This is a genomic window from Alteromonas gracilis (assembly GCF_043642145.1).
GTDB classification, from domain to species: domain Bacteria; phylum Pseudomonadota; class Gammaproteobacteria; order Enterobacterales; family Alteromonadaceae; genus Alteromonas; species Alteromonas gracilis_B.
This window is the reverse complement of sequence record NZ_JBHZRZ010000012.1, coordinates 1-111,634: the sequence shown is the minus strand read 5'-3', so window position 1 is coordinate 111,634 and position 111,634 is coordinate 1. Positions and strand designations below refer to the sequence as shown.

The window sequence follows — 111,634 nt, the reverse complement described above, 5'->3', positions numbered from 1 at the left end:
GTTTTCTCCCTTGGTTTGGTCGCCTATTAGGATAAACTCAGTTTATGCTGATAGGGAGGAGGCTCAATGATTATCAAGCCACTAAAGGCTCTCATTTCACTCGCTGAAACGCATACACACAGGTCGGCTTCGCGATTATGCTCCACGTGTCTGCGCTCGTTATTGTAAAGTTAGGTTTATATGAAATATCTGCGAAGTTTTTTCAATCTAGCATTCGTAACAATAGGTACGATTTCGTTACTAGTGATAATTCCCGCTATTTATGAAATATTGACTGGCAGCATAATTTTTGAACCAAGTTTTTATTGGGCTGGCTTTATATTATTTGTGGTATTGATACTTGGTTATTTTGTAAATCGCCCGACAAATGAAAGAGTTTTGCGTTCATTTTATCTTAGAAAATGGCTCTTGGTTCTGGCATTAGTTTTGGTGGCCCTGTTTCACCTTTGGATTGCATTCCAGACGTCTGTTTTAGAGTTTGGTAGATTACCTTTTGAACTCAGAAAACTGCCAACTTCAGTCGGAGAATGTGTAGTGTGGATTTCTGTAATTACAATGTCTTTCGTCGTTTACAGATATATCTGGAGATGTCCGGCATGTAAGCAAACACTTGCTACTTTCAACACAAACGCTGGTATCGGAATAGCTAAATGTCCCCGTTGTTCAAAAAACTTGGTACAAACCTAACAAGCGCACAAACTCGCCCACTCCACACACTGGGAAAAAATACGTGGGCTCCCACCGCTTCGCGCGGTACTATGGTTTACATGTCTGTGCCCGTTATTGAGAACTTATAAGCCAAAAGGAATTTGAATTTGCTCTTCGATTGGTTCCACTCTGAAAAGCCAAATGTTTACTTGGGCTCATTGGCAGTAGTTAGTGACAGCTACCTTTCTAAAATAGAGACGCTCTTTTCTGTAACTAGAAATTCACTACAAGATCATATGCGCAAAAAACTCGAAGAGATTTTTTGCCTTCATAGTATTTCAACCATTACTGAACCTAAGAAATCTGATGTTGCCTTGGATGTCGTTATAGTTACGCTGCACGGTGGCGATGCTTTCACCGTAAATTTGGGGACGTCTGGCATACCAATATTTTGGCGCCCAAAAATCAAATTGGTTTCGCGTCTATATAACATCAAAAATGGTAAAACCGTTAAAACCTTCAGTGTTTCTAAATCTGTAACATGGCGTGAATTCATTGCTAAGCAGTTTAGTCTTAGGGGATTATTTCGCTGGGGACCTCTTTACCATAATGAAGACATGGAAATCTTGCTTTATCAGGCATGCCTTGAATTAATAGACAAAATGCGCAAGGCTATTTAAACGGCGTCTAATAACAAGCAATTAAACTCATTTGCCAGCGCTCGCTAGGAGTCAAACACTGCGCGCATTCGGCTATTATGCGCCCCGTAGCTCAAAATAATGTACTTTAAGGATATCCATGACAAGAATTGTTATTTTTGGAAACTCAGGCTCTGGTAAGTCTACATTGGCAGCCAAATTGTCTAGGGAAAACGCCTTAGCACACCTAGACCTTGACACTCTAGCTTGGGAACCAGTGTCTCCGCCTGTTCGTCGCTCTGTTGCAAAATCACGCGAATCTATTAATCATTTTATGAATGGCAATGAAAACTGGGTAATAGAGGGCTGTTACTCTGACTTACTGGAATTTTCTTTGGAAAAAGCAACCAAGGTCATTTACCTTTGTCTTCCAATAGAGCAATGTGTTGACAACGCTAAGTTCAGGCCTTGGGAGCCTCATAAATACGAGTCCAAGGAAGCTCAAGATGCTAATTTAGATATGCTTATCTCTTGGATAAGAGAGTACGAACGCCGAAACGATACCTTTAGCAAGGCAGCGCATGAACAGCTATTCAATAATTTCAGTGGCCAAAAGGTCAGATTTTCTTCGAATCAATAGAGTATGTAATATGACGCTTAACTCGAGCACTAGGTTTAAATGGACACGAACACTGCGCTATGCCCCGTGTGACGTAACATGTAGCGTACTATTGGTGCCCTATCAACTTAGCGTCGTTTAATTTAACGTTAGTACCACAAAGTAAATGTTCACCAGCACCTTTACGCTTGAAAACTGTTCAATCAGTCTATAGATTCGTGAGAGGCAGGAAAGCTCGCGCTATAAAAAAACGCAATGCGACTATCTCTGGAATCTGCGATGTCAAAGCTCATCGTCGCTTTGCTTTTTTACGCTGTCGACCGACGACACGTATTTAAAAAGCAATATGAACTTACTAAGGAAGGTTTAATGAACTACAAGAATTTACTTTTCATCACTTATTTTTTGTCTACTGGTACCTTCGCCGCAAGCAATTATGCCACTGTAGAACTAACGCATTTGGAACCAATAAAAAACGAAAGCACGTGGCTAAGAGATAAGCAATTCATGCCTCGCTATCCGGTTGAATTGGCAATGAAAGGTATATCTGGCTGCGGAATATTTAAAGTTGTAGTCGATGAAAACGGTTCAACTGAAAGTGTCACTCTAAAACGTTCTATCCCTAAAAAGGTTATAGCTAAACCAGCCACTAAAGTCATCAAAGATTGGGATTGGACACTGGCAAACGGTAAATCCCCTATCCGTGAAGAAAAGCTATTGAGGCTAGATTTTTGTATGGGTGGTAAAACAGAAGAAGAATCTATTTCAAGGTGTAAGCAACAGGCAGCTATGGCATGCAAATAGTGTTCACTACGAGTACGCCTATTTCTTTTTCTTGGCAACATTATGAAGACACACGACAGCTCAACAAACCGACTAGCGATGTTCGCTTAGGCACAATATTAGGACGCTATTTGCTCACTAGTTAATGACATATAAATGGATTTATTTAATATGAAGCTCTTATTACTCTTATCTTTCTGTATTCTTTTATTGAGCGGTTGTATCGTTGTTCCAGAAACCGATACGGCAAAGGTAAACAAGTGTGAAATATCGTCAGATCGCAAAACACTGAAAGTGGTTAATGGATTTGAGGAAACCAATACCTTTTATTCAATTAGTGGCATTGCACTACTCCCAATTACGGGCATTGTGTCTGGTACATATGTGGCCATCAATAATATTTACCACCTGGGCGAAGAAACGCTAGTGTGTGGTTCTGGCAGTACATGAACATAGTAAAACACTTGAGTTCACTCCCTTCGTTCGTGCGTTTTTACGCAGGGTGATTAGCCATTGTGCTGTGCGCGCCTGCGCCTATTATTGATGCGTTAAATCACAGAAGGAAATCAATTTGAAAAAGGAAGAATTAGAAGCGCAATCTCTTTATGAAAACATACAGAAAAGAGAGGCACTACTTACTGAATTTCACAATTTAAAGCCAAATGGGAAGTCTAGCGCGCTTCGCGTTGTTGGAATGGTAAGTGCCATAGCATACTTAATTTGTGCGTTTCCAGAAGTCATTGAACAGCCTGTTCTCTATGTTTTTCTGATTATTATCTTTGGTGTAGGTGCAGAAGCTCAGCGCGAGAATAGACGACTCAATAAGCGAATAGACGTACTACACCAGTTGTTTCAAAGTAATGTGTAACATGCCGTGTAAACTACTCCTTAAGCTTGTTGGTATAGAGATACATGACGCCTGTGCCGCTTTTGTGGTTTAGTTCTGGGGTTTTAGCGCTGGGGTTTTAGCGCTGGGGTTTTAGCGCTGGGGTTTTAGCGCTGGGGTTTTAATTCTAGGGGTTTTAGCCCACAGGCGTTCCCTAGTATAAATAATATCTGTCAGCCTTTAATTATGAATACAAAAACTTATATTAATCGTTTCCCTGAAATCGCAACTCTTAGTGAAGTTAAACAGGAAGCTATTTTGGAACAAGCAAGGTACGTAGCTTTTACGCAGTTGGGCCTTTCTGGCCAAGGTGCTTTGTTTTTCTTATCATCACTCATCACTGGGCTTTTGTTTCCTTTAGTTACATTTACTGTCTTCCATTTATCATTAATTGCTAATACTTTAGCCATTGGAGCTGGGTGTATTGTTACCGTAATTATGTATCAGAAACTCTATGCTTCATTGCTTAGACAAGGGCTTAACAAAGTTTTAAGCGCAGATAACACCTCCCAACAGGAGAAGCCTTAAGTAAGGTTTGGCAAGGTTGAGTACAAAAGTGAGGCGATAAGTGACCAACAAGAAACAAAGCCCCAATCAAGTTTATGCGATGTACGTAGCTTTGGGCGCGGCCTTTGGCGCCACAATTGGCGTGGTAGTTGGTGTCCTTTTTAATATTTTAGCTTTTAGCATTAGCATTGGAACAGCCGTAGGCTGCTCAATCGGTATTGCTATGGCGGCCGCTATTCAAAAGGGGTCGGCAAGATAAGAAAAGTGCATGTGCGCTGCTTCACCGGGAAGTTTAGCCTAAACGCTGCCCCTTTTTTCTTAAAGTTTTAAACCTATGGAAGACATTGAACATAGGCTAATTGAGGAAGTTAGTATGACAACCCCTATTGCAACATTCTTCGAAGCATGGAAGATTCAAGGCGCCGAGGCACGGTTTAACAAGATCTCCGCTGCTGTAACAAAGAATGTGAAATACAATGACCCTAGAACCCAACAAACACTAAATGGCATTTTGGAATTATCAGACTACGTTGGCATGTTCAGCTCCAATGCCCCTGGCTGGGTAGCCGAGGTCAAAAAGCACGATGAAATGGGTGATATGACTCGCGTTACCGTTTCTTTTAGTGGTCCAGGCCCTGACGGTGCAAACCAAGAGCAATTTGGACAGTATTTTATAGAGCGCGAAGGCGATTTACTGTCTCGCTTATATGGTTTTGTTGGTACAGGTGAACTTTAGCTTTAGTGATAAAAAAAGCAGTTTTAAAAGCGAGCTCACCGTGCCCGATAAAACGCCAAAGGTGTATGGCTATACAATGGGCATTAAACGTTTATCGGCTTTTTGCTATTTGATTGGCTTCGCTGTTGATGTGATGTTCATTGCATACGCCGTTGAAGGAAAAGATTAAGTTCAATGGGTGTTTAACAGTTTCACAAATAAAAGGATGTAACCAGATGTACCACGGCTCTTGTTTATGTGGCGCAATTAGCGTCGAGATTTTCGGTTCAATAGACGATATTATTCATTGTCATTGTTCGCTTTGCCGTAAAAACAGTGGCACCGCTTACGCCACCAATGGATTTATTAACGCCGACGAATTTAACGTTATTGACCCTCAAAACAAGCTAGCCACATTCGAATTTAAACCGGGGAAAAAGCGGCATTTTTGCTCTGTTTGCGCATCACCTGTATATAGCTCAAACAACACCAACCCTCAAAAGCTAAGGATCCGACTAGGGATCTTAGACTCAGACATAACCGAAAGGCCCATTTCCCACAACTTTGTTGCTTCTAAGGCAACATGGGATGACTTGGATGCAAAGCTTCCAAGATACGAGACATTTGAGCCATCAAGACAATGACATCAGCATCGAATAAGCCTGCGTTAAAACAACGTTCGCGAAACTGTACCAATGCGTAAAAAGTTCGCTACAACGTTATTCCTTTTAAATGTCATTTAACTTATTTTAATGGTTAAGAAACGTGCTATGTTTACCTGACTGTGGGTAGTGCAAAGCCTTATTTGTTAAGTCATTTGGTAGCAGACAAGCAAGAGCAAATACTGTGGGCCTAACAATAGAATAAAAACCATGGCCATCAAAGGATTGAATATGCAAAAGCCAGAGAAGTTAAAGCACTACCTTAAATGCTATGAAAATAAAGATTTGGAATCGATTTCTTCATTGTTTTCTGAAGACATAACCCTACGTGACTGGAAAATTTCGGTTTCCGGATATGAAAACGCGTTAGCTGAAACCAGAAAAAACTTTAAGAACGCAGAAAGCTTAAGTATCTCAATTTTAAATATTATGGAAAGCGAAGATTCTGTTTCTGCAGAGCTTAAGATTGTTGTTAACAATGAAGAGGTTTTGTCTGTTGTTGATGTGCTTACTTTTAATGATAAAGGCTTAATTTCTTCAATTCGTGCTTATCTCGGCAGAGAAGACTTAACATATAAAACTGACTTAATGCATCAAGCCGTTTTCAACAAACTTTATCGTTATAGAGTTATTTACAATGCAAAAACTACAAGATAACCACTCGATCATTCTTGGAATAGTATTGTTGTGTGCCTTGGGTTGCTATTTTATAGGTTTCAGCAAAGGCACAATTGTTTTCATTGTTTTAGGCGCAATTTTAGAAATTGCTTTTTGGTGTGGTTTTCTCACCACTTACAATAATTCCGACGACTCTACTCGCGAGTAGCTGCTATGAACCTTGATGAATTCAACGCTTTTTGTAAGGACCTGCCCTGCTCCACTCATGTTGTTCAATGGGGAAACTCTGATGTTTGGAAAGTTGGTGATAAAGTGTTTGCTATTGGGAATATCGGTAAAGAAGGGCACCCGGCATTTACCTTCAAAACGTCTGAGCAAAACTACTATTTTTTAGAGGAAAGACCGGGGTACAGACCCGCCCCCTACCTCGCCAGTCGTGGCATGAAATGGATTCAGCAATACAATTGCGCTAGCGATGAAGATGAAGCGTTAACATATTATCTAACCGCTTCACATAAATTGGTTTCACTTGGCCTGACAAAGAAAAAGCAAAAAGAACTAGGATTAAACCAACCTTAGTAAAAGGAACTTTAGTAATGTTTAACACTTTTAATTTTACCCGCAACATTCGCCCTTACGTTGAAGCGGAACTAGCCCAAGCTCGAGAAAAGCAAAACAACGCTAGCCAATCTGATGAATTTACTCACTTGGAAAATGCACATGTACTCGGTCAAGCTTCCACTCGCCTTCACGTGAAAGTGCATTTTATGATGCTTTTATGGGCCTTACGCCACGGAAAAGTTGGTGAGTTTTTCGGGCAAATTTTAAGAATAGTTGGCGCTGCCACAAAAACGGGCTTCGGCCTTGTGCCAACAGGAAATACGGGGGGTAGCAATGTCAGCCCGTTTAAAGTTATGCCAATTAACCCTAAACTTCAGGGCATGATAGATAAAGCGCGACTAGATAAAGATTGATTTGGCGCTTGTCGCTTTGTTAAACCATAAGCAAAGTTAAGGAATATGGCTGTAGTTTTGTCTTCAAATAAGCATTGCGATAATTAAAAACAAAGTGCGGCAGCTTAGAGTAAGCGTGTTTGAAACCGCGCTTTCGGTTAATTAAAAAACGGAAGCCATACCGCTTCCGCTTTTTAATGTATGCAGCTTTATAGTAAGCCTTGTGGGCGAGCTGCTCTTTTTCTAACCGCCATAGGCTTGTAGTCGCCTGTAACAAACACTAACGCTTAGCGGCCTACAGCAATGCCTTCTCTGCGAGGGTCTGCACCACCAATAAGCTTTCCTGATTTAAATTGAATGCCGTGAAGGCCACTGTTTAAATCTACCACTTTCACATTGTGACCTAGCGCTTTTAACGGTGCTTCAAGCTTTTCCATAGGCGTTCCCTTTTCAAGCGCTGTGTAGTCGTTTCTGTTTGTGATTTTTGGAAGGTTAATTGCTTGCTGGATATCTAATCCAAAATCCAAAACACCGATAAGTGTTTGCGCAACATAACTGACAATTCTAGAACCACCTGGTGAACCAACAACAATCTCTAAACTGCCGTCCTTATCGAAAACCATGGTGGGGCTCATTGCACTTCGAGGTCGCTTTCCAGGCTCTACGCGATTAGGCACTGGAAAACGATTTTGAGTAGGAGAAAACGAGAAATCTGTAAGCTGGTTATTAAGCAAGAAACCTTCAACCATGATCCCAGACCCAAACATAAACTCAATGCTTGTGGTCATAGAAACCGCGTTACCCTCTTTATCTACAATAGAAACATGCGAAGTATTGGGCAGTTCCATTGACGTACCTAACGCCACATTAGCATCGGCATAAGGGTTACCCGCGCGTTTACGTCGCCACGTTTTATCTACTTCAATGCTTTCAGCGCGGCGCTGCAGATATGCTGTGTTGATCATGGCAGCAAACGGTAGGTTTGTGTAATCACTATCAGCTATAAATTTGTCGCGATCTGCGTAAGACATGGCGCTGGCCTGCGAATATAAATTCGCAAACTCAACTGAGTCTGGCGCATATTGGCTAAGATTGAAACCCTCTAGCATTTTCAAAATTTGAAAAACATTCACCCCGCCAGAGCTTGGAGGCGCCATGCCACAAATACGCTTTTCATGGTAAAGGCCGCAAACAGGCTCACGCTTTAACGGTTCGTAGCTTGCTAAATCTTCAAGCGTCATTTTTCCAGGATTAATCTCGGCACTATTTACCGCCTCAACAATCTTTTCCGCTACTTCGCCTTTTAATAAGTAGTCACTTCCTTTTTCAGCAATACCTTTTAGCGTTTTAGCTAGCTTTCTATTTTTCTTAACCGTGCCTTCTTTAAGGGGCAATCCAGCAGGAAAGAAATAAGTCGAACTTGCAGGAAAGGTTTTAAGCCCAGGGTGATAATCTAGCGCAACAAGCTTCGCTAAACGCGGAGACACTTTAAACCCTTCTTCCGCGGTTTTAATGGTGTCGTCGAAAAGTGAATGCCATGGCAGTTTGCCAAACTCTGCCTGTGCCATTTCAAGTGCTTTTACTGCACCTGGCACCCCTACTGACTTGCCACCCACAACGGCATCAATCCAGCGCATTGGTTTATTGCCTTCAATAAACCAATGCGAGTTTACTGATTTAGGTGCGGTTTCACGCCCGTCGAATGTATGCAGTACTTTATTCTTATTATCCCAATATAAGATGAAAGCACCGCCGCCAATACCAGATGATTGTGGCTCTACTAAAGAAAGCATAGACTGAACGGCTACTGCAGCGTCGATAGCGCTACCACCCTTTTCTAATATGTTCTTCCCTGTCCAAGACGCATAAGGGTTTGCGGCTACAACCATGTAATCTTTTGCTTCAAACGCCTTTTTCTCGATATATCCTGTTGCAGCTTCTGGCTCTCCAACTTCTCGCGCTTGTTTGGCCTGTACACCGAAGATGAAACAACTAGATAATGCAAGGGTAACTACCGAAGCTCTGAATAAAGCACTGCGTCTCAAAATACTTCTTCCTCTTATTTAAATTTTTCGGGGTTAATGGGGCGTTTTTTAAGAAACGCGTCAAACGCTTCTTGGGCTGCGGTTGTGCCCAACGCCTCCAAAAATATATCAAACTCTTCGTTCATTTGCTGGGTTATTCGCTCACCCTCACCTTTCAAAAGCGCTTTCGTTTGTTTCAACGAAAATGAAGGCTTGGCAACGAGTTTCTCAACCGTAGACTGAACGGTATTTTCTATTTCTTCAGCGTCGGTAATTTTTGTTAAAATACCAAATTGATATGCATCGGCAGAGGTAAAAGGTTCGCCCAGCATAAGCCATTCTGCCGCTTTTATGTGACCCGCAACTTTCGGCAAAAGATAGCTTGATGCATATTCTGGAACAAGCCCTAAATTGATGAATGGTAGAACAAATCGGGTGTCTGGTGTGGCGTAAACAAAATCACAATGAAGAAGAAGGGTTGTGCCAATACCTACTGCTAATCCATGAACTTGCGCTATAACTGGCAGGTTACATGCAGCCAATGCGCGCATAAATGCTGCCGTTTCTGGCACGTGCGCACTGTCGCGTTGCTCTGCAAAGTCATTAATATCATTACCTGCCGTAAAACAGTCGCCTGCCCCTTTTATCACAACAACCTTTGTTGAACCGTCGTTTTTCACCGCTAAAATAGCGTTTGCCATTTCTTGATACATGTCGCGTGTTAACGCGTTTTTCTTATCTGTACGATTTAGTGTAATGGTTAAGCACTGTTGATTTGTTTCAGTAATAATGTAAGACATAATCACTCCTTTACTGTCGTCTTTTTTATAATAGGTGTACTTCAGTTTTCACCACAAAGGCAATTTCTGTATCATAGCCAGCAAATTCTAAATTAAAAAATAACTAACACTGATGATTTCACTGCCGTTTTCGCTTAAGTATAGCGCTGGTCCTTTATTCGTAGCGCTATGTTCCCTTATCGCGTTTTTCTTTGAACCTCTGTCAGGCAATTATTTAGCGTACGACCGCTATGCTATTCAAGGCCTTGAAACCTGGCGAATAGTAAGTGGTAACATTGTTCACACTAATGGCTACCACTTATTATTAAACATTGCGGGTCTTGTGCTGTTATGGGCGCTACACGGTGAACACTATCGCATTGGTCTGTATTTAAAGGTATTTGTATGGTGCTGCTTAGGCACAAGCATTGGGCTTTATTTTTTCTCACCAAACCTTATTTGGTATGCGGGGCTGTCTGGCGCACTACACGGTATTTTTGCATGGGGCGCATGTGTAGATATTAAAGAAAAAATGGCTTCGGGTTGGCTGTTACTTGCTGGCCTTGCGGTGAAGGTTGGCTACGAGCAGTTCGATGGTAGCAGTGAACAAGTTGCCAATCTTATTGACGCGAAAGTTGCCGTAGACGCCCACTTATTCGGCGCACTTACTGGCGTTGTCATTTTTCTGCTTATGTTTGCTTCCACAAGACAAAAGAAACAAGCGTAAAATATTGAAAAACATAAAAAAGCCCGACATGCTAAGCATTCGGGCCTTTTTACTTGTTAACTTAGAATTATAAATTTTCTTCGAACAGCTTATAAATACGACGGTATTCATCTAGCCACGAACTAGGCTGCACAAAGCCGTGTGGCTCAACAGGGTAAATAGCCGTTTCAAAGTCTTCCTTTTCAAGTTCAATTAAGCGCTGTACCAGTCTCACCGTATCGTGGAAAAACACGTTGTCATCAACCATAGGCGCATTGATCAGTAGCGGCTTTTCTAGCCCATCCGCGAAATAAATAGGAGAACTACGCTCATAGGCGATTGGGTCGATATCTGGTGTGTTTAGAATATTTGCTGTGTAAGGCGTGTTGTAATGTGCCCAATCTGTTACTGGTCGAAGCGCAGCACCTGCTGCGAATAAATCAGGTGCAGTGAACATAGACATAAAGGTTAAGAAGCCCCCGTATGAGCCGCCATAGGTACCTATGCGTTCACGATCTACATTTGCATTTTTCACCAACCAGTCAACGCCGTCTCTTAGGTCTTGCACTTCCGGCGTGCCCATTTGACGATAAATAGCTGTACGCCAATCTCGCCCGTAGCCAGCACTTGCGCGATAATCCATATCAAGCACTACATAGCCTTGTTGCACTAACATGCTATGGAACATGTACTCTCTGAAATAGCCCGACCACCCCATGTGCGCATTTTGCAAATAACCGGCTCCGTGGTTAAACACCACTGCTTTGTTCGGCGAAGACGTATCGTAATTTTCTGGTAAATATACGCGGGCATAAATAGGAGCATCAGTATGCGAGGACTCAATAGCCACAATGTTGGGCACTGCCCAAGGTAAGGCATTGAAGTCGGCACTTGTGCTTTGTGTTACTTGCTGCGCTACAGCTGTTTCAGTGGCAGGCTTAATGTAAAGCTCTTGAGGTTTGTTTACTTTGCTGTGGCTTAACAACAAAGTAGAACCGTCAGGACTTAACGCGTAGTCCGTCATCCCGTTTAAATCGGTCGTGGTTTCAATAGACTTATCGCTTAAATCAGCACGATAAACTTCATAAAGACCTGGGTGCTCTATATTTGCTTTAAAGTAAATATAGTTATCGTCATTTGAAAGGGTTAAGTCATCAACAATGAAACGGCCTTGAGTTAAGGCAACAGGCTCTTCACCAGGCGTTTGGATATATAAGTGCGAGTAGCCTGTGTGTTCAGACTGGTAATATAGGGTCTCGCTGTCGTTCAACCAATCGAACGCATTGAAGCGATAGTTAACCCACGCATCATCATGAAGCCTGTGTTGGTTTTCCAGTGTTTTATTCTCAAGGTCAACAGTGGCAATCCAGCGATCTTTGTTATCCCATGCTTCAAGCATAACGGCCACTGCATTACCGTTTTTGTGCCAACGAATTGAAGGCTTGGTCCAGTACCAACTTTGTAAAAGTGTGATGTCGCGAGGCAAGCGGTTAACCTCGTACGTTTCGCCCTTCGCTTTGGCATTTTCTGCTTTTACATCAGCCAGCACATCATCGTTGTAGCCAGGTAAATTAAAATAGTTAAGCGCGCTTTTCTCGCCTGTTTTTAAATTAAGAAGCCATAACTCATGATTTACCGGCTCGGCATCGGCCACCCGCTGGCGCACGGGCTTTGCTGCTATGCGGCTGTCTTCTTGAATGTAATGAGGCATGATATCGCTATCATCACGCGAGGGTTTACTTTCGGTAGTTGCAACCACCGCAAAGTTCCCGGCTGGAGATACACTAATACCTGCAAGTCGATACGACTTATCAAAGTAGAAAGGCGTTGGCGCTACGCTCATGTTTTCTTTAGCTAATGCGCGCTGTGCCGCTTCTTTATCTTGTCTATTTTTGCGCTGAAGCTTAATGTATTCTACGAGCGATTGTTGCTGCTCAGCAATGTAATCCTCAGGTGGTTCAACGGCTTTTGGCTCGTCTTGAAATTCCCAACTAAGAAGCTCTTCACGTGTACCGTTAGACAAGTCGATGGCTACAAACGTGTTACCGCTTAGCGCCATTAAACGGCCGTCGGTCATAAAAGATAGCGTAGATAACGCGCTGCCACCGCGAGCAATGCGTACCGTTTCTCCGTTGGTAAACTGCACGTACACACTGTCTTCAAATGAGTAGGCAATAACACCGTCATCTCTTTGAACTCGTTCATCAAAGCGATATTTATGTAAATCTGATAGTGGCGCTTTAACCGCATTCGCAGGGTTAGAAAGCTCGGCTATAAATACATCTGTTAATGCGCTATCTTGTTTTTCTCTTTCAAAAACAATTTTATCGCCATCTACCGACCAACCCATTGCCTCAGGCAACGCCCCAATCCATTGCGGGTCTGCCATGATTTGCTTCAGTGTAATATCACCATTTTGCACATTGTGTTGAGGTGCTGCGTCTGGTTTTACAGTTTGTTGAACGGCTGCAGGCAGTGGAGAAGTAGCGTTGGCCGACGACGTATCGTTTGTTGTATTTGCACATCCGCCCAGCGCCAAAGTCACGCTGGCCGCGATGAGTAAAGAATAATATTTTTTCATTATTTTAAGTCGTTGTTATGTAAAAAACGTTAACATTATACGCAGAGCACTCGCTAAATCGCTAACGTTCATCGAGCGAGATAGTGAACCAAACGTATAGCATTCGCGTTTATGGATTGGGATCTGATCTGTAAAACAGAACAAAATAACAAAAAATCACTCATGAGGTAAAACACTATGAAAGCGAAAGGTTATGCAAGTGCCTTGCTCGCGCTAAGCTTATTCACTTCTGTAAGCTTTGCGGATGAATGCCCTAGCGTGCTTAAATTTATGAAGCGTAAACTCAACTCTCAAGAAACCGTTAACCTGTGTAACGAGTATGCTGGCAAAACAATACTGGTAGTAAACACTGCAAGTTACTGCGGTTACACGCCCCAGTTTGAAGGACTTGAAGCACTTTACAGTAACTATAAAAATAAGGATTTTGTCGTTCTGGGTTTTCCGTCTCACGACTTTAATCAAGAAGACAGCGACGAGGGTAAAACCGCTGAATTGTGCGAACTGACCTACGGCGTCAAGTTCCCAATGTTTGAACCGATTTCTGTTAAAGGCGACGACGCCGACCCCATGTATCGCATGCTAAAAACGGCAACGGGCAAAGCTCCATCATGGAACTTCAACAAATACTTAATAGATAGTTCAGGAAAGCAAATCACTCACTACCCCAGCTCTACCAAGCCCACCGACCCTGCATTCATCGCAGATGTAGAAGCTCTTCTTGGGACCGATTAAAAGACTAATAGGCCTGTGCTATTACAACGCTTTTGCATAAAAAAGCCCCACGGTATACGCGGGGCAATCAAGCACACTCAACTTGGAACACACTTTTAGCTTAAACATACTTCCTACGTTTTAGCTAACTGCATTAATTTAGTGTTCTTAGTTTTTAGTTAGTTCAATAATTTTTTCGCTGGCAGCAGCAAATGCTTTGTTTGCAATGTCCTCGCCCATGTTAAGTCCTTCTGCGTAAACGAATTTTACGTCGCTTATACCTATGAAATTAAAAAAGTGCGTAAGATAAGGAGTTTGTGTATCAAACTCTGACCCTGCATATACACCACCGCGCGCTGCGAATACTGTTGCAGATTTATTTTCTAGTAGCCCTACTGGCCCATTTTCAGTGTATTTAAACGTTACTCCGGCCCGTGCAATGCGGTCAAAGTACGCTTTTAAACTAGATGGGATGCCAAAATTATACATAGGCACGGCTAGTACAATTTCATCTGCCGCCTTTACTTCTTCAACAATATCGTCAGAAATTTTTGCTAGAGCGTGTTTGGTATCGTTTCGTTGCGACGCGTCTGTCATCCACGCTTGCATTTCTTCATTTGTTAAGTGATCAAGCGCAAGTGAAGCAACGTCTACACGCTTAATACGCACTGCTTCGTTGTTCTCAATTGTTGATAAATACTCGTTAGCAATCTTTGAGGAATTGCCTTGGTCGCCATTGAGGCTTGAAAATATAGCTAATACTGTTTTCATGTCGAACTCCAATTCGTTTTTTCGATGTTGTATAGCTATAATAGAGCAATTCGTTAGAATAAAAACATCATATAAACGGTGAATTCATTCTACAAAATAGAACGCTGAGCAATTGTAAAAATTTTGAAATAATTACATTACTTTAATGTTTCACGCGTGTTGATCTTCTCTTATTTGCTTAGCGTAACTTGATTGCCACAACACAATTAAGAGGATACAAAAAATGAAAAGGACCAAAGCACTCCTTGCATGTTCCATCCTACCGTTATTTCTCGTTGGCTGCTCGGACGACGATGACGATGTCGTACAAGACCCCGCCCCGCCACCTGAATTCGCAAATGTAAGAGTTGTACACGCAGCGTCAGACGCCCCAATGGTAAACATTACGGCGAACGATGCGCTATTTAACAATTTAGAAGGTGTTGATTATCAAGTTGCCTCGTCTCGTGTTGAAATTGTAACGGGTACTTACGATATCGGTGTAACAGCGGTGCTACCTGGAGAAAACGCAGAAGTCCTACAGGCAGATGTTACGCTAGAAGCTGACGTCAACTATGACATTTTCGCTGTTGGAAATGTTGAAGATGAATCCTTGGCTCTTCTTACTGTAACCAGCACCGAAACGATGGTTGATGCAGGAAACGCACAGGTCCAAATTGTACATGCAGCATCAATGGCACCTACTGTTGATATCTACGTTACAGCGCCTGGCACAGATATTACAACTGAGCAGCCACTTGTTACCGCTGAGTTCACAGACGCAACAGATTTAATTCAGGTTCCAGCAGGCGATTATCAAGTTCGAATCACTCCAGCGGGTGAAACAACCGTGGTTTACGACTCGGGGACGGTCAACTTAGCAGATGGAGCAGATTTACTGATCGCTGCAACTAACAATGTTGGTACCGGTGATTCACCAGTAACATTATTAGCAGCCGACGGCCAAGATAGCTTCAAAATTTGGGATGCCGAGGCAGGTGCAGCTATCCGTGTGGTTCACGGTATCAGCGACGCTCCCGCAGTTGACGTGATCGCAAACAATGAAATTGTGTTGGTTGACGGTATTCAATTTCCTCGCACAACCGATTACCTTTCTGTTGCGGCGGGCGACTATCTAATTGATGTAGTTGCTGATAGTGATAATAGTGTTGTGGCAATTGATGATGCCGAATTATCACTTGAAGTCGGTATGTCCTATACCGCAATTGCAAATAATGTGTTGGCCGCGCCAGAACTCGATGTGTTAGTCGACATGCCTCGCTCTGTAGCAACTGAAGCGAAAGTGCGTATTGTCCATGCATCACCTTCAGCGGGTAACGTAGATATATACGTCACTGCTGACGGTGAAATTGATGCGGTAGACCCTGCTTTTGCCGACGTAGCGTACGAAACAGGCGAACTAGCTGAAACTGGCTATGTGAGTCTAGCTGAGGGTGACTATGTGGTTACGGTTACCCCAACCGGCACAAAAACAGCCGCTATTGAAACTGGTTTGCTAACGCTAGAAAACGGTGAAATTTACACTGCAGTGGCAATTGACGGCGCTATGGAAGGAGATTTGCCCCAGCTAGCTTTATTAGATGGTTTGGCTCCTCCACCGCCTCCATTCAACGCCGATATGACATATAACATTAGCCTTAGTGGTGCACAGGAAGTACCTGCGGTGAGCACTATGTCTATGGCAAGCGCGGTAGTTGAGATTGACGAAGACTTACCCGCATTTAGTGTAAGTGTTGATGTTTCAGGATTAACCGACGTTACAGGCGTTCACGTGCACGATGGCGGTATAGGCATGAATGGTCCAGTCGCGTTCCCACTAACTGACGCTGGCGATGGCACCTATGTCCTTGCTGAAACAAACATTTCACCAAGTAATCTTGACGCATTAACAAATGGTGAATGGTATTTAAACGTACATACTAGCGCAAACCCTAGTGGCGAAGTTCGTGGCCAAATTGTGCCCGACACCACTGCAGTTGTAACGTTTCCTTTAAGTGGTAACCAATCGGTTCCAGCTGTCGATACGATGGCGTCAGGTTCAGGATATGCACTTTTTGACACCACAAACAACAATGTGTCGCTGGTAGCTGTTACTACCATCGAAAATGCCACTATGGCACATATTCACAGTGGCTTTGCAGGCGCAACAGGAGGTGTTGTGGTAACGCTTATGGAAAGTGAAGCTAACGCTGGTGTGTGGATGACGGACGGATATGTAGAACTTGATGAAGCAACTGCAACACAATTACTTGCAGGGGGACATTATGTAAATGTTCATACCGAAGCCAATCCTAGCGGCGAGATTCGCGGTCAGATTACTCCTGCGAATATCGAGGTCTATGGAATTATTGCAAATGGCTTACAAGAAGTACCAGCGGTAACAACAACTGCGTCTGGCGCAGGCGCATTTACGCTAAATACAACCACAGGTGACTTGTCGGGTAGTGTAACCATTACTGAAATGACAGCAACAATGGCCCACATTCATGAAGGTGAAGCGGGTGTGAACGGAGGTGTTATAATTAACCTCACAAGCGATGCGGAAGGCGTGTGGTCAGTACCAGCAGATACACAATTAACCGCAGAGCAAATGGAAACAATGGCGGCAGCTGGTTACTACACCAACTTCCACTCAGACGCGTTTCCAAGTGGTGAAATTCGAGGTCAAATTACATTAGGTTTCGACTAAGCCGCTTCTCGTGGTCTGTCGTATTTGCTGAACCACAGACACTCGAAACAAGCTAAGCTAGAAAGGGGCATTCGCCCCTTTCTTCATATCGCGTAGTAAAATTTATTTTCACTTAAAGTGTTGCTAGCGCTGCTTCAAAATCTGCAATGAGATCTTGGGTGTCTTCAATACCGACAGAAATACGCAACATGTTTTCGGAAATACCCATCAATTTGCGCTCTTGTTCGGTATTTTCAAAATAAATTGTAGGCGCTACGGGGAGTGCTAACGTGCGGTTATCACCCAAGTGCGTAGCACAAATGACCAGTTTCATCTCATTAAGAAACGCAACAGGGTCTGCACCTTCAATTAAATCGAAGCTTAAAATGGCGCCATAACCGCCGTTTAAGTACTCGCGTGCAGTGAAATGCTGAGGGTGGTCGGCCAAGCCTGGGTAAAATACATTGGATACTTTTGGGTGATTATCTAAAAACGTAGCAAGCTGCATCGCGTTGTGCTGACTACGTGACAAGCGTAAATCAAGGGTCTCCATACCTAATGCAATAGCCGTAGCTGATTGCGGGGCAAGGGTTGCCCCTAAATCTCTCAACCCTTTCTTTTTAATTTGAGTAATGCCCCATTGCGCGGTGTCTGCTACTTTATACGCTGGCTTCAAATTATCGAATTTTTCCCAGTCAAAGTTTCCTGTATCGACTACCGCGCCCCCCAAAACGTTACCGTGACCAGCAATGTATTTAGTAAGGGAACAGAAAATCAATGACGCTTTAACATTTTTGGCAAGGAAAACAGGTGGTGGTGTCATGGTGTTATCGACCATAAACAACATGTTCTTTTCTTCACAGAATTGGCCAATAGCATGAAGGTCGGCTACCTGCGTGACTGGGTTTGCTACCGTTTCAGTGTAAACACCTTTCGTATTGGGCTGGTACGCCTCTTTAACTTGCTGAATGTCGGTCACGTCAGTAAAAGTAACTTGCACCCCAAAATCTTTAACGGTCTCAAAAAAACTGCGTGTATTGCCGAAGAGATATTGGCTTACAATTAAGTGGTCGCCCGACTTTAATAAGGCAAATAGGGAACTGCTGATTGCCGCCATGCCTGTTGAGTAACAAAGCGCACCTACTCCTCCTTCCAAGTCATTCAGCATGTTTTGCAGTGCAGCAACAGAGGGCGATGAAGAGCGAGAATAAACGTGGGCGGCACGTTTTCCTTGAAACGCGTCTATGATGCCTTGGGCATCTTTAAATTCGAAAAGCACTGAGTTAGACGTGCTGCTATGCACACCACCATGTTCTGGGGCGTTAAGCATACGATCAGCATGAACCTGACGGGTTGTAAATCCCAATTTTGTCACGAGTGTAACTCCGAAAATAGATGTTTGCGACCTAGCCTAGAGCCTTGCTATGGCAAATCATTTGAAACGTTTCATTTTCAATGATTATGGCTTTGTAATGCAGTTTTTAGGATATTTTGCGCAAACATTATCATAAAAAGCATAAATAGTTTGCATTTGTTCATCTATATTAGTCACTTTATGAATAATTGGTCCTAACACTATAGCCTTTTTCTCATAGTCTAATCCTATAATTTGTATGGGAATTTCAGCTTCACGGGCAATATGCATAAACCCTGTTTTCCATGGGTAAATGGGGCTTCGCGTGCCTTCTGGCGCAAGGGCTAGTATTAGCTGTTCGGACGCTTTAATCTTGTTAGCAATTGCGGTTACAACTCCATGCGCTTTACTTCTTTCAATAGGAATACCACCCAAGCGTTTCACAAGAGCGCCTAATGGTGGAACAAATATCGTGTGCTTTCCGAAAAAATTGATGTTCAGTCTAAATGAAAAAACAACGAATAAGCCTAGGAAAAAATCCCAGTTAGAGGTATGAGGTGCCACTGCGAGGATCGCTTTTTTTTGATTAATTAGTTCGCCTTCTACTTTCCATCCGTTTTGTGTTAGCACCCACGCAGAAAATCGAGATAACCAGTTTGGCCATTTTCTTGGTACTTCAGGCCCTATATTAGCCTCATTGACTTGACGTGTTTCAGCGTTACTGTGCAAGGACTTTGTCATTATTATTATGCTCTCAATACTTCAACTTCGAGGCTCTTCAATGCTTAACTTTAGCCACAGTTGAAAACTATGTGTTCAACGTAAAGAGCATCATTTTTTGCGAAGAGTAATCAAAATAACTTTGTAACGCAATTGTTAACAGGCTAAATTAAAAGCCTCAATTGAAGGCGACGAATAAGGAGTGGAATCAACAAACTATGTGTATTTTATTTATCGCCAACAACATGCGAGACGACTACCCGCTTATTATTGCCGCTAATCGAGATGAATTTTACGCAAGGCCCACAGCACCCTCTACATTTTGGGAAAACCACCCGCATTTACTCGCGGGAAAGGATTTAGAAGCAAACGGCACATGGATGGGCGTTACGCGTAATGGAAATATTGCCGCACTTACCAATGTTAGAGACCCTCACAATATCAATAAAAACGCGGTAACACGCGGTGAGTTAGTTGCTAACTGGTTAAAGCAAGACCCACTTAATGAAAAGCGTTTAGCGCGTACACAATATTTAGACACCCTCAAAAATTCTAGACACCAGTACAACGGTTACAACTTACTATTTGGCCATGTAAGCACGCTTAATGTTTACAACAATGTAAACAATTCAACCCATTTAATTGAAAATGGGGTGTACGGTTTGTCTAACGCTGATATAGCCACTCCGTGGCCTAAAGTGACCCAAGGGGTAACGGAGTTAAATAACTACGTAACGCAAAGAGCCAGCATTAGAGAGAACGACTTGTTTGATATTTTGCGTCACGACAATAAAGCTGAAGATGCGCAGCTTCCCGATACCGGTGTGGGCTATGAATGGGAAAAGGCGTTGTCTTCGATTTTCATTCAAACCGAGAAATACGGTACACGCACCTCTACTCTACTTTTGGTAGACAAAAACAATACAATTACATGGAAAGAGCGTTGCTTTTCTGAAAAAGGAGAAGCTCTGGAAACCCGCGCATTTTCCTTTTCAATTTGACGTCTTTTTGAAATGAAACTTTCGTTTACGTTTTACTAAGCACATTAATTGAAATATTTTCAACCATTAGGGGTCGTTTTTTCTACCATCGATGGCATAATGCCAGCCTGCTATCTTTTGCATACCAACGTAACGTGAGGACATATCGTGTTTGAAGTATTACCCTATCTTGCCCCAGATCCAATTCTTGGCCTGTCAGCTGCTTTTCGTGAAGACACCAACCCAAACAAAATTGATTTAGGTGTAGGCGTTTACAAAGATGAGCAAGGTAATACCCCTATTCTTTCAAGTGTTGCAAAAGCACAAAAAGTGCTATTAGACACTGAAAAAAGCAAAACCTATATCACGCCTCAAGGCAATCAAGGTTTCATCGACGGTATGTTGTCTTTGCTTTTAGGTAAGAATAGCCCTGTACTTCTTGCAGACCGCGTTGCTGCGGTTCAAGCACCAGGTGGCTGCGGTGCACTGCGTATTCTTTCAGAACTTTTGGCACGTTGTAACGACAACGCTAAAGTATGGGTAAGCGACCCAACGTGGGCTAACCATATTCCGCTTATTGGTTCTGCAGGGCTTACAATCGAAACCTACCCCTACTTTGATAAAGACTCTGCAAGCATTCGTTTCGATGCCATGATGGAAACGCTGCGTAAAACAGAAAAAGGCGACATCGTTCTTCTTCACGGTTGCTGTCACAATCCTACGGGTGCTGACCTTACCAACGCACAGTGGGATGAAGTATTAGAAGTCGCTAAAGAGCGTGAGTTCCTACCATTTATCGATGTTGCATACTTAGGCTTTGGTGAAGGCTTAGATGAAGATGCGTACGGCATGCGTTTATTGGTTGAAAACCTTCCAGAAGTAATTGTGGCGGCCTCTTGTTCTAAAAACTTCGGTTTATACCGTGAGCGCGTTGGTTTAGCCGCCATTATCACTGAAGATTCTGCAACGCGTAAAATCGCGCAGGGCCAAATTCAATCTATCGCACGCGGCATTTACTCTATGCCACCAAGCTACGGCGGTGCATTAGTTGATATCATCCTTGCTGACGAAGCGTTGAACAACGAGTGGATATCTGAAGTAAATGATATGCGCAATCGCATGAAGTCACTGCGAGCTATGCTTGTTCAGAACCTTCACGATAATGGTTCACCTAAAGATTTTAGCTTTGTGAACAACCAAAAAGGTATGTTCTCATTTTTGTGTATCACACCTGAGCAAGTGCGCGAAGTGCGTGAAAAACACAGCGTATACTTTGTTGACTCTAGCCGCGTAAACATTGCGGGCATCAATCAAGAAAACGTAGAAACGTTAGCGAAGGCACTAGTATCTGTACTTTGATCGATAATTAGTGGTTTTAGTAATTCAAAAGGCAGAGCGAAAACTCTGCCTTTTTTGTTTAGTGCCATTTGGCATTTACGCCTGCGGTAAGTAACCTAACAGTGCTTTTAATGGCCGTTAGTTACACTTACTAACAAATTCCCTTAGCTCTACTGACCCTTTCTTTTAGTACTCACTCTCGTTAATTGTTACAGTATAACAATGTTGACCTTTGCGTTAACGTAGTATTTATTAATAACGATAATTAGCATCACCCTAACGACAATAACAAGGATTCCCCATGTCAAAAGTAAGTGTGTTTTGTATTTCAGCCGCTTTACTCGGCTCTGCAATGCAGGTAAATGCAAAAGAAGGTATGTTTACGCCGGAGCAACTTCCTTCAATTGCTGGCGATTTAAAAAAGACCGGGTTAGCTATTCCCGCAAGCAGCATAAACGACTTAACGGCATTCCCCATGGGAGCAATTGTGTCTTTAGGTGGCTGCTCAGCATCTTTTGTTTCTGACAAAGGCTTGGCTGTGACTAATCACCACTGTGCTCGCGGCTCAGTGCAATACAATAGCACGCCTGAAAACAACTACTTACAAGATGGTTTTTTAGCAAAAAATATTGGGGACGAGTTGCCTGCTGCACCGGGAACGCGAATGTTTGTGACCGTTGACTTTTCTGACGTTACCGACGATGTAATCGGCGGTATTAGCGATGAAATTCAAGGTCGCGAGCGCTACGATTTAATAGAAGCAAACCGTAAAGCATTAATTGCAGAATGTGAGTCTGAAGCAGGTTTCCGCTGCTCTGTGCCTTCCTTTTTCCAAGGCTTAGAATACAAACTCATTAAACAAATGGAAATTCGCGATGTGCGTATAGCATACGCACCGGCTGACTCTATTGGTAAATACGGCGGTGACGTAGATAACTGGATGTGGCCGCGTCATACTGGCGATTTTTCTTTTTACCGCGCGTACGTAGGGAAAGATGGCAAGCCCGCTGATTACAGCGAAGATAACGTGCCATTTAAGCCAGACCACTTTTTAAAGGTATCAGCGGCAGGTCTTGAAGACGGCGACTTTGTGATGGCCGCGGGCTACCCTGGCTCGACCAACCGTTATGCGCGTTTATCGCAAGTTTCTTACACATTCGACTGGTTATACCCTACCTATTTGGAACTTGTTGATGCGTGGATAAAAACCATAGAAAACGCGTCTGAAGAAGGTAGCGATGCACGCATTAAATATGAAGCGCTTCTCGCAGGTTTAAATAACTTCCATAAAAACACGTTAGGCCAGCTATCAGGTGCAAAACGTGTGGGGTTGGTGCCTCGTCGCGCTGAGCGTGAAGAGCAATTAGCTGCTTGGCTTGATAAGAACGATAAGAGTGAATTGAAGCAAGCGCTAGCCGACTTAGATGCCGTAAGCGCTGAGCAAATGCAGATGAACAAGCAGAACTTCTGGTACAACAATCTAAGTCGTGCCCAGCTTTTGTCATCTGCGCAAACGCTTTATCGCAACGCGATAGAAAGAGAAAAGCCTGATGCCGAGCGTGAATCAGGCTTTCAAGAACGTGATCAAATTCAATTAAAAGAAGGCGTTGAACGCATTGAACGCCGTTTCGACCCCATTGTTGATCAGGCTGTATGGCAAAAAATGATCAGCATGTATTTAGAACAGCCTGAAGAAAACCGAGTTGCTGCATTTGATAAAGCAGTGGGAATTGATGGTAATACCGACAGCAAAACGCTGAAAGAAAAACTCAAAGCGTTTTACGCCAATACGTCGATGACAGAAACTGAACACCGCTTGAAATGGCTAACAGCAAGCCGTGAAGATTTTGAAAAAAGTAACGACCCGTTTATCAAGCTTGCGGTTGCACTGTTTGATACCGAAATGGCTATTGAAGATAAGAGCAAAACACTTAGCGGTAAAGCGGCAGCGCTTCGTCCTAAGTACATGAGCGCAATTATTGAATGGCAAAACTCTATGGGTAACCTTGCATACCCAGATGCGAACAGCACGCTTCGCGTTACCTACGGAAATGTAATGGGTGGTTCGCCAAAAGATGGGTTGATTTACGAGCCGTTCACCCGTCTTGAAGGTATTACTGAAAAAGACACAGGTGAAACACCGTTCGACTCACCTAAAAAGCAGCTTACGCTTATTGAAGATAAGCAATACGGCCCCTACAAGCTAGAAGCTATTAATAGCGTTCCAGTAAACTTTTTAACCGATTTAGACTCTACTGGCGGAAACTCAGGCTCAGCGACACTTAACGCAAAAGCAGAGCTTATTGGTTTGCTATTCGACGGTACGTTTGAAAGCGTTAATTCCGATTGGGATTTTGACCCAAAAACAACCCGTACCATCCATGTAGACAGCCGCTACATGTTATGGGTAATGGAATACGTTGACGGTGCAACCAACCTTATTGAAGAAATGACCATAGTAAAGTAATGGGGTCAGAGTACTTTTCTGCCCATCTCTTCTTCTGCGCTAAATTAACTCTGACCCCATTATTTTAGGTTGCGGAGCCCTTGGGTGAGTAATCGGTCTAGCGCGTTTGCGAAGTTTTGCTTGTCGCGTTGCGAGAACGCTTTTGGTCCGCCTGTATGCTCGCCGCTTGAGCGCATGGTTTCCATGAAGTCTCGCATGCCAAGTTTCTGCTTAATTGACGACTTGTCGTATTCCTCACCGCGGTTGTTCAACGCAAGCGCATTTTTCGCTAGGACATCAGCGGCTAATGGAATGTCGTTGGTGATGACCAGGTCACCTGCTTCACATTTCTCAACTATGTAATCGTCAGCAGCATCAAATCCAGAAGGGACTTGCGTGAAGGTTATGTGTTTATCTGGCGGAACAGACATGGAATGGTTAGCCACCAAAGACAAAGGCAGCTTGGTACGTCTAGCTGCCTTGAAAAGAATGTCTTTGATTACTGCAGGGCACGCGTCTGCGTCAACCCAAATATGCATGATAATATCTCGTAAGCGTTTAATTACGCTAGCATACCACCATCTACAACTACTGTCGTGCCGGTAGTATAGGTTGATGCGTCTGATACCAAGTACAATACCGTACCAGCCATCTCATCTGGGTCAGCAACGCGGCCTAATGGAATAACTTTTAGGGCGTGCTTCAGAATTTGCTCGTTCGTTGTTAACGCAGACGCAAATTTAGTATCGGTTAAGCCAGGAAGCAGTGCGTTTACGCGAATGTTCAAACTCCCGCATTCTTTAGCGAACGATTTAGTCATGCTGATAACCGCAGCCTTTGTAATTGAGTATATACCTTGCATATCGCCCGGTGTTACGCCGTTTACCGAAGCCGTATTCAAAATGACACCACCGCCCTGCTCTTTCATCATTTTGCCTGCTTCAATAGACATGAAGAAATAGCCGCGAATGTTTACGTCTACCGTTTTGTTGTAAGCACCTAAGTCGGTATCTAAAATATGACCGAAATAAGGGTTTGCCGCCGCATTGTTTACAAGAATATCTAACTGACCAAAATCGCGCTTTATTGTATTGAATGCTTCGGTAATCTGCTCCATTTCGCCCACGTGGCATGCTAGCGCCGTGGCTTTACCACCCGCATCGCGAATTGATGAAGCAACGGCTTCACAGCCATCAATCTTGCGGCTTGATACGATAACGTGCGCGCCGTATTGCGCAAGTAAACGCGCAATTGACTCGCCAATACCGCGGCTTGCGCCAGTTACCAGTGCCACTTTTCCTGTTAAATCGAACAAATTCTTCATAGTTATATCCTTAATTCTTGCTGATAAAGTGCGTTTTCTCACTTTTAAAAATAGATGTTTGCCGTTTTTATTTACGCCAGCATGCCACCGTCAAGCACGACAGACTGCCCTGTCATAAATGACGACTCATCGCTACACAGCCACGCAATAGCGTTAGCAATTTCTTCTGGCTTACCTAAGCGCTTCATTGGGTTTGCGCCAATAAGCCCTTTCTGACCCCGTTCATCAAGTTTAGATAAAACGCCCTGCACCATTGGCGTGTCTACAAAGCTTGGGCACACGGCATTTATGCGAATATTTGCCCGCGCATATTCCACCGCAGCAGATTTAGTAAGGCCTATTACGCCATGTTTGGAAGCGCTGTATGCGCTTATCATTGGCGCAGAACGGAGCCCAGCGACAGAAGCGATATTAATTATGTGACCGCCACCCGTTGCAGTCATATGCTTGAGCGCATTTTTCATGCAGAACCATACACCAGCTAGGTTTACCTGAATGTTTTTCATAAACATGGCGTCATCCACTTCGGTAAGTGGTGCTGGAAAATGATCGATTCCCGCATTATTGATAATGACGTCTATCTTGTCGTGGTGAGATAATGCCGAGTCAAACATAGCGTTAACTTGCTCAGGCTCAGTAACGTCTACCGATACCGCATAGGCTTTACCACCAGCAGCCTTTATTTCCTCAACCAACGTGTTCGCGTTTTCTACGTTTAGGTCTGCAATTCCAACTAATGCACCTCTCGCACTTAAAATACGTGCAGAAGCAGCACCAATGCCTGAACCACCGCCAGTAATAAGAATATGTTTACCTTCAACATTTGCAGCTACGTTCATCGGCCGTACTCCCGTTAAGTTAGTAAGCGCAGCCACGTTTTACAAAAGTACCAACTGCGCTTCTTTTTGTTTGTTTTGAAATTAGAAGTAGCTTGCTTTTACGTTGTTACAAGACGCTTCACGTGATGTTAAAACTTCAATATCGCGACTAACCAACGGCAGTTCCCAATTTAGGAAATATTCAGCTGCGGCCAGTTTGCCTTTATAAAAATCCATATCTTGCTGGTTAGCACCACTGACAAGCGCCTGTTCAGCAATGTTGGCTTGACGTAGCCAAATCCAGCTCACCACACAGCTTGAAAATATATTCAAAAAGCAGCTTGCATTGGTGAGTAGTACCGACTGCTTGTCTGAGCGCAAGTCTGCCGCAGCTTGTTGAATAAGCGCACCTAATTTATCTAAATAGGGTTTAAGCTTTGCTGCCAGCGCTTGAGCTCTCGGCGTTTCTGCGCGCTTCATGTCAGCGGTGACGCGAGCAAGTAAGACCTGCAGGCCTTTGCCATCGTGCTGCCATAATTTTCTGCCTAATAGGTCGAGCGCCTGAATGCCGTTTGTGCCTTCGTGGATTGGATTTAAGCGGTTGTCTCGCCAGCATTGCTCGACCGGATATTCACGGGTGTAACCCGCACCGCCTAAAATCTGGATAGCCAAATCGTTCGCTTTAGGCCCAAACTCTGAAGGCCAGGCTTTGAATACCGGCGTTAACAGATCTAAAAGCTGAGAAAGCTCGGTACGCTTTTCACTGTCGTCTTCCGTTTCCATTTCATCTATTAACATGCTGCCATATAAACACAGTGACATGCCGCCTTCACAATACGCTTTCTGTGCTAACAACATGCGGCGTACATCACCGTGATTAATAATAGGCGTTGGATCGTCTTCTGGTGCTAGAAGTGGCGCAGCACGTCCCTGTGTACGGTCTTTTGCGTATTCTAATGAGTAGCGATAGCCGCGATAGCCAATCATTGCAGCGCCGTAGCCCACCCCAATACGGGCTTCGTTCATCATCATGAACATGTAGCGTAAGCCTTGGTGCGCTTCACCAATTAGGAAGCCATGACAGTCGCCGTTTTCACCAAAGGTAAGTGCAGTAGAAGTCGTTCCTCGATAGCCCATTTTGTGAATAAGGCCTGCAAGTGTGACATCGTTGCGTACATCCGGATTGCCGTCGGCATCTAGGCGATATTTAGGTACAGCAAATAAGGAAATGCCTTTTACACCAGCCGGGCCACCCGGTATTTTAGCTAGCACCAAATGCACAATATTGTCAGAAAGCTCATGCTCTCCGCCTGAAATATAAATTTTGCTGCCCTTAATGCGAAACGTACCATCATCTTGCGGCTTTGCTGAAGTTCGAATATCAGCAAGCGACGAACCCGCATGGGGTTCAGTGAGCGCCATGGTGCCAGTAAAATCGCCGGTCAACATTTTTGCAAGAAACGCATTTTTTATTTCATCTGAAGCGAAATGTTTTATAACGTTGGCTGCCGCCGCCGTTAAAAACGGATAGGCAGTGGATGACGGGTTCGCTGCTAGAAAATAACCTGCGCAGGCGTTCATTACCGTAACAGGTAACTGCATGCCACCGTCTTCAAAATCAAAATGCCCCGCTATGAACCCAGATTCCCTGTAAGTATCAAATGCCACTTTCACGTCTTCTATCATTGATACTTTGCTACCATCAAACGTAGGTTCGTTTTTATCGGCAACCGCGTTGTGAGGTAGAAAAAGTTCTTCCGCCATCTTTTCTGCCATATCAATAACAGCATTGAATGTTTCTACGTTGTGCTCTTCAAAACGCGACTTATCGCATAAGGCAGCGGTATTTAATACTTCGTACAATTGAAATTGCATTTCACGGCGTGGAATAAGTTGATCGGCCATGGTGTTCTGTCCTCTACGAATACTTGTTAACACATTGTGTCATAATCGTTATCGTGCCATTATTGTCATTAATGACACAATAATGGCCAATCACGCCAACAATCACCGTTTGTTATTTTATTAAATAAACTGAATTACTTTTATGAATACCACCGAATTCACCGTCACTGTGCTAGGATTCAATCAAGCACTGGCATCGGCCATCACGGGCGCGCTCGATGTGTTTGCGTTTGCTGGCATCAGCTGGCAGCGAATACACAACCTTCCCACAACACCTCGATTCAAAGTGCAGCTAGCCAGCCATCTTGGTCAACAGTTCTTATGCTCTAATCAAATAACCCTTCAACCGAATATCGCCATAGAAGATGTCTCTCACACCGACATTCTGCTTATTCCTACTATTGGTGGTGACATTGACGACGTACTTGAAGAGACACTGCCGCTACGTGTTCACATTCAGCGACTTCAAAAGATGGGAGCTGATATTGCTGCGAACTGCACGGGCACATTTTTGTTGGCTCAAACAGGTTTATTAGCTGATAAAGCGGCTACAACGCACTGGGGCTATGCAGATAAATTTAAAGCAATGTTTCCCAACGTAAACCTGCAGTCGGAAAAAATGGTAACGGAAGATAATGCGGTTTACTGCGCTGGCGGTGGTATGGCTTGGATTGATTTATCTATTTTATTGATAGAGCGTTATTGTGGCCATCAGATTGCCAGCGACACGGCAAAGTCGCATGTGTTAGACGTGTCTAGAACAAGCCAGACTATTTACGCAAGCAGTCGGCAGCGGCGTTTTCACTCAGACAAAGACATTATGGCCGTTCAGTCATTTTTGGAAAAAAACCTTGAAAAAAAATGCACGCTGAGCGACTTAGCAAAACAGCATAACATGACCGAGCGCACCTTAATTCGACGATTCAAAAATGCCTGTGATATTACCCCCGGTCAATATCTGCAGTCTTTACGAATTGAACACGCCAGAAAACTTCTTGAGACATCGAGTATGCCATTGGAGAATCTGGTCAGTACCGTGGGCTATGAAGACCTAAGCTCATTCACTCGGCTATTTAAAAAAGCCACGGGTCTATCTCCCTCGCAATATCGAATAAAATTCAAACGAAATTAGACCAAGTGGTTCAGAAATTTATCAAAAATATTATCCCATTGCTTACCTTCAATCAGCACCTTTGATTGCTTTAGGTTAGCGCTATTGAGGCTGATACTAATATTCTAACGTGATACATATGCGACGAAAAAAAGCCGAATTTGCACAATTTTGAAGTTTTTATCGAAAACTTTGTGTAAAATGCAACGCCAAGCATAGATTGTTAATTTTTGTGCTAAAAACACTACAAAAGTATAAATTTAAAATCATCTTGGTGAAAACATGAGAACACACAAAATCGCCACGCTAGCGTTAGCCGTTAGTGCTGCGTTCAGCTCTTCAGTTCTTGCACAAGAGGCCGCTACGACAGAAAAAAAAGAAGCCTCACTTGAACAAATTACTGTTACTGCGCAAAAGCGTACGCAGTCAATTCAAGAAGTTCCAATCTCAATCTCTACGCTTAGCGGCGAGCAGTTTGAAAGCCTTTTCTCAGGCGGTGGTGACATTCTTGAGCTTGCTACACGTGTACCTGGTTTGTATGCGGAATCGTCTAATGGTCGTGTGGCACCGCGTTTCTACATTCGCGGTCTTGGAAACACCGACTTCGACTTAGCAGCATCTCAGCCTGTTGCAATCATGATGGATGGCGTTGTTAAAGAAAACGTAATCCTAAAAAGCTTCCCTCTTTTCGACGTATCACAAGTTGAAGTACTTCGCGGCCCACAAGGCACGCTTTTCGGTCGTAATACCACAGCGGGTATTGTGAAGTTCGATTCGAACAAGCCAACTCAAGACTTCGAAGCTTTCACTGAAGTAAGCGTAGGTAACTTAGGTACGTTTAACGCTGAAGCAGCAATTAGCGGCGGGCTTACTGATGAATTATCAGGTCGTTTCTCTGTACTTTCTCAAAACAGAGATAACTGGATTGATAATGGTTTCACTGGCGAATCTGACGCACTAGGTGAATATGAAGAATTGGCTTGGAGAGGACAGCTATTGTGGGAGCCAACTAGCTTCGACATGACTGCGCTACTGTCTGTTCACGGTCGAGATCTTGACGGCACGTCTACTATTTTTAGAGGCAACGCTTTAACTAAAGGCTCTAACGAATTCAATGCAACTTACGATCGCGATAAAGTATATTACGATGGTGGTGCGGGAAATCGTCAAAAATATACGAATGAAGGCCTTTCATTAACGCTAGATTTCTTCTTAAGCGGCGGAATGACGCTAACGTCAATTACGTCTTACGAGCAAGCTGACGGAAGCAGTCGTGGTGACATTGATGGTGGTGCTATTGTTCCTCAAGGAACTGAAGTTCCAGATGGCCTTCCTTCTGTTGATTATGTCGACTTTTTCAGCGGCAACGCAGTAACATCGTTCCCTGGTTTTATTCCATTCGGCTCTGATACCACTGACTTCCTTGATGACCTTCAGCAGGTTACGCAAGAGATTCGTCTAGCAAGCAGCGATAAAGGTGACCTTACTTGGCAGACAGGTATCTTCTTATTCGAGTCTGAATTTGACGTTACAACTGACCCTGGTTTTACCATTGCAACAGTTACTCACGAAAGTTCACTGTGGGCGGTATTTGGTCAAGCTGAATACAAATTTAATGACGCGACTACGCTTGTTGCCGGTATGCGTTATACCGACGACGAGAAGAAGATCTTCGATACTAATGGCACGGCTTCTGTACCGTTTGATCCAATCACGGTTGACGACCAACGCATTAGCGGTGATTTAAGCCTTAACCACAAACTGAACAGTGAAGTGAGCGTTTATGCTCGTTACGCGCATGGTTTCCGTGGTCCTTCTATTCAAGGCCGAGACGCTGCATTTGGTTTCGCTCCATCTGTTGCTGAGTCTGAGGTGATGGATTCTTTTGAAATTGGTTTTAAAGCCGATTTGCTTGACGATACGCTTCGCTTGAACGGTGCAGTTTACTATTACAGCATTGATGACATGCAGTTCACTGCTATCGGCGGTGCAGATGGTAACAGAACTCAGCTTATCAACGCCGATAAGGGCATTGGTAAAGGTATAGAGTTTGACGTGAAGTGGCTTGCTACGGACAATATCTTGCTGACCGCTGGCTATAGCTTTAACGACACTGAAATTGACGATCCTAATTTGTTTGTTGCGCCATGCGGTTTTGACCAATGTACCGTGACAGACCCATTAGTAAATGGATTAGCATCAGTTGACGGAAACCCGTTCCCTCAAGCGCCTGAATCGACGTTTGTGTTTACCGCTCGTTACTCTGTTCCATTTGGTGACTCTGGGGAATTCTTTGCTTTCACCGATTGGGCATGGCAAGGTGAGACGAATATCTTCCTTTACGAGTCAGTTGAATTCCAAACAGACAGCCAGTTTGAAGGCGGCCTTCGTCTAGGTTATGAAAACTTTGACCACGAATACACTGTGGCTTTGTTTGGCCGAAACATTACTGATGAGGAAAACCTTCGAGGAGCAATCGACTTTAACAACTTGACTGCTATCGATAACCAACCTCGCGTATTCGGTATCGAATTTAGAAAGAGCTTTTACTAAGTTTTTAATGCGTTCTAAGTTGAACGCATAACAAACGACAAAGCGGTAGCTGCATTCCAGCTGCCGCTTTTTTTATGCCGCCATATGCATATCGGATTGAGGCATCTGCACTAACTGCTGTAGCTTTCTGCACACCTGAACCCACCGTGCAACCTTCTGATAATAAACCTGCTCTATCAACTGCCCTTTTTCGTTAAACAAAAAGCTGGCTAGCTTTCCCTTATTTCCAGGCATGTAAAAGTGATGCACAGTGAATTGATGTGATATCGGCGCGTTTACCACTTTTTGATACATACAGAACGGCAATGCGTTTGCGCGCTCATCGCCGCCGGTAAGGCGACTGCGACGCTGAAACGTATCTGAACCTGAGTCGGTTAAAATACCGTGTTTTGAAATAAGTTGATCAACCGCTTTAATGCCAGTTTGCATACACATCTCCTAAAGGTTGCCAAATCAGCGAACCAAAATAAGACTCAAAATAAACCATACTGATATTTATACAGTATATGTACATTTGATTAAAATGCAAACAAAAAAGCCGCTATTGAAAGCGGCTTTAAATCAATTGGTAAAAATTATGACTATTCTAAAGCAGATTCTAAAAACGCCCACTGGTCTGCATAGCCTTCAATTCGCATCCAAGTTGGCGTGCCCGCGCCATGGCCCGCGCGAGTTTCAACGCGCAGCAGAACCGGGTTGTCACAGCTTTGATCAGCCTGTAGCTGCGCTGCAAACTTATAACTGTGCCACGGTACAACGCGATCGTCGTGATCGCCCGTTGTAACTAGTGTAGCTGGATAACAAATGCCAGGCTTAGTATTGTGGAGCGGTGAATATGCATGAAGTGCCTCGAACTCTTCTTTATTTTCACTTAAGCCGTAATCAGAGGACCACGCTCGGGCATTTGCGCTTGGCGTGTGATAGCGAAGCATATCTAACACCCCTACAGCAGGCAGGGCAGCAGAAAACAAATCTGGTCGTTGAGTTAACGTAGCGGCAACAAGTAAACCACCGTTAGAGCCACCTTGAATACTCATTTTGTCAGGGCTAGTGTAGCCGCTTTCAACAAGATACTCGCCAGCTGCGATAAAGTCGTCGAACACATTTTGCTTGTTTAATTTGGTTCCCGCTTTGTGCCATTTTTGACCATACTCACCGCCACCACGCAAATTGGCGATGGCCAACACATTGCCCTGCTCTACCCATACCATTCTCGATACTGAGTACCGTGGTAACAACGAGATATTAAAACCACCATAACCGTACAGTAAGGTTTTGTTATTGCCGTCTAGCTTTAACCCCTTCTTATGCACAATGAACATAGGTACTTTCGTACCATCTTTACTGGTATAAAAGACCTGCTTTGTTTCGTAATCGTCGTAGTTAATCCCGGTATTGATTGTCTTGAACAACGTTGACTCACCACTTTCTACATCGTACGCGTAAACCTGACCAGGATTGGTGAAACCAGTAAGCTTGTAAAATGTCTTTTCAGCGCTTTTGCTGCCGTTGAACCCACTTACGCTGCCAATATCAGAAAATGCAATCTCATCAACTTTTGCACCTGTTAAATCGAAAACACTCACCTGCCCTTTTACATCCTTAAGGTATCGCGCAAATAGCTTTCCGCCTAAAAGTGAAACACCTGATAAGGTGTCAGGCGTACTTTCAATAATAGTTTCAACAGCGTTAACACCGCGTGCGTATTTTACTTTAATAACTTTGCCCGTTGGCGCATCAGCAGTTGAAGTAAAGAAAAGCATGTCTTCATGCTCGCCAATTAAGTCGTAGCGACCACCCCATTTATCAAAAACAGAGACCAGTTCACTGCTCTTGTCATTAAGAGGCATTGCATAGACACCATTGGTTTCATACCCTTCAAACACTGTTATTAGCAGCGTATCGCCGTTTTGAATAACTGATGGGTAAGGGTTCCACGTTGGCTTACCGTCGAAAGCAAAAACCTGCTTATCTTCGCTTTGATCAGAACCTATTGCATGAAAATAAATAGACACCGTTTGGCTATCGTCAAAGCCACCTGCTGCATTTTTAGGGTAGCGCGAGTAGAAAAAGCCACTCTCATCGGGCAGCCACGCTACATTGGTAAATTTAACGCCTTTTATCGTGTCGGTTAAATCTGACTTACTACTGGTATTACGAACATGAATCGTTTTCCAGTCTGTTCCTCCATCAGATAGCATATACGCAAGGTACGATGCCTTAGGGCTTAGCTCTGTTGACGCCATTGAAACTGTGCCGTCTTCGCTCAACGCGTTTGGGTTAATGAGTACTTCAGGTTCGCCATTTATACCGTCTGCCATGTAAAGTACATACTGGTTTTGCAACCCATCATTGTAAGAATAAAAGAGTTTTCCGTTCACCATATACGGCGTTGAGTACTTCTCGTAGTCCCACAGCGCGGTCAATCTTTCTTTGTACAGCTCTCTAGAGGGCAATTGGGCTAAGTAAGGGCGAGCAAGTGTGTTTTGCGATTCGACCCACGCTTTTACTTCTTCGCTTTTTTCTTCTTCAAGCCAACGGTATGGATCGTTAACTGTGGTGCCGTGATAGTTATCTTTCTGTGCAACTGTTTTAGTTTCAGGGTAGCTAGACACCGCTGGCATTGTAGCACTTTGATGATCACGGTTCTCAAAACCCGCTGTTTCGGTATCGGAAGTTGAACACGCAATTAATAAGCTCGCACAGGCGGCAACTACGCCAGCGTAAATGAGATTTTTCCTTGTTTAGAAAAATGCCGGTATTAACCGGCATTCTCTATTTCGTTTTCTGTTGTAACCTGTGAATGTCTTCTTCCTTTAAACACACGCTTAATGTCGTTAAGAATAAGATAAAGTGCAGGCACTAATAGCAACGTAATAACCGTAGCAAACAAAATACCAAAGGCCAGTGAAATCGCCATAGGGATAACCACCTGAGCCTGCAAACTGCGTTCGAAGACAATAGGCATTAGCCCCATAAATGTCGTTAACGACGTTAAGATAATAGCCCTAAAACGCTGTGTACCTGCGCTTATTGCCGCATCCATCAATGACATGCCTTCTTTACGTGCACGATTTACAAAATCGACCATAATCAAGCTGTCATTCACGACAACCCCAGACAGCGCGATAATGCCGCAAATTGAAAGCACACTGACCGCCATTCCCAGTACCAAGTGCCCCACAATGGCACCCACAATACCAAACGGAATAACCGACATAATGATTAACGGTTGGCTGTACGATTTAAGCGGGATGGCTAACAATGTGTAAATTGCAAAAAGTGCAAAAAGTAGCCCTTGCATTAAGCTAAACATAGCATCAGCTTGCTCTTTAGAGTTCCCCTGCAACTGAAAATCAACACTGGGATAACGGGCCAACAAATCTGGCATTAACCCGTCAATAACATCATTGGTCACTTCAGATGGGTCTAATAATGCTTTGTCTACCACACCAGTCACGGTTACCGAACGTTTGCCATCTACACGAATGATAGAATCGAAGCCTTGGCCAACGGTAAACGTCGCTACCTGCTCAAACGGCACTTCCTGTCCATTTGGCGCGCGGATCCTCATGTTTTCAAGGTGTTCAACTGAGCTACGTTCAGCTTTGGGGTAGCGCACCATCACTTTAATTTCTTCGTCATCGCGCTGTATTCGCTGCACTTCTGCACCATAAAACCCGAAACGTACCTGTTGACCTAAATCGCGCAGCGAAATCCCTAACGCATCGGCTTGAGGTTTAAGCGCTAGCTGAATTTCCTCGCTGCCACCTGAAAAGGTGTCGTTTATATCTGTTACGCCTTCATATTTATCTAATGCTTCTTTAAGCTCGTCACTTATCGCTCGTAATGCTTTTATATCGCCTGAGCTAAATTCAAAACTAAGGTCGGAGCCACCACCTGGGCCTCCTGGCGAGCTAATATTGAATGACTTCACCCCAGGAATTTCGGGTAACTCTTCACGCCACATGTCTTGAATTTCAAAGTCGGTAAGGGTTCGCGTTTCCCCCTTAGTAAGCTCCGCAAAAATTTCGCCCCCCAAGTTACCGTTATCAAACGCGATAGCGTGCTTAATAACATTCTCGCCAGACTCTTCTGCAATCTTGTCATCCATGCGATGCATCGCTTCTCTTAACGTTGTGAGAACCTTGTCTCGCTGCCCTAGCGATGAACCAGGCTCTAGCTCGAAGCTTGCAATCATGAAATCGCTGGGAATATTTGGGAAAAACACAAAACGTACAATGCCGCCGCGAAACAGGCCCACGGTCAAGATTAACATTGCCATAAAGACAGCAACCGTCGTGTAGCGATTGCGGATTGCTTTGGCTAGGAAAGGCGCATACTTTTTATGGATAAACGTCTTGATGCCTTCGCTGAAAAAATCTCTAAATTTTTGAAACGCATTAGCCTTTTCTGGGTCGTATGGCTTTAGCTTCATATGCACCAAATGAGCAGGTAATATTAATTTTGATTCAACAAGCGAGAAAACAAGACACACAATCACCACTATGCCGATGGTTTTCCAAATTATGCCAAACGGCCCCGACACCATCAGCATTGGCGAAAATGCAGCAATAGTGGTTAGCACCCCAAACGTTGCCGGCATGGCCACTTTTTTAACACCGGCAATGACGTTTTCAGCGCTATGGCCTTTTTTATCTATTTCAGAGTACGCTGACTCGCCCATGATAATGGCGTCATCCACCACAATACCAAGCACTAGTATGAACGCGAACAAGCTCAGCATGTTGATAGACACGCCTACCATGTCTAACGGCATGACCAGCAACGTGCCAAGAAAACACACGGGTAGCCCAACAATTACCCAAAACGCGAGCTTTATTTTGAGGAACAAAGAAAGTACTAGGAATACAAGTAGAGCACCGAAGAACATGTTTTCAAGCATCATATTTAGCCGGTCGGCTAGATAAAATGAACTATCTCCCCAAGTATCGGCTGTGATATGCGCGGGAAACTCTGACTTTTTGTTATCAATATAGTTATTGACCTGCTCGGAAATCTCTAATGCGTTTTGATCGCCAACAGCTCTAACGCGCAAGCTTACCGCAGGCTTATCATCGAAAAGTGCGTACTGGTTATTTTCAATAAACCCATCATTAATATACGCCACGTCTCCTAGCGTAACACGAGTGCCATTAGCGTTAGTGAGCAAAATGATTTGCGAAAAGTCCCAGCCAGTATAGGCCTGCCCTTTCGTTCTTAGCAAAATATCGCCGTTTTCTGTTCGAATAGAGCCGCCCGGCAAATCTACGCTGGTTTGGCTTAATCGCGCCACCACGTCGGCGAATGTAAGATTGTATTTTTGTAAATCAACCTCAGAAAGCTCGACAGATATTTCATAGTCTCTGGCGCCCACCACTTGAACGCTTGAAATACCGGGTAAGTTCGCAATGTCATCGCGCAAGTCTTTAGCAAACTCTTTTAATTCCCGCTCTGAAGCATCACCATAAACCGAAAGCCAAATCACGTCCTGCTGAATTTTTTGACGGTAAATTACAGGTTTCTCTGTGTCTGCAGGAAAGCTCGGAATGGCATCCACTTGTACTTTCACTTCATCTAGCAGCGACTGCACATCGTAATCTTCTTCAACCTGAATACTTACCGTACCCATGCCTTCTACCGCGGTAGAGTTCAGCTGTTTTATGCCTTCTAGGTCCTTTATAGACTCTTCTATTTTTAAAAGAACCCCTTCTTCCACTTCCTGTGGCGCGGCGCCTAAATAGGGAACCCGCACATTTACAACGTCAATCTCGAAATTAGGGAATACTTGTTTTTGAATGGTGAACGCACCAAAAAGGCCGCCAACGATAAGCAGCCACATCAACAGGTTCGCGGCAACGCTATTGCGCGCAAACCAAGCAATCAACCCTTTGTTTGTATCTAAACGGTTCATTAGTTGCCTCCTTCGGAGGTGTTACCTTCAACTTTCTCGTTATCATCCAGCGTATCCGACTCTGCCGCGTCTGATAGCACAGGCTCGTCGCCTGGCAGTCGCACTTTCATGCCATTATAGGGATTAGGCACTGCGCTTCTAACCACCAGCGTACCTTGTTGAATACCCGAACGAATGAACACTTCTTTTGCAGTAGTACGCGCTACTTCAACGGGCTTAATTTCAATCTCTCGATTATCGTTTACCGTCAGAATGGTGTCGTCTAAGCGAAGAATACTGCGCGGTAGCACCATAAGCTCTTCGTTTTTACGAGACGTTATCTCTGCTTCAACGAACTGACCAAAACGCAGTGGCGCGTTGTGCGAAGATTCCATATTGTATGGGTCTTTGACCTCTACAATGGCATAGACCACGCGGCTTCCAGTATCTAAAATACCTTCCGAGCGCACTAAGTTTCCTTGCCAAGTACGCTTAACACCTCCTACCGATGCGGTAAGCAAAACAGGTGCATCTTCATTCGATTGACCCGCAATATTGATAAACATTAAGTCACTGTCTGTTATAGGCAGCCTAACTTCTGCGGTGTCGGTGGAATAGATAGTGCCAAGTACTGAGCCCATTGTTACAAATTGACCTAAATCGATATTTCGCTCAACCACAATTCCGTTATAAGGTGCTGTAATTTGGGTTCTTGCCAAATTGCGTTTTGCGCGCTCCAATTTTGCCTCTGCAGCCTTAACGTTCGCCTGCTCTTTGGCAAGCTGTGGCTTTCTTAAACCAAGTTCAGGCGGTGCAACGCTGCTTACCGAGCGCCATTCTTGCTCAGCTACTTTTCCACGTGCAATCTCTTCTTGCAAAGCGGCTTGTGCTTGAGCCAATTCAGCCTCGGCTAATTTTAGGTCGGTGCGATAATCATCCTGCTCAAGTGTCGCCAACACATCCCCTTTTTTAAAGGTACCGCCTGCGACAAACACATCAGACAAATTCACTACCTGCCCACTCACTTGGGCGCTTAACGCGGTTTTGTTTCTAGGTACGACATTGCCTTGAGATTTTACAATAAAGCTAACTTGCTCTGTTGTGACTTCTTTAGCGTCAACTAAAAACGCGGGGATTTCTACGGGGACTTGCTCGGGGGGCTTACGTGACTTGATCATTATAGCGGCCGCAACAAAGGCTATTAGCACGATAAACAATGGAATGCCACTTTTAATCAAGATGGAGTTTTTCATTTACTATCCCTAGGAACGAAGGTAGTCAGCTAGTATATGTCCAACGCGCTTTTTAAATGCGAGGACCAAATCGAAAGCTGATGTACAACGAATTTCTATTATTATTGTTTCAACACTAGTGTACTGATTTTATGACTCGTGCGCCTACTTACATTGTTAAAAATTGTGTTAATTTTTGTTTTTTATGCGCGCACAGAAATCAGACAGCCTTAATATAAAAAATTATAAAAAGAATACAAAGTAAGATTGATAAATAGGATTTTTTCGTTGATTATTTGAACACTCATTGGTTATGAGTTAACCGAAGGTTGTTATTTGAGCTTGGGCTTTTATACAAAATCACCTCGGGAATGATTTCGCTACGTTGAAGGGAAAACACATTATGAGTCTTAAAAAACAATATCTTAAATCGAAACCTTTGTGCAAAGTGACATTTCGACTGAATGCGGAAGCAGCGCAAGACGCAAAAGAGGCAGCGCTTTGCGGCGACTTTACCGATTGGAAGTCACAGCCGCTTGCTATGAAGAAGCTAAAAAGTGGTGACTTTACGCTTACTGTCAATCTGGAAAAAGATCATGAGTATCAGTTTCGCTATCTCATTGATGGCGAAAAATGGGAAAATGATTGGGAAGCCGATGCTTACACCCCATCTCCAGTGAGCGTTGAAGACAACTCTGTCGTTCGCGTTTAAACTAGCACTACTTGACCATAATTATAACGTTCAAATACTTTGTATTTTAAAATGATCCCTACAAAAAAAGGCTGCATAAATGCAGCCTTTTGTCGTTTGAACCCTTTGTATTACAACGAACCCTCTAGTTCTGGCAACACGTCAAACAAATCGCCTACTAACCCGTAGTCAGCAACTTGGAAAATCGGCGCTTCTTCGTCTTTGTTGATAGCAACGATAACTTTCGAGTCTTTCATACCAGCAAGATGCTGAATAGCACCCGAGATACCCACTGCGATGTAAAGCTGTGGAGCAACGATTTTACCTGTTTGACCAACTTGCATATCGTTTGGAACAAAGCCCGCATCTACCGCAGCACGTGACGCACCAATTGCGGCGCCTAACTTGTCAGCAATACCTTCAAGAAGTTTGAAGTTATCGCCATTTTGCATGCCACGACCACCAGAGATTACAACTTCAGCAGCGGTAAGCTCAGGGCGTTCAGACTCAGTCAGCTCTGCCGATACGAAGTCTGACTTTTCGCTGCCTTTAACTACATCAATAGCGGTAACTTCAGCACTACCGCCTGTTGTAGCAGCATCAAATGATGCCGCACGAACCGTAATCACTTTTTTCGCGTCAGATGATTGAACGGTAGCGATAGCGTTGCCTGCATAAATTGGACGAACAAACGTGTCTTCGCTCTCAACACCGATAATGTCAGAGATTTGCGCTACGTCCAATAATGCCGCAACACGAGGCATAAAGTTCTTACCTGTAGTGGTAGCAGCAGCAACAACATGGCTGTAATCGCTTGAAAGTTCAACCACTAAGTCAGCTGTACTTTCAGCTAGTTGGTGTTTGTATGCCGCATTATCTGCAACAAGTACTTTAGCAACGCCGTCAATTTGTGCGGCGGCTTCAGCAACTGCTTGGCAACCTTCACCCGCAACTAATACGTGAATATCGCCACCCATTTTCTGTGCGGCATTCACAAGCTTGTGCGTTTCTGTCTTTAAGCTTGCGTTGTCGTGTTCTGCATATACGAGTACGCTCATGAGATCACCTTTGCTTCATTCTTTAACTTGTCTACCAATTCAGCAACGTCTGCTACTTTAATGCCACCCTCACGCTGAGGCGGAGGCGTAACTTTCAGTACTTTCACGTTTGATTCAAGCGATACACCAAAATCAGATGCCGCTTTAACATCTAGCGGTTTGCGTTTCGCTTTCATGATATTAGGCAATGACGCGTAACGCGGTTCGTTCAAACGAAGGTCTGTAGTCACAACCGCAGGAAGCGAGAGCGCAACCGTTTGAAGACCACCGTCGATTTCACGGGTTACATTTACCTTCTCGCCGTCAACAACCACTTCAGACGCAAAGGTGCCTTGTGGCATACCCGTCAATGCAGCAAGCATTTGACCTGTTTGGTTGTTGTCAGAGTCAATGCTCTGCTTGCCAAGAATAACCAGTTGAGGATGTTCTTCTTCAACCACTTTAGATAAAAGCTTAGCCACTTGAAGTGAATCAAGATTTTGGTCGGTATCAATTTGAATACCGCGATCAGCACCTAGGGCTAGTGCTGTACGAATTTGTTCTTGGCAGCTTTTATCACCAATTGAAACAACAACGATTTCAGTGGCAACGCCTTTTTCTTTAAGACGCACGGCTTCTTCAACCGCAATTTCACAAAATGGGTTTATGGCCATTTTTGCGTTAGTAAGGTCTACGCCAGATTCATCGGCCTTCACTCTTACCTTAACGTTGTAGTCGATCGCGCGTTTGACCGGTACGAGTATTTTCATAATTACCTCAATTGTTGAGTTCGTCGGTGTCTATTACGTTTCATTAATAATTAACTATTAAAAATTAAAAACGTATTACTTCACCACGCTTTTTGAAACTTTAACAATGTGCTCTACGTTAAATAAGAAACCGTGGAACGTACGTTTTTTAAAGGCTAGCCTCAAAACGTCGTTAACACCACGTTTACGAGCAGTTATAATACACCGCCAGTTAACGTTAACGTAAACTGCTTTGCAATGTACTTACTGTTGACGTAAACGTCAACCTGCATTACCTTGCAAAACGACAATTAATTTACATGTTTTTGACACAAAGCATTATTTGTTTCATCAATAGTGCACTATAAAAATACGAACATAAGGAGCCTCCCGTGGAACGAGAATCGATGGAGTTTGACGTAGTCATCGTCGGTGCCGGCCCAGCTGGATTATCAACGGCTTGTAAGCTGATGCAGCTTGCAAATGAAAAAGACCAAGAGCTAATGGTTTGTGTGGTCGAAAAAGGCTCCGAAGTAGGTGCACATATTCTTTCTGGTGCGGTATTCGAGCCGCGTTCGCTCAATGAGCTTTTCCCAGACTGGAAAGAAAAAGGCGCACCGCTTAATACGCCAGTTACAGAAGATCTCATCTACCTTCTTAACGATGAAGCATCGGCCAAGAAGTTACCTAATGGTATTACACCAAAAACCATGCATAACGATGGCAACTATATCGTGTCTATGGGTAACGTGTGTCGCTGGCTGGCAGAGCAAGCAGAACAACTAGGTGTGGAAGTTTTCCCAGGTTTCGCTGCGTCTGAAGTTATTTACAACGAAGACGGAAGCGTCGGCGGCGTGCTTACTGGCGACATGGGCGTTGGCGAAAACGGTGAACCAAAAGATGGATACATGCCAGGCATGGAACTGCGTGCGAAGTACACAGTATTTGCTGAAGGCTGTCGTGGACACCTTGGAAAAGAGCTTATTTCTCACTTCAAACTTGATGAAGACAGCTCTCCACAGCACTACGCCATTGGCTTTAAAGAAATTTGGGATATTGACCCATCGAAGCATCAACCAGGCTTAGTCGTACACAGTGCGGGATGGCCGCTTGATGACGCGACAGGTGGCAATTATTTATACCACGCTGAAGATAACCAAGTTTTCGTGGGCTTAATTGTAGATCTCAACTACGATAACCCGTATTTGAGTCCTTTTGACGAGTTCCAACGCTTAAAGCATCACCCTGTATTTAAACAATATCTTGAAGGCGGTAAGCGCGTTTCTTATGGTGCTCGGGCTATTGCAAAAGGTGGCTTTAACTCACTGCCTAAAATGACTTTCCCTGGTGGCTTACTGGTTGGCTGTGAAGCAGGTACGCTAAACTTCGCCAAAATTAAAGGTAACCATACTGCGATGAAATCGGGCATGTTAGCGGCTGAAAGTATTTTCGAAGCCATTTCACAAAATGCAGAAGCGCCAGCAAAAGAACTAACCAGCTTTACTGAAAAGTTCAAATCATCGTGGTTATATGACGAATTGTTCCGTTCTCGTAATTTTGGCCCAGCAATTCACAAACTAGGTAATTTCTGGGGCGGTGCTTTTAATACATTAGAGCAAAACTTTTTCAATGGTAATTTGTTTTTCACTATGAAAGACGACCACAAAGATTATGCACAGATGAAAGAAGCGAAAGATGCGAAAGAAATTTCGTACCCGAAGCCAGATGGTGTGCTAAGTTTTGACAAATTATCATCGGTATTTTTATCTAATACCAATCATGAAGAAGACCAGCCTTGCCACTTAAAATTAAAAGATCCTTCAATACCTTTACAGGTTAATTTGCCTAAGTTCGCAGAACCCGCGCAGCGCTACTGCCCCGCTGGCGTATACGAAGTTATTGAGGAAGAAGGTGAAAAGCGTTTTCAAATTAACGCGCAAAACTGCGTTCACTGTAAAACGTGTGACATTAAAGATCCTAGCCAAAATATAAAATGGGTAGTACCAGAAGGTGCTGGCGGCCCGAATTATCCAAATATGTAGTAAAAATAATTTTTTGCTATTTAGCTGATATTTTGAAAAAGCGGGCGTTGCTCGCTTTTTTTTTGTTCTACTTTTAATTATCATTTGGGTTGAAATAAGTACAACGTATTAAGGTTAATTGATGAGCGATTTTTTAGATATTTTAACCCATGGAAGACGTTTACAAGGTGCAGTTAAGGAATTAAGCATAGAAGAACTTGAACAAGTTCAGGAAAAACTTAGCGGTATAATTGAAAAAAGAAAAGAAAAGCAACAAGAACAAGAAAAACTGGAAAAAGAAAAATTAGAAAAGCTCGCAGCAATTAAAAAACAAATGGAAGACGCGGGCTTGAATATGGAAGATTTACAGGCATTAAATATTGATGCAAACAAAAAGACTGGGAAAAAGCGCCCAATTAAGTACAAATTAGTAGATAGTCAAGGTAAAGAGCATTTATGGACAGGCATTGGACGTATGCCTCGCGTGTATAAAGATGCGCTTGACGGTGGAAAAACATTAGAAGATTACGCAATTAATTAAATTACTTGCGAAACCAAATCGGGGCCTGTTTTCACAGGCCTTATTTTGTTTCAACACGAAGCTCAACACCGGATAATTAAATTGTGAAGTTGAATTACAAACTTTCAAAACGCGACTCCTCTGCCCCATGGCTCGTTTTAATCCATGGATTGTTTGGTAACGCAGATAATCTTGCCGTAATTAAGCGTCATTTTGAGTCAAGCTTTAATGTTGTCAGTATCGACTTGCCTGATCACGGTGAATCACCGTGGACAAATACATTTTCAGTGCATGATGCTGCAGAATCAGTATTTAATTTGCTTCAGTCGCTTGAAATTAAAACAAGCGCGATTTTAGGGCACTCTCTAGGCGGCAAGGTGGCCATGAGATTGGCATTAAACCACGGTGACATTGTTTCTCATTTAATTGTTGCTGATATTGCTCCAGTTGCCTACGCGCATAGTCACCAAACTATTTTTGTTGGCCTTAAGTCTGTTCCTCTAGACGCAATTAAGAGCAGAAAAGACGCTGAAAAAGAGATGGCCGCTCATGTAAAAGAGCCTGGCGTTCGTCAATTTTTATTGAAGAGCTTATATCAAGACGAAAACGGCGCTTGGAAATGGCGATTTAATGTTGACGGACTCATCGCCAGTTATTCACATATCATTGATTGGGAACAAACAAACCAATCGTTTGATGGCGTAACCTTGTTCATCAAGGGCAGCGAATCTGACTACATCACGTCAGCCCACCGCGATGAAATAACGCGTTATTTCCCCAAGGCAAAGGCGCATATTATTGAAGGCACAGGACACTGGCTACATGCCGAAAAGCCTGCCGCTTTTAATGCAATTGTAGAAAGAACGCTCAAAAAAACGTTATAAAAAGGTAGTTTTATCCTTTAGAAGGATGAGAATGACTATTATTACTCACTTTTAAACGTTTTAGGCTCTTACAGGCGTATATACTGTGATATAGTTGCGCCAGTTTTTTTTAAATAACAACACTATGCTTGCAGAAAATTACGAACTCTTTGAGTCCATTATGTTATATGGCGGCTTGTTTATACTGTTTGTATTGATGGGTTTTGCGGTTCACGATGTTTTACAAAAGAATGATGTTCCGCTTATCGGAAAAGTGGTCACCTACGGCGTGCTAGGTTTAGGCGCACTAGGGTTTCTTGCGAAAGGCATCATTGAATGGTTCTGGCTAAGCACAGGCGTTTAAATAGTAACGATTAATAGAGGTTAGATATGGCAAGCGTTGGCCTGTTTTTCGGAAGTGACACGGGTAATACCGAACATGTTGCGAAAATGATCCAGAAGGAATTGGGTAAACAGCTAATTGATGTTAAAGACATTGCCAAGAGCAGTAAAGAAGACATCGCTGAATTTGATTTGCTTATCTTTGGTATCCCTACGTGGTACTACGGTGAAGCGCAATGTGATTGGGATGACTTTTTCCCTGAGCTTGAGCAAATTGACTTCAACGACAAGCTGGTAGCTATTTTTGGTTGTGGTGATCAGGAAGACTATGCGGAATACTTCTTAGACGCGATGGGCATGGTACGTGACATCGTAGAAGCCAAAGGCGCTATTTTAGTGGGTCAGTGGTCAACTGAAGGCTACGATTTTGAAGCGTCTAAAGGTATGGCAGATGACAATCACTTTGTAGGCCTTGGCATCGATGAAGACCGCCAACCAGAATTAACAGACTCACGCGTTAAAGCGTGGTGTAAACAAATTCACGACGAGCTTTGCTTGGCAGAACTTGCTTAAGCTAACGTCGATGCATTTGGCTTGATAAAACTTAGAAAACCGCTCAACGAGCGGTTTTTTATTGGTAATTTTTAAAGTACTGATGCTAGATGCTTACAGTGTGGTTTTTACCGACTAAAGGTGGAAACGCTCTACCGCTTTTCTCAAACTTTCCGTTTGCGCATCAAGCATCATAGTGGATTCATTCGACTGTCTGGTGCTTTGTGCACTAGAATCAGCAAGCGATACAATTTTATTCAAGCTTTTCGCTACGTCAGCAAGCAGCACATCTTGCTGCTCTGTATCAGCAACTATATGTTCATTGATGTTACTTAAGCGCTCAATAATTTCGCGAATACTTTCAACTTGTTGAGACACTTGTTGCGTAATTTGCACGCCCTCTTGCGCTTGTTCACGTCCTGCATTGATAGCTTTAACCGCTTGTGCCGCGTCCTTTTGCAAATTACCAATCATTTGCTCTATTTCTTCTGTTGAATCGTGTGTGCGATTTGCCAGGGTTCTAACTTCATCAGCTACAACGGCAAAGCCCCTGCCTTGCTCGCCGGCCCTTGCAGCTTCAATTGCTGCATTAAGCGCTAGCAAGTTGGTTTGCTCGGCAATGGTTTTAATTACATCCAAAATACTGCCAATATTACGTGAATTGTCATCCAGCCGGCCGATAATTTGTGCTGAAGATTCAGCCTGCTTAGCTTGGTCGCTCACTTGCTGGCTGCTTGTTTGAACCAGTTGACCAATATCGTTACTTTGCTGTGTAATATCGCGTAGCGCTTCCATCGCATCATTAATCTGAACAAGGTTGCTTCGACTTTTGTCCTGCACGTTTTTGGTGTTAGTTGAAGTGACCGTAACCTGTTCTCGTTGTTTATCTACTTCAGAAAGGCTTTTATTTCCAAGCTCGATGCTTTCTTTCGTGATGTCGATAAGTCGCTTCTCTTGCTCTAAAATATTACCAACCAGCTCTCTCAAGCTATCCGTTAAGCTGTTCACCTTTGCTGAGAGCGCAGAAAACTCATCATTGCCCTCTTGCGGCAACTTGGTGCTTAAATCACCTTTACTAAGCAAACTTAACCCTTTGTTTATTCTGCCAAGTGGTCTAGAAATACTACGTGTAACGATGAAAGCTAAAAGGACAGCGGCGGTTAAACCGATTACCGCAACTACGATATTGCGAACTAAATTAGCTTGTACAGACTCAAGAATAGCGTTTTGCCCTTCTAGAGATTGTGCTTGCACCGAATCAAATAAAGAATTGATGTCGGTAAGCGCAGTTTCTAAGGCTTCTATTGCGCGCTTTTGGGCTTGAGCCGCCTTCTCAACTTCGATAAGTTTTTCACGCTGCAAAGCAATTAATCCACTCGAACCCTTTACCGCATCAATAAGCAACGCGTATTGTTCATTAAAAGCTTCAATGGTACCGCCATCGTCTATGCCAATAGCCAGGCGGTTTACATAGTCTTTGTCTACCTGCAGATTACTAAGTTGATACTCTAAGTCTTCGATAATATTGGCACTTTGCGCAGCGTTGCTTGTTTCTGCCAATTCAACGAAAGAATCGTTCATTGTTAGTAATTTATTATCAACCGCAGTACCTGCACCAATAAGTGTTTCAATACTCGGGTTATCACCTTCTAAATAAGAAAGGTCGAGCATAAGAGCACTTGCTTCATCAGCTGTCATCAACACTTTTTCAAGCTGTGCGGCAAGGGCCTTCTCAATATTCATCCTTGTGTTAATCGCAGCATACATTTCATTGCTGCTATTCACATAAGCTAAACTCACTGCAATAGCATTTTTTGCTATGGCGTTGTTGGGCATTAAAGCATTTAATTTTGCAAGGTCGTTAGAGAAGTCAGCAGACAAAGTATCGAACGTATCTTTGTTAGCTCGAAGCTCTTCTCTTCCCTCTACATGGTAACCGTTGGCAGTAATTACGGACAACGACAGTATTTCCGTTTTGACTTTTACCATACTGGTTTGAACTGGCATTTTTTGTTCTACAACATCTTGCGCAGAATCTTTGATGCTACTAAGCCCGAAATAGGAGAGAACGCTGGTGAGTAATAGTAAGCAGCCGAATAGACCAAAGCCTAAGGTAATTTTATTTATAATCGTTAACTGCATGGGCACTTCCATCATAAAAACATGCCAAAAACCAGAGGCTGTTTTCCGCCCCTTTAAGTTTAGTTTAACAGGATGTTAATTCAATGCATCAAAAGTTTTACTTATTTCGCATATTTATCAGCGTTATCTTGCACTTACATGCTGGTCAGGCCACATGCCACGCGACCTGCAAGGCAATAGCAAAATTTGGGAAATTTGCACAATGGGTAAATTTTCGGCGACAAAACAAAGTTTCCACGGTTTTTCTTTTAAATTGTTTCAACTTACCTATAATAACCACCAAATACTTATTCACTCGTTCTTAGTAGGTTGTAATGGATCAAAATAAAGAATTGAAAAAAGCAGGGCTAAAAGTCACTCTGCCTCGCCTAAAAATTTTACAAATTCTGCAAGAGCCAGAAAACCAACATATTAGCGCTGAAGATGTTTACAAAATTCTAATTGAACAGGGTGAAGAGATTGGTCTTGCTACCGTATATCGCGTACTTAACCAGTTCGACGATGCAGGTATTCTAAACCGCCATCACTTTGAAGGTGGAAAATCAGTTTTCGAAATTAGCCATAAAGATCATCACGACCACTTGGTATGTTTGAAATGCGGCAAAGTCATTGAGTTCGAAGATGACATTATCGAAGAACGCCAAGAAATGATTGCTAAACAGCACAAGATGAAGCTAACTCATCACAGCCTTTATCTATATGGTGAGTGTACAGACGGTAACTGCGATAACGCTCCCGAATAAGTAGAAACAGCTTCAAAACTTAAAGCCCGCTTAACAGCGGGCTTTTTCGTTTATGCTTCAAATTTGTAGGCCTGGTATGCGTTAATTGCTTTCTCCCAAACCGGCCCCACTTGACCTGATCCTATTGTTTTCCCATCAACTTCGATAACAGGCGCCACTTCTTTACTTGACGATGTAAGCCAGACTTCATCAGCATCAAGTAACGCTTCTTTGCTAAACCAAGTTTCAGTTACAACCAAGCCTGCTTGTTTGAAAGCTTCTATTGCAATTGCTCGCGTTATGCCAGGAAGAAGTTCATGATTTAATGGTGGTGTTGAGATACAGCCATCCTTCACGATGAATACGTTGCATGAACTCGCCTCTGTTACCATACCTTCGCTGTTATACAGGATAGTCTCGCTTACTCCTGCATCTACGCCAGCTTGGTAGTGCATGACGTTACCTAGCAACGACGTAGATTTAATATGGCAACGTTGCCAGCGTTTGTCTTGCTGAAGCGCTACCTTAAATGGTTTTGCGTCTGATGCAATGGTGGGCTGAGGCGGCGCTATTTCAAAAGCAAAGCCAAACACCGTAGGTTCTATGTTTTTAGGGTACGCATGAAAGCGCTTGGTATCTGTTCCGCGACTCACGTGAAAATAAACACCTATATTTCCGCTTTCAATAAAAGCCGTGTTCTTTTCTACCAGCGTCGATAAGATGTCTTGCCACTGGTCCACGGTGTATGGATTTTTGATCTCAATGGCTTTTAAGCCTTGAGCCATTCTAGTGGTATGCCCTTTAAAGCCTACCGCCCTTCCTTTGTAGGTAGGGATAACTTCGTAAATGCCGTCACCGAACAAAAAACCTCTATCCATCGGAGAAATTCGTGCTTCAGATAGAGGCATATAATCACCGTTTAAAAACGCAATTGTCATAATATTTCTCCTTGTAAGCGGCGGCGTCTGCTTGTCATTAATAGCCAGTCTGCTCTCGCCTCTTCATCATGTTGAAAAGTAAAATTAACTTTCTCGCCTGGCACAGCTTGAGCCAAACGACTTATATCACAGGGACTAACACATCCTAACTTGGGGTAGCCGCCCAAGGTTTGCCTGTCGCGCATCATTACAATAGGTTGCCCATCGCCTGGTACTTGTATCGCTCCTAAATGGATAGCTTCAGAACGCAAATCAACCATATCGGATGCAACGGCTTCCCCCGTAAACCTAAAACCCATTCGGTCAATAGATGAAGAAACGGTGTAAGTACTGGTTTCAAATGTTCTTACCGCTACGCGGCTAAAGCTTGAAAACTGATAGCCAGGGATAACGCGTATTGACTCTACAAAGCCATAATCATCACGATACTGGTTAGGAAGTGTGCGGCACGTAGCGCTATCTTTCACCCTTGAGTTGGCGTGGATATCAAAACAATCGCCAACACTCAACGCGCTTCCCTTGCCGTCTAGACCACCTAGTTTTTCTCGAACGACGGTACATGCACTTCCCACTACCTTAGGCACTTGCCAGTTTCCACAAATTGCCAGATATACTTTACTGCCAAGTAACGTACTTCCAAAAGAAATTGTTGCACCAGCTAATACGTTTTGGCTTTGGTAAGTGCTCTCTGGTTTATCATTTATTTTAAGATGCGCTTCTCTCCCAGTAACCGCAATGACGCAGTCTTGATCTACGCGTAATTTCACCTCTCCTATCGCTTCAATACAGGGGGTGCCATCAAGATTAAATGCAAGAAAATTAGCCCAATCGAATGCGTTGCTGTCCATGGGGCCAGACTCACAAAACCCGTCTCTTTGACGGCCCACTCTGCCATTGTCCACAATAAGGCTAAACAGTCCTTTGTTGAGTACTTCAATTCTCATATAACGACCTGTATTCCTGCTCTATATTCTTTTTCTGTTACCGAAACAAATTTTACAATGTCACCCGCTTTTAACCTTGACTCACTGTGCTCTTCGCTATGCAGCAACATGTCAAAGGCAGTTAATCCCAGTAAATTCCATCCGCCAGGCGACTCGCTAGGATAAACCGCGGTTTGCCTATCTGCGATTGCCACTGCCCCCTTTGGCACACGCTTACGTGGCGTGCCCAACCTCGCACATTTAAGCGGCTCTGGAATATCGCCCATATAGGCAAAGCCGGGCGAAAACCCTACGGCATAAACTTTATAAGTTACACTAGTGTGAAGCGTAATAATCTCATCTATCGACAGTGATGTTTTTTTGCTCACCACACTCAAGTCACTGGCATTAGGGGCACCGTACCAAACGGGAATTTCTATCACTGCGCCACCTAAATTTTCTTTATCTTTGTCGACTTGACCAGCCTTGCCGCGGTTCATTACTTCAACATTCAAGCTTCGTAACGCGCGATACACACCATGGCTATCAATTAACGCCATATCAAAAATAATTAACAGGCTGTCGTATGAAGGCACACACTCTCGAAGCCACTTCCATGAACTACTTACACGCGCTTTCACATCAACCTTACTCTCATCAGCGTTTTCAGGCGAAGTTGTCGTCACTACTTTTTGTTTATCAATAGCTGAAAGCATTTGGTGACAGGCGTTATTTGCTTCATCCAAGTTCGCCCCGTCAAAATACAACATAATAGCGTCGGCACCTGCTGTAACTACTCGCGAAACGCTTCCAAAAGCTTGCATCTTTAATCCTTTATACAGTGACTCATATTGTTCTTATTAAATGTGTTTTTTATGAGGCAGATTTATAGAAATGTTCTGATTTTTCGCGCAATGTTTACTGCATTTTTAGTGTCGCCATGCACACAAAGTGAATCAGCTTCAATTTGCAGCGTTTTTCCCGATGCAGTGGTGACCGTTCCTGCTGAGCAAAGCTGCTTTGCCTGTAGAAGCGCTTCATTTTCATTTAACACTGAACCTTTAATTGTTCGGGACTGCAACAATCCCTCATCGGTGTAGCGTCTGTCAGAGAAAGCTTCAAAAAACAAAGGTAGCCCCCACTCTTCTGCTTCTTTTAGCAGTGCTTCATTTTGAGACGTTGCTTGAACCATTAACGTTAAAGGCACACGTGATGTCCGCGCGTTTAATTCAGCAATGCTTCGCATGACTGTGCGCCTTACTTCTGTGTTTTTCATCATGTCGTTGTATAGCGCACCGTGAGGCTTTACATAACTAACCATCGCCGAGCAAACTCCAGCCATGCCGCTCAACGCAACAACTTGATACTGAATCATTGCAACAAGTTCTTCACAAGCGATAGCCATACTGCGTCTGCCAAAGCCTTGTAAATCTGGATAGGCTGGATGTGCTCCAATGGCAACATTGTGTTGTTTTGCCAGAAGAATGGCTTGCTTCATCACCAAAGGGTCGCCTGCATGAAAACCACACGCAATGTTCGCCTGATCAATCTGTGCCATGATGTCTGATTCCATCGGCATCGACCAAGCACCGTAACTTTCTCCTAAATCGCAATTTAACTTCATAATGGTTTAGCTCTTACGTTCATTCCAGTATCATGTTACCTGTTCTTTTTAAAAAGTCAGTGCTGATGATAAATATTGGAAAAATTAATACATTACGCGTAGTAGCCCAATACCCTTTTGGCTACGCTTTAGCGCCACTTGTCGAAAAACATGACGAGCAAGACAGCGTAATAGAAATAGATGATGCTGATGATCAGCAAACCGTTACTCTTGCGATTGATGAAGTAGAAACTTCGCTAGTTGAAGGCCAACAGATCGACGTTTTTGTTGGTACAGACCAGCGAGGCGATTTATATGCCACCATGAAGAAGCCGCTCACTCAAGTAGGTGAAACAAAAGTTCTTAAAGCAGTTTCAGCCACCAATTTTGGTGCATTCTTCGACTGGGGGTTAGACAATGATTTATTAATTCCCAACGACTACCAAACGCAGCCTGTTAACCCAGGTATGTACTATGTTGTTCATACCTTTTTTGATGATAAAACCCAACGAATTTTAGGTGCGACTAAGCTTCACTACTTTTTGAAAGAAAGTAGTGCCTACTTAAACGAGGGTGATACGGTACAGTGCTTAGTATATGCAAAGACAGATTTAGGCTTTAAAGTGGTGATCAACGAAAAAAGCCTTGGGCTTATTTTCCACAGCGACGCCTTTAAACCACTTAAGGTGGGGCAAGCCACTGACGGAGTGATTAAAACCATTCGCGAAGATGGTAAAGTGGACGTGGCGCTTCAACGTGTTGATAAAGGTGGTCGAGATGCCCTTCAACAGGCAATTTTGGATGACCTGGAAGCGCATGGGGGCATATCTACGCTAACCGATAAAAGTGCCCCGGAAGCGATTTATTCTCATTTTAATGTGAGCAAAGCCGCTTATAAGAAAGCACTAGGTGCTTTATATAAGCAAAAGAAAATTACACTTAGCCCTGACGCTGTTCGCCTTAATAAATAAGCAAAACATGCTTTTGCTGCACCGACGCTCACAATATACAGCAGTCTTGCAGCCTCTTTTACTTTTATGACAACAGGAAAAACAATGAAAGCACGTGTTTCTTGGGATCAAGACCTAACATTTACTGGCACAACTGATAGCGGTTACAAAACCGTTATGGATGGAAGCGGAAACGCTGTTTCACCCATGGAATCAGTACTTTTGGCGGTGGGAGCATGCTCAAGTATTGATGTCGTTGATATTCTTAAAAAAGGCCGTTTTAACATTACTGACTGCAACTGTGAACTGGATGCTGAGCGTGCAGAAGAGCCGCCTCGGGTATTTACTAAAATTCACGCCCACTACACCGTATCGGGTGAAGGCATTAGTGAAAAAGCACTGGCTCGCGCTGTTCAACTCTCAGCAGAAAAGTATTGTTCCGTAATACTCATGCTCACAGGTAAAGTTGAAGTAACCACTAGCTACTCTCTGGTTTAAACCAGCGTGATTTAATCACACTTCGTTTAGCCGTAATTAATTTTATACTTTAGTGGAATAAACCTCTTATTAGCGGTTATCGCTAAGCATTAGTACAAAAAGCCAATCGTTGAGGTTGGCTTTTTCCTAGAAACCCTTTGTTACACATATAACCAATTGATATTGTTAGCATTTAACATTATTTAACATCTTTGGCATATTAGCTGCTGTATATGGTCATTATTATATAACGACATTAACGTTAGGGTTATTGACCATGGAAACTACAACGCGCAACACTTCACCCGTTTTATCGCTAAATTCACTTTTGCCTTTCACACCTACGGCACTCAAGCTTTTGCTAGGTAGTGGTATCGTCGCCCTTTCTTTATCAATGAGTGCATGCTCTGACGCTGATGCATTAGATGCTAAGGCCGATACAGAGTCTGTTGAAGAAACTGTATTTGCTATTCCTGTAGAAACCCAAGTTATCGTCACAGGCGATATTACATCTACCTACGATACGACGGCCATATTAGAGGCACGTGAAGAAGCGTTTGTCGTAGCGAGAGCGTCGGGCATTATTGAAGAAATCTTTGTTGAGGAAGGTGACTATGTCGAAAAAGGGCAAGTGCTTGCACAACTCGACAAGCGTCGCTATGAATTAAATTTGTCTAAAGCACTTGCTGACTTGGCAGGGATCGAGAGTGAACTTGAAAAGGTCAATAAAGTATATTCTCAAAAGCTGATTAGCGACGACACCTACGACAAACTTACCTCGCAATTTGAATCTGCTAAAGCTTCAGTGCGCTTAGCTGAACTTGACCTAAAAGAAGCCACCATTACCGCCCCAATAGACGGATACATTGCAGAGAGAAATGCCAAGGTCGGTAACCTGACTGAATCGTTTCAGCGCGAAAGAATGTTTCACATTGTTCAACAGCGCAACCTTCAAGGCATAGTGTATTTACCTGAGAATGAGCTTCCGAACGTGGTTATTGGTCAGGGCGCTAAGCTGACGATTGCGGCATTGGGCGACACCACAATCACCGCCAACGTAGAGCGTATTAGCCCAGTCATTGACGCCAATACGGGCACATTCAAAGTAACGTTAAAAGTTCCAAACAACGATAACAAGCTGAAAGCTGGCATGTTTACCGATGTTTCTCTTGAGTATGCAACGCACGCAAACGCCAAACTTTTACCACGTAGAGCACTTGTCACGATAGACAATAATCACAGTGTATTTGTTGTAGACAACGGCAAAGTCAAAAAAGTAGACATTTCGACGGGTTTTGAAAACAACGAAGTTGTTGAAGTTATTAATGGCTTAAACGGCAATGAAGAAGTAGTGACTGCTGGTCACCAAAACTTGAAAGACAGTGCTCCAGTTGAAGTTGTAAACAGCTAGTTCGGCTAAACAAGGAATTCCAATCATGCGTATCGTAGATATAGCTGTAAAGCGCCCTGTTGCCGTAAGTATGTTCACTTTTGCGGTGCTGTTATTCGGAATGGTGTCGTTAGGCAGACTTTCAGTCAATTTATTGCCCGACCTTTCTTATCCTACTCTTACCATTCGCACCGACTATGACGGCGCAGCTCCCGGGGAAGTAGAGCAACTTGTGTCGAAGCCAATTGAGGAAGCCATTGGCGTCGTTAAGGGTGTACGTAAAGTGACCTCAACTTCCCGTGCGGGCCAGTCTGATGTTGTGCTGTCATTCGCTTGGGGGACCGACATGGATTTCGCAAGCTTAGAAGTGCGTGAAAAACTTGATGTACTGCAACTTCCCCTCGACATCGAAAAGCCTAGATTACTGCGGTTTAACCCAAGTTTAGACCCTGTCATTAAACTGGGCCTTACCGCGCAAAGCGATACTTCAAGCTTGAGCATACCGCAAATGAAGCGCTTGAGGCTGTACGCTGAACAACAAGTTAAACGAGCTTTAGAATCGGCAGAAGGTGTGGCAGCGGTGCGCGTGGGAGGTGGATTAGAAAACGAAATCCACATTCTTATAGACCAACAAAAAGCCAGCCAACTGTCTATTCCTATTACTCGAATTATTGACCGTGTTAGCGCTGAAAACATAAACGCTGCTGGCGGTAGAATTGACAATGCGGCTCAGGCGTTTTTAGTAAGAACCCTTAACCAGTTTGAAACACTTGATGATATTGAAAACCTGTTTATTGGCCGCTTTGAGGGCAGAAATATTCAGCTTAAAGACTTGGCAAAAGTAGAAAGTGCATATAAAGACCGTGACGTCGTTACACGGTTTAACGGCAGCGAAGGCATTGAAATTGCCATTTATAAAGAAGGTGATGCCAATGCTGTGAACGTCGCGCAAAAAGTGGCTAACCGCTTAAATGAAGTAAACGACAGCCTTCCTGCAAACTATACGCTTAGCGAAATTTACGACCAGAGCGTGTTTATTAAACAGGCCATAGATAACGTGAAATCTGCCGCAGTGATGGGCGGTATTTTGGCTATGTTAGTGCTTTACCTTTTCCTGAAAGACTTTTGGGCAACGGTAATTATCTCGGTGTCGATTCCAGTTTCAGTCATTGCCACTTTCAATCTGATGTATGCCAACGACATAAGCCTAAATATGATGAGTTTAGGGGGTATTGCCCTAGCAGTTGGGCTACTTGTCGATAATAGCATTGTTGTGCTTGAAAATATCGATCGCCACAGAAAATTAAAAGGGCCTGACAGCGATAAATCAGTTGCAGAGGATTTCAGTGCTAAGGGCTCGGCTGCCAGCGAAGGCACCAAAGAAGTATCTGGTGCTATCGTGGCTTCGACACTCACCACCATGGCAGTATTTGTACCGCTAATATTCGTAGAAGGTATTGCTGGACAACTGTTTAAAGACCAGGCGTTAACCGTGTCATTTGCGTTAGCGGCGTCGCTTGTTGTCGCATTAACACTAATTCCTGCGATGGCACACAAAAGGAAAAAGCAGCAGCTAGACCACGAAGATGTGTTTACTACCCCACCACCTTCGCGCCCTACAACAAAAATTGGAAAAGTAATGTACTACATTACCCTGCCAATTCGATGGGTGTTCAGACTTATCTTTGTATTTTTACCCGCTGCATTGTTCACGTTGGTGATAGGCGCATGGCATATTCTAAGCAAGGTACTGGGTGTAGCATTCAGACCGCTAATCTGGGTGTTTAATAAAGGCTTTGATTTACTTGCTTCAGCTTATGAAAAGCTGCTACGTGTGAGCCTTCGCGCAAGAGTTTTAGTGATGTCTATCGCCTTTGCTGTGGCCGCTGGCGCAGTAATGCTAGTACCAAAACTGGGCATGGAATTAATTCCAACGTTGTCTCAAGGTGAATTTTCGGTAGAGGTCACGCTACCTGCTGGCTCACCGCTTACGCGTACCGATGCCGTTATTGGCGAACTAGCAGCAGTGGCCACAGCTAACGATGCAAAAGTGCTTCGCACTTATGCTATGTCAGGAACAGGCAGCTTAATAAGCGCTGCGCCTAATCAAGGTGGCGACCATTGGGGACGCTTAAATATTGTAATGCAGCCAATGGCCACAGATACAGACATGGCAGATGTTAAGCGTGCACTTCGCGACCACTTGGCATTTAAGCCACAGGTTCAGGCGACGTTTTCTGAGCCAGAATTATTTAGTTTTGCGTCACCGATTCAAATAGAGATTGCTGGTTACGACTTAAACCAACTGCAACAATATGGCGACGCAATTGCTACAAAACTAGCCAGTTTCAGTAATTTTGCCGACGTTACCACCAGCATTCGTGATGGAAACCCAGAGCTTAAAATTGCGTTTCATCACGCTAAACTTGCTCGCCTTGATTTAGACGCATCTACCGTTTCTCAGCTCATCGCAGCGAAAATAGGTGGCCGCGTAGCCACTCAATACAGCGTTGAAGACAGAAAAGTTGATGTACTGGTAAGAACACAAGAAAACCAGAGAGATAACATGGCAAGCGTGCGAGCAATTGTAATCAACCCTGGTGCAGCACAGCCTATTCCGCTAAGTGCCGTAGCCGACGTGTACATGAGCGTAGGACCAAGCGAAATTACCCGTGTAGGCCAGCAGCGAGTGGCACTTGTATCTGCAAATTTAGCAAAAGGTAACCTTGATGAAGCGGTTGTGATTGCTAACCAAATCATTGATGAAACTCAGCTTCCACTGTCGTTAAGCGCGGCGGTAACGGGGCAAAGTGAAGACATGCAAAGTAGCTTCCGCTCGCTTCAGTTCGCATTAGCGCTTGCGGTGTTTATGGTTTACTTGGTTATGGCATCACAGTTTGAATCGTTACTACATCCGCTACTTATTCTATTTGCAGTGCCACTTGCTGGTGCAGGTTCTATATACGGTTTGTGGCTTACCAACTCGCCGCTAAATGTGGTGGTATTTATCGGTTTAATTATGCTGTGTGGCATTGTGGTGAACAATGCCATTGTTTTGGTTGACCGTATCAATCAGCTTCGCCGTCAAGGTTTAGACAAAGACGCCGCTATTCTCGATGCTGCGAAAACCCGCTTACGTCCTATTGTTATGACAACGCTAACAACAATATTAGGTTTGTTACCCATGGCGTTTGGCTTTGGTGAAGGTGCAGAAATTCGCACCCCAATGGCCATCACTGTTATTTACGGGCTTTTGTTTGCAAGCATGTTAACTCTCATTTTACTGCCTGTGCTTTATAGCTTGTTCGACGTTAAAAAGAGCTTTGAACAAAAAGGTACGGCAAAAACCAATGCAAATACTAAGGCAGACTCTGACATAAACTTTGGTGAGCAAGACACTTTGTCGAAAGGAGGTGCATTATGAGTGCACCTTCTAACAACTCAGCCAATGGCGCATCAAATAGCCAAGAAGCAAGACATACATCACAGCCTCAGCTTTCTAAAATTGCAGGAATAGGCGCATCTCTTGCACGTTTTGCGCTAAATAAACCAGTGACCATAGGTATGCTGTTTTTATCTATGCTGCTTTTTGGGATTGTCTCTGGACGATTATTGCCTTTAGAGAAGTTTCCAGGTATCGATATTCCTGAAATGGTAGTACAGATCCCCTACCCTGATGCAACGCCCGTTGAGATCGAGACCATGATCACGCGCCCCGTGGAAGAGGCCATTGCCACCATGTCGGGAATCAAACGCTTAAGAGCCCGCTCTTACGACAACATGGCCGAGGTTATTGTAGAGTTCGACTGGGACGAGAACCTTAAGGCAAAAAGTATTGAAGCTCGCGAAAAAATTGATGCGATACGTCACGAGCTTCCCGACGATGTAGAACGGATCATGGTGTATAAATTTAACACTAACGATATGCCTATCTTTCAACTTCGAGTATCGAGCGATCGAGACCTATCTCACGCATATGACTTGCTTGAACGAAACCTAAAGCGTCCATTAGAACGCGTTCCTGGAGTATCAAAAGTTGAGCTTTACGGCACAATGAAACGCCAAATCACCATTCGCTTAGACCCCAAGAAAATGGCGGCATATCAGATTGACGGTACGCGTTTAGAACAACAGCTTCAAAACGCGAATTTCTCGCTTACCGCGGGCTACATGTACAACAATGGTGAAAAAATACTGGTTAACCCTACCGGCGAATTTACCGACGTTAACGACTTCAAAAACATGTGGGTTAACCGCAGTGTTCGCTTGTCAGATATTGCCAGTGTCACCTACGAACTACCACAACGCTATGAAGGTCGTCATTTAGACCGCACTTTTGCAGTGGGATTTAACGTCTTTCGCGAATCTGGCAGTAACCTCGTTGAAGTGTCTGACGCAGTAATGAAAGTTATTGAAAAAGCAAAAGAAGACCCCGAGTTTGCTGGAATCAGCTTATTTGTCATGGATGATACCGCAAAAAGCGTTACATCATCGTTAAGCGACTTGCTCAATGCTGGCCTATTAGGGGCATTGCTATCGGTGATTGTGCTGTATCTGTTTTTGCGTCAGCTTACCACTACGTTAATTGTGGTGCTTTCAGTGCCCTTTTCTATTTGTATTGCGCTAGGTGTGATGTATTTACTCGGCTATACGCTAAATATCTTATCGCTGATGGGGCTAATGCTTGCAGTGGGAATGTTGGTAGATAACGCCGTCGTGATTACTGAGAGCGTCTTCCAAGAGCGGCAACAAGTAAGGGATGTAGAACGCGCAACACAACTTGGCGTAAATAAAGTGAGTCTTGCTGTTATTGCTGGTACTGCAACCACGGCTATTGTGTTTTTACCTAATATTATTGGGGTAAAAATAGACGTGACTATTTTCTTAGAGCATGTGGCCGTGGCCATTTGTATATCCCTTTTTGCGTCGCTCTTTATTGCCAAAACGCTTATACCGTTGCTAACCACTAAAGTTAAAATTCCTGTGGTAAAAAGCCCACAAACCCCGTTTTATATCGAACGATACGGGCGTGCACTTAAATGGATGCTGAAACATCAAGGTGCAACGTGCATTATTGCCTTAGTTATTCTTGCGTCTACCTTTGTACCCATGCAAGTGGTTACTTCAGATGATGAAGGCAACGATAACCAAGAGCGTATTTGGCTTAATTACCATGTAACGCAAAACTTCACGCTAGAAGAAGTCGAGAAGACTGTAGATAGAATGGAGGCCTACCTCTATGAAAATCAAGCGCGTTTTCATATTAAGCAGGTATATACCTACTTTACTGCAGGCCACGCGGTAAGCGGTATTACCTTAAATGATGAACTGCCTGTAAGTGTAGGCAAAATTAAAGACGATATTCGCGAAAACATGCCCGCCTTTGTACGTGCGCGCCCGTCTTTTCAGTGGGATAAAGGCAATGGCGGTGGTATAAGAGTAACCCTGCTTGGTGACTCTTCAGAAACGTTGCTTAACATTTCAAACCAAATTGTTCCTATCCTTTCTGCAATTGACGGCCTTGAAGACGTTAAAGCCGATACAGGTTCTACGCGTGACGAAGTACAAATTCGCATCGACCGCGAGAAAGCAAACCGTTTCGGCATTCAAGTTAATGACGTCGCCAACCTTGTTTCTACGGCACTTCGCGGCAGTAATTTACGCACTTTTCGTTATGGTGACGCTGGCGAAGTAGCAGTTCAGCTTAAGTTTGGCAGCGATATTGAAGCGTCGTTAAGCGAGCTTAAAAACATCAATATTGGATTTACGCAGGGTCAGTCAGTAACACTAAATATGATTGCCGATTTTTCTGTGGTACCACAGTTATCTCAAATTGACCGAAGCTATCGCCAGACGGCGCTGGCTATTGGGGCAAATTTGGAAGGTGAAACCACTACTGAGCAAGCTCGCGAGAGAATTGAACAAGCATTGTCTAACCTTTCTCTTCCAACTGGCTATAAATGGACCCTTGACGGAAGCTTTTCTCGCCAAGATGAAGCCAACGCTGTAATGCAAATGAATATGTTGCTCGCACTTTGTATGATTTATGTTGTGATGGCAGCTTTGTTTGAGTCGTTAGTCCTTCCAACATCCGTCATAACCTCGCTGCTGTTTTCATTCACCGGGGTTTTCTGGGCGTTTATGGTAACAGGCACGTCTATGTCTATCATGGGGATGATTGGCATGCTTATACTCATGGGTATTGTGGTTAACAATGGCATAGTATTGGTCGACAGGATTAACCAACTGATTAATGAAGGCCTGTCGCTATATGAAGCGGTAATTGAGGGCTGTATGACGCGTATAAGGCCTATTTTGATGACGGTAGCAACAACGGTATTGGGCCTTGTTCCGCTTGCTATGGGAAGTACACGTATCGGTGGAGATGGACCTCCTTATTCGCCAATGGCAATTGCGATTATTGGCGGGCTAGTATTCTCAACACTAACTAGCTTGTTCTTGGTGCCGCTCGCTTACGTGCTTCTGTTAAAGCTTAGGTTTAAGACACAACGTCTGTTTAGAACCAGCAAAGCACGTGTGGCTACATGGGTTAAAATAGCCAACTAAAGATAAAAAGCGGGTCTAGTTTTCGCTGTCAGCATTATTAATGCAAATATATGAAACCTAACCCGCTTTCTCTGGATTTAACTTTACCGCGTCCAATGCTTTAGCTTCGCGATATTAAGTATTCATATACCGCGTTTGCGTTACGCTCTACAGAAAACTCAATAAGGCTGCTTCCATTACAGGTTAATCCCTCCTCAGATGTCACCATACGCAATACTTCTCGTTGGCTAGCGCCAATTCGGCCAACATTGCGTGAAAGGCTTGAGCGAAGAACTCGAATATCATCGTTGATCACGGCTTTACAAAACCCTGCGAACTGGGTTTCACCCACAAAACGCAATTCTTTTTGCGGTGCAGCCGCATTCGCACTAATACTAAACGCAACGGTCGCGGTTAAAGCGAGTGCTTTTACGGTATTAAATAATTTCATTTTTTGATCCTCAATATATAAATAAAAGGTGGTCATCGAGCTTTAAGCACGCTCTTTGTGTTAGCTGAGCAAGCACTTAATTTGCTCAACGCTCTTTATTTATGTACCAAGAGTGAGGAATTATCTGTTGAAAGATTGTGTAACGAGAGTAAATAGATGGTAAATCAAGTTGTTAGCAAAGTATTAAAACCCTAACACCATGAAATATATATATCTTTTTCAATTTTATATTACTAATGCATATAGCAAAGCATGCACTTGAAAAAAAGAAATATAACGCACAAAAGTAAAAAGGCCCCTTTCGGGGCCTAAAAACTGTAATTTTAACAATTTATTCTGCGTTTTAAGCGAGTAAGCTGCCTAAAAGCCATGCCATTCAAGTAATAAAATTACAAAAATCAGCTTATCTACTCGTATTTGCGCTCGCGTTTTATTTCTATAGCATCAATATAAGCATGCCATGACGCATAACCAATAATTGGCATTAAAACGATGAAGCCAACAAAGCCAGTCACAAACCCAATGGCAACTGCACTAAAAATGATGGCCCCCCATATAAACATAGGCAATTTGTTCAGCCACACCGCATTCACACTAGTGAGTACAGCCGTAGCCAAGTCAACTTTACGTTCCATCAAAATTGGCTGCGTGAACGCCGTTATGAATAACATAGCAAGCGTGAAGACAGCACCAACAATCGTACCTAATGCTAAAAACGGCAGTAAGCTTTCTAAATCGTCCCCCATGTACGATGGGTACAATGCATGAATAAGTGACGCAACACGTAACCAGAATATCATCATTACCATAAGCAATAGGGCAAAACCCCATTCGTTGATGGCATTTCGGCGCATGGCGCGAAGAGAATGACGAAGCGTAGGCTTATGACCCTTTTCCATTTCCCAACTTATGTCATATAGGCCAGCTGCCAAAAATGGGCCGACCAACATAAAACAAACAATGGCGGGAAGAATAACCAAGTGCCAACCTGTCATTTGAACTAAATACATAATAAACCACGGAATTACAGCAAACAGCACGCCATAAAAGACCGTAAGACCTGGGGCACGCATCGCGTCTCTGAGTGCGAGTGACAACCACTTTATCGGATCGCCAACGTCTAATTCTTTGCAAGGAATAACGCGCGCTATACCACTTTGCGTGATCGCATTCTCTGGTGTTTCTTTGAAATGGTGCGACATATTCTAATCACCTCTGCTTGTTAGCCTGTTTGTTACTAACGCGTTTTTTACACGCCTTATTACTACGATAGGCCCAGAATGAAAAGTTCACAAGCTATTAACATAAATTTTATACCCGAATGATAAGCGGACACTTATCTCGCCAAATGTCTATTTATTAAACAAACAGTGAAAAAAGTGCCCTAATATGCCGAAAAACCGCAAAAAGGCCATCGCATAAGCGTTTGGATTGCGATAACCTCAGGGTATGTAAATCAACCAGATAGACCATGAAAACTGTATCTCGCTCACATAAATTAGATAACGTTTGTTACGACATCAGAGGCCCCATCGCTGCACAAGCACGAAAAATGGAAGACGAAGGTCACCGTATATTAAAACTAAATATCGGAAACCCTGCTCCATTTGGTTTTGAAGCCCCTGACGATATTGTAAAAGACGTTATTCATAACCTGCCTACGTCTCAAGGATACTCAGACTCAACAGGAATTTATGCCGCCCGCGTAGCCGTGATGCAGTACTACCAGCAGCGTAATATTAAAGATATACGTGTAGACGATGTTTATATTGGCAACGGTGTATCTGAGCTGATTATGATGGCGATGCAAGCTTTGCTTAACCATGGTGATGAAGTGCTTATTCCAAGCCCTGACTATCCGCTTTGGACTGCGGCAGTAAGCTTGTCGTCGGGCTCCCCTGTTCACTACCGCTGTGATGAACAAGCGGGTTGGTTCCCTGACATTGATGACATAAAAAGCAAGATCACTAGCAAAACACGCGCTATCGTGCTTATCAACCCCAATAACCCTACTGGTGCAGTTTACGACAAAGCCCTTTTGCAAGAGGTTGTTGAAGTAGCCCGCGAGCATGGCTTAGTCGTATTTAGCGACGAAATTTACGATAAAATTTTATACGACGAGGCAAAACACACCAGTATTGCGTCGCTGGCAGACGATGTTTTCTTTGTAACCTTTGGCGGCCTAAGCAAAAACTACCGCGTAGCTGGTTTTCGTTCAGGGTGGCTTGTGGTGAGCGGAAATAAACGATTAGCGTCTGATTATATTGAAGGGCTTAATATTCTGTCTTCCATGCGAATGTGCGCTAACGTACCTTGCCAAAGCGCCATTCAGACTGCGCTAGGCGGCTATCAGAGTATTGACGACTTGGTAAAAGAAAACGGGCGCTTACGCATACAACGCGACGTAACCACTGACATGCTAAATGGCATAGACGGCATTTCTTGCGTTAAGCCTAAAGGTGCCATGTATTGTTTTGCTAAAGTGGATGAGAAAAAATTCAACATTCAAAACGATGAACAAATGGTGCTGGACTTACTAAGTTCTGAAAAAATTCTGCTGGTACATGGGCGCGCGTTCAACCTTACTGAAGGCACGTACTTCCGATTAGTATTTTTGCCGCACAGCGATGTATTGGTGCCTGCGCTGCATCGTATTGGCAACTTCTTTAGAACCTACAAGCAAGGGGCCTAGCGTGTCTGATAAAAGTCATTTTTTTGCTCATTTAGCGCGCTTAAAGCTTATAAACCGCTGGCCGCTTATGCACAATGTGCGCACGGAAAACGTGCAAGAGCACAGCTTACAAGTGGCTATGGTGGCCCATGCACTTGCGCTTATTAAAAATAAATTTTTTGGCGGCACACTGAACCCCGACCGTATCGCTACCATGGCAATTTTTCACGATGTTTCGGAGGTGCTAACTGGCGACCTCCCTACTCCTGTGAAATACTTCAACCCGGCGATTAAAGAAGAATATAAAAAGATTGAAAAGATTGCAGAGAACAAACTGATCGAAATGGCGCCTGAGGCGTTTCGTGAAGACTATGCTGCACTTATTGACCACCACTATCACAGTGAAGAAGAAGCCTTTATCGTAAAAGCGGCCGACGTGCTGTGCGCTTATCTAAAAACGCTTGAAGAACTCGCTGCTGGTAACCAAGAATTTAAGCTTGCGAAGAAGCGGTTAGACAAAACCTTAAAAGAGTACCACTCTGAAGAAGTGGACTACTTTTTAACCCGATACGTGCCTAGCTTTTCATTGAGCCTTGATGAAATAACGTTGGATGATATGTAACGCAAGTGAATTTGGAATACTTATGGTTGCGATGTCATAAGAACACGGTAACAAAAACAGTATTTACCTGTTACAACTTGATGTTTAGAAATAAGTGTTTAGCAAAACAGATTAAACAAAGCTCTGTGAAACGGAGTGCTGTTTGATAGAGAACTAGGTATTAAACTTACAGCAAACAACGAGGTTTTCTTGGCAATTAGCGAATGGGAATTAGCATTACACGAGCGTCGTCTCCCCCGTAGCGAAACCCGTGATGGCGATCATCGAAACCCATATCAGCGCGATAAAGCCCGCGTACTACACAGTGCCGCGTTTCGCCGATTACAGGCGAAAACTCAAGTACTTGGCGTGGGGCTGAGTGATTTCTACCGCACAAGACTTACTCATTCGCTGGAAGCTGCACAAATTGGAACAGGCATTACTGCGCAGCTGTGCGGAAAGTTTCCTGATATCGCCAACACCCTAGCGTTAGACCCCACCTTAATTGAAACCTTATGTTTAGCCCACGACATTGGTCATCCGCCTTTTGGTCACGGCGGTGAGATAGCGCTTAATTATATGATGCACCAACACGGCGGTTTTGAGGGTAACGGCCAAACTTTCAGGATCATCACTCAGCTGGAGCCTTACACTGCAGAGCATGGCATGAACCTATGCAGAAGAAGCGTACTGGGCTTGATTAAGTATCCCAATTTTATTGATGCCCTTCACAGCAAAACACCAACACCAGAACGTCCGCTTTCGCTTCGACAAGTTAAAGCTCATGACTGGCATCCGCCCAAAGGATTGTTCCGCTGCGACGAGTCATTATTCGACTGGTTACTTGCGCCATTTAGCCATGAAGATAAAGACGCGTTTATGCAGTTCTCATCAAAGCCTGATGGTCATAGCAAAACACGGTTTAAGTCTTTTGACTGCTCTATTATGGAGCTGTCTGACGATATTGCTTATGGTATTCACGACTTGGAAGACGCTATTGTAATGGACATGGTCGACAAACATCACTTCATAGACGATGTCACTACCCCATTAAAAGCATTTGATGTGCCCTGGCTGTCCGACAACATAGAAACACTGACTCATAAACTGTTTAGTGCCGCTCACCATGAAAGAAAAAATGCAATTGGCGCGTTGGTTAACAGTTTTATCACTGCCATTGAGATTAAAGGCGTAGATGGATTTACCCACCCGTTACTTGCATTTAACGCAACAATGCCTGAACAGTTTGCCGAAGCGCTAGAGCTTTTTAAACGCTTTGTGTTTAACAAAGTTATTCGCCGCCCTGACGTTCAGCTTCTTGAATATAAAGGGCAGCTGGTGGTAATGGAACTGTTTGAAGCCTTTGCCTCTGATCCCGACCGCCTTCTTCCTGAAAATACACAGCTGCGATGGCGCAAAGCATGCGAAAACAACAATGGCATGCGAGTTCTTGCTGATTATATCTCTGGCATGACCGACGAGTTTGCCTCGCGCCTTTACAGCAATATATTTTCTCCAAAACAAGGTGGCATTCAAGATAGCCTTCATATGTAAACCGTATTGCTTCTACTAATTATTTTGAAATAAAAAGACCGCATGTGCGGTCTTTTTTATTACGTTGAACTTACCTGTTTCCCTCACGTAGCTAACAGTATTAGGCGAAGTAAAAGCCATTTTTCATGAATAAGGTGATGTAATGCCAAAGCCATTTAAGCCCTCAGTTAAACTGAACGACAACCATGTTACTGATGAACAGATTTATATGAACCGTAGAAGCGTCTTGAAGTCGCTTGGTTTTGTAGGGGCATCGACACTGCTAGCGAAGTCAGCCGGTGCGTCGGGGTGGTTTTGGGGAGACGATGACGAAAAAGAAGTTATTGAGAGAAAGGCCCTTGAATTTACTCAGCCCCCGAAATTCCAAATACCCGAAACCAGAACACCTGAAGATAAAGTGACCAGCTACAATAACTTCTACGAGTTTGGCACGTCTAAAGATGCACCAGCTAAAAATGCCGCCGACTTTCAAACTAACCCTTGGACATTGAAAGTAGACGGCCTTGTGAAAAATCCGCTCGAACTTGATCACGATGCACTTACTAAACGCTTCCCTCTTGAAGAGCGCATTTATCGCCTGCGCTGTGTTGAAGCATGGTCTATGGTGGTGCCTTGGATTGGTTTCGAACTTGGCGCATTGTTAAAACAAGCTGACCCTTTAATGTCTGCAAAATATGTGGCCTTTGAAACACTTTACGCCCCCAAACAAATGCCCGGGCAAAGAAATCGCCTCACAGGTGGTGGTATTGATTACCCATACGTAGAAGGGCTGCGAATTGACGAAGCAATGCACCCGTTAACGCTTATGGCGGTTGGTTTATATGGTAAAACACTTCCTCCACAAAATGGCGCCCCCATAAGGCTTGTTGTTCCGTGGAAATATGGCTTCAAGAGCATTAAGTCGGTTGTGCGTATTCGTCTTACAGATAAAAAGCCTCCCACTACATGGAACAGACTTGCTGCTAATGAATACGGTTTCTACGCCAATGTGAACCCAAATGTATCGCACCCTCGTTGGAGCCAGGCTAGCGAGCGCAGGATAACTACAGGCGGACTGCTTGCAAGGAACCGCATTGATACACAAATGTTCAACGGCTACAGCGAAGTGGCGCCTTTATACAAAGACATGAACTTAGCTCGTAACTACTGATGCCGTCTATGCTCATTATTCGCAAGCGGATATGGGCGTAACACGCAAGCTCTGTTTTTTTGCATTTAATTAGCACTGAAGAGTTCAAGCCAAGTTTTCCAACTCACCCTATTAGGTTGTTTTACTAATGCCCTTAAGAAAGAAACCACTTCGATTAGCCGTTTGGCAACGCCAAAGCCTTAAAGGAATTATTCACGTATTAGCACTGGGTTACCTTGTATGGCTGTTCTTTGCAGGTATTACCGACCAGCTAGGCCCAGACCCTGTAAACACGCTAATAAACGAAACTGGCACGTGGGCCATTCACTTTCTTTTGCTCACACTTACGCTAAGCCCGCTTGCCAAATGGCTGCCTAGCCCTGAGCCTATGCAGTTTAGACGTATGATTGGCGTTTATACCTTTGTTTACGCCTTCGCGCATTTGTTCACTTACGTATTCTTTGAGCTTCAGCTTGATATGACGTTGGTGGCGAGTGAAATAGTAAGCAGACCCTATATTATTGTTGGGATGCTGGCGCTAATACTTCTTGTAGCACTTACAGCGACATCGTTTAAGCGTATTCAGCGTAACATGGGAAGAAAGTGGCAAAAGCTTCATAACAGTATTTACATTATATTACCGTTAGCACTACTTCACTTTAGCTGGTCACAAAAGACCTTTTGGCAAGAGCCAGTATGGTACTGGATGCTTGGAATCTTACTTATGAGCCCCAGAATTAAGCGCTGGTATATTAATTCTCAGAGAGCCCGCCAAAAAAGTGCGAGCTCTAAAAAAGCTTCCGCAACAAACGTGAAAGCTTAGAAGAAACTTTCCTTAAAAACCGTTTAAAAGCAGCAAGGCTATAAAAATCGTGTTTTTCTAAGAGAGTACATAAAGCAGCGCCGTGTATCGCGCTGTTTTGCTAATGGTCACTACAAGTATAAAAAACCAAAGAGGGCTTCTAAGCACTCCAGCAACTAGCGTAATTGGGTCACCAATAACAGGAACCCAACAAAAAAATAGGCTCCACTTTCCCCACCGAGTGAACATATCGCTGGCCCGTGTAAACGCAACATCGCTCACTTTCAGTTTTTGAGTAGCAATGTCTTTTCCAAATTTATAGCCTAATACATAGTTAACTATCGAGCCCAACACGTTGCCTAACGAAGCAATAAATAGCAATAAAAAGCCATTTAAACCACTACCGAACAAAGCACTTAACACTACCTCGGAGCTAAAAGGCAAAATGGTGGCGGCCAAAAATGCCGATAGAAACATGCCTAAATAACCTAAATGTACTAGTGCGCTCAACACGCCCTCCAGTTGTATACAGCACTTTTTATACAGTACTTTGCGTTCAAAAATTTCGGCTACTTTATCTTATTTAGCCTGAAAATACTTTCCACAGAGCCCTCGAGATTAAAAATTCTTTTAATTTTTAGTGAGTTAAAAGCCAAAAACCAGTGTGTTTGAAAAAAGTACAATTAAACACTTGCTAAAGTTCAAATTTATTAATACTGTATACACATACACACTGTACAAACAAACAGTATAAGCAAATAGGTTTACATGATGAGCCTACGCGTTAAAAACATTAAGGGTAATTATATGAACACATCTTCAGTTTCACGATTCAATGCATTGCGCGCTTCGGTTTCAAATGTAGTTCAACTTCCTCTTCCCATTGAGGGGTTCCCTAGTGAAAAGCAAAGCAACGGAAAGTCAGGTAACGATAAAGGTTGGAATTACCTTCTCTCAAATACCGTGTCTTTTTCTAAATCGGTTGACCACGCCATTCGTATTCAAAAGCCTGAAAGGGAAAAAATTCCAGAATGGATCAGCAAGCTCATCACTGGCGGCCAGTGTAAGACCTTGTATGTGGAAAATATTGATTTAGACCTTCAGCCCACAGACAGCGAAATGATAAGAAAGCTTTGTGAGCTATATTCGGTTAGCTTAGTTAATGTGCGAGTTAACAATATCAATGACGTACAAAACGTTGCACTGGGCCCTTGGTAAGTCGCTTAGCATTAACGTTTTTCAACAAGCAATATTAGAACCTTTGGCAAGGACTGCCATCTACGGTTTTACTATCATCCCTTACGCTAGAAAAATTTGGGACTCTGGGCGGTTATATTTATACTAGTGCGCTTTGCTTTACTCCTAACTTACGAGTTGTCTTATGTGCTGTTACTGCTGTTCATCACTGCCTTTCAAAGAATGCTGCGAACCTTTTATCAAAGGTGATAAAAAACCTAACTCAGCTGAACAACTCATGCGCTCTCGCTTTTCAGCCTATGCCACCGAGCAATATCAGTATATTTTTGACACTTACACAAATGAAAAGCAGCAAGGTATGTCGGTTGAAGACTTAGCACAAAGTGCACAAGGCGCTACATGGTTTGCGCTTAACGTCCACCCTTCTCACGATACTTCAAGTACAACGTCTGCGTCAGGTGTTGATAACAACAGTGCAACGGTAGAATTTACTGCGTATTACTTTGAAAGAAAAAGCATGTACCAGCTTCACGAAACGTCTAATTTCAAAGTTGAAGACGGTCGTTGGCGTTATCACGACGGTACATTGCATGATGATTGCGGGAAAATAAAATACGGAAGAAACCTTCCTTGTGTTTGTGGCAGCAATAAAAAGTTTAAGCAATGCTGTGCAACCAAGGCGAGATAATCGTTACATCAAGGCTTTTGACTTCTAACGCATTTTATTGACGCTGAACGCTTCTTTTTCACCTCACCTGTCTATTAAAAGTACATTGAATACGTATGCATAATGTTTATTAATTGTAAACATAATGTAAGCATTGCGTACATCTGTTATCCACATTGCCATAAAAATAGGACTATTTATGAAGATGACGAAACACGCAACTGGCGTACTTTTCGGTATAGCGCTCAGCAGTTTTAGCTACCAGAGTTATGCCGACGTTATATTGCACGCGTTTAATTGGAAATACGATGATGTTGCAGCCAAAGCACAAGAAATTGCTGATTTAGGTTATACCAAGGTGCTTGTTTCGCCTGCATATAAGTCGACAGGCGGACAATGGTGGGCTAGGTACCAACCACAAGACTACCGTGTTATCGATAACCCATTAGGTGACACCAATGATTTTCAAGCCATGGTGAACGCGTTAAATGCAAATGGTGTTGAAACTTATGCCGACATTGTCTTCAACCATATGGCGAATGAGGCGTGGAAACGTTCCGACTTAAACTACCCTGGTAGTGAGGTATTACAGCAATACGCGTCTAATCAAGGTTACTACAACGGCATCACGCTTTTTGGTGACGTTAGCAGCAGCTTGTTCGGCGGTGGTGACTTCCACGGTACTTTCGATCAGGGCGGCCCAAAATGTATTAGTAACTATAGCGACGTTGGCGATGTGCAATACAATCGACTATGTGGCGCGCCACCTGATCCAGGCCTTCCTGACCTTGATCCAAACAATTGGGTAGTGACACAGCAGAAAGCCTACCTACAAGCATTAAAGAGTATGGGGGTTACAGGTTTTCGCGTTGATGCAGCAAAACATATGACCAACTACCATATCAACGCGGTGTTCGACAGTAATATCAAAAATGGCGTACACGTATTTGGTGAAATAATTACCACGGGCGGTGCAGGCTCTAGTGAGTACGACAATTTTCTTGCACCTTATTTGTCGGCAACAGGCCATTCGGCGTACGATTTCCCACTGTTTGCACAAATACGTAATGCATTTAGCATTGTCGGCTCTATGAATTCGTTAGTTGACCCCGGTGCATATGGACAAGCATTGTCGGGCGATAAAGCTATTACTTTTAGCATCACTCACGATATTCCGCTCAATGACGGCTTTCGCTATCAGCTACTCGACCCAACCGACGAGTATCTAGCGAATGCTTATGTATTAGGTCGCGATGGCGGAGTACCTCTACTTTACTCAGATAACAATGAAAGCGGCGACAATCGTTGGGTCGATTTGTACAAACGCAATGACATTAAAGGCATGATTAAATTCCACAACGGCGTTCAAGGTGCCGGAATGCAAGTGGTTAGTCATAATGACTGTGTCATTCTCTTCAAGCGCGATCATGAAGGTGTTGTAGGCATAAACAAATGCTCTGACGGTCAGGATATTTGGGTGAATACATCTACTGATAACTTATGGTGGTACAGAAATTACCGCGATACCTTGAGCAACGATGTGCAATACATTACCACCCAGTGGCACAAATTCTATGTACCGGGTAGAAGTGCTCGCATGTGGCTAATGGAATAGTTAACCACTTACCCCCACCACCGATATTGTTTACTTTTACACCGATTGTATTAGTATAACAACAGAACGGCTTCGTGTTTCAACCCCTTGAAACACAAAGCCGTTTTTTAGATTCACGTAACAGGGTTTATAAAGCGATTGCTGTAAGCAGCCCTGTGCCGACTCGGAAAAAATATTAAACAAGGAATGTTATGAATTACATCTTGCGATTAGCAGCAACATTTGCGGCTTCAACATTACTTTTTGGTTGTGGAAGTGACTCTGACAGCATTATCGAAGAACTCAATGCAAATCGAACAAAGTGGGAAAATGCGAATATCAACAACTACCAGTTCGAGTACCGTGCCTCTTGCTTCTGTTTGGAAGAAACTACCCTACCTCGCTTAGTGCTTGTTGAAGGTAATCAAGTTGCTTCTCAAACGATTATCGAGGGAAATGCCGGTTTACCTTTAGACACTCCAAACACAGAAACCATCACAAGTTTGTTTAATCGTATTGCACTAGAAGAGAGTCGCGCAGACGCTATCTCTGTGGAATACGATACACAGCTTGGATATCCAACTAAAATTGACCTAGATATAAACGAGCAAGTGGCCGACGACGAATATACGTTGACTGTGGGCAACGTGGTACAAGCGGACGATGTGGCCTGTTCTGCTGTGCTAGAGAATGGTCTTTTGCTTAGTGTGACCGACCAAGAAACCCAAATGCCTATTGCCTGCGGAGTCACTGTCACGGCAACAGAAGATACATTCTCTGAAACAGTTGTAAACGACGATGCCGCATGTGATGACAGCAGTAATATAGAAATGCTTGAAGAACGGCCTGGGTTTTACTCGCTAACGGTGCAAAAACAAGGTTACCAAGACTTTCAAATGGAAGATGTAGGTATTGGAAGAGATCTTTGCCACGTGCTATCACGGGAAATAAGTGTTGAGCTAGTTCCTGAATAATAAGTGCTGAAATTTAAAGCATTGCTAATAACTATATAAAAAGCCACAGCATGGCATGACCCTCAATAATTGGGTAATCCAATGTTTGAGGGTCACTTCAACAAAACACAGTGTTTTGGCTTTTCTACTATTTCAGTTTCTCAGGCGCACTACGCCGCTAATGCATTAGCTCAAGGGTACATCAGGTCAGTGGCACATGAGTTCGCCAGAGCAGTGTGGTTCTAACAAACCTACGGCACCAGCACCATTTTACCTTTCACTTCTCGGTTCATGACTTTAGCCATGGCTTTAGTTGCTTGCTCAAGCGGAAGCGCCTCGTCTACCACAACTTTCACCTTACCCTGAACATACCATGTAAGTAGCTCCTGCATGTTATCTGCGAAGCCTTTAGGGTCGTGCTGAGTAAATGAGCCCCAAAATACTCCCATTACCGAATACCCTTTTACTAGCGCTAGGTTAACTGGGAATTTAGGAATTTCCCCACCAGCAAAACCAACCACTAGCAGGCGACCTTCCCATGCCATACTGCGGCTACACGCGTGAAAAGTATCGCCGCCAACGCACTCATAAACCACGTCAACGCCCTTGCCACCCGTAACTTCTTTCAGGGTCTCTTTCAGATCTTTTTCTTTGTAGTTAATTAAAACATCTGCACCGTACTCTTTAGCCAATGCTAACTTTTCTTCTGTTGAGCACACCGCAATAACTTTGGCACCCATTATTTTGCCTATTTGCACTGCGGCAAGGCCTGTACCGCCGGCAGCGCCCGTTACAACCAGGGTTTCGCCTTCCTTAAGCTTTGCACGCTGTTTTAATGCGTGATGCGCTGTTGCATGAGCGGTTACAAGGGCTGCACCTTCGTTCACGTGTATAGGGTCGGGCAATGGCATAACATGAGTTGCAGGAATCAGCGCTTTTTCTGCGTAACCGCCTAAGTTAGAAAGCGCAATAACACGCTGACCTTCTTTTAAATGGCTAACGCCCTCACCTACCTCAACGATTGTGCCTGCAACTTCATTTCCAGGAACAAATGGAAAGTCTGGCTGCATTTGATATAGACCTTGCACTAAAAGCCCGTCAGGAAAGTTCACCCCCGCGGCTTCGACATTCACGACAACATGGCCTTTTTTTACTACTGGGTCTGCAACCTCTTTAAATTGAAGGTCATCAAGTGGACCAAAGGACTCACATACAATTGCTTTCATACTGTCTCCAGTTTTCTGTTTGACCTGCATGCGCTAAAAGCAAATACAAATCATTAAATGGGTAATGCTTGGTTTATTCGCTTTGGTGAATGGTTTTATTAGCAATTTGAGCAAGAGGACGCACCATTGCACCTAACTGCATTGCCTTTTCGCTTGACGCATTTCCATCGTGCGCTCGCTTGACCACACCTTGCAAAATAGCGGCTAGCCGGAAAAAGCTAAACGCAAGATAAAAGGTCCAGTTGTTAATAGCACCAATACCTCTTCGCTCACAATATTCATCTATGTATTGACGTTCACTGGGAATACCTAGCTGTTTTCTATCTAAGCCGCCCAATCCAGCAGCGTGAGCAATATCAGAAGGAAGGCGCAGCTGCATACACTGGTACGCTAAATCTGCGTAGGGGTGTCCCAGTGTTGATAGCTCCCAGTCTAGTACCGCCACCACTTTCGGCTTTTCTGTATTAGACATATCAAACATCATATTATCTAAACGAAAATCACCGTGAACGAGTGAAACTTGACCGTCGTCTTCGGGCAAATTGGCTTCTAGATATTCAATTAAGCTTTCAATTTCTTCAATGTGCTCAAGTTCAGATGCTCTATACTGCTTTGTCCATCTGCTTAACTGGCGCTCAAAATAGCTACCCGGCTTGCCGTAATCACTTAACCCCGCGCTTTCAATATTCACGCTGTGAAGCGCAGCTAAAACGCGGTTCATTTCGTCATACATCGCACCACGTGTGGCTGGCGATTCTATTTCAGGTAATGCGCTGTTCCAGAAAATTTCGCCCTCAACAAAGGCCATAATGTAGAACATGCTACCGATAATGCTTGTATCTTCACACAAATGGTACGCTTTAGGCACAGGCACGTTTGACTGCTGCAACGCATTAATAACGCGAAACTCTCTATCTACCGCATGAGCAGATTTTAATAGTTTTCCGGGAGGTTGACGGCGCAACACATATACGCCGTTAGCCGTGGTTAACTTAAACGTGGGGTTCGACTGCCCACCTGCGAATTTTTCAGCGCCTTCTACATGCCCTATGCTTGGACACGCTTCAGATAAATAAGCATTAAGCGACGCCAAGTCGATTGCATGGGGGGCTTTCGCATTGTCTTTTGACACACTCACTCCTTATGCACCTGCTTGAGGTGTTTTAGCAATGCTTTTTTCCGCGATAAGATTGCGTCCTAGCTGCATCATGTGTACTTGATCAGGGCCGTCTGCCAGCTTAATTGTGCGCGCGTAAGCATACATAGCAGACAGAACAAAATCTTGACTGGTACCCGCAGCACCATGCATTTGTATTGCTTGGTCTATAACATTACACGCCATGGTAGGCGCCACAATTTTTATGGCTGCAATCAGGTCGCGCGACACTTTATTGCCGTAACGGTCCATCTTGTCTGCGGCTTTAAGCGTTAGCAAACGGGCTTGTTCAATGTCGCAATGCATTTGAGCAATGCTCTCTCTTACAGACTGCTGTTTTGCTAACGGCTTACCAAACGCTACTCGGTTTTCAACGCGATCGCATGCCATATCAAGAGCGCGCTGTGCACAGCCAATTAAGCGCATGCAATGGTGAATACGGCCTGGGCCTAAACGCCCTTGAGCAATTTCAAAGCCTCGCCCTTCGCCTAACAGTAAGTTTTCAACGGGAACGCGTACGTTTTCAAACAATACTTCAGCATGACCTACTGGCTCATCGTAGTAGCCCATCGCCGCCATTGGCCTAACAATCGTTACGCCTTTTGTATCCATAGGGACCAAAATTTGAGATTGCTGCTGGTGACGAGGCGCATCAAAATCGGTTTTGCCCATTACCACCATAATTTTACAGTTTTCGTTCATAGCACCACTGGTGTACCACTTACGTCCGTTAATTACGTATTCATCGCCATCACGCTTTATCGAAGTTTCAATGTTGGTGGCGTCACTTGAAGCGACGGCAGGCTCAGTCATGGCAAAAGCAGAGCGTATTTCACCGTTAAGCAGTGGCTCAAGCCACTGTTTTTTCTGTGCCTCGTTACCGTACTTTGCAAGTACTTCCATATTGCCCGTATCAGGTGCACTACAGTTGAAAATTTCTGAGCTAAACAGTACACGCCCCATCTCTTCACAAAGCGGTGCATATTCAGCGTTGGTCAATCCAGCGCCATATGGCTTGTACTCTTCAGGCAAAAACAAATTCCAAAGCCCCGCTTCTTTTGCCCGCTTTTTAAGCGTTTGCATCATCTCTGGGGTTTTCCAGCGACCTTCACCGTTGGCTGCGCCATTTTCTACGGCGTGAATGTATTCCTTTTCAATTGGATACACTTCTTCTTTCATAAACGCTCTTAGCTTGTCTAAAAGTGCTTGGGTCTTTTCATTATATTCAAAGTTCATAACTGCCCCATTTAGCTGTAGGTAATGGCGTGTAACCTGTCAATCACATCCAGGTGAGGTACGCTGTTGAAGTTATTTAAGTGAACGCCTCGCGCATTAGCAAAGCATTGAGAAAAACTGGCATTGCGAATTTGTAAATTCATATTCACCACGGTAGCTGCGTCGTAGCCAAGTATGTGCTTAAGCATCATGGCAATGGCGCCACCAGAGCTCACTACTAATACCCGCTTTGCGTCGGTACTTTTAAGGTGCGTAAACATAGTGTGCACTCTGTCTTCAAACTGGCTCCACGTTTCATCAAGCAGCTCGTGAGCTAGCTCGTCTTGTGACCACGCGATCATGGCTTTTTTAAGCAGCCGATAATATTCAGACGGTGAGGCCCCTTCAGGCACTTTCGCTTCTGGATAGCGGGTAAGGTAGGCCTTTGCCACTGCCTGAAAATTGAATTCATTAAGTGAACTATTTACAGTGGCCTCGGGAAGTGAATAGTCTTTTGAGGCTATGCCTGATGCGATACCGTCTTTGGTTTCATGGTGTCTAACCATGTCGCCAGAAAAAACCGTATCGAATTGAATATTGCGATGCTTAAAATAATCACCAAGCCAGATGGCTTGTTGCCCACCTAGTTCACTGAGTTTGTCATAGTTCGCTTTGCCAAACGATGCTTGACCATGGCGTACTAAATAGATATCTGTCATGCCCCTGCCTGATGTTATTAATATGTTAACTTCCAACAGACATACTAAGGAAAACTCCGTTATAAGTTTAATTGATATTTTGAATGAGTATGCATCATGTGAAACTATGTACTAGACGCTGTTTGCAGATCTTCACGGCTGTAAATGGGTAGGCTTTGTATGAAACACCGCGTGGCACTGTGCAATGACAGACAATGCAATATGCTCGGGTAGCTCACCACCAATATCAAAACCTGCTGGACTGGCGAAGTACTGCGTAAAATCTGTATTTTTAAGCCCAGCTAAATCCAAAATTTCTTGCTTACGGTGAATAGGCCCAAGCATTGCAGTATAAGTTAACGACTGATTGCTTAGCACTTGAAGCGCTTTCGCATCTATTTCACGATGGTGAGACATAAGCACTGCGGCTTGAACATTGTGCTCGCCCATATGGAGGCGCAAACCTTCGGTAGACGGGTCTTCTATTAGGTAATTAACCTCTGGAAAATGCTCAAGTCTTGCTTGCGCTGGCCTTGGGTCCCAAAGACTGACTAAGTAACCTTGCAAGCTGGCCAATTTTGTCATGAAGGTGGCGTCATAGCCTCCGCCAATAACAAGAAGGTGTATGGGCGGCAGCATAAGCACCGATAAACAGCGAGCTCCGTCATCGTTTTTTAGAACAGCTTTACGTGGCTTTACACTCGCATCTTCGGTCTCATGGCATTCACCGCGCTTGCCATCAACATGGCATACCCATTCACAAGCCTTACCGTTTGATAACGCTTTACTCACCGCGTCGAGCGACAGGTATTGATTGCTATCATTCACAGGCACTAGCGCAAGGTGCACTACCCCGCCACAACCAACGCCTAGTTTAAACGCTATATCTTCTTCATCTTCGTCATCGTAAACCGCGGTGCGGCTGACGCCGTCTGTCATCACGCGCTGTGCTTTTTTTACCATGTCGCTTTCTAGGCACCCACCGCTCAAAATGCCCAGTTGGTGTCCGGCATCACTAAAAAGCATCATCGCACCTGCTTTTCTATAGCAAGAGCCTTCCGTTTTAAAAATAAAACCCAGCACCCATTTATGCTTGTCCTTCAGTGGAAGCCACTGTGCAAGCAAATGATTTACGTGATTGCTCATGAATACCTCAAAATTGATTTTATACAGGCTACTGCTGCGAAGCGGCTTGGCTGATAAACGCTGCTAACGTGGCAGGCTCTTGTGCGCCAGCAACACCTTGATTGCCAATAACGAAAGTAGGTACGCTTTGAATACCGCGCTGTAACCAGAGGTTTTCTTCTTCACGCACTACGTCTGCATACTTACCGCTTTTTAGTACGTCTTCAGCCTGCGTTTTTTCAAGACCCACGCTTTCAGCCAGCTCCACCAGCACGCTTAAGTCATTTACGTCTTTTCCTTCGGTGAAGTACGCTTTGAACAACCTAAGCTTCATTTCCTCTTCAAGATTATTTTCTGCAGCAAAGTGAATAAGCTGATGCGCTTTAAATGTGTTTTGCATGCGAGAGTCGTCGGTGAAGTTGAAGGCGAAGCCCAGCTCTTCGCCAGCCTCGACTAAGCGAGCCCTATTCTGTGCGCTTTGCTCTGCACTAATGCCATACTTTTGCATTATGTGCTCACGAAGGTTTTGCCCCTCTTCAGGCATATTCGGGTTTAGCTCGAACGGATGAAATTTAATGTCTACTTCAACGTTATCAAGGGTTTTAATTGCTTCTTGTAAACGCTGATACCCGACTATGCACCATGGACACACCACATCTGAAACCATATTAACCGTTACTTTTTGCATATCCATTCCCATATTAAAATTTCTATGACCAAACTCGAACAACAAAGCCCGTTGAGTTGATAATTTAATGACTGATAATCTGCTAGATGAGGTTACAAAAAGAAACTTCAACCCCGTTAACTAAAAACTCTATGATGATCTTAGCCGTTCCAGCGCAGAATGCGCCCATAGTTCATAACCCTTGGTTGAGGGATGAAAGCCATCTTCAGCCATTAAGCCACTTTGCTGAACGTCGTGTACCGTGCCTGTGACATTGAGCGCAGGAACACTTAATATTTCCGCGTTATCAATGATAGCAATACTGCGCGCTAAGGTTTTGTTTAGTAACTGTGCTCGAAAACCAAGTATTGCACGCAAAGGCTGAGGTAAGGCTGGAAAACAGTGAATAGGAGGTAGCGCTGTAAACACCACTCTTTTGCAATGAAATTTTTTGGTTAATAGCAAAGCAATATCGGTGATATTGCTTTGCCAGTGTCTTAATGACACAAATTTCGTCACGTCGTTTACACCGATAGAAACCAGTGCAGAGGTGAAACGCTGTTCGGGCAACTGATGTAGCAGGCAAAGCACATCTTCGCTTTTGTAACCTGTCTTAGCATGCAACGACACGCGGGCAGGCCCATAATGCGACAAGCGAGTATACAGTAAACCCGTTAGCGCGCCCTCTTGCGTTGTTGCACCCACTCCTGCTGCCGCTGAATCACCTACAACCAGAACATCGGTAGTAAGCCCTTGGGAACCTTTTGGTGACGTAAATACCCGGTCGCCAATAGGTTCAGGCAGCACTGCAGTTCTCCGCCGCACCCACAAAGCTTGAACCAACACAACTGGCAAAAGCAGCACAATTGCTGCGTTTAACACTAAAACCTTGAAGTAGATCAAATAACGTTCCTACCCAAATCGATACACTTACGCTCATTCATCATTTCAAACATTCTTTAACGCTTTATAACAAAAATATTTAGTAAATAAGATATCTCGAAATTTTGATGATCAATGCAGTAACCACTTAACAAAACGCAGATATATGATGACCTCAATTGCCATTAAGCCCAGCGATACCATGTCTACTATAACTAAATATGCACAACATGCACCTCGCTACACCTCTTATCCTACAGCGCTTAAGTTTGAACCACTCGATAACGATATATTGCGAACTGCCCATGTCATATCGAAAGCACCTGCGGTTAGTCTGTATGTGCATATTCCGTTTTGCAAAACGCTTTGTTATTACTGTGGCTGCAACAAGCTGGTTACTCGGCACAACGAAAAAGCAGATGAATATTTAGTTTATTTAGAAAAAGAAGTGCTAACTAAACATTACTTAGCAAAGGGAAAACAAGTGGTTTCTCTTCACTTAGGTGGTGGCTCGCCAAGCTTTCTTAGTGAGACTCAACATACCACCCTAATGTATATACTAAAAAAGCATTTTTCGTTCGATGCTAACGCCGAATTTTCCATAGAGCTTGACCCAAGAAATGTAACCAAGTCTTACCTCAAACACTTAAAATCGCTTGGCTATACTCGTGTTAGTTTTGGACTTCAAGACACCGACTACAATGTGCAAAGCACTATAAATCGTGTGCAAAGTACTTCGCATATTGCCGAGTTAGTTTTTGAAGCGCGTACACTGGGTTTTGACTCAGTAAACTTAGATTTAATTTACGGACTACCAAACCAATCGATAGATACCTTTAAATCGACCATCGCGGCAACTAAAGCCATGATGCCAAACCGCATTTCGCTTTTTAGCTACGCTCACTTACCAGAGCGCTTTGCGGCACAACGAAAATTTTCAGAAGCAACATTACCAGACAGCGAGGAAAAAGCAGCGCTTTATAAGCTGGCGGTGAAAAGTTTTACAACCGTGGGATACGAAATGATAGGCCTTGATCACTTTGCGTTAAGTAACGACTCGCTAGCAATTGCAAAAAATGAGGGGGAATTACATAGAAACTTTCAAGGGTATACCTTGCGTGGAGATACTGACCTTGTGGGTATTGGCGTTTCGGCAATAAGCACTGTTGGCAATGCATTTGCCCAAAATGAAAAAGAGTTGAAGCGGTATTACGCACGTATTGAGCAACAACTGCCGTCGGCCACCGTTGGTTTATCTTTGAGCACTGACGATCTTATACGCCGCGATGTTATCTCTAGCCTTATGTGTAATTTGACTGTCGATAAGCAAGTGATAGCAAGTAAGTATCATATTATTTTTGATGAGTATTTTGCTGAAGCCCTAGAGAACCTATTGAGCCTAGAAGAAGATGGCTTGGTTGAAGTTACACAGCACCACATTAAGGTGCCAGAGACAGCCAGAATCTATATCAGAGCAATTTGCGCTAGGTTTGACGCCTACCTAAACGTTAATGAACCAGTTAATAGCGGCGTAACCAATCGTTACTCTAAGGCAATTTAAAGCGAGCAATAACTTTCATTCCAACGTGTAGATTTAAACGGGATAACGAGAGTACGCTGATACTGGCATAAAGGCTTTGATGGCTATCGGTTAGCGCGAGCTTAAGAAGTACTTTTCCGCTCTCTATCACGCTTTGCGTTTGTGATATTTCACCCTGAGCTTTATGCTTAAGTGAATTGCCAGATGGATTTGATGGGTATCGAACGGGTTCTATGCTTGAAATAACGCAAGGCAGTGCATTTAAAATGCTCACTGTACTTGTGTTATTAAAATCGGCCGTATTAATATCAATGCTGACATCACAGGCCTTAACGGCGAAACGGACTAAGGTTTCATCGCTAGGTTTAATTGGCACATATGACATGGACTCCTGAGTAACGAACACTTCGTGACCTGCCACAGTTACTCGCTCTATAGCGCCTGCGTCTTGATTGTATTCGACATTTTCAAGCGGCGCGGCTTTTACGCCTTCAAGTACACTAGAGGGCGTTATCACCCCTTCTTTTTCGAACACTTGCGCCAATACATCGCGAGTTTTGCCGCAAACTTCTACACGACCTTGGTTAATATAAATTAACTCGTCACTGAATAACGCTAAATCATCTAAATCGTGCGAGATGACAAAACAGGAAAGCTGCCCTGATACACACAGGTCATGCAAAAACTGATAAATTTTGCGGCGTGTGAAAATGTCGATGGCGCTAAGCGATTCATCAAGTAACAGTACGTCTGGCCCGTTCACCAGCGCACGCGCTATAGCAACTCGCTGTGCTTCACCACCAGAAAGCGCCTGAACAGGTTTGTCGATTAAATGCTCGCAAAAACAACCTCGCAAACACGCTTCTATTGTTAATGCGTTAGGGCCAGCGTGACGCTGGGCAAGCGCTAGATTTCCCCGCACATTAGTGTGTGGGAACAGCATAGGCTGTTGAAACACTATCCCCACTTTTTTATGCATCCAAGGCGTTGTTACTTTTGCTGTATTTTCTACGCCAGCAAGCGCCCGAAACAAGCTACTTTTCCCGGCACCAGATGGGCCTGTAACACCAATAAAACTGCTATGCGGCTGTAATTCAATTTGCGCATCAATTCGATGTGGTAAAAGCGCAGAAATTTGCATGTTAGCGATCCTCACTTTTACGCGTTAATCCGTTGAATCGATATAGCGCAGCTAACATCACAAACGAAAACACCAATAGCGCAATAGCAAGGTTGTGGGCGCTGTCGTACTGCAGCGCTTCAACCTGTTCATACAAAGCAATAGACAATACCTGTGTTTCGCCTGGAATATTTCCGCCAATCATCAACACCACACCAAATTCACCAATGGTATGAGCAAAGCTTAAGCCTAACGCCACTACAATGGGCGCTTTGCTTAAAGGCAGCACAATTTTCATGAAAGCTTCGGTTACGGAAAAACCTAGCGTTTTAGCTACATCTAGATATCGACTATCTAATTGAGTAAACCCGCTATAAAGAGGCTGAAGAGCAAAGGGTAGCGAGTAAATAATAGAGCCAAGCACTAAGGCTTCAAAGCTAAACGCCAAACTGCTCCCAGTTAGGCTTTGCCACCCCTGCCCCAGCGTACTTTGCGGTGAGAAAGCAACAAGCAAATAAAACCCAAGTACGGTTGGCGGTAGCACCAAGGGCAGCGCCAGTACCGACATTACAAAGGGCTTTGCCTTGCTTTGCCAGTTTGCTAAAAACCACGCAAGTGGTAATGCAATAAGCAACAGCAAGCCGCCAGTAATAAACGCCAGCTTTAGCGTAAGTAAAATGGCTTGAAGCGACGACTCCCCAAAGAACTCAGTAAGCGCGCTCATTCAGTGGTGCCTGCGGTTGAAGCTGGCTGGTAACCCCATTCGGTTAAGCTCTGCTGAACATTTTTAGACATCAAGAATTGCACAAACAAACTGGCCGATGAAACGCCTTTGGCGTCGCTCAAATTAAAAGATATTGGAACTTGTGCAATTACGTGACCAGACGTCTGAACGCCGCGTTGCTCAACCAAGTCGCCTTGGGCTTCTGCTTGCACATCGAATAAATTTGGCGAAAGTGTAGCTGCGTGTTTTTGATTCACCACCAACGACTGAATAATAGTTTTGTGCAAGGATTGCGGCACAGGAATGATAGCGGTAGTTGCCATAGCACTGCTATCGATACTTTTATCGACGCTTTTATCGACACCGTTGTTGATGTTAGTCCTTTTATCATTGCCGCCACTGGCTAAATTCGCATTAGGCAGTTCTAGCGCCAGCGAATAAGCGACGAACGCCCCCTGAGCGCTGCCAGTGGTATAAAATTGCAAGGTTTGCAGCACATTCTTACCCATCACTTTGTGGGGCACTATTCGTTGCCATAGCGATAAGCTTTGAAGCGTTTGTTTTGCCGCTTCGCCATAAGGGGCAAGCTTGGGGTTCGCTATAGCTATTTTGTTGTTCGGAATTTTAGTTAACTGAGTAAGTTGTTCTGTTAAACGCGCGGTTAGCTGGGTATTTAAGTGCTCGGGCAACTCGCTCGCATAAATAAACGCCAGTTTTCCTTGGGCATAATCCACCAAGTTGTTCTTATGCACTACGTTGTTATCAACTAATGCCTGCGGTCGAGTGCGATCTGCCGATAAAAAAACATCAAACCCTGCGCCATGCTGAATTTGAGCGTACAAGGTGCCGCTTGAAGACACCGTTACCGCCACGTCTATACCGGTAAGCTGAGTAAACTGCTGGGCAATACTTTTTAAAGGTTTCGCAAAATTTGCTGCGACCGCGACGTTTATCTTTTCATCGCGCTGATAGGAAGATGACGCGCTTTGCTCATCTGCATGGCTCGCAATGCTGAAAAGAAACGTTACGCTCAAGCATACAAGGCTTAATACGTTGCGTTTATTAAAGAAACGCCTAGCGAATAACGCTACCATTACTTTTTGTGCATCCACTTTAGCGCCGCTTTATCGTCAGACGCTTTAGCAGCAACCCATTCAGATTTGTCGCCCTTAAACTCTTTTTTCCAAAGCGGTACCGACTGCTTAAGCATGTCCATTAAATAGCTGGCTGCATCGAATGCCGCTTGCCTGTGTGGTGCCGCAGCGCCTACCCATACAATGTGTTCATTGTTGTAAATGCGCCCTACTCTGTGTACCGCCCCAGCACTATTTAATGAAAAACGCTCTACCGCTTGTTCAACTAGCAACATCAGCGCTTTTTCAGTCATGCCAGGATAATGCTCTAATTCAATACCGTCTATATCACCAGCATTGTTGAAATCCCGCACTAGCCCGGTAAAGGTCACAATTGCGCCGGTATTGCCGCTGGCCTTATCGTCTGCCGACTGCTTTAATTTGGCGTAAAGTTCGCTTTGATTGAAATCGTCAGCTTGAATAAGCGCAAACATGGTTAGCCCCCAGTTACTGGTGGAAAAAGCGCAACTTCATCGCCGTCGCTAAGCACAGTGTCAGTATCACAAAGCTCTTGGTTACACGCTGTAAGCATGCTGCCCTGTAGAGCCAGCGTCCACTTTTCACTACGCGCTTTAAGTAGTGAAACCACAGTTTCAATGGTGCTGTTGTCGCCTAGGTTAAGCGTAATATTATCTTCGCCCGTAATTTCTCGAGTTTGCGCGAATGTCTTTACCGTTATCTGCATGATTTGCCTTTTGGTATGCTGTGTTTGCGTTACGCTATGCGCGTTGCTGATCAGACTGCCAGTGACCCGTTTTTCCGCCTTTTTTCTCTAGCACACGAACGCCTTCCATGTGCATGCCAGGGTCGATGGCTTTACACATATCAAATAGTGTTAATAGCGCCACATTCACGCCAGTTAAGGCTTCCATTTCAACGCCCGTTTTACCGCTTAGCTTGCAATAGCAGGTGGCTTTAATGCGGTTGTGTTCGACCTGAATGTCAAAGTTTATGTCTACCTTCGACAGTGCCAATGGGTGACAAAGCGGAATAAGATCCGCGCAGCGTTTCGCCCCTTGAATACCTGCCACACGGGCAACCGCAAATACATCACCTTTAGCAATTTTCGCTTCAGAGATTTGCTGAATAACATCTTCGCTTACGTACAAAAAACCCTCAGCAGTGGCTTCGCGTTTGGTAACGCTTTTGTCGCTAACGTCTACCATATTGGCTTCGCCACCAGCGTTTAAGTGGCTAAACGTACTCATGCTTCCACCAAATGCTTTACGAAGTTGCACGGCTTGAAGTCGGCATCTAGCTGGCTAGCAATTATTTTTTCCCAAGCTGTGCGGCACGCGCCTGTTGAACCTGGCAGGCAGAAAATAACGGTATTGTTTGCAAAACCAGCCACCGCGCGAGACTGAATGGTAGACGTACCAATTTCTTCATAACTAATGTGGCGGAATAGCTCACCAAAACCGTCGACTTCTTTGTCGAACAATACGCTAATAGCTTCTGGCGTTGAGTCGCGATGCGTAAAGCCTGTACCACCGGTAATTAATACGGCGTGAATATTCTTGTCGGCAATCCACTTCGACACCACGGCGCGCTGCTGATAAATATCATCTTTCACCAAGTCGCGATCGTAAAGGTTATGGCCAACCGAAGTAAGCGCCTCTTTCAAGTAGTCTCCTGACTTGTCGTTCTCGAGGGTGCGCGTATCTGAAATAGTAAGAACGGCAATATTAAGGGGTTGGCTAACAACTGACATATGAAATCCTAATTTGATATGCGACATTTTGGCGGTATTTGATAAAGTACCAGCCAAAATACTATTTGGTAATCACTTTATAAGGGTGCATGCCATGAATTCAACAACTAAGTTGGCATAAACTATGTCTAAAAGCCTAACTAATCAGCAGGCTATGCGTTATAACCGCCATATTGTACTTCCCAAAGTAGACCTAGATGGCCAAGAAGCACTGCTAAACGCGAATATTTGTATCATTGGTATTGGCGGCCTTGGCACCGCGGCCGCTACTAACCTTTGCGCCAGCGGCGTGGGTTCACTTACGCTTATCGATCACGACACGGTTGAAAACACCAACTTGCCAAGGCAAACCTTGTTTAGCGAACAAGATGTAGGCACAAGCAAAGTAGAAGCCGCTAAAGCAAGGCTTAACGCTGTAAATAGCGATTGCAACGTTACCATAATGGCAGAGCCCTTTTCAGCGTCTAGCGCTGACCAGCTAGCCCCTTCACTTAAGAAAGCCATTGAGCGCGCTGACGTTGTGCTAGATTGCACCGACAACACCGACTCGCGAGACTTAATAAATGTACTGTGTTTTAAACTAAACACGCCACTGGTGTCTGGCGCAGCCATTCGTTTCGAAGGCCAGCTTTTCGTGGCTATTCCCGGCGAAAGTCGATGCTACGCGTGTTTGCGAACGCTGTTTGAATCGCCCGACTTAAGCTGTGTAGAAGCTGGCATATTCTCACCTGTAGTAAATATTGTCGGCACCTACCAAGCCATGTTAGCCATGCAAGTCTTGATGGATTTCGACAACATTCCTAAAAACACCTTAATGACGTTTGACGCCTTGTCGCACGAGTGGCGCAATTGGAAGCTTCCAAAAGGCGTAGAGTGCGAGCTATGCGCTTGTTAGTTAATACAAAATAGCGATTGGTTTAAAAGATAGAGGCTGATAGTAGTTAACGCTCTCGCGTGCAAAAGCTGGCGCAAACAAGAGCTACCTCTCTCTTTCTTTATAAGCTTTTATTTATCGTTTAATACTTCTTGGCGCTCACGCTCGTAAGTATCGTAGTCTTTTTGGTACAGGGCTTCGCATTCGTCGCGTTGCGCGCCATGCAATTCGCCACATTTTTGCAAGCGATTTTCCTGTGCAGCGTTATACAACTGTTTCGACGTGCAACCTGCAGCCAAAACCAACAGCAAGCATAGCGGAATTATTTTTGTTACTTTCATCGCATTTTCACTCTCTTTTTTGTTTAGAAGCACCGACGTACATTGTTTTTTTCAGACGTCGACGCATGGAAATAGTTTCACTGAACAATAAGCAAAATGTTACGATTTGTGTCAGTAATGTAGGGCGAATAAAACGCAGAAGCTTTGCATGTGATACCCATCAATATGATGCCGCGTTTACTTTATAAAAACAGACAGAAAATAGGTTGATTTGCATGACAACCCAAGTAGTGAAAAAGCACATGGTAGTGGCGCAAAACGCGTCTGGCCGTAACATGAACGTGCCAATTTATCGTATGAAGGGCGCGCGCCCTGGCCCCACCGTGTATATTCAAAGCTCTATTCACGGCGCAGAAGTTCAAGGCAACGTAGTAATTTACCACCTCATTCAGCGCTTAAAAAATATGGATATTTGCGGTGAAATAATTCTTGTGCCCAACTGCAACCCCATTGGCACTAACATCAAGGCTGGTGAATATACGTTGGGCCGCTTTGACCCCGTAAACGGCACGAACTGGAACCGTGGTTACTTCTTTGACAAAGGCGCTGTTGAGCATTTCGCCAAAACCGTAACCCGTGAAGAGTCGGTTGAAGGCATAAAGCAACGTTTTCGTGCGCACCTTTCTAATGCTATCGACAACAAATTAGCCGAACCGTGGGGTTTAGGCTTGGCGCAGCAACTTAACTTAAAGCTACAACAAATAGCAGTGAACGCCGACTTTGTACTAGACCTTCACAACGGCCCGGTGTCTACCCGTCACGTTTATATTCCCGAGTACGCCAAAGACAGCGCCAAGCTGTTTAACATTCCCCATTGTATTTTTATACCTAACGTATTTGCAGGTGCACTAGACGAAGCCACATTCTGCCCATGGTGGACACTTCAAGAAAGCATAAAAAGCAATTTGGAGCGCGAGATTAGCTTTAATGTAGAGGCTTTCACGCTAGAAATGGGTAGCCAAGAAGTGATCGACTTTAACGAAGGTAATATAGATGCCACCAGTATTCTTAGCTACCTAAACGCCAAAGGCGTACTGCACGAATGCGATATTGAACCGAAAGCAATGCAGCGCTTAGGCGTGTATTTGGAAGACTACAAAACCCTGTACACCAATTGGGGCGGCATGGTGGAGTACATGGCAAAACCCGGTCAAACCGTGAAAAAAGGTGAACCACTAGCGCAAATTTTAAATATTGACGACTTAGACACCGACAACGGCAGCAGAACCCTAGAAGCACCTTGCGATTTAATCCCAATATTGCACTTCCCTTCAGCTTCGGTATTGAGCGGAACGCAGTTATATAAGGTGTTTACTAATTATCGGGAGTTGTAAGTTTTTGTCTTCAAATTTATACAATGTGAGTTCAAAAAAGCGAAAAACTACTATGAGTACAAGAATGTAAATGTATTCCTTTGGCATCTGTGCATAGGCTGAAAACATTCGGACGCAAGCCGTGCTGTGAATTAGAGCTTTGTGCGTATTCCAGACCTTGACGCTATGTACTTTCAACTCAATAGACCAGTAGACTCAGAGCACAACAACTTGAACGCTAACACACCATTACAAACTGTTCACTCCAATGGCCATAAATGAGCTCGTCCAGAATAAACGTAACTGTACCACTGACCAGTTTAGTTGCTTCTCTATATGACAACTTCATCACTGTTTTCTAACACAGTATCCATTTGACTTACGTGTAATTAACCTTAATTACAGCTGACAAGTTGGGTAGTAAATAGCATCAATGTTCCTTATACTCCTTAACTCGATCGTTTCCCTACGGTGTTTAGATATGGATGTTACCCATGAGCAATCTATTGATTGAGACTTTGCTTGCAGGCATTGCCAAGAACCCAGATGATAAATCACTATTAAGACATCTTGCTGAAGCATATAAAAGCAATGGTGATGAGCAAAAAGCGCTCGAAACACTACAACAACTTGTCGCAAAAGATATTGAAAACACGGCAGTTTTGAAAGAACTGGTAACGTTGATGGACAGTTTGTCACATCCCGATGCAACTGTGTATGGCGCTTTACTACAAAGCCGAGTAGAAAATATCGAGCCCGCAGATCTATCTCAGGAACAACTAGAACAAGCAGATGCGCCCAAACGGGTGCGAGGCGCTAAATTAAAATTGGTTTCTACTTCTGACGATTCAGAGGATATTGAAGATAGCGAGATAACGACTGAAAAGAGCGATATTTATCTCGATGATGTAGCCGGTATGAATGATGTTAAAAAGCGAATCCGCCTATCATTTTTAGCCCCCCTTCAGAACCCGAAATTGAGTAAGCAGCTCGGTAAAAAAGTGTCTGGTGGCATGATACTTTACGGTCCTCCTGGTTGCGGAAAGACCTTTATCGCTCGAGCATTAGCAGGAGAGCTCGGCGCAAAGTTTATCAGTGTCGGCATGGCCGATATTTTGGATATGTACGTCGGTGAAAGCGAACGTAAACTGCATAGCATCTTTCAAACTGCACGTGAAAACGCGCCTACGGTTTTGTTTTTTGATGAGCTTGATGCACTCGGCCACAAACGTACAAATTTAAAAAATTCTGCGATGCGTACATTGGTAAACCAACTGCTGAACGAAATGGATAGCATCGATAGCAACAATGAAAATATTTTTGTGCTTGGCGCAACAAACTTGCCATGGGATGTTGATCAAGCGCTCAAGCGCCCTGGAAGATTTGACCGAATGATTGCGGTATTTCCACCGGATCTTGAGGCGCGTAAAGCGATTTTCAAAATGAATCTTGTGGATTCACCCAAAGGGGCATTGAATATTAATCAACTAGCGGAACAAACAGAATTGTATTCCGGAGCTGATATTGCGCACCTGTGTCAGTCTGCAATTGAGCAAGTATTTGAGGAAAGTCTTGAATCTGGGAATGTGAGAGGGGTTGAAAACGAAGATTTTCAAATACCACTTAAGGAAGTGAAGCCCAGTACAAAAGGATGGTTTGAATCCGCAAGAAACTACGCATTGTTCTCTAACGACAATGGAAATTTCAACGAGCTACTCGCATATATTAAGCAACATAAACTCTGATATGAACACGGATGTTATTCAGCAAATAGAAAATCTATTACACATCGAGCGCTTTAGTGACGCTAAAAAAATGGCTGGGCAATACGCATCAGAATACCCCGAAGATGGCTACGCTTATGCCTTGTTGTGTAGAGCCTTTCTCGGATTGGATGATGTTTCCAATGCTGATAGAGCGGTTAAAAACGCTTTGTCGTTGGCTCCTGACGAAGCGTATTTCGCATTCTTGATGTCAAAAGTCTGTCTTAGGAAAAAGCACTTTGAACCCGCCCGGTATTACGCGGAACAAGCAAATAAACTTGAGCCCGAAAACGAATATTATTTAATGCAATTGATGTATATGCACCTTCAAAACGGCGAGTTAAAACAAGCCAAGGTTGTTATTGATCAAATTTTAAAGCTTTTTCCCAATTCTTTCGAAGCGCATCAAGCAAAAGGTGAGCTGTGTCAAAAGCTAGAGCAGTATGACCAAGCCGCAAAACACTTTGAGGTAGCACTGAAGTACTCGCCGGAAGATGACTATTTACAGTATTCGCTTGCCTATTGTCACCTTGAATCTAAACAATACCATGAAGCTGTAGTTCACATGTTTAACCTCGTAAAACGATTGCCATCGGATCAAGGTTACTCGCGTGAGTTATTCCGAATGATTTCGCGCTACAAGTCGAAATCGCCGTTGAAGGGTGAAATCTTTTGGCAAAACCTACCACCAGAGTGTGAAGTTTTTTACGCTCACTATCTAGAGGCCAATGGCTTTTTCAATCGTTGGGCGAGTTGGCTTACAGGCACTGCTTGGTTGGGTGGCTTTGCGGTTTTAATCTGGCTGTTTTCTTTCGTGTAGGTCATCTAGTCCTTGAATCGACAGAAATTTAATATGTATACCCATTGCAACCCAACAACAGGCACACGTAGATCATGGCCAATCTTTTTTGCAAGGATTAAGAGAAAAGCCAAAAATAAAAGAACCACTGGCGCAAATTCGAATTATTGATGATCTGCACACCGACAACGGCAGCAGAACCCTAGAAGCACATTGCGATTTAATCCCAATGTTGCACTTCCCTTCAGCTTCGGTACTGAGCGGAACGCAGTTATATAAGGTGTTTACTAATTATCGGGAGTTGTATGTCTTTGTATGCAGGTAGATAAGATAAAACTTGTAATATGACATGGTTGATTAAGGTAGGCTGAGGGGCCTGTTATATGCCATTGGCCTATTCTTTGTGCTGCTTAATCCAGTTCGTTAGTTTTGGTGAGCGGCTTAGTACGTTTAACGGACATTTCATAGACTTACCCTGAGAAACAGAATATGTTTATTCAGAAGAAGCGCGTGTTACTACGAAGTTTCAGTAATAAGCACTGCTATAAATATTTTCATTCTTCAAAACTTAAACACGGATTAGATATTGGCCAAAGTAATTAAAAAAAATGAAAAAATAACGCGAATTATCCTGTATATTTTTCTTACTGCGGCGATTTTTTTAACATTTATTATGTTAAAAAATATCATAACACCAGTATACGGTAGCATTAATTCAATTCATTGGATTCCAGTTGATGCGAAATTATTAAATGCTTCAATTCAAACAACTACAACTCCCAGAAACTCCTCGAATTCAACCGTGTACACTTATTACGGCCCTCTGATTACCTACCAATATGATTTTGAGGGCGCTAATTGCATTGGACGTAGGGTTTGGTGGGTTGAAGGTACAGATAATGGACCCTTGGGACAACTAGCTTATAAATTTAAAGCCTATCATAAAGCTGGTAAGCCAATTCGTGTATTTGTAAATCCAGACAAGCCTTGTGAAGCTATCGCAGATAGATCTGTTCACTGGTCAAAATTAACAACTTCTGTGGTTATGCTTTTTGTGTTGTTACTTTTTGGGGGTGGCATCATATACCTTCTACTTAAGACGCGAAAAAAATTGTAAGGGGTTAGTTTCGAGTATGTTGAATCAATGCTAAGTATAAAGAGAACTTGGGAAATCCCTGTAAAAATATAATAAGCACTTCAAGTACGAAAGCAGTTACAACGCAATTCTTTCATTACTCGCTATCACTAAACAATAATAAAAACTGCTAGATACCACCTAAGGCTGAAGTGCGCGTTAAACGTCTACAATTTGTCTCAAGCAGCCCTCAAATACTCAATTCAAGAATGCCCGCTTTACGCTGTCAGCAGCCCAAATCGTTAAACCAATTAACAATAGAAAAAAGCTGTATTCACCAAATCTAATCAAAAAGTATCAAGTCTAATCTAACAAAAAGCGCCTAAGATCTTGTTCTTGTTGCATTACATGCAAAATAAAAACTTTGCTGCCCTCAAACTTATAAAAAATTCGACAGGGCTTCACGTAAAGTTCACAGTAATTAAGTGACGGTAGTTCAGAAACTGCCTTACCTGACTTAGGATGTTTTTTGAGTACATCTACTTTAGTGAATTCTGCTTAAACCAATTTTTTAGCGGCAACTAAATGTATTACTATTGTAATACTTGATACTAACCACACTCTACTCCACCAAAATCAACCCAATACCCAAACTCACCACGCTGGTTAAACACATCAAAGCCATCACTCGAAGTTTTAAGCTCTACATCCCCTACCCACCTTGCTTTTTCAATTAGCTTTAGCTCGTAGCGGTTTAAAGGGCGCGGGCATTTTAAGTAGAAATAATGATAGGCCTTACCCATGGCGCCTGGGTCAGCAGTAAACACATAAATGGTGTTATTTTCCATTTCAAATTCTTTGTGAATGTAGTCTCGGTCGGTAATTTGTGTTGCATCAAACATTACGCCTAGTAGGCCTAACGCTAGCTGGATAAACGCCACTGCTGCCAACACCACACTTAAAATGATAGAAACCCACTTACTTTTCACCAGTAGCCTAAGCTCACTTTGTCTTGTAAAAAGTAGGATTACCCCAGCGCAAAGCATAAGAAGTTTAATCCAACCCAACACATCGCCAACCTTCGACATAAACTTGGGGGAATGAAAGTTCAAGCCCCACAGCACACTACCGTGAAGGCTCTCTACCAATGGAAATAATATTAAAAAAAGCGCAATGAATAAGGGAATATTCAAGGCCGCAAAAGTTCTTCGCGGCGCTTGCTTGTCGTCCATACTTTGGTTTTGCTCTGCTTTTGTTGTCCCTAACATTACGCCAAACGCCCTTAAATCGGCGAACCGGGTGGTAGTGGTTCTACTTCAAAGGTACTTGGCCATGTTTTGCTGACCCAGTAAGTATCGAACTGCGTTTTTAAAATTTCGTACTGGTTGTCGTCGGCTTCATCGTCTAGCCATTCGCTAAATTCAAGCAATGCAAGCTCGGCTTCCATTCTCACCTCTGGTGCAAGCTTGTCGTTAGTTACCGCTTTCATGACTGCGTTTAATGCGACTAATTGTAAGCGTTTTGCCAGCGAGCTTTGCGCTTCGTTTTTATACCAGTGTACGTTAAGAATTTGCTTAATAAGCAGCTTCACCCCTACTTTTTTACGACGATCTTTAGCGCTTTGAACTTGCCACTCTAAGCGGTTTAAGCGTTCTGGGTGCAATAGCAACTCAAGCGCGAAATTCGACGCCGAAGCGGCAGCAGAAACGGGGTCTAACATTAACCCCATTTTGCCATTGAAGTGCTCGCGGGTAACATCGTCGCCATAGGCAGTAGGTGGAATTAGCGCTAATACTGATTCTGGAATAGTTAGGTAGTTGGCGGTGGTAGCTGTTATTAACTGTTGCATAGCGCGCTGCTGAACGTCGGGGGTCACAAACCGCTGGCCTTGCGCTTGGGTGTAGTCGCCCTTGCGCTCGTATTCATATACTAAACCGCCAACTTGCTTCGCTACCGCTTCAAGCTGGTAACGGTGAAGTAAGTAAATAGGAACCAAGGCATTTTCAAGCGACGAAAGGCTGCTATTTGGGCTTAAGGTATCTAAACCTAAGTTGGCTAGTGCCTGCTCGCGCACCTGTGAAATTTCATCAAACGCATCTAACGGGTTGCTTCCGTTTTCCCACATGTGGCCATTTGTTGATGAATGGCGGCTGCTGCGAGTATCGGGGTCAGACTTAAAACTCAAGCCGTTATTGCGGCCTTTCACAATAATCTTTGCCAAGGCTTCGGCCTCTTCTACGTCGCTGGCAAAGTCTTGATAACCATACGCAACGGCGTGAATATCCCACGCGCCTATGCCTCTATCATACGCGCCTTCAAGGCTAATTTTTCCGTTCTTAATGCTAATTTTAGGGTGAGGATAATCCATTACCGACGCACGGTCGTTTTCACTTGCCGCAAAGTTATGCGCTATGCCTAACGTGTGGCCTACTTCGTGAGCCGACAGCTGCTTAATGCGGTCAAGCGCTATTTCTTGCTGCAATGTGGTGTCGGTATTGCCGCCCTTAAACGGGCTGGTTAGGCCAAGGGCAATTAAATAATCTTGTCTTACGCGAAGCGAACCCAAAGTAACGTGACCTTTTACAATTTCACCTGTACGCGGGTCGACAACCGAAGAACCATACGACCAACCGCGCGTTGCGCGGTGTACCCAGTTAATTACGTTGTAGCGCACATCCATGGGGTCGGCCCCTTCTGGCAGCACTTTTACTTGAAACGCATCTTTATAACCGGCGGCTTCATATGCTTGATTCCACCAGCTTGCGCCCTCTTTAAGTGCGGTCATTACAGGTTCTGGAATACCTGGGTCAAGGTAATACACAATGGGTTCTACCGCTTCACTCATGGCCGCGTGCGGCGTTTTTTTGTGTAGACGATGGCGCGTAATAAAGCGCTGTTCAGTGGGCTCACTTATAGGTGTTGAATAATCGAAGTAGCTAAACTTCCAGTAGCCTGAGTATGGATGGTACACCCTGGGGGTATAGTTATCGTCTGGCAGTGCCACAAAAGAATGATGTAAATGCACCGACAAACTTTCTGGGTCGGGCGTTACCTGCTGAACGTATTCGCCCGGCTTTTTACCGGAAAACGTCACCAATGCTTCTAGTTCGGTGTTCTTTTCGAAGCCCTTGGTTTTGGGCAAATACACACCGCTTCGCATTTTATCTACACTGAAGCTACCTTGATTGGTGCGCGTCATACGATTGCCAATACCGTGAATATCGCTCAACAAGAAAGGCGTGTAGTCGATAAGGCTGGCGCTGTCGTTTTGGGCAACTAATGTAAAGCCGGCGATGACTGAGTCGGCAAAAGCTTCATCTATGCTTTGCTTTTCAGCATCGCTGCCGTGTGCTGCCCGATATTTGGTGTTGTGCTGTTTTAGCAATAGCTTATTGCCAAACTTTTCGAAGCTAACTAAACGGGTGTAGCCAAGCTGGCCCCTATCAAGGCCAATATCGTTTGAGCCTACGCCATGGGGCATGCTACTTTGAAACAAGTACTCGGCATTATTTGTTGGCACTGCCAAATATACTTTGTCGCTTTCGTCATCATAAAATACGGGGATAAGTCCGTCTTTTTTTGTCATTTCGCTGGTGAATTCACCAATACTTGGCAGTGCTGCCCAAGCTGAAAACGTAGACACGACAAACAATACCGTAAACGCAATGGCTGATTTACCCGATGCCTTTACTTGTCGCGCCGCTTTATGAAAAATGTTCAATTGCAGCATGCAGTTAGTCCTTTTTATTGTGATTCTCTAGCCTACCCTAAGTGATTGCTTTTTCCCATGGTTGTTCATCGTTTTAGCAATGTGGTTTGGTGTGATAACACCTCAGTATCAACAAAACGGTTTGTGTCGCGTTATCTATTATACAACTGTGAACATGCCCATGATGTGGCAGTAAAATGATCAAAATTGCTATTTGAAGGAGCAGTCGTCCACGGACGAAAAAACATGCTCTGATATGTGGCGTCCACATTCTTTTTGCTTAAACCTTCACTCAGATCGCAAGGAGATATGCACACCAATGGCTGCATTCTTTTTAACTTAGTTGATCTTAGTCAAACCCTCGCTTTGTTTGGCTTGTGGGGTTATTTTACCACTTATAGAATCCGCCGCTTTGTTTAAAGCGTCTAGTAGCGGTTTTTATATATGACTTCACAATATTCACCTGATACCTCTTCTTTAACTCAAAATGAAGACTCAGCATCAACATTGCCAACCCAAAAACTAATAGCGCCAGAGTTGTTAGCCCCAGCAGGCAGCCTGCGCAACATGCGTTATGCCTTTGCCTACGGTGCCGACGCGGTTTACGCTGGCCAGCCTCGTTATTCATTGCGCGTTAGAAATAATGAATTTAGCTTAGAGAACTTGGCGCTAGGAATAAAAGAAGCTCACGCTTTAGGCAAAAAGTTTTACGTAGTAAGCAACATTGCACCTCATAACAGTAAAATTGGCACGTACCTTAAAGACATAGCGCCAGTAATTGCTATGAAACCCGATGCATTAATTATGTCAGACCCCGGGCTTATTATGATGGTGCGCGATGCCTACCCAGATATGCCCATTCATTTAAGTGTTCAAGCCAATGCGGTTAACTACGCCACGGTGAAATTTTGGCAGTTACAAGGCATTGAGCGCGTTATTTTATCTCGCGAGCTTTCCCTTGAAGAAATTGAAACTATTCGCAGCCACGTACCAGATATGGAGCTAGAAATTTTTGTGCATGGCGCACTGTGTATGGCGTATTCGGGCCGCTGCTTGTTGTCTGGCTACATGAATAAACGCGATCCAAATCAAGGCACCTGTACTAATGCGTGTCGATGGTCTTACGATGTTAAAGCGGGCCAAGAAAACGAAACTGGGGATATTGTTCAAGTAACAGAAGTAAATAAAGCAGAAAGTGCCCCGCAAACCGTTATTCCCACATTGGGAGAAGGTGCACTTAGTACCCAAGTGTTCATGCTAGAAGAAAAAGAAAAACCGGGCGAGCTTATGCCTGCATTTGAAGATGAACACGGCACTTATATTATGAACTCAAAAGACCTACGCGCCGTGCAGCATGTCGAGCGTTTAACTAAAATGGGCATTCACAGCCTAAAGATAGAAGGTCGCACTAAATCACACTACTACTGTGCAAGAACGGCGCAGGTTTATCGTAAAGCCATAGATGACGCTGTGGCAGGAAAGCCTTTCGACACTGCCTTAATGGGAAGCCTAGAAACATTAGCTCACCGCGGTTACACCGAAGGTTTCTTGCGTCGTCACGCGCATCAAGCGTATCAGAACTATGAATACGGGCATTCAGTCAGCGATAAGCAGCAATTTGTAGGGGAAGTATCAGGGCGCTGCGAGAACACCGGCTTCGCTATTATTGATGTAAAAAACAAGTTTTGTGTTGGCGACTCGCTAGAGCTTATGACACCAAACGGTAATATCACATTTACGCTTGATGAAATGTTGAATAAGAAAAACCATAGTGTTACCGACGCCAAAGGCTCTGGCCACCAAGTAAGCATACCGTTGCCAAGCGATGTAGATTTAGATTACGCCCTACTGCTACGAAACTTAGATGAAGGCGTTGATACCCGTAATCCGTTTCGCAAAACTGACGGCGAAGTAAAAATTCAAACCTCAAGCGAGCGATAAAGCATGGCCCTGCTTATTCTTGACAGCTGCATTAACTGCGATATGTGCGAACCTGAATGCCCGAATGCCGCCATCAGTATGGGGCAAAACGTCTATGAAATAGATGCCTCGCGCTGTACTGAGTGCGTAGGGCATTACGACGCACCTACTTGTGTGGCTGTTTGCCCTATTGATGTAGTGAAGCCAGACCCAAATAATAAAGAGTCGCTTGACGATTTAGCTGAAAAATTTATTCGCCTAACCAGTTAAAAAACTGGTATCGAAGACCTGTTTCATTTTGTGAATAGACAAACATTACCCAAAAAAATGATAGATATCGGCGCTAGTGCGTATATTGGATTCATTAATTGACGATATGTGTCGAAACGAAATAAAACAGGACAATGCAATGAGTAACGAACGCGAATTTGATGTAGTTATTTTTGGTGCCACAGGTTTTACCGGCAAGCTCGTGGCCGAATACTTCCAAGCTCAGTATGGTAGTGACAGCAGTGTAAAATGGGCAGTAGCGGGTCGTAACGAAGCTAAACTAAACGACGTTAAGCAAGAGTTAGGCATTAGCGATAGCGTTGCAAGCATTGTTGCCGACGGTGACGATGCCGATGCGCTTGATGCAATGACCAAGCGCACAGCAGTAGTACTTACCACTGTTGGCCCTTATCAAACCTATGGCGAAAAGTTGCTTTCGGCCTGCGTAGATAACGGCACAGGTTACACAGACCTTTGCGGTGAGCCTGCGTGGATGCACCAAATGATCAATAAGTACGAAGCGAAAGCCAAAGAAACGGGAGCGAACATTGTGTTCTCTTGTGGTTTCGACTCTGTGCCCTTCGATTTAGGCGTTCATTACCTACAGCAACACGCCAAAAAGCAAACAGGCAACGTTATTGAGTACGTGAAGGGCCGCGTTCGCAAAATGCAGGGTACGTTTTCTGGCGGCACCGCGGCAAGTATGAAAGCAACCATGGCAGCAGCGCGTAAAGACAAATCAGTTATGGCAGCGTTGGTGAACCCGCATTCGTTAACCGATGGTGCGTCAAATCAGCCTCAGCCAGATGGCAACAAGCCTTACTTCGACGAGCAACTTGGAAGTTGGGTTGCCCCTTTTATAATGGCGGCCATTAATACTAAAAACGTGCATCGTACCAACTATTTAGGCGGCTACGCTTACGGCAAAACCTTTCAATACGATGAAATGATGATGACGGGCCCAGGCGAAAAAGGCGAAGCAACGGCTAACTACATTGCCAAAGACAAGTCACTAGCAAGTGACGATGGCCCCAAGCCCGGTGAAGGGCCAAGTAAAGAAGAGCGTGAAAACGGCTTTTACGATGTGATGTTTGTGGGAACCGCGACCAATGGCCATATGCTTGCAGTGTCGGTTAAGGGTGATAAAGACCCGGGCTATGGGTCTACAAGCAAAATGATTTCTGAATCTGCACTTTGTTTATGTAAAGACGTTAAATTATCTGGTGGCTTTTTTACTCCTGCTGCAGCGCTTGGCGATAAACTCATTAGTCGCTTAGAGGAAAAAGCTGGCCTAACTTTCGCTATCGAAAAATAACGCTTAGTATTTCTATGATAAATTGAGTGCTGAAAAGCGCTGATAAAAAAGCTGAACATTCCCATGTTCAGCTTTTTGTTATTGAAAATTGTTATGGTTCTAAGCAAGCACGGTTTTAATCGCTTTCACGCAAGCATCTGTTTCGTCTGGTGTTCCTACGCTAATACGAGACCACGAGCCGTAGCCAGGCCACGTGCGCCCCACTACCTTTACCCCTTGGGCTTTCATTTTCTCCGCAAATTTATCGTGAGGCATACCGGTATCCATGAAGATGAAATTACCTTGTGGGTTTGGCGCATACGGCTGATTTAACTCTTTCGCTACTTTCACCAGCTTGTCACGTTCGGTTTTTATGCGTGTGCGCATGTTATTTAAGTTGTCATGGTCATCCATACTTGCCATACCAGCTACTAACGCTAAATAATTAACACCACCCATGCGAAGCATGCTGCCCATCTTTTTAGCTTGTTCAGCCGGCATAATTGCATAGCCTAAACGCTGACCTGCCATGGCATGGATTTTTGAGAATGTGCGACATATAACCACGTTGTGTCCTTCTGCTACCAACTTAGATTGCACGTTAGCAGGGTAAGCATCTGACATTTCAATGTAAGCTTCATCGATAAACACTTGTGCCTTTTTCGAAACCCGTTTCGCAAAGGCCGTGAGTTTTGCGGCATCGACCATACTCCCTGTTGGGTTATTTGGGTTGCACACATACACTGCGGTGGTATCGTCTGTTACTGCTGCTTCAATGGCGTCTAAATCAAAAGTCATATTGGCAGCTAACGGCACATAGGTTACGTCTGCGCCCATAAACTCTGCGCCTCGAGGCACGCCTTCGTATGTGGCCATAGACGTAACCAGCTTATTTCCATTTTTTGTGATCCAGTCAGCATAACCAAATAAGATAGGTGAAGAGCCATTTGTGATTACGATTTGCTCTTCCGCAACGCCTTCTTGTTCAGCAATTTTCTTAGCCAATACACTCACAGTGGCATCGGTATAGCGAGCTAAGTTTAAAAGTTCGCTTTGCATTGCTTCTACGGCATTTTTAGATGGACCAAACGCGTTTTCGTTTGACGACAAGCGAATTAGGCCGTCATTGACGTTTGGGGTTGCTGATGGAAAATGCTCGGTTGGCATACCTGCAGCATGCAATTCGCCCAATATGCTGTCAACACTTGTAGTAAGCGCTACTGCACCTGCCCCTAACCCTAATGATTTCAACCATTGACGGCGTGATGCATTCACGCTTTGTTCTTGTAACTTCCACTGTGCATTTCTGTTCATATTTCGCTCTACCCTTCATCCGTACTCTTTTAAGACTAAAGGCTAACTTTTAAGCAATCAATAGCATGGAAAATATAAACCATTGACTTAATTGCACTTCCTTCGGGCAACAAGTGCACTAAGAATGACAGCATCAGAAAGCATACTGCGTTGAACTGTTACATGGCGGTGCAGAGCGTTTGAACTAATTTTTCTGTTTGCGATGAATGACATTTTTAAGCTGTCAATTTCTTAGATTCCCTGTGAATTCATCTCGCCACAGACAATGAATTACTGCTTTACACTATTTAATAACGTAAACCGTACCCGCAAAAAGCAAGTATGAACAAAATAGAATTGATCACCTGCTAATTAACGTAATTGAACAGGAGGTAATGATGGCTAAGGATCATGGTAAGCAAATTAAAAACGATGACACCTACGAGGCACTTCGTGATGAGGGCTACAGTAAAGAGAAGTCTGCTCGTATTGCTAATGCGCAAGCTAACAGCACCCAAACGCCTTCTAAAGATGGCGGCAAAGGCAAGAAATACGAAGACCGCACTAAAGACGAGCTTTACCAAAAGGCAAAAGAAATAGGCATTGAAGGCCGCTCTAACATGAACAAAGATGAATTAATTGATGCCCTGCGCAGTCATTAACACATCGTTTTGTTCGGAGCAGGCTAACAATTAAATTCAGGCAGTTAGGGCTTGGGCTTGGTCTTGCTTTTGATGTTTTTAATACTTGCAACGCTCAACATACATAAGCGTGTTATCGCCCTGCCACCTCTTGTACTCATGCTTACACACGAAAATTAAAGAGGTGGCCGATTGCTAGATTTAGTCGGTACTACTCTACCATGCAGAACGCGTTAAGCTTGTTTCCATCAAGATCGCGGAAATACCCGGCATAAAAACCTTTTTCAGCGCCTTCTGGTCGAAAACCAGGCGCACCTTCACATGTGCCGCCAAGCGACAGCGCTTTGTCGTAAAACGCTTTTACTTGCTCTGGTGTTTCTAGGTAGAACGCCGCCATGTTGCCATTTCCTTTTTCGGCTGGCTGCTTATCAAAAGGGATAGTAACGCCAAACGAGGTTTCTTCCGGTTTACGAGCCCACGCAATAAAATAGTTATCTTCTTCCATAAAACGTGATGCTCCAATAGTTCCAAGCAGCGCATCGTAAAACTCACCAGCTCGCGCCAAATCGTTTGTTCCTACTAACATGTAGCCAATCATAATTATCTCCTTAAATGAAATTTGGTTACCGCAAATCCATCATATTCATTGACTACTGACAGTAAGTGTCAGTAGTGTTTATTTATTCTTAAAATCTTTCTGGGCGAATGGACGACTAACATGCGAAAAGCAGAGCGACTAAATGAAATAGTGCATCATTTGCGGCGAATGCATCAGGCGATAACAGCTAAGACGTTGGCCGAGGCTTTCGAAGTTAGCCCACGAACTATTTATAGAGATATACAAGACTTAATTAACGCAGGTACGCCTATTACGGGCGAAGCAGGCGTGGGGTACATGATTGACAAACAGTATCACTTGCCACCCATAATGTTTGACGCTGATGAAATTGAAGCAATAGCCTTAGGGATAAGCATGGTAAGCAACTGGACAGATGAAGCGTTTGCTGAAAAAGCCAAAAGTGCTTACTGTAAAATTCAAGCCACGCTTACCGCCCCCATGATCCATGAGTTAACCCAAATAAGCACGTTTTCGGCGCCAAGTCGTTACAAGATTCCGTGGGAAGTCAATTTTACTGAGGTCAGAGAGTGCATTCGACGAAAACAGTTTGTATCGTTTAACTACTTAGACTTAGACAAGCAAGCAACTCAGCGAACCATTAGGCCATTGGCGCTTATTTCGTTCAGCCCAGTGTGGCTTTTAGTGGGCTGGTGTGAATTACGCCAAGATTTTAGAAATTTTCGGCTAGACCGTATAACCGATTTTACGAAATCACCTCAACACTTTAAAGACGAAAAAGGTAAAGCGTTGGCAGACTACCTAAAACATCACAACGACTGCACGTAACCGAAATACTTCACCGTTTAAAAGGCATCATCAACATGGCTTTGTAGCTGGGCTGCGAATCACCTATGCCTGTGTCGTTGGTTTTAGCATCTTGAAATGTACCAAATAAACGATCCCATAAAATGCAAAAGCAGCCGTAGTTGGTATTGCTTTCACTTATGACCTTGGAGTGATGATGAATATGATAACGATTGGTAGTGAAGAACCACCCTACCACTGCTGAATTTAACTGAAGATTACTATGCGCGAGTATTGCAGTTACCGCCGTTAGTGAGACAAACGTTGCCCCCACTGCTTCGCCGCCCAAAAGAAAACCTACAATTGCCCTAGGAAGAATAAGAAAAAATGCTTCTATTGGGTGGTTAGCAACCGCATTCAAGCCACTCAACTTTTTAAACGCATGATGCGCACTATGGCCTGACAACCGCCACAACCACTCCCAACGATGCGAAGCTCTGTGATACCAGTAGTTAACGAACTCGTATGCAGCGAAAATAAGCAACACCTGCGCAACAATGGGCCACTGCGAGGGCCAGATGTCTAACTGCCATGCCTGGCTTAAGTGTGCCATCCAAGTAAAAAGCGAGGCTTCATAAAAGGTTTCGATAGCTGCGTAAGCAGCACCTGAAACAACCACAAACCCTAAAAGTGCCACATTTTCACCAGCGCTTTTTTTCCATTCAGGCCGAGCGGGAATAACGATTTCTAAGAGAGTGATAAGGCAAAAAGCCACCACGATAAACAAAGTGTGCGCATCAATTGAGGCGTAAGTATGTGCCAGATACAACGAAACTATAATAAAAGTAGGTTGTAACGCCCAATATACTCCTGCGCGCAAGATGCGCTTTAATGGCGAAGCACTGGTAATGCTAGGTTGCGTTTTCATCTCTATTCCCTGTTTGGCAACATGTAAAAGCTTTCATAAAGCATTGCTTCACTAAAAGACTATTACACGATATTTCAACTGACTATCAGTGTAGCCATAAATACGCTCACAGGATATTTCTGTTTGTAACAAATACTTTCAAACGGCTTGTATCAACAATCGTCAAAGCATCGATGTATCGTCTTCTATGTTGAGTTTTCTCTAAAACCTTTATGAATACCACATACAGGTTTTCTCGAACAAAACCAAAGCATGACAATAATTCATATAAAAATGAAATTAAGTCATTTTTATTCATGTTTGATAGCGCGTATAACGTACATATAGCTTTTACAGCATTCAAATTACTCGGTTTAATCTTAGGAATAGAAGCGCACTCTCATGAACACAAACTTTTCTTTCTCTATTAACAGCGTTCAGTTTAACGAGGACTATCGCCCTTCTAAAAACACGCGAATTACCACAAACTTTGCGAATTTAGCCCGTGGCCCACGTCGAAAGGAGAACCTGCAAGACGCCTTAAGTATGATTAACAATCGCTTTAATGCACTGGCCAACTGGGACAACGAACAAGGCAACCGTTATTGTGTAGAGTTAGAAATTGTCTCTGTCGATATTGATGTGGAAGGCAATGGCAATACCTTCCCCACTATCGAAATTTTGAAAACGAATATTATTGATTCGAAAACGGGCAAACGTACCGAAGGTATTGTGGGAAACAATTTCTCATCTTATGTGCGAGACTACGACTTTAGCGTGCGCTTATCGAATCACAACCGGGGCCAGTCGTCGTTTAGTGTGCCAGAAGACTTTGGCGATTTGCACGGAAAGCTTTTTCAGCATTTCGTAAATTCAGATGCATACAACGCCCATTTCTCTAAGCTTCCAGTTATTTGTTTAAGTGTGTCAGACACCAAAACCTATCGTAGAACTGAAAACCAGCACCCTGTGCTAGGCGTTGAATACCAACCTAATGAGTCGTCGCTCACAGAGCAGTATTTCAAAAAAATGGGCTTAAACGTGCGTTACTTCATGCCGCCCAATAGCGCCGCGCCTTTTGCATTTTATTTCTTTGGTGACTTGTTAAACGACTACACCAATCTAGAACTGATAAGCACCATCAGCACAATGGAAACATTTCAACGAATTTATCGCCCAGAGATATACAACGCGAACGCACCGGCGGGGCTAAGCTATAAGCCTAGTTTGAAAAACAGCGACTATTCATTAACACGCATTGTGTACGACCGTGAAGAGCGCAGCCAACTAGCCGTTGAGCAAGGCAAGTTCGTTGAGGAAAACTTTATTAAGCCTTATCAGCGCAAATTGGAACAGTTCACCGCAAGCTATGCGTAATGCTTGCAACGCGCCAATAGCTGTTTTCGCCGTTGCTCTGGGTCTTTTTTTGCTCTGCGTCTACAACGTTATGAATGTACAGCTCAGGGCGCCAGTAATGCATCTGGCTGTTAAAAATACCGCTGGGCCTAGTGAGTGCCGCGCAAACCGCTTTTGTTAAACAGATTAATTTTATAAGAATTGTAATACATGAAAAAACTACTACCCACTTCACTTGCAGGCAGCCTTCCGAAACCTTCGTGGTTGGCACAACCAGAAACCTTGTGGTCGCCCTGGAAACTAGAAGGCAGCGAGCTGCTAGAAGGAAAACAAGACGCGCTTCGCGTTACGCTTCAAGAGCAAACCGCCGCTGGCATTGATATTGTTTGTGATGGCGAGCAAACGCGCCAACATTTTGTGACAACCTTTATAGAACATTTAGACGGTGTAGATTTCGAGAATCGCAAAACAGTGAGAATTAGAAACCGCTACGACGCCAGTGTACCCGTGGTAACCAGCGCTGTTACTCGCCCCAAGTCAGTATTTGTTGAAGACGCAAAATTCTTACGCGCTCAAACAGACAAGCCGATAAAGTGGGCGCTACCTGGGCCTATGACGATGGTTGATACCTTGTACGATGACCATTACAAAAGCAGAGAAAAGCTAGCGTGGGAATTTGCAAAAATTTTAAACCAAGAAGCGAAAGAGCTTGAGGCCGCGGGCGTAGACATTATTCAGTTTGACGAGCCTTCTTTTAACGTGTTCTTCGACGAAGTTAACGAATGGGGTATCGCTGCTCTTGAACGCGCTATTGAAGGGCTAAAGTGTGAGACTGCCGTTCATATTTGCTATGGCTATGGCATTAAAGCCAACACCGACTGGAAAAAAACGCTAGGTTCTGAATGGCGTCAATATGAAGAAAGCTTCCCCAAACTGCAACAATCGAACATTGATATGGTTTCACTTGAATGCCACAACTCTCACGTTCCTATTGAATTAATTGCGCTGCTTAAAGGCAAAAAGGTGATGGTGGGTGCAATAGATGTAGCAACTAACACCATTGAAACTCCGGAAGAAGTCGCCGCCACACTGCGCGAGGCGCTAAAATACGTTGACGCAGAGAAGCTTTATCCTTGCACAAACTGCGGCATGGCACCGCTGTCTAGAGCCGTAGCGCGTGGTAAACTTGAAGCACTAAGCGCTGGCGCTGAAATCGTTAGACAAGAACTGCTAAAAAGCAGCTACTAAACTGGGCTTGGCCTATTTGATAGTGTGAATTAATGCCAAGGTAAAAAGACGTTTTGTGACTTTCTACCTTGGCTTAAATCATTTCTTAGCTACCTACGGCATTCATTTACGTTGATTGTTTGCAAGTCGCGTCAGGAGTACTTATTTTATCGCAATGTAAACGTCGATATGATTTCCATTCACGTAGTGCTCGAAGTCTAGGGTGAAGCGCCTTTCATCCTCTGGCTTATCTTGGGTGAAATAACGCCAAACTTCACTCCATGCGTCGATAGCAATTTGCGGCATGTCTCCTTTGTGCGTGAAGACTAAGTACTTTCCAGTGGGAATAGTGATGTGCTCTATTTCACGTTGTTCGGGTATGTCGTCGGGTACATGTTCTCCATCGAAACCCGCCAACACGCGGAAGTTTCCGGTGTGATCAGACTCATACTCAGAATAAACGCCATACACTCTTTCGCCGCCCATATAGTTTACGGGCACGGCATTGTCGAACTTTTGCCACAGTGCAGGAATTTTCCCTGTATCAGCAGAAAACTCCGCTTCGTTGTTTGTCACCACTGAAAAGCCTTGTATTGCTATTGTTGATGCTAATTCTCTTATTTCCATATGCTAAATCCTGAGTACGTAAGTTTCGAGAGAGCTATTGTCTTGCCATATTTGTAATGACGTTTTTATATTTACATTCTTAAATTGGCGTTCTTATAAAGGCATAAGCGCTTTGAAAAAACTGCGATGCCCTATTTTTTAGGTATTTTAAACATACTACAGCTCAACATGGTAAATATAGACCTGACGCATTTCAATTCTTGTTTTCTCTTAACGTTACCCCTTTCACACTATTTCACAGGTTATTTAGAAAAACGTTTTCTAATAGCAAAGTGCCTTTAGAAAACGCGAGTAAGTGCGACATGTGAACTCAAAGCTTGAAGTGCACGTTTAAGACTCTACTAAGCTATTTGGTTTTATGTAAATAAATACAGGGATTTAAGATGAAACACTACGCGATTAACACAGAAGTAGAATGGGAATGGGGTAACGGCAGCGCCACGGGTAACATTCGAAAGAAATACACCGAAGACGTAGAGTTAACCTTGAAGGGCTCGTCGGTTAAACGCGAAGCCAGCGACAGCGACCCGGCTTATCTCATCGAACAAGACGATGGTAGCGAGGTACTAAAATCTCATAGCGAGCTTAAAAAAGCATCGTAATGAGTGTTAAAGCTGGAGCTAAGGGTGTAACTAAGCCTGAAAAGGCGGCTGAGAACTCTTCATTTTTTAGTGGCAGTGATGTGGTAACCATTGCCCGTTCGCTTATTGGCAAACATCTTTATAGCCACGTTGATGGTGAAGTAACCGGCGGAATAATTATTGAGACTGAAGCCTATTGCGAACGAAGTGACTTAGCGATGAAAAAGCATCTTAAGCGACGCCCATCATCGATTGAAACACTTAAACGCCGTGGCGGCATAGCCTACATTTACACGGTTTACGGGCACCACAGCTTGTTCAATATTGTTACCAATAACGAAGGGCATGCTGATTCAGTGCTAGTTCGTGCCATTGAACCAACCACAGGCATAGACGTGATGGTGAGTAGAAGAAACGGAAATGACCAAAAAAGAAATTTGTGTTCAGGCCCAGCTAAGCTCACTCAAGCACTTGCGATTACACCAAAGTTTAATGGTGTTCCTATACCCATTAACCGCATTCCTATTTCTCAAAATAGCGAAAAGCCAGTGTGGATTGAAAATTCAGGAGAGTCGATCCCCTACTCGCAAATTAAGGTTACGCCACGCATCGGAATCGACTATGCCGAAGAGGATGCAAAATTGCCGTGGCGTTTTAAGCTAGTGTAACGTGGCTCACATAGCGTTTGAGGCTTAGTTACAACATTTATAAGCGCTACATTTACAAACGCATTTTTATTAGAGCCGCTTCGTGCGTACATTACACGTTGCTGTTAGTCGATGTACCCGCTTGCTTTGCGAAACCATAAGTTAGCTTACAGTCGATATATTTAAGCAGTTTGTTAACCACACGCGGCACTGCTATCTCGCTGTCAGTATTTTCAGCTTCTACATAAATATCGCAGTCATCGTACTGTATTTGCTGGCGAATAACATAGTCGTTTAGTTGATCAAACAAGGCCTCTTTTAACGGCACCATACCTACAAACACGTTAGACGCTTCGCGCTTAATAAAATAAGCCCCGTCGATTTCTCGTTTAAGCGTATACGCTTGCATAGCATCTAATTGTGTTAAGCGAAAATGCACACTGGTTTCTGGTTTTGTCACGTTTACTCTCAACTAAAGCTGTTAAATAATTAAAAATAAAGTGGCTGCCGTAGCTGCGCCCATGGTTAAGTTGAATTGTCTGCGCCGAATAGGAGAGCTTAACCACACGCGTATTTTAGCGCCTACAGCGGCCCAAAGCGATATGCTGGGAAAGCCAATAACAGCAAACGCGGTAACAATAGCAATGCCAGATTCTGTGTAATGTTCACCAGGCAATGAAAACGTGCCTACGCTTGCTAACGCCATCATCCACGCTTTGGGGTTTATTAATTGAAACAGTGCCCCTTCCCACCATTTGAGCGGCCCTTGGCGTTGGGTAGTTTTAACTTCCATTGCATCAACTGGCGCGGTCGCAATTTTAAATGCCAGCCACAAGAGATAAGCCACGCCTAGTACTTTCAATACATCGTAAAGCATAGGGAACAGTGTAAACAGGGCGCCAATGCCCAAAAGCGTGCTAATCATTAAGCCTGCAACACCAATAACAATACCAAACATATGAGGTAGCGACTTTTTGTAACCATATTGCGCGCCCGAGGCTAGCAACATCATATTGTTTGGGCCAGGTGTGACAGTACTAATAAATGCAAACGTGGCTAGAGCCAAAAGTAGAGAGGTTTCCATGATGTTCCTTATTAGTTAGGAAAAGCAATGTATCGCGCTTGAAACAGTTTCTCTTGCGCGCTGTCATACTCAAATAAAGGGATAGTGAAAGCGCAGTCAGAAAGTGTGGAATAAAACAAGCTGAGTTCCCACTCGCGTACGCTTGGAATAACAATACAGCAATTTTGATGTATGCATTAGATCCAAAAAATCTCAAAAACGGCCATACAGCTTACTAATTCTGAACGCTGTATGGTAGATATTCACCAATATCTGTATGGTGAAAACAACATTATACTTAGACTATAGTTATCTGTATGCATAAGGCACGACTTTACACGGGGTTTCGATGACACTTTATGAAACATTAGCCTGCGAATTAAAAGCGCAAATTGAACGCGGCTTCTTCAAAGCTGGAAACAAATTGCCTTCCGTAAGACAGCTATCTTCAGAACACCAAGTCAGTATTGCGACCGTGCAAGAAGCATACAGAATGCTAGAGGCGCAGCAATATGTAGAAGCCAAACCCAAGTCGGGTTATTTCGTTTCCAGCAATGTATCTGTAGGTAACACACCGCGCATGACCAAGCCACCACAGCGCCCCATGGACGTGTCTCAGTGGGAAGACGTTTTAGATACCTTGCTAAATACTTTTAGTAAAGATAGAGACATTAAAACCCTGTGTCAGCTTCAGCATGCCATGCCTAACATGACCGCTAAAACACTGAAGCCGCTTAATAAACGGCTTCATGAGTTAACAAAGCACCGCGCTTTAGATGGCATGGTATACGGCGATGTGAAAGGCGATGAGCAGCTTCGAACCCAGTTAAGTCGCCTTGCCGCTGCGTCTGGTTGTGTATTGCAGCCTGACGAGTTCATTGTAACCTCTGGTTGCCAAGAGGCCTTGTCTGTATGCCTGCGCGCTGTTGCAAGTGCTGGGGATATTATCGCCGTGGAGTCTCCCGGTTTTTACGGCGCTATGCAGGCCATAAAAGGAGCAGAGCTAAAGGCGCTAGAAATTCCCACAGACTCTGCCACTGGGTTAAGTTTAGAAGCGTTGAAACTAGCGCTTGATCAGTGGCCGATTAAAGCCATTTTAGTGGCCCCAACGGTGAATAACCCCCAAGGCTTTGTGATGCCAGATAGCAAAAAGCAGGCACTGTACGAACTTGCCCGAGAGTACGACGTTGCAATAATTGAAGACGACATTTACGGTGACATTGCTTTCACCTACCCTCGCCCCAGAACAATAAAGTCATTTGATGAAGACGGACGTGTTTTGTTGTGCTCGTCGTTTTCTAAAACGCTGGCACCTGGTTTTCGGGTAGGCTGGATTGCACCTGGTAGCTACAGAAACAAAGTATTACACGTAAAGTATGTAAGCAGCTCTATGTGCCCAACGCTACCCCAGTTGGCAATTGCCAGTTTTATTGAGCAAGGAGGCTATGACAAACATGTACGTGCCATGCGCCAATATTATCTAAGTGCTCGAGACGCTCTCCGCGCAGACATTAAGCGCTATTTTCCACCCGATACATGCGTAAGTTACCCGCAAGGCGGCTATGTTCTGTGGGTTGAGCTAAATGCCAAATACGACTCGGTTAAATTAGCTGATGAAGCTAAAAGCGAAGGCATTTACATTGCTCCGGGTCAGCTTTTTTCAGCAACAGGAAAATACCGCAACTGTCTTCGGTTTAATTTTATCGATAGTTCACAAACGGCGCGTACCGCTGCCATTCAACAGCTTGGTGAAATGATCGCAGCGCAAGACAGACTTAATTCAGCTTGATCCACATCAACGCAGCATTGCTTTAAGTCCGGCACACTTTAAACATCAAAACTTCTACGCGATACCTTCTATGCTTACGCTCGTGAATAATACAGATGCAAACGATGAGATTGTGCCCGAAAATCATGGGCTATATCGCCTTTATTTAAAGCCTAACACACAAATGGCTATTGAGACTAAGCCCGTGTTTGGTGCCAATATCACGCTTCACAGCAGTGTGCTAAAGCACGACAACTTTATAGCCACACCAGACAACATACTGGGCTGGCTAGATCACGAGGGCCTGTCACATTTCGCAGTCAAGATTGAAACCGCATGTACAGAAAATGAAGCATCGCCCGTGCTGTTGCCATCTCAATTTTTAAATGCCGAAGGCGGCATACTAAGGGTAACCTCGCCAACACGAATATATTTGATTAGCAACACGCCAATAGACATTAACAAACGCGGCCTGTGCCTGTTCACCCCCGTAAAATAAAAATTGGGGTCAGAGTCTGAGGGATCCCCACGAATTTAATTTCATACGGTTCCAGCCCAGGCCTTGTCGGTAATGGAGC

The 111,634-nt window shown here is 43.9% G+C and carries 106 protein-coding genes and 2 pseudogenes; 60 read left to right on the top strand and 48 right to left on the bottom strand.

Annotated elements, in window-relative coordinates; genetic code table 11:
- Positions 1-815: 815 nt before the first annotated feature.
- From ACHUFN_RS17985 to ACHUFN_RS17925, 13 genes are all read left to right on the top strand, one after another.
- A complete protein-coding gene (locus ACHUFN_RS17985; protein ID WP_394224039.1) occupies positions 816-1,328 on the top strand; it encodes a hypothetical protein in 513 nt (170 codons plus the stop codon).
- Between the two features lie 118 nt (positions 1,329-1,446).
- Entirely contained in the window at positions 1,447-1,926 is a 480-nt protein-coding gene (locus ACHUFN_RS17980; protein ID WP_394224037.1) for an AAA family ATPase, read from the top strand.
- Positions 1,927-2,184: 258 nt separating this feature from the next.
- Complete coding sequence (locus tag ACHUFN_RS17975) at positions 2,185-2,709, top strand: energy transducer TonB (protein WP_394224036.1); 525 nt, start codon at positions 2,185-2,187, stop codon at positions 2,707-2,709.
- Between the two features lie 150 nt (positions 2,710-2,859).
- Positions 2,860-3,138, top strand: a complete 279-nt coding sequence (locus ACHUFN_RS17970; RefSeq protein WP_394224034.1) for a hypothetical protein — start codon at positions 2,860-2,862, stop codon at positions 3,136-3,138.
- 121 nt (positions 3,139-3,259) lie between these two features.
- Positions 3,260-3,556, top strand: coding sequence for a hypothetical protein (locus ACHUFN_RS17965; RefSeq protein WP_394224032.1), 297 nt, complete (start codon positions 3,260-3,262; stop codon positions 3,554-3,556).
- A gap of 204 nt (positions 3,557-3,760) precedes the next feature.
- A complete protein-coding gene (locus ACHUFN_RS17960) occupies positions 3,761-4,102 on the top strand; it encodes a hypothetical protein (RefSeq protein ID WP_394224031.1) in 342 nt (113 codons plus the stop codon).
- A 40-nt stretch (positions 4,103-4,142) separates the two neighbouring features.
- Positions 4,143-4,340: a hypothetical protein gene (locus ACHUFN_RS17955; RefSeq protein ID WP_394224030.1), complete on the top strand. Its 198-nt coding sequence runs from the start codon at positions 4,143-4,145 to the stop codon at positions 4,338-4,340.
- A 114-nt stretch (positions 4,341-4,454) separates the two neighbouring features.
- A complete protein-coding gene (locus ACHUFN_RS17950; protein WP_394224029.1) occupies positions 4,455-4,817 on the top strand; it encodes a hypothetical protein in 363 nt (120 codons plus the stop codon).
- Positions 4,818-4,857: 40 nt separating this feature from the next.
- Positions 4,858-4,986, top strand: a complete 129-nt coding sequence (locus ACHUFN_RS17945) for a hypothetical protein (RefSeq protein ID WP_394224028.1) — start codon at positions 4,858-4,860, stop codon at positions 4,984-4,986.
- Between the two features lie 46 nt (positions 4,987-5,032).
- Positions 5,033-5,440: a GFA family protein gene (locus ACHUFN_RS17940; RefSeq protein ID WP_394224027.1), complete on the top strand. Its 408-nt coding sequence runs from the start codon at positions 5,033-5,035 to the stop codon at positions 5,438-5,440.
- 249 nt (positions 5,441-5,689) lie between these two features.
- Positions 5,690-6,115 carry a nuclear transport factor 2 family protein gene (locus tag ACHUFN_RS17935; protein WP_394224026.1) on the top strand — a complete coding sequence of 142 codons (426 nt, stop codon included), beginning with the start codon at positions 5,690-5,692 and terminating at the stop codon, positions 6,113-6,115.
- Positions 6,116-6,289: 174 nt separating this feature from the next.
- A complete protein-coding gene (locus tag ACHUFN_RS17930; protein WP_394224025.1) occupies positions 6,290-6,655 on the top strand; it encodes an MmcQ/YjbR family DNA-binding protein in 366 nt (121 codons plus the stop codon).
- A 17-nt stretch (positions 6,656-6,672) separates the two neighbouring features.
- Positions 6,673-7,050 (top strand): DUF3703 domain-containing protein, encoded by a 378-nt coding sequence (locus tag ACHUFN_RS17925; protein ID WP_394224024.1) that lies wholly within the window; start codon positions 6,673-6,675, stop codon positions 7,048-7,050.
- Positions 7,051-7,316: 266 nt separating this feature from the next.
- Here ACHUFN_RS17925 and ggt read toward each other — a convergent pair whose 3' ends face one another.
- Positions 7,317-9,074: a gamma-glutamyltransferase gene (gene ggt, locus ACHUFN_RS17920; protein WP_394224023.1), complete on the bottom strand. Its 1,758-nt coding sequence runs from the start codon at positions 9,072-9,074 to the stop codon at positions 7,317-7,319.
- A gap of 14 nt (positions 9,075-9,088) precedes the next feature.
- Positions 9,089-9,853 carry an enoyl-CoA hydratase gene (locus ACHUFN_RS17915; RefSeq protein ID WP_394224022.1) on the bottom strand — a complete coding sequence of 255 codons (765 nt, stop codon included), beginning with the start codon at positions 9,851-9,853 and terminating at the stop codon, positions 9,089-9,091.
- A gap of 112 nt (positions 9,854-9,965) precedes the next feature.
- Here ACHUFN_RS17915 and rrtA point away from each other — a divergent pair, with 112 nt between their 5' ends.
- Positions 9,966-10,559 carry a rhombosortase gene (gene rrtA / locus ACHUFN_RS17910; RefSeq protein ID WP_394224021.1) on the top strand — a complete coding sequence of 198 codons (594 nt, stop codon included), beginning with the start codon at positions 9,966-9,968 and terminating at the stop codon, positions 10,557-10,559.
- A 67-nt stretch (positions 10,560-10,626) separates the two neighbouring features.
- Here rrtA and ACHUFN_RS17905 read toward each other — a convergent pair whose 3' ends face one another.
- Positions 10,627-13,119 (bottom strand): S9 family peptidase, encoded by a 2,493-nt coding sequence (locus ACHUFN_RS17905; RefSeq protein ID WP_394224020.1) that lies wholly within the window; start codon positions 13,117-13,119, stop codon positions 10,627-10,629.
- Between the two features lie 177 nt (positions 13,120-13,296).
- Here ACHUFN_RS17905 and ACHUFN_RS17900 point away from each other — a divergent pair, with 177 nt between their 5' ends.
- Positions 13,297-13,851 (top strand): glutathione peroxidase, encoded by a 555-nt coding sequence (locus ACHUFN_RS17900; RefSeq protein ID WP_394224019.1) that lies wholly within the window; start codon positions 13,297-13,299, stop codon positions 13,849-13,851.
- A 147-nt stretch (positions 13,852-13,998) separates the two neighbouring features.
- On the opposite strand, the gene ACHUFN_RS17895 is transcribed toward ACHUFN_RS17900, so the two are convergent.
- Entirely contained in the window at positions 13,999-14,601 is a 603-nt protein-coding gene (locus tag ACHUFN_RS17895; RefSeq protein ID WP_394224018.1) for an FMN-dependent NADH-azoreductase, read from the bottom strand.
- Between the two features lie 223 nt (positions 14,602-14,824).
- On the opposite strand from ACHUFN_RS17895, the gene ACHUFN_RS17890 reads away from it, so the two are divergent.
- Positions 14,825-17,290, top strand: coding sequence for a CHRD domain-containing protein (locus tag ACHUFN_RS17890; RefSeq protein WP_394224017.1), 2,466 nt, complete (start codon positions 14,825-14,827; stop codon positions 17,288-17,290).
- A 112-nt stretch (positions 17,291-17,402) separates the two neighbouring features.
- Here the strand turns inward: ACHUFN_RS17890 and ACHUFN_RS17885 are convergent, their stop codons facing one another.
- On the bottom strand, positions 17,403-18,644 hold the full coding sequence (locus ACHUFN_RS17885) for a cystathionine gamma-synthase family protein (RefSeq protein ID WP_394224016.1): 1,242 nt from the start codon (positions 18,642-18,644) through the stop codon (positions 17,403-17,405).
- An 84-nt stretch (positions 18,645-18,728) separates the two neighbouring features.
- A complete protein-coding gene (locus ACHUFN_RS17880) occupies positions 18,729-19,364 on the bottom strand; it encodes a 1-acyl-sn-glycerol-3-phosphate acyltransferase (RefSeq protein WP_394224015.1) in 636 nt (211 codons plus the stop codon).
- Between the two features lie 197 nt (positions 19,365-19,561).
- Here ACHUFN_RS17880 and ACHUFN_RS17875 point away from each other — a divergent pair, with 197 nt between their 5' ends.
- The 3 genes from ACHUFN_RS17875 to ACHUFN_RS17865 all read left to right on the top strand — a co-directional run bounded on the left by ACHUFN_RS17875 (position 19,562) and on the right by ACHUFN_RS17865 (position 24,128).
- A complete protein-coding gene (locus tag ACHUFN_RS17875; protein WP_394224014.1) occupies positions 19,562-20,344 on the top strand; it encodes an NRDE family protein in 783 nt (260 codons plus the stop codon).
- Between the two features lie 147 nt (positions 20,345-20,491).
- Positions 20,492-21,682 carry an amino acid aminotransferase gene (locus tag ACHUFN_RS17870; protein ID WP_394224013.1) on the top strand — a complete coding sequence of 397 codons (1,191 nt, stop codon included), beginning with the start codon at positions 20,492-20,494 and terminating at the stop codon, positions 21,680-21,682.
- Positions 21,683-21,962: 280 nt separating this feature from the next.
- Positions 21,963-24,128, top strand: coding sequence for a S46 family peptidase (locus ACHUFN_RS17865; RefSeq protein WP_394224012.1), 2,166 nt, complete (start codon positions 21,963-21,965; stop codon positions 24,126-24,128).
- Positions 24,129-24,187: 59 nt separating this feature from the next.
- Here the strand turns inward: ACHUFN_RS17865 and ACHUFN_RS17860 are convergent, their stop codons facing one another.
- The 4 genes from ACHUFN_RS17860 to ACHUFN_RS17845 form a co-directional block, all read right to left on the bottom strand.
- Positions 24,188-24,646, bottom strand: a complete 459-nt coding sequence (locus tag ACHUFN_RS17860; protein ID WP_394224011.1) for a YaiI/YqxD family protein — start codon at positions 24,644-24,646, stop codon at positions 24,188-24,190.
- 23 nt (positions 24,647-24,669) lie between these two features.
- Complete coding sequence (locus ACHUFN_RS17855) at positions 24,670-25,431, bottom strand: SDR family oxidoreductase (protein WP_394224010.1); 762 nt, start codon at positions 25,429-25,431, stop codon at positions 24,670-24,672.
- Positions 25,432-25,502: 71 nt separating this feature from the next.
- Complete coding sequence (locus tag ACHUFN_RS17850; protein WP_394224009.1) at positions 25,503-26,270, bottom strand: SDR family NAD(P)-dependent oxidoreductase; 768 nt, start codon at positions 26,268-26,270, stop codon at positions 25,503-25,505.
- Positions 26,271-26,351: 81 nt separating this feature from the next.
- A complete protein-coding gene (locus tag ACHUFN_RS17845) occupies positions 26,352-28,154 on the bottom strand; it encodes an acyl-CoA dehydrogenase (RefSeq protein ID WP_394224008.1) in 1,803 nt (600 codons plus the stop codon).
- Positions 28,155-28,296: 142 nt separating this feature from the next.
- On the opposite strand from ACHUFN_RS17845, the gene ACHUFN_RS17840 reads away from it, so the two are divergent.
- Together ACHUFN_RS17840 and ACHUFN_RS17835 are read left to right on the top strand one after the other, a co-directional pair.
- On the top strand, positions 28,297-29,286 hold the full coding sequence (locus ACHUFN_RS17840; protein ID WP_394224007.1) for a GlxA family transcriptional regulator: 990 nt from the start codon (positions 28,297-28,299) through the stop codon (positions 29,284-29,286).
- Between the two features lie 261 nt (positions 29,287-29,547).
- Entirely contained in the window at positions 29,548-31,818 is a 2,271-nt protein-coding gene (locus tag ACHUFN_RS17835; protein ID WP_394224005.1) for a TonB-dependent receptor, read from the top strand.
- Positions 31,819-31,890: 72 nt separating this feature from the next.
- On the opposite strand, the gene ACHUFN_RS17830 is transcribed toward ACHUFN_RS17835, so the two are convergent.
- The 4 genes from ACHUFN_RS17830 to ACHUFN_RS17815 form a co-directional block, all read right to left on the bottom strand.
- Entirely contained in the window at positions 31,891-32,247 is a 357-nt protein-coding gene (locus ACHUFN_RS17830) for a hypothetical protein (RefSeq protein ID WP_394224004.1), read from the bottom strand.
- Between the two features lie 152 nt (positions 32,248-32,399).
- The gene (locus ACHUFN_RS17825; protein WP_394224003.1) at positions 32,400-34,442 is read right to left on the bottom strand and encodes a prolyl oligopeptidase family serine peptidase; all 2,043 of its coding nucleotides are present in this window, start codon (positions 34,440-34,442) and stop codon (positions 32,400-32,402) included.
- A 137-nt stretch (positions 34,443-34,579) separates the two neighbouring features.
- A complete protein-coding gene (locus ACHUFN_RS17820) occupies positions 34,580-37,732 on the bottom strand; it encodes an efflux RND transporter permease subunit (protein ID WP_394224001.1) in 3,153 nt (1,050 codons plus the stop codon).
- A complete protein-coding gene (locus tag ACHUFN_RS17815; protein WP_394224000.1) occupies positions 37,732-38,964 on the bottom strand; it encodes an efflux RND transporter periplasmic adaptor subunit in 1,233 nt (410 codons plus the stop codon). Before ACHUFN_RS17815 ends, ACHUFN_RS17820 begins: the two co-directional genes overlap by 1 nt.
- Positions 38,965-39,346: 382 nt before the next feature.
- Between ACHUFN_RS17815 and ACHUFN_RS17810 the strand changes: the two genes are divergently transcribed.
- Positions 39,347-39,655, top strand: a complete 309-nt coding sequence (locus ACHUFN_RS17810; protein ID WP_394223999.1) for an isoamylase early set domain-containing protein — start codon at positions 39,347-39,349, stop codon at positions 39,653-39,655.
- A 110-nt stretch (positions 39,656-39,765) separates the two neighbouring features.
- Here ACHUFN_RS17810 and ACHUFN_RS17805 read toward each other — a convergent pair whose 3' ends face one another.
- Positions 39,766-40,692 (bottom strand): electron transfer flavoprotein subunit alpha/FixB family protein, encoded by a 927-nt coding sequence (locus ACHUFN_RS17805; RefSeq protein ID WP_394223998.1) that lies wholly within the window; start codon positions 40,690-40,692, stop codon positions 39,766-39,768.
- Positions 40,689-41,441, bottom strand: coding sequence for an electron transfer flavoprotein subunit beta/FixA family protein (locus ACHUFN_RS17800; protein ID WP_394223997.1), 753 nt, complete (start codon positions 41,439-41,441; stop codon positions 40,689-40,691). Before ACHUFN_RS17800 ends, ACHUFN_RS17805 begins: the two co-directional genes overlap by 4 nt.
- 371 nt (positions 41,442-41,812) lie before the next feature.
- Here ACHUFN_RS17800 and ACHUFN_RS17795 point away from each other — a divergent pair, with 371 nt between their 5' ends.
- The 5 genes from ACHUFN_RS17795 (at position 41,813) to fldA (ending at position 45,739) form a co-directional block, all read left to right on the top strand.
- A complete protein-coding gene (locus ACHUFN_RS17795) occupies positions 41,813-43,462 on the top strand; it encodes an electron transfer flavoprotein-ubiquinone oxidoreductase (RefSeq protein WP_394223996.1) in 1,650 nt (549 codons plus the stop codon).
- Between the two features lie 121 nt (positions 43,463-43,583).
- Complete coding sequence (locus ACHUFN_RS17790; RefSeq protein ID WP_394223995.1) at positions 43,584-43,982, top strand: H-NS histone family protein; 399 nt, start codon at positions 43,584-43,586, stop codon at positions 43,980-43,982.
- 83 nt (positions 43,983-44,065) lie between these two features.
- The gene (locus ACHUFN_RS17785) at positions 44,066-44,845 is read left to right on the top strand and encodes an alpha/beta fold hydrolase (protein ID WP_394223994.1); all 780 of its coding nucleotides are present in this window, start codon (positions 44,066-44,068) and stop codon (positions 44,843-44,845) included.
- A gap of 124 nt (positions 44,846-44,969) precedes the next feature.
- Positions 44,970-45,188: a DUF2788 domain-containing protein gene (locus ACHUFN_RS17780; protein ID WP_394223993.1), complete on the top strand. Its 219-nt coding sequence runs from the start codon at positions 44,970-44,972 to the stop codon at positions 45,186-45,188.
- A 26-nt stretch (positions 45,189-45,214) separates the two neighbouring features.
- Complete coding sequence (gene fldA / locus ACHUFN_RS17775; RefSeq protein WP_014949739.1) at positions 45,215-45,739, top strand: flavodoxin FldA; 525 nt, start codon at positions 45,215-45,217, stop codon at positions 45,737-45,739.
- 114 nt (positions 45,740-45,853) lie between these two features.
- On the opposite strand, the gene ACHUFN_RS17770 is transcribed toward fldA, so the two are convergent.
- Positions 45,854-47,860, bottom strand: a complete 2,007-nt coding sequence (locus ACHUFN_RS17770) for a methyl-accepting chemotaxis protein (protein WP_394223992.1) — start codon at positions 47,858-47,860, stop codon at positions 45,854-45,856.
- 314 nt (positions 47,861-48,174) lie between these two features.
- On the opposite strand from ACHUFN_RS17770, the gene fur reads away from it, so the two are divergent.
- Positions 48,175-48,603, top strand: a complete 429-nt coding sequence (fur, locus tag ACHUFN_RS17765; protein ID WP_394223991.1) for a ferric iron uptake transcriptional regulator — start codon at positions 48,175-48,177, stop codon at positions 48,601-48,603.
- Between the two features lie 50 nt (positions 48,604-48,653).
- On the opposite strand, the gene ACHUFN_RS17760 is transcribed toward fur, so the two are convergent.
- The 4 genes from ACHUFN_RS17760 to ACHUFN_RS17745 all read right to left on the bottom strand — a co-directional run bounded on the left by ACHUFN_RS17760 (position 48,654) and on the right by ACHUFN_RS17745 (position 52,067).
- On the bottom strand, positions 48,654-49,520 hold the full coding sequence (locus ACHUFN_RS17760; RefSeq protein WP_394223990.1) for a D-amino acid aminotransferase: 867 nt from the start codon (positions 49,518-49,520) through the stop codon (positions 48,654-48,656).
- Positions 49,517-50,464, bottom strand: a complete 948-nt coding sequence (locus ACHUFN_RS17755) for a 5-oxoprolinase subunit C family protein (protein WP_394223989.1) — start codon at positions 50,462-50,464, stop codon at positions 49,517-49,519. The genes ACHUFN_RS17760 and ACHUFN_RS17755 overlap by 4 nt, the downstream gene beginning before the upstream one ends.
- Complete coding sequence (locus ACHUFN_RS17750) at positions 50,461-51,267, bottom strand: 5-oxoprolinase subunit B family protein (RefSeq protein WP_394223988.1); 807 nt, start codon at positions 51,265-51,267, stop codon at positions 50,461-50,463. The genes ACHUFN_RS17755 and ACHUFN_RS17750 overlap by 4 nt, the downstream gene beginning before the upstream one ends.
- Before the next feature lie 62 nt (positions 51,268-51,329).
- Complete coding sequence (locus ACHUFN_RS17745; RefSeq protein ID WP_394223987.1) at positions 51,330-52,067, bottom strand: 5-oxoprolinase subunit PxpA; 738 nt, start codon at positions 52,065-52,067, stop codon at positions 51,330-51,332.
- A gap of 65 nt (positions 52,068-52,132) precedes the next feature.
- On the opposite strand from ACHUFN_RS17745, the gene ACHUFN_RS17740 reads away from it, so the two are divergent.
- The 5 genes from ACHUFN_RS17740 (at position 52,133) to ACHUFN_RS17720 (ending at position 61,430) form a co-directional block, all read left to right on the top strand.
- Positions 52,133-53,017: a CvfB family protein gene (locus ACHUFN_RS17740; RefSeq protein ID WP_394223986.1), complete on the top strand. Its 885-nt coding sequence runs from the start codon at positions 52,133-52,135 to the stop codon at positions 53,015-53,017.
- Between the two features lie 84 nt (positions 53,018-53,101).
- Entirely contained in the window at positions 53,102-53,494 is a 393-nt protein-coding gene (locus ACHUFN_RS17735) for an OsmC family protein (protein WP_394223985.1), read from the top strand.
- Positions 53,495-53,750: 256 nt separating this feature from the next.
- On the top strand, positions 53,751-54,884 hold the full coding sequence (locus ACHUFN_RS17730; RefSeq protein ID WP_394223984.1) for an efflux RND transporter periplasmic adaptor subunit: 1,134 nt from the start codon (positions 53,751-53,753) through the stop codon (positions 54,882-54,884).
- A gap of 25 nt (positions 54,885-54,909) precedes the next feature.
- Positions 54,910-58,287: an efflux RND transporter permease subunit gene (locus tag ACHUFN_RS17725; protein ID WP_394223983.1), complete on the top strand. Its 3,378-nt coding sequence runs from the start codon at positions 54,910-54,912 to the stop codon at positions 58,285-58,287.
- The gene (locus tag ACHUFN_RS17720) at positions 58,284-61,430 is read left to right on the top strand and encodes an efflux RND transporter permease subunit (RefSeq protein ID WP_394223982.1); all 3,147 of its coding nucleotides are present in this window, start codon (positions 58,284-58,286) and stop codon (positions 61,428-61,430) included. The genes ACHUFN_RS17725 and ACHUFN_RS17720 overlap by 4 nt, the downstream gene beginning before the upstream one ends.
- 100 nt (positions 61,431-61,530) lie before the next feature.
- On the opposite strand, the gene ACHUFN_RS17715 is transcribed toward ACHUFN_RS17720, so the two are convergent.
- Positions 61,531-61,860 (bottom strand): DUF3718 domain-containing protein, encoded by a 330-nt coding sequence (locus ACHUFN_RS17715; RefSeq protein WP_394223981.1) that lies wholly within the window; start codon positions 61,858-61,860, stop codon positions 61,531-61,533.
- A 407-nt stretch (positions 61,861-62,267) separates the two neighbouring features.
- Positions 62,268-63,062, bottom strand: coding sequence for a DUF2189 domain-containing protein (locus ACHUFN_RS17710; RefSeq protein ID WP_394223980.1), 795 nt, complete (start codon positions 63,060-63,062; stop codon positions 62,268-62,270).
- Positions 63,063-63,331: 269 nt separating this feature from the next.
- Here ACHUFN_RS17710 and ACHUFN_RS17705 point away from each other — a divergent pair, with 269 nt between their 5' ends.
- The 5 genes from ACHUFN_RS17705 to ACHUFN_RS17685 all read left to right on the top strand — a co-directional run bounded on the left by ACHUFN_RS17705 (position 63,332) and on the right by ACHUFN_RS17685 (position 68,638).
- Entirely contained in the window at positions 63,332-64,552 is a 1,221-nt protein-coding gene (locus ACHUFN_RS17705; RefSeq protein ID WP_014998627.1) for a pyridoxal phosphate-dependent aminotransferase, read from the top strand.
- A gap of 1 nt (position 64,553) precedes the next feature.
- On the top strand, positions 64,554-65,153 hold the full coding sequence (yfbR, locus tag ACHUFN_RS17700; RefSeq protein WP_394223979.1) for a 5'-deoxynucleotidase: 600 nt from the start codon (positions 64,554-64,556) through the stop codon (positions 65,151-65,153).
- Positions 65,154-65,342: 189 nt separating this feature from the next.
- Positions 65,343-66,686, top strand: coding sequence for an anti-phage deoxyguanosine triphosphatase (locus ACHUFN_RS17695; RefSeq protein ID WP_394224047.1), 1,344 nt, complete (start codon positions 65,343-65,345; stop codon positions 66,684-66,686).
- Positions 66,687-66,828: 142 nt separating this feature from the next.
- The gene (msrP, locus tag ACHUFN_RS17690) at positions 66,829-67,836 is read left to right on the top strand and encodes a protein-methionine-sulfoxide reductase catalytic subunit MsrP (protein WP_394223978.1); all 1,008 of its coding nucleotides are present in this window, start codon (positions 66,829-66,831) and stop codon (positions 67,834-67,836) included.
- A gap of 127 nt (positions 67,837-67,963) precedes the next feature.
- Complete coding sequence (locus ACHUFN_RS17685; protein WP_394223977.1) at positions 67,964-68,638, top strand: protein-methionine-sulfoxide reductase heme-binding subunit MsrQ; 675 nt, start codon at positions 67,964-67,966, stop codon at positions 68,636-68,638.
- A gap of 57 nt (positions 68,639-68,695) precedes the next feature.
- Here ACHUFN_RS17685 and ACHUFN_RS17680 read toward each other — a convergent pair whose 3' ends face one another.
- Complete coding sequence (locus ACHUFN_RS17680) at positions 68,696-69,094, bottom strand: YqaA family protein (protein ID WP_394224045.1); 399 nt, start codon at positions 69,092-69,094, stop codon at positions 68,696-68,698.
- Between the two features lie 330 nt (positions 69,095-69,424).
- On the opposite strand from ACHUFN_RS17680, the gene ACHUFN_RS17675 reads away from it, so the two are divergent.
- From ACHUFN_RS17675 to ACHUFN_RS17660, 4 genes are all read left to right on the top strand, one after another.
- Complete coding sequence (locus tag ACHUFN_RS17675; RefSeq protein ID WP_394223976.1) at positions 69,425-69,835, top strand: deoxyguanosinetriphosphate triphosphohydrolase; 411 nt, start codon at positions 69,425-69,427, stop codon at positions 69,833-69,835.
- Positions 69,836-69,998: 163 nt separating this feature from the next.
- Complete coding sequence (locus tag ACHUFN_RS17670; protein WP_394223975.1) at positions 69,999-70,502, top strand: YchJ family protein; 504 nt, start codon at positions 69,999-70,001, stop codon at positions 70,500-70,502.
- A gap of 178 nt (positions 70,503-70,680) precedes the next feature.
- Entirely contained in the window at positions 70,681-72,096 is a 1,416-nt protein-coding gene (locus ACHUFN_RS17665) for an alpha-amylase family protein (RefSeq protein WP_394223974.1), read from the top strand.
- A gap of 191 nt (positions 72,097-72,287) precedes the next feature.
- A complete protein-coding gene (locus ACHUFN_RS17660; protein WP_394223973.1) occupies positions 72,288-73,049 on the top strand; it encodes a DUF6174 domain-containing protein in 762 nt (253 codons plus the stop codon).
- Between the two features lie 230 nt (positions 73,050-73,279).
- Here the strand turns inward: ACHUFN_RS17660 and ACHUFN_RS17655 are convergent, their stop codons facing one another.
- The 7 genes from ACHUFN_RS17655 to ACHUFN_RS17625 form a co-directional block, all read right to left on the bottom strand.
- Positions 73,280-74,254 carry an NADPH:quinone oxidoreductase family protein gene (locus tag ACHUFN_RS17655; protein WP_394223972.1) on the bottom strand — a complete coding sequence of 325 codons (975 nt, stop codon included), beginning with the start codon at positions 74,252-74,254 and terminating at the stop codon, positions 73,280-73,282.
- 73 nt (positions 74,255-74,327) lie between these two features.
- Entirely contained in the window at positions 74,328-75,386 is a 1,059-nt protein-coding gene (locus ACHUFN_RS17650) for a phosphotransferase family protein (RefSeq protein WP_394223971.1), read from the bottom strand.
- Between the two features lie 9 nt (positions 75,387-75,395).
- Complete coding sequence (locus tag ACHUFN_RS17645) at positions 75,396-76,646, bottom strand: acyl-CoA dehydrogenase family protein (protein ID WP_394223970.1); 1,251 nt, start codon at positions 76,644-76,646, stop codon at positions 75,396-75,398.
- Between the two features lie 11 nt (positions 76,647-76,657).
- Positions 76,658-77,344 carry a histidine phosphatase family protein gene (locus ACHUFN_RS17640; RefSeq protein WP_394223969.1) on the bottom strand — a complete coding sequence of 229 codons (687 nt, stop codon included), beginning with the start codon at positions 77,342-77,344 and terminating at the stop codon, positions 76,658-76,660.
- 132 nt (positions 77,345-77,476) lie between these two features.
- A complete protein-coding gene (locus ACHUFN_RS17635) occupies positions 77,477-78,469 on the bottom strand; it encodes an XdhC family protein (protein WP_394223968.1) in 993 nt (330 codons plus the stop codon).
- A 28-nt stretch (positions 78,470-78,497) separates the two neighbouring features.
- Positions 78,498-79,136 carry a DsbA family oxidoreductase gene (locus ACHUFN_RS17630; protein ID WP_394223967.1) on the bottom strand — a complete coding sequence of 213 codons (639 nt, stop codon included), beginning with the start codon at positions 79,134-79,136 and terminating at the stop codon, positions 78,498-78,500.
- 129 nt (positions 79,137-79,265) lie between these two features.
- Entirely contained in the window at positions 79,266-80,018 is a 753-nt protein-coding gene (locus ACHUFN_RS17625; protein ID WP_394223966.1) for an SGNH/GDSL hydrolase family protein, read from the bottom strand.
- A gap of 148 nt (positions 80,019-80,166) precedes the next feature.
- Between ACHUFN_RS17625 and hemN the strand changes: the two genes are divergently transcribed.
- Complete coding sequence (gene hemN, locus ACHUFN_RS17620) at positions 80,167-81,558, top strand: oxygen-independent coproporphyrinogen III oxidase (RefSeq protein ID WP_394224043.1); 1,392 nt, start codon at positions 80,167-80,169, stop codon at positions 81,556-81,558.
- On the opposite strand, the gene ACHUFN_RS17615 is transcribed toward hemN, so the two are convergent.
- From ACHUFN_RS17615 to moaB, 7 genes are read right to left on the bottom strand one after another with little or no spacing between them, the layout of a single operon-like run.
- Complete coding sequence (locus ACHUFN_RS17615) at positions 81,545-82,678, bottom strand: ATP-binding cassette domain-containing protein (RefSeq protein ID WP_394223965.1); 1,134 nt, start codon at positions 82,676-82,678, stop codon at positions 81,545-81,547. The genes hemN and ACHUFN_RS17615 overlap by 14 nt on opposite strands.
- Position 82,679: 1 nt before the next feature.
- Positions 82,680-83,381, bottom strand: coding sequence for a molybdate ABC transporter permease subunit (modB, locus tag ACHUFN_RS17610; RefSeq protein WP_394223964.1), 702 nt, complete (start codon positions 83,379-83,381; stop codon positions 82,680-82,682).
- The gene (gene modA / locus ACHUFN_RS17605; protein ID WP_394223963.1) at positions 83,378-84,493 is read right to left on the bottom strand and encodes a molybdate ABC transporter substrate-binding protein; all 1,116 of its coding nucleotides are present in this window, start codon (positions 84,491-84,493) and stop codon (positions 83,378-83,380) included. Before modA ends, modB begins: the two co-directional genes overlap by 4 nt.
- Positions 84,475-84,948, bottom strand: coding sequence for a molybdenum cofactor biosynthesis protein MoaE (locus tag ACHUFN_RS17600; RefSeq protein WP_394223962.1), 474 nt, complete (start codon positions 84,946-84,948; stop codon positions 84,475-84,477). The genes modA and ACHUFN_RS17600 overlap by 19 nt, the downstream gene beginning before the upstream one ends.
- A 2-nt stretch (positions 84,949-84,950) precedes the next feature.
- Entirely contained in the window at positions 84,951-85,199 is a 249-nt protein-coding gene (locus ACHUFN_RS17595) for a MoaD/ThiS family protein (protein ID WP_394223961.1), read from the bottom strand.
- Positions 85,200-85,233: 34 nt separating this feature from the next.
- Entirely contained in the window at positions 85,234-85,722 is a 489-nt protein-coding gene (gene moaC / locus ACHUFN_RS17590; protein WP_394223960.1) for a cyclic pyranopterin monophosphate synthase MoaC, read from the bottom strand.
- A complete protein-coding gene (gene moaB / locus ACHUFN_RS17585) occupies positions 85,719-86,225 on the bottom strand; it encodes a molybdenum cofactor biosynthesis protein B (RefSeq protein WP_394223959.1) in 507 nt (168 codons plus the stop codon). The genes moaC and moaB overlap by 4 nt, the downstream gene beginning before the upstream one ends.
- A 124-nt stretch (positions 86,226-86,349) precedes the next feature.
- Between moaB and ACHUFN_RS17580 the strand changes: the two genes are divergently transcribed.
- On the top strand, positions 86,350-87,120 hold the full coding sequence (locus ACHUFN_RS17580) for a HesA/MoeB/ThiF family protein (protein WP_394223958.1): 771 nt from the start codon (positions 86,350-86,352) through the stop codon (positions 87,118-87,120).
- 110 nt (positions 87,121-87,230) lie between these two features.
- On the opposite strand, the gene ACHUFN_RS17575 is transcribed toward ACHUFN_RS17580, so the two are convergent.
- Positions 87,231-87,440 carry a hypothetical protein gene (locus ACHUFN_RS17575; RefSeq protein ID WP_394223957.1) on the bottom strand — a complete coding sequence of 70 codons (210 nt, stop codon included), beginning with the start codon at positions 87,438-87,440 and terminating at the stop codon, positions 87,231-87,233.
- 215 nt (positions 87,441-87,655) lie between these two features.
- Between ACHUFN_RS17575 and ACHUFN_RS17570 the strand changes: the two genes are divergently transcribed.
- From ACHUFN_RS17570 to ACHUFN_RS17550, 5 genes and pseudogenes are all read left to right on the top strand, one after another.
- Positions 87,656-88,774 carry a succinylglutamate desuccinylase/aspartoacylase domain-containing protein gene (locus ACHUFN_RS17570; RefSeq protein ID WP_394223955.1) on the top strand — a complete coding sequence of 373 codons (1,119 nt, stop codon included), beginning with the start codon at positions 87,656-87,658 and terminating at the stop codon, positions 88,772-88,774.
- A gap of 473 nt (positions 88,775-89,247) precedes the next feature.
- Positions 89,248-90,498 carry a tetratricopeptide repeat protein gene (locus tag ACHUFN_RS17565; protein WP_394223953.1) on the top strand — a complete coding sequence of 417 codons (1,251 nt, stop codon included), beginning with the start codon at positions 89,248-89,250 and terminating at the stop codon, positions 90,496-90,498.
- A gap of 1 nt (position 90,499) precedes the next feature.
- Positions 90,500-91,336, top strand: coding sequence for a tetratricopeptide repeat protein (locus ACHUFN_RS17560; protein ID WP_394223951.1), 837 nt, complete (start codon positions 90,500-90,502; stop codon positions 91,334-91,336).
- A 121-nt stretch (positions 91,337-91,457) separates the two neighbouring features.
- Positions 91,458-91,640: pseudogene (locus ACHUFN_RS17555) on the top strand (peptidase M14); the annotation flags it as partial.
- Between the two features lie 261 nt (positions 91,641-91,901).
- Entirely contained in the window at positions 91,902-92,432 is a 531-nt protein-coding gene (locus tag ACHUFN_RS17550) for a DUF3592 domain-containing protein (RefSeq protein ID WP_394223949.1), read from the top strand.
- A 321-nt stretch (positions 92,433-92,753) separates the two neighbouring features.
- Here the strand turns inward: ACHUFN_RS17550 and ACHUFN_RS17545 are convergent.
- From ACHUFN_RS17545 to ACHUFN_RS17535, 3 genes and pseudogenes are all read right to left on the bottom strand, one after another.
- Positions 92,754-92,927 (bottom strand): annotated as a pseudogene (locus ACHUFN_RS17545) (type II toxin-antitoxin system RelE/ParE family toxin); the annotation flags it as partial.
- A 74-nt stretch (positions 92,928-93,001) separates the two neighbouring features.
- The gene (locus ACHUFN_RS17540; protein ID WP_394223947.1) at positions 93,002-93,658 is read right to left on the bottom strand and encodes a hypothetical protein; all 657 of its coding nucleotides are present in this window, start codon (positions 93,656-93,658) and stop codon (positions 93,002-93,004) included.
- A gap of 14 nt (positions 93,659-93,672) precedes the next feature.
- Positions 93,673-96,120, bottom strand: coding sequence for a zinc-dependent metalloprotease (locus ACHUFN_RS17535; RefSeq protein WP_394223945.1), 2,448 nt, complete (start codon positions 96,118-96,120; stop codon positions 93,673-93,675).
- A 423-nt stretch (positions 96,121-96,543) separates the two neighbouring features.
- Here ACHUFN_RS17535 and trhP point away from each other — a divergent pair, with 423 nt between their 5' ends.
- The 3 genes from trhP to ACHUFN_RS17520 all read left to right on the top strand — a co-directional run bounded on the left by trhP (position 96,544) and on the right by ACHUFN_RS17520 (position 99,604).
- Positions 96,544-98,040 (top strand): prephenate-dependent tRNA uridine(34) hydroxylase TrhP, encoded by a 1,497-nt coding sequence (gene trhP, locus ACHUFN_RS17530; protein ID WP_394223943.1) that lies wholly within the window; start codon positions 96,544-96,546, stop codon positions 98,038-98,040.
- Between the two features lie 3 nt (positions 98,041-98,043).
- Positions 98,044-98,289, top strand: coding sequence for a YfhL family 4Fe-4S dicluster ferredoxin (locus tag ACHUFN_RS17525; protein WP_394223941.1), 246 nt, complete (start codon positions 98,044-98,046; stop codon positions 98,287-98,289).
- Between the two features lie 139 nt (positions 98,290-98,428).
- The gene (locus ACHUFN_RS17520) at positions 98,429-99,604 is read left to right on the top strand and encodes a saccharopine dehydrogenase family protein (protein WP_394223939.1); all 1,176 of its coding nucleotides are present in this window, start codon (positions 98,429-98,431) and stop codon (positions 99,602-99,604) included.
- A 99-nt stretch (positions 99,605-99,703) separates the two neighbouring features.
- On the opposite strand, the gene ACHUFN_RS17515 is transcribed toward ACHUFN_RS17520, so the two are convergent.
- Complete coding sequence (locus ACHUFN_RS17515) at positions 99,704-100,897, bottom strand: pyridoxal phosphate-dependent aminotransferase (RefSeq protein WP_394223937.1); 1,194 nt, start codon at positions 100,895-100,897, stop codon at positions 99,704-99,706.
- A 377-nt stretch (positions 100,898-101,274) separates the two neighbouring features.
- Between ACHUFN_RS17515 and ACHUFN_RS17510 the strand changes: the two genes are divergently transcribed.
- A complete protein-coding gene (locus ACHUFN_RS17510) occupies positions 101,275-101,538 on the top strand; it encodes a DUF7218 family protein (RefSeq protein ID WP_394224041.1) in 264 nt (87 codons plus the stop codon).
- A gap of 190 nt (positions 101,539-101,728) precedes the next feature.
- Here ACHUFN_RS17510 and ACHUFN_RS17505 read toward each other — a convergent pair whose 3' ends face one another.
- On the bottom strand, positions 101,729-102,115 hold the full coding sequence (locus ACHUFN_RS17505) for a VOC family protein (RefSeq protein WP_394223936.1): 387 nt from the start codon (positions 102,113-102,115) through the stop codon (positions 101,729-101,731).
- A gap of 120 nt (positions 102,116-102,235) precedes the next feature.
- On the opposite strand from ACHUFN_RS17505, the gene ACHUFN_RS17500 reads away from it, so the two are divergent.
- A complete protein-coding gene (locus ACHUFN_RS17500; RefSeq protein WP_394223934.1) occupies positions 102,236-102,922 on the top strand; it encodes a helix-turn-helix transcriptional regulator in 687 nt (228 codons plus the stop codon).
- Positions 102,923-102,932: 10 nt separating this feature from the next.
- Here ACHUFN_RS17500 and ACHUFN_RS17495 read toward each other — a convergent pair whose 3' ends face one another.
- Positions 102,933-103,808: a sterol desaturase family protein gene (locus tag ACHUFN_RS17495; RefSeq protein ID WP_394223932.1), complete on the bottom strand. Its 876-nt coding sequence runs from the start codon at positions 103,806-103,808 to the stop codon at positions 102,933-102,935.
- A gap of 381 nt (positions 103,809-104,189) precedes the next feature.
- Here ACHUFN_RS17495 and ACHUFN_RS17490 point away from each other — a divergent pair, with 381 nt between their 5' ends.
- Entirely contained in the window at positions 104,190-105,164 is a 975-nt protein-coding gene (locus ACHUFN_RS17490) for a DUF1852 domain-containing protein (protein WP_394223930.1), read from the top strand.
- A 189-nt stretch (positions 105,165-105,353) separates the two neighbouring features.
- Positions 105,354-106,391: a methionine synthase gene (locus ACHUFN_RS17485; RefSeq protein ID WP_394223929.1), complete on the top strand. Its 1,038-nt coding sequence runs from the start codon at positions 105,354-105,356 to the stop codon at positions 106,389-106,391.
- 141 nt (positions 106,392-106,532) lie between these two features.
- On the opposite strand, the gene ACHUFN_RS17480 is transcribed toward ACHUFN_RS17485, so the two are convergent.
- Positions 106,533-106,997: a GyrI-like domain-containing protein gene (locus ACHUFN_RS17480; RefSeq protein WP_394223927.1), complete on the bottom strand. Its 465-nt coding sequence runs from the start codon at positions 106,995-106,997 to the stop codon at positions 106,533-106,535.
- A 383-nt stretch (positions 106,998-107,380) separates the two neighbouring features.
- Between ACHUFN_RS17480 and ACHUFN_RS17475 the strand changes: the two genes are divergently transcribed.
- Both ACHUFN_RS17475 and ACHUFN_RS17470 read left to right on the top strand, forming a co-directional pair.
- Entirely contained in the window at positions 107,381-107,599 is a 219-nt protein-coding gene (locus tag ACHUFN_RS17475; RefSeq protein WP_394223926.1) for a hypervirulence associated TUDOR domain-containing protein, read from the top strand.
- Entirely contained in the window at positions 107,599-108,246 is a 648-nt protein-coding gene (locus ACHUFN_RS17470) for a DNA-3-methyladenine glycosylase (protein ID WP_394223924.1), read from the top strand. Before ACHUFN_RS17475 ends, ACHUFN_RS17470 begins: the two co-directional genes overlap by 1 nt.
- Positions 108,247-108,337: 91 nt before the next feature.
- Here ACHUFN_RS17470 and ACHUFN_RS17465 read toward each other — a convergent pair whose 3' ends face one another.
- Both ACHUFN_RS17465 and ACHUFN_RS17460 read right to left on the bottom strand, forming a co-directional pair.
- Complete coding sequence (locus ACHUFN_RS17465; protein ID WP_394223923.1) at positions 108,338-108,685, bottom strand: hypothetical protein; 348 nt, start codon at positions 108,683-108,685, stop codon at positions 108,338-108,340.
- A 21-nt stretch (positions 108,686-108,706) separates the two neighbouring features.
- On the bottom strand, positions 108,707-109,309 hold the full coding sequence (locus ACHUFN_RS17460) for a LysE family translocator (RefSeq protein ID WP_394223921.1): 603 nt from the start codon (positions 109,307-109,309) through the stop codon (positions 108,707-108,709).
- A gap of 328 nt (positions 109,310-109,637) precedes the next feature.
- Between ACHUFN_RS17460 and ACHUFN_RS17455 the strand changes: the two genes are divergently transcribed.
- Both ACHUFN_RS17455 and ACHUFN_RS17450 read left to right on the top strand, forming a co-directional pair.
- Positions 109,638-111,077, top strand: a complete 1,440-nt coding sequence (locus ACHUFN_RS17455) for an aminotransferase-like domain-containing protein (protein WP_394223920.1) — start codon at positions 109,638-109,640, stop codon at positions 111,075-111,077.
- An 82-nt stretch (positions 111,078-111,159) separates the two neighbouring features.
- A complete protein-coding gene (locus ACHUFN_RS17450) occupies positions 111,160-111,555 on the top strand; it encodes a hypothetical protein (protein WP_394223918.1) in 396 nt (131 codons plus the stop codon).
- The last annotated feature ends 79 nt before the right edge of the window (positions 111,556-111,634 follow it).

Bases quoted from the DNA above. Each gene is read 5' to 3' on its own strand.
- ACHUFN_RS17980 (WP_394224037.1), top strand. From the start codon at position 1,447: ATGACAAGAATTGTTATTTTTGGAAACTCAGGCTCTGGTAAGTCTACA.
- ACHUFN_RS17475 (WP_394223926.1), top strand. From the start codon at position 107,381: ATGAAACACTACGCGATTAACACAGAAGTAGAATGGGAATGGGGTAAC.
- modB (WP_394223964.1), bottom strand. From the start codon at position 83,381: ATGAGCGCGCTTACTGAGTTCTTTGGGGAGTCGTCGCTTCAAGCCATT.
- ACHUFN_RS17470 (WP_394223924.1), top strand. From the start codon at position 107,599: ATGAGTGTTAAAGCTGGAGCTAAGGGTGTAACTAAGCCTGAAAAGGCG.
- ACHUFN_RS17970 (WP_394224034.1), top strand. From the start codon at position 2,860: ATGAAGCTCTTATTACTCTTATCTTTCTGTATTCTTTTATTGAGCGGT.
- ACHUFN_RS17595 (WP_394223961.1), bottom strand. From the start codon at position 85,199: ATGCAGATAACGGTAAAGACATTCGCGCAAACTCGAGAAATTACGGGC.
- hemN (WP_394224043.1), top strand. From the start codon at position 80,167: ATGACCTCAATTGCCATTAAGCCCAGCGATACCATGTCTACTATAACT.
- ACHUFN_RS17565 (WP_394223953.1), top strand. From the start codon at position 89,248: ATGAGCAATCTATTGATTGAGACTTTGCTTGCAGGCATTGCCAAGAAC.
- ACHUFN_RS17810 (WP_394223999.1), top strand. From the start codon at position 39,347: ATGAGTCTTAAAAAACAATATCTTAAATCGAAACCTTTGTGCAAAGTG.
- ACHUFN_RS17820 (WP_394224001.1), bottom strand. From the start codon at position 37,732: ATGAACCGTTTAGATACAAACAAAGGGTTGATTGCTTGGTTTGCGCGC.
- ACHUFN_RS17880 (WP_394224015.1), bottom strand. From the start codon at position 19,364: ATGACAAAGTCCTTGCACAGTAACGCTGAAACACGTCAAGTCAATGAG.
- ACHUFN_RS17705 (WP_014998627.1), top strand. From the start codon at position 63,332: ATGAAAACTGTATCTCGCTCACATAAATTAGATAACGTTTGTTACGAC.
- ACHUFN_RS17760 (WP_394223990.1), bottom strand. From the start codon at position 49,520: ATGACAATTGCGTTTTTAAACGGTGATTATATGCCTCTATCTGAAGCA.
- trhP (WP_394223943.1), top strand. From the start codon at position 96,544: ATGACTTCACAATATTCACCTGATACCTCTTCTTTAACTCAAAATGAA.
- ACHUFN_RS17635 (WP_394223968.1), bottom strand. From the start codon at position 78,469: ATGAGCAATCACGTAAATCATTTGCTTGCACAGTGGCTTCCACTGAAG.
- ACHUFN_RS17750 (WP_394223988.1), bottom strand. From the start codon at position 51,267: ATGCAAGCTTTTGGAAGCGTTTCGCGAGTAGTTACAGCAGGTGCCGAC.
- ACHUFN_RS17940 (WP_394224027.1), top strand. From the start codon at position 5,033: ATGTACCACGGCTCTTGTTTATGTGGCGCAATTAGCGTCGAGATTTTC.
- ACHUFN_RS17600 (WP_394223962.1), bottom strand. From the start codon at position 84,948: ATGTTTGCGCTTATTCAAGCTGACGATTTCAATCAAAGCGAACTTTAC.
- ACHUFN_RS17500 (WP_394223934.1), top strand. From the start codon at position 102,236: ATGCGAAAAGCAGAGCGACTAAATGAAATAGTGCATCATTTGCGGCGA.
- ACHUFN_RS17825 (WP_394224003.1), bottom strand. From the start codon at position 34,442: ATGCCAGCGGTGTCTAGCTACCCTGAAACTAAAACAGTTGCACAGAAA.
- ACHUFN_RS17715 (WP_394223981.1), bottom strand. From the start codon at position 61,860: ATGAAATTATTTAATACCGTAAAAGCACTCGCTTTAACCGCGACCGTT.
- ACHUFN_RS17900 (WP_394224019.1), top strand. From the start codon at position 13,297: ATGAAAGCGAAAGGTTATGCAAGTGCCTTGCTCGCGCTAAGCTTATTC.
- ACHUFN_RS17570 (WP_394223955.1), top strand. From the start codon at position 87,656: ATGACAACCCAAGTAGTGAAAAAGCACATGGTAGTGGCGCAAAACGCG.
- ACHUFN_RS17660 (WP_394223973.1), top strand. From the start codon at position 72,288: ATGAATTACATCTTGCGATTAGCAGCAACATTTGCGGCTTCAACATTA.
- ACHUFN_RS17580 (WP_394223958.1), top strand. From the start codon at position 86,350: ATGTCTAAAAGCCTAACTAATCAGCAGGCTATGCGTTATAACCGCCAT.
- ACHUFN_RS17645 (WP_394223970.1), bottom strand. From the start codon at position 76,646: ATGAACTTTGAATATAATGAAAAGACCCAAGCACTTTTAGACAAGCTA.
- ACHUFN_RS17480 (WP_394223927.1), bottom strand. From the start codon at position 106,997: ATGGAAATAAGAGAATTAGCATCAACAATAGCAATACAAGGCTTTTCA.
- ACHUFN_RS17745 (WP_394223987.1), bottom strand. From the start codon at position 52,067: ATGAAGTTAAATTGCGATTTAGGAGAAAGTTACGGTGCTTGGTCGATG.
- ACHUFN_RS17815 (WP_394224000.1), bottom strand. From the start codon at position 38,964: ATGAAAAACTCCATCTTGATTAAAAGTGGCATTCCATTGTTTATCGTG.
- ACHUFN_RS17560 (WP_394223951.1), top strand. From the start codon at position 90,500: ATGAACACGGATGTTATTCAGCAAATAGAAAATCTATTACACATCGAG.
- ACHUFN_RS17830 (WP_394224004.1), bottom strand. From the start codon at position 32,247: ATGCAAACTGGCATTAAAGCGGTTGATCAACTTATTTCAAAACACGGT.
- ACHUFN_RS17615 (WP_394223965.1), bottom strand. From the start codon at position 82,678: ATGCAAATTTCTGCGCTTTTACCACATCGAATTGATGCGCAAATTGAA.
- ACHUFN_RS17515 (WP_394223937.1), bottom strand. From the start codon at position 100,897: ATGAACAGAAATGCACAGTGGAAGTTACAAGAACAAAGCGTGAATGCA.
- ACHUFN_RS17630 (WP_394223967.1), bottom strand. From the start codon at position 79,136: ATGCAAAAAGTAACGGTTAATATGGTTTCAGATGTGGTGTGTCCATGG.
- ACHUFN_RS17540 (WP_394223947.1), bottom strand. From the start codon at position 93,658: ATGTTAGGGACAACAAAAGCAGAGCAAAACCAAAGTATGGACGACAAG.
- ACHUFN_RS17640 (WP_394223969.1), bottom strand. From the start codon at position 77,344: ATGACAGATATCTATTTAGTACGCCATGGTCAAGCATCGTTTGGCAAA.
- ACHUFN_RS17905 (WP_394224020.1), bottom strand. From the start codon at position 13,119: ATGAAAAAATATTATTCTTTACTCATCGCGGCCAGCGTGACTTTGGCG.
- ACHUFN_RS17895 (WP_394224018.1), bottom strand. From the start codon at position 14,601: ATGAAAACAGTATTAGCTATATTTTCAAGCCTCAATGGCGACCAAGGC.
- ACHUFN_RS17675 (WP_394223976.1), top strand. From the start codon at position 69,425: ATGAACACATCTTCAGTTTCACGATTCAATGCATTGCGCGCTTCGGTT.
- ACHUFN_RS17485 (WP_394223929.1), top strand. From the start codon at position 105,354: ATGAAAAAACTACTACCCACTTCACTTGCAGGCAGCCTTCCGAAACCT.
- ACHUFN_RS17930 (WP_394224025.1), top strand. From the start codon at position 6,290: ATGAACCTTGATGAATTCAACGCTTTTTGTAAGGACCTGCCCTGCTCC.
- ACHUFN_RS17850 (WP_394224009.1), bottom strand. From the start codon at position 26,270: ATGAACGTAGCTGCAAATGTTGAAGGTAAACATATTCTTATTACTGGC.
- ACHUFN_RS17525 (WP_394223941.1), top strand. From the start codon at position 98,044: ATGGCCCTGCTTATTCTTGACAGCTGCATTAACTGCGATATGTGCGAA.
- ACHUFN_RS17865 (WP_394224012.1), top strand. From the start codon at position 21,963: ATGTCAAAAGTAAGTGTGTTTTGTATTTCAGCCGCTTTACTCGGCTCT.
- ACHUFN_RS17455 (WP_394223920.1), top strand. From the start codon at position 109,638: ATGACACTTTATGAAACATTAGCCTGCGAATTAAAAGCGCAAATTGAA.
- ACHUFN_RS17915 (WP_394224022.1), bottom strand. From the start codon at position 9,853: ATGTCTTACATTATTACTGAAACAAATCAACAGTGCTTAACCATTACA.
- ACHUFN_RS17730 (WP_394223984.1), top strand. From the start codon at position 53,751: ATGGAAACTACAACGCGCAACACTTCACCCGTTTTATCGCTAAATTCA.
- ACHUFN_RS17960 (WP_394224031.1), top strand. From the start codon at position 3,761: ATGAATACAAAAACTTATATTAATCGTTTCCCTGAAATCGCAACTCTT.
- ACHUFN_RS17670 (WP_394223975.1), top strand. From the start codon at position 69,999: ATGTGCTGTTACTGCTGTTCATCACTGCCTTTCAAAGAATGCTGCGAA.
- ACHUFN_RS17725 (WP_394223983.1), top strand. From the start codon at position 54,910: ATGCGTATCGTAGATATAGCTGTAAAGCGCCCTGTTGCCGTAAGTATG.
- rrtA (WP_394224021.1), top strand. From the start codon at position 9,966: ATGATTTCACTGCCGTTTTCGCTTAAGTATAGCGCTGGTCCTTTATTC.
- ACHUFN_RS17680 (WP_394224045.1), bottom strand. From the start codon at position 69,094: ATGTTTCTATCGGCATTTTTGGCCGCCACCATTTTGCCTTTTAGCTCC.
- fldA (WP_014949739.1), top strand. From the start codon at position 45,215: ATGGCAAGCGTTGGCCTGTTTTTCGGAAGTGACACGGGTAATACCGAA.
- ACHUFN_RS17950 (WP_394224029.1), top strand. From the start codon at position 4,455: ATGACAACCCCTATTGCAACATTCTTCGAAGCATGGAAGATTCAAGGC.
- ACHUFN_RS17805 (WP_394223998.1), bottom strand. From the start codon at position 40,692: ATGAGCGTACTCGTATATGCAGAACACGACAACGCAAGCTTAAAGACA.
- ACHUFN_RS17510 (WP_394224041.1), top strand. From the start codon at position 101,275: ATGGCTAAGGATCATGGTAAGCAAATTAAAAACGATGACACCTACGAG.
- ACHUFN_RS17735 (WP_394223985.1), top strand. From the start codon at position 53,102: ATGAAAGCACGTGTTTCTTGGGATCAAGACCTAACATTTACTGGCACA.
- ACHUFN_RS17460 (WP_394223921.1), bottom strand. From the start codon at position 109,309: ATGGAAACCTCTCTACTTTTGGCTCTAGCCACGTTTGCATTTATTAGT.
- ACHUFN_RS17740 (WP_394223986.1), top strand. From the start codon at position 52,133: ATGATAAATATTGGAAAAATTAATACATTACGCGTAGTAGCCCAATAC.
- ACHUFN_RS17935 (WP_394224026.1), top strand. From the start codon at position 5,690: ATGCAAAAGCCAGAGAAGTTAAAGCACTACCTTAAATGCTATGAAAAT.
- moaB (WP_394223959.1), bottom strand. From the start codon at position 86,225: ATGTCAGTTGTTAGCCAACCCCTTAATATTGCCGTTCTTACTATTTCA.
- ACHUFN_RS17685 (WP_394223977.1), top strand. From the start codon at position 67,964: ATGCCCTTAAGAAAGAAACCACTTCGATTAGCCGTTTGGCAACGCCAA.
- ACHUFN_RS17755 (WP_394223989.1), bottom strand. From the start codon at position 50,464: ATGAGAATTGAAGTACTCAACAAAGGACTGTTTAGCCTTATTGTGGAC.
- ACHUFN_RS17975 (WP_394224036.1), top strand. From the start codon at position 2,185: ATGTCAAAGCTCATCGTCGCTTTGCTTTTTTACGCTGTCGACCGACGA.
- ACHUFN_RS17535 (WP_394223945.1), bottom strand. From the start codon at position 96,120: ATGCTGCAATTGAACATTTTTCATAAAGCGGCGCGACAAGTAAAGGCA.
- moaC (WP_394223960.1), bottom strand. From the start codon at position 85,722: ATGAGTACGTTTAGCCACTTAAACGCTGGTGGCGAAGCCAATATGGTA.
- ACHUFN_RS17925 (WP_394224024.1), top strand. From the start codon at position 6,673: ATGTTTAACACTTTTAATTTTACCCGCAACATTCGCCCTTACGTTGAA.
- ACHUFN_RS17490 (WP_394223930.1), top strand. From the start codon at position 104,190: ATGAACACAAACTTTTCTTTCTCTATTAACAGCGTTCAGTTTAACGAG.
- ACHUFN_RS17495 (WP_394223932.1), bottom strand. From the start codon at position 103,808: ATGAAAACGCAACCTAGCATTACCAGTGCTTCGCCATTAAAGCGCATC.
- ACHUFN_RS17840 (WP_394224007.1), top strand. From the start codon at position 28,297: ATGAATACCACCGAATTCACCGTCACTGTGCTAGGATTCAATCAAGCA.
- ACHUFN_RS17505 (WP_394223936.1), bottom strand. From the start codon at position 102,115: ATGATTGGCTACATGTTAGTAGGAACAAACGATTTGGCGCGAGCTGGT.
- msrP (WP_394223978.1), top strand. From the start codon at position 66,829: ATGCCAAAGCCATTTAAGCCCTCAGTTAAACTGAACGACAACCATGTT.
- ACHUFN_RS17860 (WP_394224011.1), bottom strand. From the start codon at position 24,646: ATGCATATTTGGGTTGACGCAGACGCGTGCCCTGCAGTAATCAAAGAC.
- ACHUFN_RS17855 (WP_394224010.1), bottom strand. From the start codon at position 25,431: ATGAAGAATTTGTTCGATTTAACAGGAAAAGTGGCACTGGTAACTGGC.
- ACHUFN_RS17845 (WP_394224008.1), bottom strand. From the start codon at position 28,154: ATGGCCGATCAACTTATTCCACGCCGTGAAATGCAATTTCAATTGTAC.
- ACHUFN_RS17720 (WP_394223982.1), top strand. From the start codon at position 58,284: ATGAGTGCACCTTCTAACAACTCAGCCAATGGCGCATCAAATAGCCAA.
- ACHUFN_RS17890 (WP_394224017.1), top strand. From the start codon at position 14,825: ATGAAAAGGACCAAAGCACTCCTTGCATGTTCCATCCTACCGTTATTT.
- ACHUFN_RS17665 (WP_394223974.1), top strand. From the start codon at position 70,681: ATGAAGATGACGAAACACGCAACTGGCGTACTTTTCGGTATAGCGCTC.
- ACHUFN_RS17575 (WP_394223957.1), bottom strand. From the start codon at position 87,440: ATGAAAGTAACAAAAATAATTCCGCTATGCTTGCTGTTGGTTTTGGCT.
- ACHUFN_RS17800 (WP_394223997.1), bottom strand. From the start codon at position 41,441: ATGAAAATACTCGTACCGGTCAAACGCGCGATCGACTACAACGTTAAG.
- ACHUFN_RS17520 (WP_394223939.1), top strand. From the start codon at position 98,429: ATGAGTAACGAACGCGAATTTGATGTAGTTATTTTTGGTGCCACAGGT.
- fur (WP_394223991.1), top strand. From the start codon at position 48,175: ATGGATCAAAATAAAGAATTGAAAAAAGCAGGGCTAAAAGTCACTCTG.
- ACHUFN_RS17780 (WP_394223993.1), top strand. From the start codon at position 44,970: ATGCTTGCAGAAAATTACGAACTCTTTGAGTCCATTATGTTATATGGC.
- ACHUFN_RS17710 (WP_394223980.1), bottom strand. From the start codon at position 63,062: ATGTCGCACCATTTCAAAGAAACACCAGAGAATGCGATCACGCAAAGT.
- ACHUFN_RS17835 (WP_394224005.1), top strand. From the start codon at position 29,548: ATGAGAACACACAAAATCGCCACGCTAGCGTTAGCCGTTAGTGCTGCG.
- ACHUFN_RS17770 (WP_394223992.1), bottom strand. From the start codon at position 47,860: ATGCAGTTAACGATTATAAATAAAATTACCTTAGGCTTTGGTCTATTC.
- ACHUFN_RS17790 (WP_394223995.1), top strand. From the start codon at position 43,584: ATGAGCGATTTTTTAGATATTTTAACCCATGGAAGACGTTTACAAGGT.
- ACHUFN_RS17655 (WP_394223972.1), bottom strand. From the start codon at position 74,254: ATGAAAGCAATTGTATGTGAGTCCTTTGGTCCACTTGATGACCTTCAA.
- ACHUFN_RS17875 (WP_394224014.1), top strand. From the start codon at position 19,562: ATGTGTATTTTATTTATCGCCAACAACATGCGAGACGACTACCCGCTT.